The sequence below is a fragment of the Catenulispora sp. MAP12-49 genome (assembly GCF_041262705.1).
Classification (GTDB): Bacteria; Actinomycetota; Actinomycetes; order Streptomycetales; family Catenulisporaceae; genus Catenulispora.
Window position 1 is genome coordinate 1 of the sequence record NZ_JBGCCP010000028.1, and the last position, 114,677, is coordinate 114,677.

At 71.0% G+C, this 114,677-nt stretch carries 101 protein-coding genes and 2 pseudogenes (1 of these 103 running past the window's edge); 66 read left to right on the plus strand and 37 right to left on the minus strand.

What is annotated here, in order from left to right; translation table 11 throughout:
* The first annotated feature begins 102 nt into the window (after window positions 1-102).
* The 3 genes from ABIA35_RS36195 (at window position 103) to ABIA35_RS36205 (ending at window position 4,015) form a co-directional block, all read left to right on the plus strand.
* Window positions 103-2,376 (plus strand): HD domain-containing phosphohydrolase, encoded by a 2,274-nt coding sequence (locus tag ABIA35_RS36195; protein ID WP_370360947.1) that lies wholly within the window; start codon window positions 103-105, stop codon window positions 2,374-2,376.
* Entirely contained in the window at window positions 2,373-3,710 is a 1,338-nt protein-coding gene (locus ABIA35_RS36200; protein WP_370360948.1) for an HD-GYP domain-containing protein, read from the plus strand. Before ABIA35_RS36195 ends, ABIA35_RS36200 begins: the two co-directional genes overlap by 4 nt.
* Before the next feature lie 89 nt (window positions 3,711-3,799).
* A complete protein-coding gene (locus tag ABIA35_RS36205) occupies window positions 3,800-4,015 on the plus strand; it encodes a biotin/lipoyl-binding carrier protein (protein WP_370338249.1) in 216 nt (71 codons plus the stop codon).
* 94 nt (window positions 4,016-4,109) lie between these two features.
* Here ABIA35_RS36205 and ABIA35_RS36210 read toward each other — a convergent pair whose 3' ends face one another.
* A complete protein-coding gene (locus tag ABIA35_RS36210; RefSeq protein WP_370338251.1) occupies window positions 4,110-4,289 on the minus strand; it encodes a hypothetical protein in 180 nt (59 codons plus the stop codon).
* Between the two features lie 167 nt (window positions 4,290-4,456).
* On the opposite strand from ABIA35_RS36210, the gene ABIA35_RS36215 reads away from it, so the two are divergent.
* The 4 genes from ABIA35_RS36215 to ABIA35_RS36230 are packed head-to-tail and all read left to right on the plus strand — an operon-like array spanning window position 4,457 to window position 10,885.
* On the plus strand, window positions 4,457-5,884 hold the full coding sequence (locus ABIA35_RS36215; RefSeq protein WP_370360999.1) for a cytochrome ubiquinol oxidase subunit I: 1,428 nt from the start codon (window positions 4,457-4,459) through the stop codon (window positions 5,882-5,884).
* A 39-nt stretch (window positions 5,885-5,923) separates the two neighbouring features.
* Window positions 5,924-6,928: a cytochrome d ubiquinol oxidase subunit II gene (gene cydB, locus ABIA35_RS36220; protein ID WP_370338253.1), complete on the plus strand. Its 1,005-nt coding sequence runs from the start codon at window positions 5,924-5,926 to the stop codon at window positions 6,926-6,928.
* A 28-nt stretch (window positions 6,929-6,956) separates the two neighbouring features.
* Window positions 6,957-10,481, plus strand: a complete 3,525-nt coding sequence (gene cydD / locus ABIA35_RS36225) for a thiol reductant ABC exporter subunit CydD (RefSeq protein ID WP_370360949.1) — start codon at window positions 6,957-6,959, stop codon at window positions 10,479-10,481.
* Window positions 10,478-10,885: a thioesterase family protein gene (locus ABIA35_RS36230; protein WP_370338257.1), complete on the plus strand. Its 408-nt coding sequence runs from the start codon at window positions 10,478-10,480 to the stop codon at window positions 10,883-10,885. The genes cydD and ABIA35_RS36230 overlap by 4 nt, the downstream gene beginning before the upstream one ends.
* A 27-nt stretch (window positions 10,886-10,912) precedes the next feature.
* On the opposite strand, the gene ABIA35_RS36235 is transcribed toward ABIA35_RS36230, so the two are convergent.
* From ABIA35_RS36235 to ABIA35_RS36265, 7 genes and pseudogenes are all read right to left on the minus strand, one after another.
* Window positions 10,913-11,743, minus strand: coding sequence for a class I SAM-dependent methyltransferase (locus ABIA35_RS36235; RefSeq protein WP_370360950.1), 831 nt, complete (start codon window positions 11,741-11,743; stop codon window positions 10,913-10,915).
* Window positions 11,744-11,793: 50 nt separating this feature from the next.
* A complete protein-coding gene (locus ABIA35_RS36240; RefSeq protein ID WP_370338261.1) occupies window positions 11,794-12,453 on the minus strand; it encodes a hypothetical protein in 660 nt (219 codons plus the stop codon).
* A gap of 19 nt (window positions 12,454-12,472) precedes the next feature.
* Window positions 12,473-14,152, minus strand: coding sequence for an acetolactate synthase (locus ABIA35_RS36245; protein ID WP_370338263.1), 1,680 nt, complete (start codon window positions 14,150-14,152; stop codon window positions 12,473-12,475).
* 73 nt (window positions 14,153-14,225) lie between these two features.
* Complete coding sequence (locus tag ABIA35_RS36250) at window positions 14,226-14,690, minus strand: GNAT family N-acetyltransferase (RefSeq protein ID WP_370360951.1); 465 nt, start codon at window positions 14,688-14,690, stop codon at window positions 14,226-14,228.
* 6 nt (window positions 14,691-14,696) lie between these two features.
* The gene (locus ABIA35_RS36255; RefSeq protein ID WP_370360952.1) at window positions 14,697-14,831 is read right to left on the minus strand and encodes a hypothetical protein; all 135 of its coding nucleotides are present in this window, start codon (window positions 14,829-14,831) and stop codon (window positions 14,697-14,699) included.
* 46 nt (window positions 14,832-14,877) lie between these two features.
* Window positions 14,878-15,045, minus strand: a complete 168-nt coding sequence (locus ABIA35_RS36260; RefSeq protein ID WP_370360953.1) for an aldo/keto reductase — start codon at window positions 15,043-15,045, stop codon at window positions 14,878-14,880.
* A 2-nt stretch (window positions 15,046-15,047) separates the two neighbouring features.
* Window positions 15,048-15,242 (minus strand): annotated as a pseudogene (locus ABIA35_RS36265) (aldo/keto reductase); the annotation flags it as partial.
* A gap of 96 nt (window positions 15,243-15,338) precedes the next feature.
* Here ABIA35_RS36265 and ABIA35_RS36270 point away from each other — a divergent pair.
* Both ABIA35_RS36270 and ABIA35_RS36275 read left to right on the plus strand, forming a co-directional pair.
* Window positions 15,339-16,214 (plus strand): helix-turn-helix transcriptional regulator, encoded by an 876-nt coding sequence (locus tag ABIA35_RS36270; protein ID WP_370360954.1) that lies wholly within the window; start codon window positions 15,339-15,341, stop codon window positions 16,212-16,214.
* Window positions 16,196-16,525 (plus strand): hypothetical protein, encoded by a 330-nt coding sequence (locus ABIA35_RS36275; protein WP_370338270.1) that lies wholly within the window; start codon window positions 16,196-16,198, stop codon window positions 16,523-16,525. Before ABIA35_RS36270 ends, ABIA35_RS36275 begins: the two co-directional genes overlap by 19 nt.
* A gap of 135 nt (window positions 16,526-16,660) precedes the next feature.
* Here the strand turns inward: ABIA35_RS36275 and bioB are convergent, their stop codons facing one another.
* From bioB to ABIA35_RS36290, 3 genes are all read right to left on the minus strand, one after another.
* Window positions 16,661-17,674: a biotin synthase BioB gene (gene bioB / locus ABIA35_RS36280; RefSeq protein WP_370338272.1), complete on the minus strand. Its 1,014-nt coding sequence runs from the start codon at window positions 17,672-17,674 to the stop codon at window positions 16,661-16,663.
* A gap of 3 nt (window positions 17,675-17,677) precedes the next feature.
* A complete protein-coding gene (bioD, locus tag ABIA35_RS36285; protein WP_370338275.1) occupies window positions 17,678-18,406 on the minus strand; it encodes a dethiobiotin synthase in 729 nt (242 codons plus the stop codon).
* 93 nt (window positions 18,407-18,499) lie between these two features.
* Window positions 18,500-19,309, minus strand: coding sequence for a GntR family transcriptional regulator (locus tag ABIA35_RS36290; RefSeq protein ID WP_370360955.1), 810 nt, complete (start codon window positions 19,307-19,309; stop codon window positions 18,500-18,502).
* A 417-nt stretch (window positions 19,310-19,726) separates the two neighbouring features.
* On the opposite strand from ABIA35_RS36290, the gene ABIA35_RS36295 reads away from it, so the two are divergent.
* From ABIA35_RS36295 to ABIA35_RS36325, 7 genes are all read left to right on the plus strand, one after another.
* On the plus strand, window positions 19,727-21,112 hold the full coding sequence (locus ABIA35_RS36295; protein ID WP_370360956.1) for an extracellular solute-binding protein: 1,386 nt from the start codon (window positions 19,727-19,729) through the stop codon (window positions 21,110-21,112).
* Window positions 21,113-21,384: 272 nt separating this feature from the next.
* Complete coding sequence (locus tag ABIA35_RS36300; protein WP_370338281.1) at window positions 21,385-22,281, plus strand: carbohydrate ABC transporter permease; 897 nt, start codon at window positions 21,385-21,387, stop codon at window positions 22,279-22,281.
* Window positions 22,278-23,126, plus strand: coding sequence for a carbohydrate ABC transporter permease (locus tag ABIA35_RS36305; RefSeq protein WP_370338283.1), 849 nt, complete (start codon window positions 22,278-22,280; stop codon window positions 23,124-23,126). The genes ABIA35_RS36300 and ABIA35_RS36305 overlap by 4 nt, the downstream gene beginning before the upstream one ends.
* 16 nt (window positions 23,127-23,142) lie before the next feature.
* Window positions 23,143-24,963: a glycoside hydrolase family 3 protein gene (locus tag ABIA35_RS36310; RefSeq protein WP_370360957.1), complete on the plus strand. Its 1,821-nt coding sequence runs from the start codon at window positions 23,143-23,145 to the stop codon at window positions 24,961-24,963.
* Window positions 24,964-25,032: 69 nt separating this feature from the next.
* Complete coding sequence (locus ABIA35_RS36315) at window positions 25,033-26,052, plus strand: SIS domain-containing protein (protein ID WP_370338484.1); 1,020 nt, start codon at window positions 25,033-25,035, stop codon at window positions 26,050-26,052.
* Window positions 26,053-26,159: 107 nt separating this feature from the next.
* A complete protein-coding gene (locus ABIA35_RS36320) occupies window positions 26,160-26,984 on the plus strand; it encodes a hypothetical protein (protein WP_370360958.1) in 825 nt (274 codons plus the stop codon).
* A 162-nt stretch (window positions 26,985-27,146) separates the two neighbouring features.
* Window positions 27,147-27,683, plus strand: a complete 537-nt coding sequence (locus ABIA35_RS36325) for a dihydrofolate reductase family protein (protein WP_370360959.1) — start codon at window positions 27,147-27,149, stop codon at window positions 27,681-27,683.
* Between the two features lie 190 nt (window positions 27,684-27,873).
* On the opposite strand, the gene nagA is transcribed toward ABIA35_RS36325, so the two are convergent.
* Both nagA and ABIA35_RS36335 read right to left on the minus strand, forming a co-directional pair.
* Window positions 27,874-29,085: an N-acetylglucosamine-6-phosphate deacetylase gene (gene nagA / locus ABIA35_RS36330; RefSeq protein WP_370338291.1), complete on the minus strand. Its 1,212-nt coding sequence runs from the start codon at window positions 29,083-29,085 to the stop codon at window positions 27,874-27,876.
* A gap of 72 nt (window positions 29,086-29,157) precedes the next feature.
* Window positions 29,158-30,348, minus strand: coding sequence for an 8-amino-7-oxononanoate synthase (locus ABIA35_RS36335; protein ID WP_370360960.1), 1,191 nt, complete (start codon window positions 30,346-30,348; stop codon window positions 29,158-29,160).
* Between the two features lie 131 nt (window positions 30,349-30,479).
* Between ABIA35_RS36335 and ABIA35_RS36340 the strand changes: the two genes are divergently transcribed.
* Window positions 30,480-32,036, plus strand: a complete 1,557-nt coding sequence (locus tag ABIA35_RS36340) for a histidine kinase N-terminal domain-containing protein (protein WP_370338295.1) — start codon at window positions 30,480-30,482, stop codon at window positions 32,034-32,036.
* Window positions 32,037-32,278: 242 nt separating this feature from the next.
* Here the strand turns inward: ABIA35_RS36340 and ABIA35_RS36345 are convergent, their stop codons facing one another.
* Together ABIA35_RS36345 and ABIA35_RS36350 are read right to left on the minus strand one after the other, a co-directional pair.
* Window positions 32,279-32,530, minus strand: a complete 252-nt coding sequence (locus ABIA35_RS36345; protein ID WP_015796260.1) for a WhiB family transcriptional regulator — start codon at window positions 32,528-32,530, stop codon at window positions 32,279-32,281.
* A gap of 688 nt (window positions 32,531-33,218) precedes the next feature.
* On the minus strand, window positions 33,219-34,151 hold the full coding sequence (locus ABIA35_RS36350) for a diacylglycerol kinase family protein (RefSeq protein ID WP_370338298.1): 933 nt from the start codon (window positions 34,149-34,151) through the stop codon (window positions 33,219-33,221).
* A gap of 153 nt (window positions 34,152-34,304) precedes the next feature.
* On the opposite strand from ABIA35_RS36350, the gene ABIA35_RS36355 reads away from it, so the two are divergent.
* Window positions 34,305-34,760 carry a hypothetical protein gene (locus ABIA35_RS36355; RefSeq protein WP_370338300.1) on the plus strand — a complete coding sequence of 152 codons (456 nt, stop codon included), beginning with the start codon at window positions 34,305-34,307 and terminating at the stop codon, window positions 34,758-34,760.
* An 85-nt stretch (window positions 34,761-34,845) separates the two neighbouring features.
* On the opposite strand, the gene ABIA35_RS36360 is transcribed toward ABIA35_RS36355, so the two are convergent.
* From ABIA35_RS36360 to sodN, 3 genes are all read right to left on the minus strand, one after another.
* Window positions 34,846-35,964: an RNA polymerase sigma factor SigF gene (locus ABIA35_RS36360; protein WP_370360961.1), complete on the minus strand. Its 1,119-nt coding sequence runs from the start codon at window positions 35,962-35,964 to the stop codon at window positions 34,846-34,848.
* Complete coding sequence (locus tag ABIA35_RS36365) at window positions 35,961-36,398, minus strand: anti-sigma factor (RefSeq protein ID WP_370338303.1); 438 nt, start codon at window positions 36,396-36,398, stop codon at window positions 35,961-35,963. The genes ABIA35_RS36360 and ABIA35_RS36365 overlap by 4 nt, the downstream gene beginning before the upstream one ends.
* Before the next feature lie 275 nt (window positions 36,399-36,673).
* Window positions 36,674-37,075, minus strand: a complete 402-nt coding sequence (sodN, locus tag ABIA35_RS36370; protein ID WP_370338305.1) for a superoxide dismutase, Ni — start codon at window positions 37,073-37,075, stop codon at window positions 36,674-36,676.
* Between the two features lie 95 nt (window positions 37,076-37,170).
* Here sodN and sodX point away from each other — a divergent pair, with 95 nt between their 5' ends.
* The gene (gene sodX / locus ABIA35_RS36375; protein WP_370360962.1) at window positions 37,171-37,527 is read left to right on the plus strand and encodes a nickel-type superoxide dismutase maturation protease; all 357 of its coding nucleotides are present in this window, start codon (window positions 37,171-37,173) and stop codon (window positions 37,525-37,527) included.
* Between the two features lie 132 nt (window positions 37,528-37,659).
* Here the strand turns inward: sodX and ABIA35_RS36380 are convergent, their stop codons facing one another.
* The 4 genes from ABIA35_RS36380 to ABIA35_RS36395 form a co-directional block, all read right to left on the minus strand.
* Entirely contained in the window at window positions 37,660-38,298 is a 639-nt protein-coding gene (locus ABIA35_RS36380; protein WP_370338309.1) for a CGNR zinc finger domain-containing protein, read from the minus strand.
* 290 nt (window positions 38,299-38,588) lie between these two features.
* Entirely contained in the window at window positions 38,589-39,398 is an 810-nt protein-coding gene (locus ABIA35_RS36385; RefSeq protein ID WP_370360963.1) for an amino acid ABC transporter ATP-binding protein, read from the minus strand.
* The gene (locus tag ABIA35_RS36390) at window positions 39,395-40,381 is read right to left on the minus strand and encodes an amino acid ABC transporter permease (protein ID WP_370338313.1); all 987 of its coding nucleotides are present in this window, start codon (window positions 40,379-40,381) and stop codon (window positions 39,395-39,397) included. The genes ABIA35_RS36385 and ABIA35_RS36390 overlap by 4 nt, the downstream gene beginning before the upstream one ends.
* 7 nt (window positions 40,382-40,388) lie before the next feature.
* The gene (locus ABIA35_RS36395; RefSeq protein ID WP_370360964.1) at window positions 40,389-41,330 is read right to left on the minus strand and encodes an ABC transporter substrate-binding protein; all 942 of its coding nucleotides are present in this window, start codon (window positions 41,328-41,330) and stop codon (window positions 40,389-40,391) included.
* 310 nt (window positions 41,331-41,640) lie between these two features.
* Here ABIA35_RS36395 and ABIA35_RS36400 point away from each other — a divergent pair, with 310 nt between their 5' ends.
* Window positions 41,641-42,861 carry an NADP-dependent malic enzyme gene (locus ABIA35_RS36400; RefSeq protein ID WP_370338317.1) on the plus strand — a complete coding sequence of 407 codons (1,221 nt, stop codon included), beginning with the start codon at window positions 41,641-41,643 and terminating at the stop codon, window positions 42,859-42,861.
* Between the two features lie 138 nt (window positions 42,862-42,999).
* Window positions 43,000-43,761, plus strand: coding sequence for an HAD-IIB family hydrolase (locus ABIA35_RS36405; protein ID WP_370338319.1), 762 nt, complete (start codon window positions 43,000-43,002; stop codon window positions 43,759-43,761).
* A gap of 4 nt (window positions 43,762-43,765) precedes the next feature.
* On the opposite strand, the gene ABIA35_RS36410 is transcribed toward ABIA35_RS36405, so the two are convergent.
* The 3 genes from ABIA35_RS36410 to ABIA35_RS36420 all read right to left on the minus strand — a co-directional run bounded on the left by ABIA35_RS36410 (window position 43,766) and on the right by ABIA35_RS36420 (window position 46,936).
* The gene (locus ABIA35_RS36410; protein ID WP_370360965.1) at window positions 43,766-45,007 is read right to left on the minus strand and encodes a DUF4132 domain-containing protein; all 1,242 of its coding nucleotides are present in this window, start codon (window positions 45,005-45,007) and stop codon (window positions 43,766-43,768) included.
* A gap of 124 nt (window positions 45,008-45,131) precedes the next feature.
* Window positions 45,132-46,001: an arylamine N-acetyltransferase gene (locus ABIA35_RS36415; protein WP_370360966.1), complete on the minus strand. Its 870-nt coding sequence runs from the start codon at window positions 45,999-46,001 to the stop codon at window positions 45,132-45,134.
* A 23-nt stretch (window positions 46,002-46,024) separates the two neighbouring features.
* Complete coding sequence (locus ABIA35_RS36420) at window positions 46,025-46,936, minus strand: LLM class flavin-dependent oxidoreductase (RefSeq protein WP_370360967.1); 912 nt, start codon at window positions 46,934-46,936, stop codon at window positions 46,025-46,027.
* Between the two features lie 88 nt (window positions 46,937-47,024).
* Here ABIA35_RS36420 and ABIA35_RS36425 point away from each other — a divergent pair, with 88 nt between their 5' ends.
* Together ABIA35_RS36425 and ABIA35_RS36430 are read left to right on the plus strand one after the other, a co-directional pair.
* On the plus strand, window positions 47,025-48,140 hold the full coding sequence (locus tag ABIA35_RS36425; protein WP_370338327.1) for a hypothetical protein: 1,116 nt from the start codon (window positions 47,025-47,027) through the stop codon (window positions 48,138-48,140).
* Window positions 48,141-48,226: 86 nt separating this feature from the next.
* Window positions 48,227-48,829 (plus strand): DUF4389 domain-containing protein, encoded by a 603-nt coding sequence (locus ABIA35_RS36430; protein WP_370360968.1) that lies wholly within the window; start codon window positions 48,227-48,229, stop codon window positions 48,827-48,829.
* Here the strand turns inward: ABIA35_RS36430 and ABIA35_RS36435 are convergent.
* The gene (locus tag ABIA35_RS36435) at window positions 48,799-49,965 is read right to left on the minus strand and encodes a phosphotransferase family protein (RefSeq protein WP_370360969.1); all 1,167 of its coding nucleotides are present in this window, start codon (window positions 49,963-49,965) and stop codon (window positions 48,799-48,801) included. The genes ABIA35_RS36430 and ABIA35_RS36435 overlap by 31 nt on opposite strands.
* 115 nt (window positions 49,966-50,080) lie before the next feature.
* Between ABIA35_RS36435 and ABIA35_RS36440 the strand changes: the two genes are divergently transcribed.
* Window positions 50,081-53,872 (plus strand): hypothetical protein, encoded by a 3,792-nt coding sequence (locus ABIA35_RS36440; protein WP_370360970.1) that lies wholly within the window; start codon window positions 50,081-50,083, stop codon window positions 53,870-53,872.
* Window positions 53,873-54,032: 160 nt separating this feature from the next.
* Here ABIA35_RS36440 and ABIA35_RS36445 read toward each other — a convergent pair whose 3' ends face one another.
* Window positions 54,033-54,209, minus strand: coding sequence for a hypothetical protein (locus ABIA35_RS36445; protein ID WP_370360971.1), 177 nt, complete (start codon window positions 54,207-54,209; stop codon window positions 54,033-54,035).
* Between the two features lie 124 nt (window positions 54,210-54,333).
* Here ABIA35_RS36445 and ABIA35_RS36450 point away from each other — a divergent pair, with 124 nt between their 5' ends.
* The 16 genes from ABIA35_RS36450 (at window position 54,334) to ABIA35_RS36525 (ending at window position 72,347) form a co-directional block, all read left to right on the plus strand.
* Window positions 54,334-54,567 (plus strand): hypothetical protein, encoded by a 234-nt coding sequence (locus ABIA35_RS36450; protein ID WP_370360972.1) that lies wholly within the window; start codon window positions 54,334-54,336, stop codon window positions 54,565-54,567.
* Between the two features lie 607 nt (window positions 54,568-55,174).
* Complete coding sequence (locus ABIA35_RS36455) at window positions 55,175-55,534, plus strand: NADH-quinone oxidoreductase subunit A (protein WP_015796240.1); 360 nt, start codon at window positions 55,175-55,177, stop codon at window positions 55,532-55,534.
* A gap of 3 nt (window positions 55,535-55,537) precedes the next feature.
* A complete protein-coding gene (locus ABIA35_RS36460; protein ID WP_015796239.1) occupies window positions 55,538-56,092 on the plus strand; it encodes an NADH-quinone oxidoreductase subunit B family protein in 555 nt (184 codons plus the stop codon).
* Complete coding sequence (locus ABIA35_RS36465; RefSeq protein ID WP_370360973.1) at window positions 56,089-56,802, plus strand: NADH-quinone oxidoreductase subunit C; 714 nt, start codon at window positions 56,089-56,091, stop codon at window positions 56,800-56,802. Before ABIA35_RS36460 ends, ABIA35_RS36465 begins: the two co-directional genes overlap by 4 nt.
* A complete protein-coding gene (locus ABIA35_RS36470) occupies window positions 56,799-58,142 on the plus strand; it encodes an NADH-quinone oxidoreductase subunit D (RefSeq protein WP_370338340.1) in 1,344 nt (447 codons plus the stop codon). Before ABIA35_RS36465 ends, ABIA35_RS36470 begins: the two co-directional genes overlap by 4 nt.
* Window positions 58,139-58,816 carry an NADH-quinone oxidoreductase subunit NuoE gene (gene nuoE, locus ABIA35_RS36475; protein ID WP_370360974.1) on the plus strand — a complete coding sequence of 226 codons (678 nt, stop codon included), beginning with the start codon at window positions 58,139-58,141 and terminating at the stop codon, window positions 58,814-58,816. Before ABIA35_RS36470 ends, nuoE begins: the two co-directional genes overlap by 4 nt.
* Entirely contained in the window at window positions 58,816-60,141 is a 1,326-nt protein-coding gene (nuoF, locus tag ABIA35_RS36480) for an NADH-quinone oxidoreductase subunit NuoF (protein ID WP_370338345.1), read from the plus strand. Before nuoE ends, nuoF begins: the two co-directional genes overlap by 1 nt.
* A complete protein-coding gene (locus ABIA35_RS36485; protein ID WP_370338348.1) occupies window positions 60,138-62,666 on the plus strand; it encodes an NADH-quinone oxidoreductase subunit G in 2,529 nt (842 codons plus the stop codon). The genes nuoF and ABIA35_RS36485 overlap by 4 nt, the downstream gene beginning before the upstream one ends.
* Window positions 62,667-62,689: 23 nt before the next feature.
* The gene (gene nuoH, locus ABIA35_RS36490; protein ID WP_370361000.1) at window positions 62,690-64,072 is read left to right on the plus strand and encodes an NADH-quinone oxidoreductase subunit NuoH; all 1,383 of its coding nucleotides are present in this window, start codon (window positions 62,690-62,692) and stop codon (window positions 64,070-64,072) included.
* On the plus strand, window positions 64,065-64,676 hold the full coding sequence (gene nuoI, locus ABIA35_RS36495; RefSeq protein ID WP_370338350.1) for an NADH-quinone oxidoreductase subunit NuoI: 612 nt from the start codon (window positions 64,065-64,067) through the stop codon (window positions 64,674-64,676). Before nuoH ends, nuoI begins: the two co-directional genes overlap by 8 nt.
* The gene (locus ABIA35_RS36500; RefSeq protein ID WP_370338352.1) at window positions 64,676-65,554 is read left to right on the plus strand and encodes an NADH-quinone oxidoreductase subunit J; all 879 of its coding nucleotides are present in this window, start codon (window positions 64,676-64,678) and stop codon (window positions 65,552-65,554) included. Before nuoI ends, ABIA35_RS36500 begins: the two co-directional genes overlap by 1 nt.
* Complete coding sequence (gene nuoK, locus ABIA35_RS36505; protein WP_194917194.1) at window positions 65,551-65,850, plus strand: NADH-quinone oxidoreductase subunit NuoK; 300 nt, start codon at window positions 65,551-65,553, stop codon at window positions 65,848-65,850. The genes ABIA35_RS36500 and nuoK overlap by 4 nt, the downstream gene beginning before the upstream one ends.
* A 19-nt stretch (window positions 65,851-65,869) precedes the next feature.
* Window positions 65,870-67,825 carry an NADH-quinone oxidoreductase subunit L gene (gene nuoL / locus ABIA35_RS36510; RefSeq protein WP_370338354.1) on the plus strand — a complete coding sequence of 652 codons (1,956 nt, stop codon included), beginning with the start codon at window positions 65,870-65,872 and terminating at the stop codon, window positions 67,823-67,825.
* A gap of 14 nt (window positions 67,826-67,839) precedes the next feature.
* Complete coding sequence (locus tag ABIA35_RS36515) at window positions 67,840-69,417, plus strand: NADH-quinone oxidoreductase subunit M (RefSeq protein WP_370338356.1); 1,578 nt, start codon at window positions 67,840-67,842, stop codon at window positions 69,415-69,417.
* Window positions 69,414-71,090: an NADH-quinone oxidoreductase subunit NuoN gene (gene nuoN, locus ABIA35_RS36520; RefSeq protein ID WP_370338358.1), complete on the plus strand. Its 1,677-nt coding sequence runs from the start codon at window positions 69,414-69,416 to the stop codon at window positions 71,088-71,090. Before ABIA35_RS36515 ends, nuoN begins: the two co-directional genes overlap by 4 nt.
* A gap of 273 nt (window positions 71,091-71,363) precedes the next feature.
* Window positions 71,364-72,347: a polyprenyl synthetase family protein gene (locus ABIA35_RS36525; RefSeq protein WP_370338488.1), complete on the plus strand. Its 984-nt coding sequence runs from the start codon at window positions 71,364-71,366 to the stop codon at window positions 72,345-72,347.
* A gap of 94 nt (window positions 72,348-72,441) precedes the next feature.
* Here the strand turns inward: ABIA35_RS36525 and ABIA35_RS36530 are convergent, their stop codons facing one another.
* On the minus strand, window positions 72,442-73,254 hold the full coding sequence (locus ABIA35_RS36530) for an alpha/beta fold hydrolase (RefSeq protein ID WP_370360975.1): 813 nt from the start codon (window positions 73,252-73,254) through the stop codon (window positions 72,442-72,444).
* 57 nt (window positions 73,255-73,311) lie between these two features.
* Between ABIA35_RS36530 and ABIA35_RS36535 the strand changes: the two genes are divergently transcribed.
* Complete coding sequence (locus tag ABIA35_RS36535; protein ID WP_370338363.1) at window positions 73,312-73,779, plus strand: MarR family winged helix-turn-helix transcriptional regulator; 468 nt, start codon at window positions 73,312-73,314, stop codon at window positions 73,777-73,779.
* Here the strand turns inward: ABIA35_RS36535 and rarD are convergent.
* From rarD to ABIA35_RS36560, 5 genes are all read right to left on the minus strand, one after another.
* Window positions 73,704-74,789 carry an EamA family transporter RarD gene (rarD, locus tag ABIA35_RS36540; RefSeq protein ID WP_370360976.1) on the minus strand — a complete coding sequence of 362 codons (1,086 nt, stop codon included), beginning with the start codon at window positions 74,787-74,789 and terminating at the stop codon, window positions 73,704-73,706. The genes ABIA35_RS36535 and rarD overlap by 76 nt on opposite strands.
* A gap of 213 nt (window positions 74,790-75,002) precedes the next feature.
* The gene (locus ABIA35_RS36545) at window positions 75,003-77,438 is read right to left on the minus strand and encodes an amino acid permease (protein ID WP_370338365.1); all 2,436 of its coding nucleotides are present in this window, start codon (window positions 77,436-77,438) and stop codon (window positions 75,003-75,005) included.
* Window positions 77,439-77,720: 282 nt separating this feature from the next.
* A complete protein-coding gene (locus ABIA35_RS36550; protein ID WP_370360977.1) occupies window positions 77,721-78,740 on the minus strand; it encodes a 2-oxoacid:ferredoxin oxidoreductase subunit beta in 1,020 nt (339 codons plus the stop codon).
* The gene (locus ABIA35_RS36555) at window positions 78,740-80,644 is read right to left on the minus strand and encodes a 2-oxoacid:acceptor oxidoreductase subunit alpha (RefSeq protein ID WP_370338369.1); all 1,905 of its coding nucleotides are present in this window, start codon (window positions 80,642-80,644) and stop codon (window positions 78,740-78,742) included. Before ABIA35_RS36555 ends, ABIA35_RS36550 begins: the two co-directional genes overlap by 1 nt.
* A 243-nt stretch (window positions 80,645-80,887) precedes the next feature.
* Complete coding sequence (locus tag ABIA35_RS36560) at window positions 80,888-82,207, minus strand: UDP-glucose/GDP-mannose dehydrogenase family protein (protein WP_370360978.1); 1,320 nt, start codon at window positions 82,205-82,207, stop codon at window positions 80,888-80,890.
* Between the two features lie 433 nt (window positions 82,208-82,640).
* Here ABIA35_RS36560 and ABIA35_RS36565 point away from each other — a divergent pair, with 433 nt between their 5' ends.
* The 10 genes from ABIA35_RS36565 to ABIA35_RS36610 all read left to right on the plus strand — a co-directional run bounded on the left by ABIA35_RS36565 (window position 82,641) and on the right by ABIA35_RS36610 (window position 94,746).
* A complete protein-coding gene (locus ABIA35_RS36565) occupies window positions 82,641-82,982 on the plus strand; it encodes a DUF1508 domain-containing protein (protein WP_370338373.1) in 342 nt (113 codons plus the stop codon).
* 1 nt (window position 82,983) lies between these two features.
* Window positions 82,984-83,346, plus strand: coding sequence for a hypothetical protein (locus ABIA35_RS36570; protein WP_370338375.1), 363 nt, complete (start codon window positions 82,984-82,986; stop codon window positions 83,344-83,346).
* A 275-nt stretch (window positions 83,347-83,621) separates the two neighbouring features.
* On the plus strand, window positions 83,622-84,665 hold the full coding sequence (locus ABIA35_RS36575) for a PstS family phosphate ABC transporter substrate-binding protein (RefSeq protein ID WP_370338377.1): 1,044 nt from the start codon (window positions 83,622-83,624) through the stop codon (window positions 84,663-84,665).
* 138 nt (window positions 84,666-84,803) lie between these two features.
* Window positions 84,804-85,388 (plus strand): hypothetical protein, encoded by a 585-nt coding sequence (locus tag ABIA35_RS36580; RefSeq protein WP_370360979.1) that lies wholly within the window; start codon window positions 84,804-84,806, stop codon window positions 85,386-85,388.
* Between the two features lie 423 nt (window positions 85,389-85,811).
* A complete protein-coding gene (locus ABIA35_RS36585) occupies window positions 85,812-88,337 on the plus strand; it encodes a hypothetical protein (RefSeq protein WP_370360980.1) in 2,526 nt (841 codons plus the stop codon).
* Between the two features lie 4 nt (window positions 88,338-88,341).
* Window positions 88,342-89,430 (plus strand): phosphate ABC transporter permease subunit PstC, encoded by a 1,089-nt coding sequence (gene pstC / locus ABIA35_RS36590; RefSeq protein ID WP_370360981.1) that lies wholly within the window; start codon window positions 88,342-88,344, stop codon window positions 89,428-89,430.
* Between the two features lie 16 nt (window positions 89,431-89,446).
* Window positions 89,447-90,799, plus strand: a complete 1,353-nt coding sequence (pstA, locus tag ABIA35_RS36595; protein ID WP_370338386.1) for a phosphate ABC transporter permease PstA — start codon at window positions 89,447-89,449, stop codon at window positions 90,797-90,799.
* 11 nt (window positions 90,800-90,810) lie between these two features.
* Window positions 90,811-92,625, plus strand: a complete 1,815-nt coding sequence (locus ABIA35_RS36600; RefSeq protein ID WP_370360982.1) for a substrate-binding domain-containing protein — start codon at window positions 90,811-90,813, stop codon at window positions 92,623-92,625.
* Window positions 92,622-93,800 (plus strand): class E sortase, encoded by a 1,179-nt coding sequence (locus ABIA35_RS36605; protein ID WP_370360983.1) that lies wholly within the window; start codon window positions 92,622-92,624, stop codon window positions 93,798-93,800. The genes ABIA35_RS36600 and ABIA35_RS36605 overlap by 4 nt, the downstream gene beginning before the upstream one ends.
* A 13-nt stretch (window positions 93,801-93,813) precedes the next feature.
* Window positions 93,814-94,746 (plus strand): phosphate ABC transporter ATP-binding protein, encoded by a 933-nt coding sequence (locus ABIA35_RS36610; protein WP_370360984.1) that lies wholly within the window; start codon window positions 93,814-93,816, stop codon window positions 94,744-94,746.
* An 18-nt stretch (window positions 94,747-94,764) separates the two neighbouring features.
* Here the strand turns inward: ABIA35_RS36610 and ABIA35_RS36615 are convergent, their stop codons facing one another.
* Entirely contained in the window at window positions 94,765-95,715 is a 951-nt protein-coding gene (locus ABIA35_RS36615) for a glutaminase (protein WP_370338394.1), read from the minus strand.
* Between the two features lie 148 nt (window positions 95,716-95,863).
* On the opposite strand from ABIA35_RS36615, the gene ABIA35_RS36620 reads away from it, so the two are divergent.
* The 3 genes from ABIA35_RS36620 (at window position 95,864) to ABIA35_RS36630 (ending at window position 98,915) form a co-directional block, all read left to right on the plus strand.
* Entirely contained in the window at window positions 95,864-97,180 is a 1,317-nt protein-coding gene (locus ABIA35_RS36620; RefSeq protein ID WP_370360985.1) for a sensor histidine kinase, read from the plus strand.
* Entirely contained in the window at window positions 97,177-97,836 is a 660-nt protein-coding gene (locus tag ABIA35_RS36625; RefSeq protein ID WP_370338398.1) for a response regulator, read from the plus strand. The genes ABIA35_RS36620 and ABIA35_RS36625 overlap by 4 nt, the downstream gene beginning before the upstream one ends.
* Before the next feature lie 80 nt (window positions 97,837-97,916).
* On the plus strand, window positions 97,917-98,915 hold the full coding sequence (locus tag ABIA35_RS36630) for a sigma-70 family RNA polymerase sigma factor (protein ID WP_370338400.1): 999 nt from the start codon (window positions 97,917-97,919) through the stop codon (window positions 98,913-98,915).
* A gap of 121 nt (window positions 98,916-99,036) precedes the next feature.
* On the opposite strand, the gene ABIA35_RS36635 is transcribed toward ABIA35_RS36630, so the two are convergent.
* Window positions 99,037-99,261, minus strand: a complete 225-nt coding sequence (locus tag ABIA35_RS36635) for a hypothetical protein (protein WP_370338402.1) — start codon at window positions 99,259-99,261, stop codon at window positions 99,037-99,039.
* 170 nt (window positions 99,262-99,431) lie between these two features.
* On the opposite strand from ABIA35_RS36635, the gene ABIA35_RS36640 reads away from it, so the two are divergent.
* A complete protein-coding gene (locus ABIA35_RS36640) occupies window positions 99,432-99,992 on the plus strand; it encodes a dihydrofolate reductase family protein (RefSeq protein ID WP_370360986.1) in 561 nt (186 codons plus the stop codon).
* Window positions 99,993-99,996: 4 nt separating this feature from the next.
* On the opposite strand, the gene ABIA35_RS36645 is transcribed toward ABIA35_RS36640, so the two are convergent.
* Complete coding sequence (locus tag ABIA35_RS36645; protein ID WP_370360987.1) at window positions 99,997-100,722, minus strand: hypothetical protein; 726 nt, start codon at window positions 100,720-100,722, stop codon at window positions 99,997-99,999.
* Between the two features lie 157 nt (window positions 100,723-100,879).
* Between ABIA35_RS36645 and ABIA35_RS36650 the strand changes: the two are divergent.
* From ABIA35_RS36650 to ABIA35_RS36690, 9 genes and pseudogenes are all read left to right on the plus strand, one after another.
* A pseudogene (locus tag ABIA35_RS36650) lies at window positions 100,880-101,413 on the plus strand (acyl-CoA thioesterase); the annotation flags it as partial.
* Between the two features lie 128 nt (window positions 101,414-101,541).
* Entirely contained in the window at window positions 101,542-101,925 is a 384-nt protein-coding gene (locus ABIA35_RS36655; RefSeq protein ID WP_370338409.1) for an ACT domain-containing protein, read from the plus strand.
* Window positions 101,926-102,019: 94 nt separating this feature from the next.
* Window positions 102,020-103,138: a glycosyltransferase family 2 protein gene (locus ABIA35_RS36660; protein ID WP_370360988.1), complete on the plus strand. Its 1,119-nt coding sequence runs from the start codon at window positions 102,020-102,022 to the stop codon at window positions 103,136-103,138.
* A gap of 6 nt (window positions 103,139-103,144) precedes the next feature.
* On the plus strand, window positions 103,145-104,311 hold the full coding sequence (locus ABIA35_RS36665) for a glycosyltransferase family 4 protein (protein WP_370360989.1): 1,167 nt from the start codon (window positions 103,145-103,147) through the stop codon (window positions 104,309-104,311).
* Complete coding sequence (locus ABIA35_RS36670) at window positions 104,283-105,122, plus strand: hypothetical protein (RefSeq protein WP_370360990.1); 840 nt, start codon at window positions 104,283-104,285, stop codon at window positions 105,120-105,122. Before ABIA35_RS36665 ends, ABIA35_RS36670 begins: the two co-directional genes overlap by 29 nt.
* A gap of 9 nt (window positions 105,123-105,131) precedes the next feature.
* Complete coding sequence (locus ABIA35_RS36675; protein WP_370360991.1) at window positions 105,132-106,394, plus strand: hypothetical protein; 1,263 nt, start codon at window positions 105,132-105,134, stop codon at window positions 106,392-106,394.
* 42 nt (window positions 106,395-106,436) lie between these two features.
* Window positions 106,437-107,111 carry a hypothetical protein gene (locus ABIA35_RS36680; RefSeq protein ID WP_370360992.1) on the plus strand — a complete coding sequence of 225 codons (675 nt, stop codon included), beginning with the start codon at window positions 106,437-106,439 and terminating at the stop codon, window positions 107,109-107,111.
* 102 nt (window positions 107,112-107,213) lie between these two features.
* The gene (locus tag ABIA35_RS36685) at window positions 107,214-108,725 is read left to right on the plus strand and encodes a glycosyltransferase (protein WP_370360993.1); all 1,512 of its coding nucleotides are present in this window, start codon (window positions 107,214-107,216) and stop codon (window positions 108,723-108,725) included.
* Between the two features lie 94 nt (window positions 108,726-108,819).
* Entirely contained in the window at window positions 108,820-110,424 is a 1,605-nt protein-coding gene (locus ABIA35_RS36690) for a glycosyltransferase family 4 protein (RefSeq protein WP_370360994.1), read from the plus strand.
* Window positions 110,425-111,313: 889 nt separating this feature from the next.
* Here the strand turns inward: ABIA35_RS36690 and ABIA35_RS36695 are convergent.
* Window positions 111,314-112,258 (minus strand): LuxR C-terminal-related transcriptional regulator, encoded by a 945-nt coding sequence (locus ABIA35_RS36695; protein WP_370338426.1) that lies wholly within the window; start codon window positions 112,256-112,258, stop codon window positions 111,314-111,316.
* Window positions 112,259-112,702: 444 nt separating this feature from the next.
* On the opposite strand from ABIA35_RS36695, the gene ABIA35_RS36700 reads away from it, so the two are divergent.
* Both ABIA35_RS36700 and ABIA35_RS36705 read left to right on the plus strand, forming a co-directional pair.
* Entirely contained in the window at window positions 112,703-113,071 is a 369-nt protein-coding gene (locus tag ABIA35_RS36700) for a hypothetical protein (protein WP_370338428.1), read from the plus strand.
* Between the two features lie 167 nt (window positions 113,072-113,238).
* A protein-coding gene (locus tag ABIA35_RS36705) for a glycosyltransferase family 39 protein (protein WP_370360995.1) crosses the window boundary here: on the plus strand, window positions 113,239-114,677 show its 5' portion. It continues 79 nt past the right edge of the window; only the first 1,439 of its 1,518 coding nucleotides appear in the window; the start codon lies at window positions 113,239-113,241; its stop codon lies beyond the right edge, outside the window.

The following is a 114,677-nucleotide window of genomic DNA, read 5'->3' on the forward strand; positions in this document are numbered from 1 at the left end:
CACGACCGGGGACAGGGAAGAAACCGGCCGCACCATCAAGCCTGACAGCACCCTCACACCCACACCACCCCAACAACACAATGGGCAACAGGATCGGCGGCCGTGACGGTCGTCGCCACGTTGCCGCTGTCGCGAACCGGGCTGCCCCTGCTGCTGGCGCTGTGCGCGCTGGTGGTCGCGGCGGAGCGGCTCTCGCGGGTCCAGATCGGCACCTCGGGCTGGACCATGTCGGTGTCGCTGGTCGTCACGCTCATCACTGTGCTGGTCCTGCCGCCGCCGGGGGCCGCGCTGGTCGGCCTGGCCAGCTCGGTGCCGATGCCCCGGCAGCCGAGCTGGACCTGGACCAAGCAGACCATCAACTCCGCGATGTCGAGCCTGATCCCGGCCAGCGGCTCGGCCGTCTGCTACCTCGCGGGCGGCCACGATTCCAGCCACTTCCTGTACTTCCCGGAGTTCCTGTGGCCCGCCGCCGCCGCGTTCACCACCTGCCTGGTGGTCAACGCGCTGGTCATCGCCAGCTATGTGGGGCTGGCCACGCACCACCGTTTCGTGGACGCCCTGCGCGGCGACATCCGCCGCGCGACCATGCCGTACTACTCCTCGGGCGTGCTGGCGCTCATCTTCCTGTCGCTGTGGGACGACATCGGCTGGTACACCGCGCCGCTGGTGGTCGTGCCGATGTACATCGCGCACTGGAGCCTGTCGCAGTACGCGAAGGAGAACGCGGCGCACGAGGGGACGATCGCGGCGCTGGTGCAGGCCGTGGAGATCAAGGACTCCTATACCCGCGGCCACAGTGAGCGGGTCGCGCGCGGCGCGGAGATGCTCGCCGAGCAGCTGAAGATGCCGCAGGACCGCTTGGCGATGCTCCGCTTCGCCGGGTTGCTGCACGACATCGGCAAGCTCGGCGTCCCCACCCGTCTGCTCACCAGCACCGGGGGTCTGACCGAGGAGGAGTTCAAGCTCCTGTGCATGCACCCCAACCACGGGGTGGCGGTGCTGCGCGACATCCGCTTCCTGACCGAGGTCTACGAGGGCGTCCTCTACCACCACGAGCGTCTCGACGGCCGCGGCTACCCGACCGGCAAGTCCGGCGAGCAGATCCCGGAGTTCGCCCGCATCATCGGCGTCGCCGACGCCTTCGACGCGATGACCTCCACCCGCTCCTACCGCGCGGCCCGCTCGGTCGAGGAGGCGGTGGCCGAGCTGCGCCGCGGCGCCGGCACCCAGTTCGACCCGGTGCTGGTCCGCGCCTTCGAGGACGCGCTGGAGTTCGCCGAGCGCGCCGGCAAGCCGTGGGTGCCCACGGAGCTGGTGCCCGCCGAGCCCGCGCAGGACGACGGGACGAGCACGGCCGCGTCGAGCCCGTGGCCGCTGCCCAAGCGGGTGCCGGGCTTCTCCTTCGCCGACCACGACGACCCCTTCGTCCCGGTGGAGTGGTTCTCGACCTGGTACCCGAGCTGGCTGACGCCCGAGGGCGAGCCGGGCCCGGACGGCGAGGGGCAGGCCGGCGGGATCCCGGGCCAGCGCGCGGGCGAACCGGAGCCGGCGGTCGCCGAGATCGAGGCCGTGGTGGAGGCCGAGGTGGGGGCCGTGGTGGAGGCCGTGGCCGAAGCGGACCTCGACGACGGCTGGTCGGAGCGGATGCACTCGGCCGTGGTGCGCGAGCCGGAGCCGGAGCTCGACGAGGGCTGGGCTTGGGACGCGGAGCGGGGTGCGGTCGAGGCGGAGGGTGGCGAGGCTGAGCCTGAACCCGGGTCCGAACCCGAGTCGGATCTAGAGGCTTCAGTCGAGGATCATTCGGTGACGCTGGAGCAGCCGACAAAGTCCGAGCCCGCGCCCGAGCACCCCGCCGGGAACGCCACCGCGGCACCGTCCACCCGCTGGCCGGTCGACCCCGGCCTGAACGGCGAACCCCGCGGCTCCATGCGCGTGCGCACCCCGACTCCGGCCGCCGAAGCCGATCCGCGCGGTACCGGCACCGTGTCGGCCGCCGACGGCTCTGCGGCTCCGGACGCTGATTTCGACCTGCGCAAGCCGGCCGCCCTCTGCCAGGGGGTCGCGGGCCCCGCCGTCGAGCCGGGAGACGCGGCCGAGGACACTGTGGCCATGCCCAAGGCCGGCGACCCCGAAGCGTGGACCCCCTCACCGGAGCCGTGGGTCGCCTCCGAGTCGTCCGCCGAGGTCCCCGGGGCTCCGAAGGCCGGCGACCCGGCCGACGCCGACGGCCGCTCCGGGCCGTCCCTGGGCTCGGCGTGGTTCGCGCGCGGCGCGGGCGGCTCTTCCCCGACGCTCCACTTCTTCGGCCCCGGCGACAGCAGTCCGTGGCCGCCGCGCGACCCCGACGCGAAGGACTCCGAGGAGTCCCCTGCATGAACCACGCCAAGCCCCCGAGCCACCGGGCCTTCGAGGCCGACAACGACGCGCAGACGGCCTGGGCGCAGAGCAACCCGCTGCTGATCGTCCTGGCCTGCTTCGTGGCGTTCGCCGCGGTCGCCGCCTGCGCGGTCCACGGCTTCGACCAGCCCGGCTACGCCCTCGCCTTCGGCGCGATCATCGCCGCCGGCGAGGCCTTCCGGGTGCGGCTGCCCGGTGGGCGCGAGGCGGCGCCGCTGGGGGCGGCCACCGGCCTGGCCTACGCCGTGCTCACCGAGGTCGGCCACCAGCCGGCGCTGCACAACGCGTCGCAGGCGGTCGCGGTGGCGGCGTTCGGCTTCCTGGTCGGTTCCGTGCCGCACCTGGCGGTCCGGCGGCCGGCCACCCTGGACTACACCGCCCGCCGCTTCCTCATGGTCGCGCTCACCGCGTGGCTGTTCCGGATGTTCTACCTGCGCTGGGTGCTCGGCACCCGGGTCGACAACCCTCGGCTGCTGCAGCCGGACCCGCTGGACCCGACCTTCCTGAGCCGGCACCTGCACAGCCTGGCGGTGGGCTCGGCGACCGCCGGGTTCCTGCTGCTGGCCATCGTCGGCGACGGCGTGGTCGGCTCGATCCTGCAGGCCGGCCAGCACCGGCGCCCGATCCTGGCCGCGGCCCGGGACGAGGCGACCTTCACCACCCGCGTCGGGCTGGCCGTGGTGGCCACCACGCTGCTGGTCTGCCTGGCCTCGCGCACCATGTCCATCTGGGTCCTGCCGGCCCTGTGCCTGCCGCTGGCCTTCACCCAGCTCGCGCTGCGCCGCTACGCCCGCATCAAGGAAGTCCACCTGGAGACGATCAGGGCCCTGTCCCGCATCACCGAGGTGGCCGGCCTGACCCAGCCCGGGCACGCCCGCCGGGTGGCCCGCACCTGCCAGCGCATCGGCCGCGAGCTGGGCCTCAGCGAGGCACAGCTGCTGGACCTGGAGTACGCCTCCCTGATGCACGACATCGGGCAGCTCTCCGTCGCCGAGCCCGTGCACGGCGGCCGCACCGCGCCGCTGTCCCTGGTGCGCCAGCGCGAGCTGGCCCGGGCCGGCGCCGAGGTGATCCGCCGCGCCGGCGCCCTGGGCAACGCCGCGGAGATCGTCGAGCACCACCCCGACCCGTTCGGCGCCGCGGGCCCGCTGCCCAGCCGCATACTGCGGGTCGCCAACGACTACGACGACCTGGCCGGCGCGCAGCCGGAGTCGGCCGAGCGCACCGAGGCGCTGCGCCACATCCGGCTCGGGCTGGCGGTGCACTACGACCCGGCGGTGGTGGAGTCGCTGAGCCGGATGGTCGGGGAGTAACCACCACCCCTGCGCGGGCATGTACGTGGTGCGGCGTGATTGGATGCGCTCGTACATCGTTAGCTTGTGACTGCGAGGGAGCATCGAACGTGGCCGAGGAAGTCCGCGCCGAGATGGTGGCCAACGTGTGGAAGATCGTGGTCGCCGAGGGCGACGACGTCGAGGACGGCGACACGATCGTGATCCTCGAGTCGATGAAGATGGAGATCCCGGTCCTGGCCGAGGTCTCGGGCAAGGTGTCGCGCCTGGGCGTGGCCGAGGGCGACGTGGTGCAGGAGGGGGACCTCATCGCCGTGATCGGCTGAGGTCTCAGCCCGCTCATGACGAAGCGCGCCGCCGGATGCTTCCGGTGGGCGCGCTTCTGTGTTGCTCAGGCGGGTATTCCTCAGCCTGTGTTCCTCAGCCCGTGACGGTCCCGTGCTCGACGCAGCGCGCCGACCACCCGGTGGGCACGACCTGCACCACCATCCGCCGCCGGCAGTGCCCGCAGTACCGCGGCGGTTCCAGCTCCGCCCGCGCGGCGCACCGCTCATGTCCGGTCACCGCCGTCGGCTCGCCGCACTGCCCGCAGTAGTCCATGCAGGCAAGGTAACACCCGCTCACCCTTCTCCCGCCACCGCCCGGATGCCGCCGAACAGGTGACGCGGCTTTGGTATCACAGAACACGCCTCCACTACGCTGCGTGATCAGCTGTCCACCGTGATCAGCTGTCCACGCCCGCAGGAGGCCGAGCCGTGTACCCGTCCGTGACCACCGCGATGGACCCGGTATTGGTGGCGCGCTGGCAGTTCGCGAGCACCACGGTCTACCACTTCCTGTTCGTCCCGCTGACCATCGGCACGGCGTTCCTGGTCGCCGGCTTCCAGACGGCCTGGTACCGCACCGGCAAGGAGCAGTACTACCGGGCCACGAAGTTCTGGGGCCGGCTGTTCCTGATCAACTTCGCCCTCGGCCTGGTCACCGGGCTCGTGCAGGAGTTCCAGTTCGGCATGAACTGGTCGGAGTACTCCCGTTTCGTCGGCGACATCTTCGGCTCGCCGCTGGCCATCGAGGCGCTGCTGGCGTTCTTCCTGGAGTCCACGTTCCTGGGCCTGTGGATCTTCGGCTGGGAGCGGCTGCCCCGGGGCGTGCACCTGGCCTGCATCTGGATCGCCGCGTTCGGCACCATGGCCAGCGCCTACTTCATCCTGGCGGCCAACTCCTTCATGCAGCACCCGGTCGGCTACGTCTACAACGAGCTCAAGGGCCGCGTGGAGCTGACCGACTTCTGGGCCGTGATCACCCAGCGGACCACCGTGATCACCTTCCTGCATGTGCTGACCGCCTGTTTCCTGTGCGCCGGCGCCGCGCTGGTCGGCATCTCCTGCTACCACCTGCGCAAGAAGCAGGAGCCCGCGGTCTTCCGGCCCTCGCTGCTGGTCGGGCTCTGGGCCCTGCTGATCGCCGGCGTCGGGGTCGCGCTGACCGGGGACCAGCAGGGCAAGGTGATGTTCGAGCAGCAGCCGATGAAGATGGCCTCGGCCGAGGCGCTGTGGGACACCCAGGGCCCGGCGCCGTTCTCCCTGTTCGCCATCGGCGACGTGGAGAAGGGCCGCAACTCGGTCGAGATCCAGATCCCGCGCCTGCTGTCCTTCCTGGCCCACGGCAACTTCCACGACCCGGTCCCCGGCATCAACCAGACCAATGCCGCCGAGCAGGCCGAGTTCGGGCCCGGCGACTACCGGCCGTGGATCCCGATGGCGTACTGGTCCTTCCGCTGGATGATCGGCTTCGGGATGTTCTCGGTCCTGGTGGCGGTCTTCGGGCTCTGGTTCACCCGCCGGGGCCGCACGCCGTCCGGCCGCGGGGGCGCCTGGTTCTGGCGCTTCGGCCTGTGGACCCTGGTCTTCCCGGTGATCGGCTCGGCCTGGGGCTGGATCTTCACCGAGACCGGACGCCAGCCCTGGATCGTCTACGGCCTGATGCGCACCCGCGACGGCGTCTCGACGTCGGTGCCGGCCGGCCGCGTGCTCACCTCGCTGATCCTGTTCGCGGCGCTCTACGCGGTGCTCGCGGTGGTCGAGGTGGGCTTGTGCGTCAAGTACGTCCGCGCCGGGGCCCACGACGTCGTCCCGGCGGCCGCGCCGGCCGGTTCCGACGGCGACGACGACCAGCCGCTGGCGTTCGCGTACTGAGCGTCGGCTTCGCGCCCTGAGCACGAGAGGTGGACGGCCGTGAGCCTGGTGGACTTCTGGTACCTGCTGATCGCGGTGCTGTGGATCGGCTACTTCTTCCTGGAGGGCTTCGACTTCGGGGTCGGGATCCTGACCCGGGTGCTGGCGCGCGACGAGACCGAGCGCCGGGTCCTGATCAACACCATCGGCCCGGTCTGGGACGGCAACGAGGTGTGGGTGATCACGGCGATCGGCGCCACCTTCGCCGCGTTCCCCAACTGGTACGCCACCCTGCTGTCCGGGTTCTACGTGCCGTTGCTCCTGGTGCTGCTGGCCCTGATCGTCCGCAACGTCGCCTTCGAGTACCGCGGCAAGAGCGACGCCCGGCACCGTCCCTGGTGGGACTGGTGCATCTTCCTCGGCTCGCTGCTTCCGCCGCTGCTGTGGGGCCTGGTGTTCGGCTGCATGTTCTCCGGCACCGCCATCGGCCCCGACATGAACTTCCACGGCACGATGTCCGACTTCCTCACCACCTTCGACGGCATCGTCGGCGCCCTGGCCTTCCTGGTCCTGTTCCTCACCCACGGCGCCGTCTACACCGCGCTGAAGACCCGCGGCCCGATCCGCGACGGTGCGCGGCGGCTCGCGGTTCCGGGCGCGCTGGTGAGCGTGGTGCTGGTCGGCGTGCTGCTGGGCCGGGTGAACAACCGCTGGGGCGGGCCGCTGTCCTGGACGGTGGCGGTGGTGCCGCTGGTGGCGCTGCTGGTGTGCGCGGCCGTGCTGCGGACCGGGCGGCGGGACGGCTGGGCCTTCGTGTTGTCGGGGGTGGCGGTGGCGGCGATGGTGGCGTCGATGTTCATCGCGCTGTTCCCGATCGTGATGCCCTCCTCGCTGAACCCGCAGTGGTCGCTGACGGTGCACTCGGCGGCGTCCTCGCACTACACGCTGACGGTGATGAGCGTGGTGGCGTGCGTGTTCACGCCGCTGGTGCTGCTGTATCAGAGCTGGACGTACTGGGTGTTCCGCAAGCGGATCGGGGTTCGGAACATCCCGGCGGCGCACTGATGGCCTCGCGCGTCTCGGTGGGGTGCTGATGCTCGACCGTCGGCTGGCGCTTCACGCCGGCGCGGTGCGTCCGTGGGTGGTGCTGTGCGCGGCGCTCGGGACGCTGTCGGCGCTGTCGGTGATCGGCCAGGCGTGGGCGCTGGCCTCGCTGATCGCGGTCGGCTTCCGAGATCAGCCGGCCGCCACGGCGCCGGCGGTCTGGCCGTGGCTGGCGCTGCTGGCCGTCAGCGTCGGGGCGCGGGCGGCGATCGCGTGGGCCACGGAGGCGGCGGCGTTCCGGGCGGCGGCGTCGGTGAAGTCGGAGCTGCGCGGCCGCCTGGCCGCCGCCTTCCTGGCGCTGGGCCCGCGATGGCTGGCCGGCCGCAAGACCGCCCCGCTGGTGACGCTGGCCACCCGCGGCGTGGACGGCCTGGACGGCTACTTCGCGCGCTACCTGCCGCAGCTGGTGCTCTCGGCGACGGTCCCGGCGGCGGTCCTGGCGGTGCTGTTCACCGCGGACTGGGAATCAGGCCTCATCGTCGCGGTGACGCTCCCGCTGATCCCGCTGCTCCTGTGGCTGGTCGGCGCGGCGACGCGCACGCACGTGGAGCGCCGCCGCCGGGCCCTGGACGTGCTGGCCGGACACTTCCTGGACGTGGTCGCGGGCCTGCCGGACCTGCTGGTCTTCGGCCGCGCCCGGGCCCAGGCCGCCGCGATCCGGCGCGCGACGGACGAGGACCGCGCGGCGACGCTGCGGACGCTGCGGCTGGCGTTCCTGTCGTCGCTGGTGCTGGAGCTGGCCTCGACGATCGCGGTGGCGATGGCCGCGGTCGGCGTGGGCCTCCGGCTGGTGGCCGGGACGCTGGACCTGCGCACGGGGCTGCTGGTGCTGATCCTGGCGCCGGAGGCGTACTGGCCGCTGCGACAGGTGGGGGCGTTCTACCACGCGAGCGCGGAGGGGACGGCGGCTGCGGCGGAGGTTTTGGAGGTGCTGGAGGCGGTGCCGGCGGGGTCGGTGGGGTCGAGTCGGGCCCCGGTCCCGATCCCGATGCCGCGTGTCTCGCTGCCTGCCGCCGGTATCGAGATCAAGGGGCTGACGGTCAGATACCCGGGCCGTGCGGAACCGGCTTTGTCGGACTTCTCTCTGATGGTGGCGCCGGGGGAGTGCGTGGCACTGGTCGGGGCTTCGGGCGCGGGCAAGTCGACGGTGCTGAAGGCCCTGCTGGGCTTCGTGGACCCGGAGTCGGGAACGGCGGCCACTGGCGCACCGGTGGCGTGGCTGCCGCAGCATCCGTACTTGTTTGCCGGGACGGTGGCGGAGAACGTGCGCCTGGCCCGCCCGGACGCCCCGGACGCGGCGGTCTGGGCGGCCCTGCACGCGGCGGCGGCAGCGGACTTCGTCGCGGCCCTCCCAGGCGGTCTGGCAGCCCAGATTGGCGAGGGCGGCCACGGGCTGTCGGCGGGCCAGCGGCAACGGCTCGGCATTGCCCGGGCTTTCCTGGCGGACCGCCCGGTGGTCCTGCTCGACGAGCCGACCGCGTCCCTGGACCCGGCTGCGGAGGCCGAGGTGGTGGCCGGCATCCGCCGCCTTATGGCGGGCCGCACCGCGCTCGTGGTGGCGCACCGTGCGGCGCTTCTGGAGGTGGCCGATCGGGTGGTGGTGGTCGGGCGCACCGCTGAGGTGGATGGATGCGAGCCGGAAGAGGCTTCGCCTGCCGACTACCGCGATGCTGCCGCCGAGCGCTATGCAGCAGTCGAGTGCGATGTCCCAGCCGACCGCCACCCGACCGCCCGCCTCGCCCTCGCCTCCGCCCTCGGCGCCGCAGCGTTCGCCGCCGCGGCCGGCCTGGCGGCCACGTCGGCGTGGCTCATCTCGCGGGCGGCGCAGCGTCCGCCGATCTTCGATCTCATGATCGCCATCACCGCGGTCCGGGCCTTCGGCATCGGCCGGGCCGTGTTCCGCTATGCCGAGCGTCTCGTCGCGCACGATGCGGCCTATCGGATCCTCGCCTCCCTCCGTGCACGCACCTACGACCGCCTCTGCCGCCAGGCGCCGGGGCGGCGGCGTGGCGAGTTGCTGGCCCGCTTCGTCGCCGACGTCGACGCGGTCCAGGACCGCTACGTCCGCTTCCTGATCCCGGCGGCCGCGGCGGGGGTGGTCGGCGCGGTCGGCGTCGCGGCGCTGGCGACGGCGCTGCCGAGTGTCGCGGCGGTCACGGCCCTGGGCCTGCTCGCCACCGGCATCGTGATCCCGCTCGTGGCATCCCGCACCTCCGCCAAGGCCGACCGGCACCTGGCCCCGGCCAAAGGCCGCCTCACCGCCGAACTCCACGACCTCCTGCGCGGCGCCCCCGACCTGATCGCCGCCAGCGCCACCGCGCCCCGCCTGAAGCGCGTCCAGGCCGCCGACCACGACGTCACCGCCGCCGAACGCCGCTCAGCCGCCGCCCGGGGCCTCGGCGCGGCGCTCACGATCCTCGCGACCGGCGCCACGGTCTGGGGCGCCGCCTACGCCGGACTGGAGGTGCTGCACGAGGGTGCGGCCCAGGCCACACAAGCGGCCACACAGGGGCCCACAGCTGCTGTCGGCCACGCCTTCGCTACTCCCGCTGGCCGCGCCGCCACAGCAGCCACAGCCGCTGCGCACCAAGCAGCAACCCACCCCCACATCCCCGCCACCCTCCTGGCCGTCCTCGTCCTCACCCCCCTCGCCCTCCTCGAAGCCACCGCCGCCCTCCCCCAAGCCCTCCAGCACCTCCGCCGCGCCCGAGCCGCCGAGCTCCGCGTCCGCGAAGTCCTCGCCGCCCCCGACGCCGTCCGCGAGCCCACCGCCCCGCCCGAGCTCCCGTCGGACCACACCATCCGCGTCGCCGACCTCCACGTCACCTGGCCCGGCCGTCCCGAGCCCACCCTCAGCGGTCTCGACCTCGACCTCGCGCCCGGCCGCAAGATCGCCGTCGTCGGCCCCAGCGGCTCGGGCAAGACCACCCTCATCAGCGCCCTGCTCCGGTTCGTCGACCCCGCGTCCCCGGGCGCCGTCACCCTCGGCGGCGTCCCGCTCACCGACCTGCGCTCCGAGGACGTGCGCCGCGTTGTCGGCCTGTGTGCGCAGGACGCCCACGTCTTCGACAGCACCCTGCGTGAGAACCTCCGCCTGGCGCGGCCCGACGCCACCGAGGCAGACCTCGCCGACGTCCTCGCCCGAGCCCGCCTCGCCGACTGGGTCCGCACCCTGCCGGCCGGTCTGGACACCTTCGTCGGCGAGCACGGCGCGCGCCTGTCCGGCGGCCAGCACCGCCGGCTCGCGCTCGCGCGGGCGCTGCTCGCCGACTTCCCCGTCCTGCTCCTGGACGAGCCCACCGAGCACCTCGATCCCGCCACCGCCGATGCCCTGCTGCGCGACCTCCTCGCGCTGCCGAAGACCCTGCTCCTGGTCACCCATCGACTCGGCGGGCTGGAGGCGGTCGACGAGATCGTCGTGCTCGACGGCGGCCGCGTGATCGAGCGCGGTACCTGGGCCGAGCTGATGCGCAAGCGGGGCGCCTTCCACAGCCTGTGTAGGGTCTACGCGTGACCGAAGCCCACGCCACCGCCGGCGGCGACGCCGAAGGCGCGCCGATCCAGGCGCAGATCACCCTGCACGTCACCGAAGCCGACACCGCGCAGGCCGTCGGCTCCGGCGACCTCCCGGTCCTCGGCACGCCGCGCCTCGTCGCCCTGGCCGAGCAGGCGACCGTGGCAGCGGCCGAGCCGCTGCTGGGCGGGGGCCAGACGACGGTCGGCACGCGCATCCGCTTCGACCACCTCTACCCGACCCCGGTCGGCGGCAGCGTCACCGCCGCCGCCGAGCTCGCGCACCGCGACGACCGGCTCCTGCGCTTCACCGTGGCCGCCCACGACGCTGACGGCCGCCTGATCGGCGAGGGCGAGATCACCCGCGTCATCGTCAACGCCGAACGGTTCATGGCGAAGCTCTGATCCGGCAGGACTCGGTAAACCAGGGTTCTAGCTTTCCTTGGCGGCCCGCAGCGAGAACATCAGCGGCACTCGGGGCATCCCGGCCGGCAGCCGGTAGGTGCCGTCCCGCTCCTCCAGCGCCCGGAACCGCGGGAACAGCGTCATCTCGTACTCGTGCAGGAACTCCAGCCGCAGCCCGGCGCCGATCAGGGCGCTGACGATCTCGCCGATCCCGTGGTTGAACTGCACGGTCACGTTCTCCAGCGTCGAGGCCTCGAGATCCGCGTACGTCCCGGGCTCGTCCCACACCTGCGGCGAGGCGTCGAAGTAGTCGTAGGCGACCGTGCGGCCGTCCTCGTCGCTCAGCGTGTTCCCGAACGGGTGGAACTCCGAGACGTACAAGAACCCGCCCGGTTTCACCATCGACGCCGCCACCCGCGCCCACCGCTCGATGTCCGGCAGCCAGCACAGGGCGCCCTTGCCGGTGTAGACGACGTCGAACTGCTCGCCGTCCAGCGCTTCGGCGGCCTGGTAGACGTCCGAGGTGACCCAGCGCGAGCCGGCGACGCCGATCCGCTCGGCCAGGGCCGCCGCGGCCGCCGTCGCCGGCGCCGAGAAGTCCAGTCCGGTGACCACGGCGCCGTGCCGGGCCCAGCCCAGCGTCTCGGTGCCGATGTGGCTCTGCAAATGCAGCAACTGCTTGCCGTGCACGTCGCCGACCTCGGCGAGCTCGAAGTCCTCCAGCGTCTCCCGTCCGGCGACGAAGGAGTCGAGGTCGTAGAACCGGCCGCCGACGTGGATCGGCACCCGCTCGTCCCAGTTGGCGCGGTTGTACTCCAGCCAGTTCGCGGGATCAGGGGCGGTCGCTTCGGGGCTCATGGAGCCCGACGCTAATGCGCGCTCAGCGGGCGATCAAAGGGAATACCGCCTCAGGCGTAATCCCGGTCCCTCGGGTCGGGCCGGTCCAGGTTCCAGTGCCGGCCGACGCCGACGATCCAGTCCGCGAGGTTCCCGTCCTTCTCGCGGGGCCGCAGGACGAAGCGGCAGATGCTGCTCTGTCCGCCCTCGTGGTCGCTGTACAGGACCTCGACGGTGAACACCCGCCGCTCCTTGATCGCCGCCGCCATCACGTCGTACTGCGGGTCGTCGGTCTGGCGGATCGCGGCGTGCCAGTAGCCGACGTCGTGGGCCGGGATGAACAGGTCGCGGACCATGCGGCGGTAGTCCTGGGGCGCCGTGTGCCGGTCCTCCGGCCCTCTGCGCTCGTCGGAGACCGACCAGCCCTGCAGGACCGCCAGTCCCGCGCCGGAGTTGCGGATCGAGATCGCGAAGTAGATGTTGCCGTCGACGGTCTCGGCGTAGCCTCGGCCGCCGCTGACCACCGCCCAGTGGTCGTCGGCCCAGAAGATCTTCTCGTCGCGGTCGGTCAGCCGCGAGGTCAGCAGCACCGGACGCAGCCCCACCAGCACGGCCCGCTCGGCGGCGGCCGCGGCGCGCGAGGCCGAGCGCACCGATTTCAGCGTGGCCGCCGCCAGGATCACCGTGGTCCCGGCGGTGGCCAGCGAGGATATGGTCACCCAGTCAGTCACGCGGTGGAGACTACAAAACTCACAGCCCTGTGGTCGATCGCGGATAGGCGATCGTCTGGTCGGTGGCGATGTTGACCAGGTACGGCACGCCCGAGGCGAAGGCCCGGTCCAGCGCCGGCCCGATCTGCGCCGGGTCGGTCACGAACTCCCCGCCGCCGCCGAGCGCCTGCACCACCTTGTCGTAGCGCGCGTCGGGGTTCAGATCCGCGGCGACGTCGTACCCGTACAAAGCCTGCATCGGGTGCTTCTCCAGGCCCCAGCACGCGTTGTTGCCCATCACCATCACGACCGGAAGCCCGTGCCGCACCAGGGTGTCCACGTCCATCAGCGAGAAGCCGGCCGCGCCGTCGCCGAACAGCAGCACCACCTGCGAGGTGGGCCGCGCCAGCCGGGCGGCGATCGCGTAGCCCAGGCCCGTGCCCAGACAGCCGTAGGGGCCCGGGTCCAGCCAGCAGCCGGCGCGGCCGGGCTCGACGAAGCGGCCGGCGAAGGACACGAAGTCGCCGCCGTCGCCGATCACCACCGCGTCGTCGGCCAGGCGGGGCAGCAACTCGCCGTAGATCCGGGCCGGGTGGATCGGATCGGAGGCGGCGGTCAGCATGTCCCGGTCGGAGGCGATGGCCGCGGCGGCCTTGTCCTGCAAGGCGGACAGCCAGTCCGCGTACGCGCCCGGCTTCGCCGCCTCGCGCCAGGACTCCGCGATGCCCTCGAAGGCCGTCGCCAGGTCGCCGGCGGCGCTCGCGGCCAGCCCGATATGCCCGCTGAGCTGCCCGGGGGAGTCCACGAGGTGCACGACCGGCGCGAGCGGACCGCCGTCCCGGCCGCCGAACATCCCGTAGCCCAGGCGGAAGTCCAGCGGGGTGCCGGCGACGATCACCAGGTCCGCGCCGCCGAACGCGGCCGAGCGGGCCCGGGTGACCAGCTGGCGGTGGCCGCGCGGCAGGATGCCGCGGCCCATGCCGTTGGTGATGACCGGGACCCCGGTCTCCTCGGCGAAGGCCAGCGCGGCGGTGTCGGCGTTGTCCATCCAGACGTCCGAACCCAGCACCAGCACCGGCTTGGCGGCGCGGGCGAGCAGATCGCCGATGGCCGCCAGCGCGTCGGCGTCCGGGGCGAGGGCCCGGCGCGCCCCGACCGCCGGCAGCGGCGCGGCGTCGACGTCGAACGCCGCCTCCAGGGACAGGTCGAGGAAGACCGGCCCGCGGTGCGGGGCGTCGGCGAGCGTGAAGGCGCCGTCGAGGTCCGCCGCCAGCGTCGCCGTGGTGTGCACGGTCGCCGAGTGCTTGGTCACCGGGGCCAGCAGCGGCGGGTGGTCCAGCTCCTGCAGCGCGCCCTTGCCCCAGTTGGAGTCCGCCGCCCGCCCGCCGAGCACGACCACCGGCGAGCCGTTGAAGTGCGCCGTGGTGACCGCCGAGACGCCGTTGGTGATGCCGGGGCCGGCGGTCAGGACCGCCAGGCCCGGCTTGCGGGTCAGCTTGGCGGTGGCCTCGGCGGCGAAGACGGCGGTCTGCTCGTGCCGGACGTCCAGGATCGGCATCGGCGGGTCGGCCTTCACCGCGCCGTCATAGAGCGAGAAGACGTGTCCGCCCGAGAGCGTGAACATCGTCTGGACGCCGTGCGCGCGGGCCACCTCGACGGAGATCTGGCCGCCGTGCAGCGGTTGCGGGGTTTCGGGCTGTGCTTCGGTCACGACGGTCACCTGTGGGGTTCGGGCGGACTGGGGCGAAGTTACGTGCCAGTAGCTTTCCGCCCCGCCCCGGCTTCCGCAAGGGTCACAGGTCGATCCTCATCACCCGGCGCCGGGGTGTCGGGCTGCTCACCTCCTGGAATCCGCAGGCCTCGTAGGTGCTCTTCGCCCCGACGAACAGCTCGCCCCACACGACCTCCTTGCCGGGCTCGGTGATCAACGCGTAGCCCTCGACGGCGGTCGCTCCGCGCTCGCGGGCGAAACCGACCGCGGCCTCGGTCAGCGCCCGGCTGACGCCGCGGCGGCGATAGCCCGTGCGGACCACGAAGCAGGTGATCGCCCAGACCCCGGGGTCGTCGCGGTCCTCGTCGCGGCCGGTCCACGGCACTCGCATGCCCCGCAGCCGCGGATACGCCGTTCGGGGCTCCACCGCGCACCAGCCGACCGGCTCGCCGCCGAGATAGGCGACCAGCCCGCTGGTGCTCCCGGACTCCGGTTCGCCGCAGCGGGTCTGATCCCGCAGGCGGGACTCCTTCTCCTGCTGCGCCATGGTGCGTCACTCCTTGGCAGGGGACTTGAACCACTGGCACTGGCAGTCATACGGCACACCGCGCTCGCCGAAGACCGTGCGCAGGTCCTCTGCCGAGGCTTGGCTCGCCGGGACGACGGTGATGATCCTGGAGTCCGTCATAGGCGCACGATAGACCCGGCCACGGACGGCGCCAGGGCGGCACGGCTCACAGACCGATCGCCTCGGCGACCTCGGCCAGGTCCTGTGCGGTCAGCCGCACCGCGCCGGCCTTCGCCCAGCCGTCCACCTGCGCGGCGTTCCGCGCTCCGACGATCGCGCCGGTGACCCCCGGCCAGGCCAGCGTCCAGGCGATGACCGCCTCGGTGACGCTCACCTGTCGATCCAGTTCACGCCGGAGTCGACCGCGTGGCGGATGGCGGCGATCGATTCGGCGTCGTCGGTGGCGCCCCAGCTGTAGGCCCAGCCGCTGCCGGAGACGGCCCAGGAGCCGAAGCCGACGCGGGTGACGGCCAGGTCGGTGGTGCCGAGCCGGGCGGTCTCCAGGCTCTGATTCGCGGTCTCGTTCGTCATGACGGCAACGATCCGCCTTTCGCGCGGGCCTACCCAGGACCGCCCGATGCCTAGGCACGGGATGACCAGGATGCGCCGCGCGTGTTAGGCAGGATCGTGAGCATCGACAGGCGTGCGGAGTTGGGCGAGTTCCTGCGGTCCCGGCGAGCCAGGCTCAACCCGGCCGACGTGGGGCTGCCCGACCACGGCGGCCGGCGCCGGGTACCGGGGCTGCGGCGCGAGGAGCTGGCGCTGCTGGCCGGGGTCAGTGTGGACCACTATGTGCGGCTGGAACAGGGCCGCAGCCTGCAGTTCTCTGAAGAAGTCCTCGACGCCGTGGCCCGGGCGCTCCAGCTGGATCCGACTGAGCGGGAGCACCTGTACCGGCTCGCGCGAACGCCTTCCGCTCAGGTGTATCAGGGCACGGGCAAGCGCGAACCGCAAGAAGTACGGCCGGGGCTGCGCAGGCTGCTGGACTCCACGATCGATGTCCCGGCCTACGTCGTGGGTCTCGGCACTGATGTGCTCGCGTGGAACCAGCTCGCGGCGGCACTGCTCACCGACTTCGGCACCCTGGCGCCGCACGAGCGGAACCTGGCCTGGCTGGTCTGCCACGACGAGGGATTCCGCGCGCTGTTCGCCGATCCGCTCGCGAAGATGCAGGACATCGCGGCGTACGTGCGATTGGACGTCGGCCGGCACCCCGGCGACCAGGCACTCGGCGCCCTCATCGCGGAGCTGTGCCGCAACGCGGAGTTCGCGCGGGTGTGGGCCGAGAACGACGTGCGCGACAAGACCCACGGGAGCTGCACCTACCGGAACCCGGTCGTCGGCGAGATCAGGCTCGACTACGAGACCTTCAGGGCCCCCGACGACCCGGACCAGGCGCTGATCATGCAGACCGTGCCGGAGGGCTCGCCGGCCGAGGCGGCGCTCCGGCTGCTCGCCGCCGCCAACGCGCGCACACTGGGATCATGGATGACGATGAGCTGACCCAGAAGGTCGTCGGCTTGATGCGGCTCGCCCACACCATGGTCAAGGACTCGTCCCCGGTCAGCGACGCGGCTTTCGCGCAGGAGATGCGGGACGTCGCCGGCGGCCTGGGCAAGCCCGTGCTCGACCCGGACGCCAGCGAGGAGGTCCGCGCCGCCGTGAACGCCGCCTCCGCGCAGGTCAGCGGTGACCTCACGCGGGCCCTGGGGCTGTCGCTCGGACTGTTCGGCGTCTTCTCGGCCACCATCGAACGTGAGTACGCAGGTATTGACGTCGCGGCCTTCCTGGACCACCTCGCCGGCCACCAGTGACGCGGCCGGGCGACCAGGCGACCTGGCTCGACCTAGCGACCTGGCGATCTGGCGATCTGGCGGACACAGCGTGCCGACACGAAAACGGTCCGGGCCGGCTGACCACCAGCCGACCCGGACCGCGAAAGCTGTGTGCTACAGCGTCTTGGACAGCTCCTTGATCGGCATCTCCAGCTTGGTCAGCAGCGCCAGGTCGTCCTCGGGCGAGCGCCCCAGCGTCGTCAGGTAGTTCCCGACGATGACCGCGTTGATGCCGCCCATCAGCCCCTGCTCCGTGCCCAGGTCGCCGAGGGTGATCTCGCGGCCGCCGGCGTAGCGCAGGATGGTGCGCGGCAGCGCCAGCCGGAAGGCGGCGATGGTCTTCAGCGCCTCCTTGGAGCCCAGCGGCTCCATGTCGCCGAAGGGGGTGCCCGGGCGCGGGTTGAGGAAGTTGAGCGGGACCTCGTCCGGGGTCAGGGCGGCCAGCTGCGCGGCGAACTCGGCGCGCTGCTCCAGGGTCTCGCCCATGCCGACGATGCCGCCGCAGCAGACCTCCATGCCGGCGTCGCGGACCATGGTCAGGGTGTCCCAGCGCTCTTCCCAGGTGTGGGTGGTGACCACGTTCGGGAAGTGGGAGCGCGCGGTCTCCAGGTTGTGGTTGTAGCGGTGCACGCCCATGTCGGCCAGGTCGTCGACCTGCTCCTGGGTGAGCATGCCCAGGGACGCCGCGACCTGGATGTCGACCGCGTCCTGGATCGCCTTCACGCCCTGGCGCATCTGCTTCATCAGGCGCTCGTCCGGGCCCCGGACGGCCGCCACGATGCAGAACTCCGTCGCGCCGGTGGCCGCGGTCTGCTTGGCGGCCTCGACCAGTTCCGGGATGTTGAGCCAGGCGGCGCGCACCGGGGAGGGGAACAGGCCGGACTGCGAGCAGAAGTGGCAGTCCTCGGGGCAGCCGCCGGTCTTCAGCGAGACGATGCCCTCGACCTCGACCTCCGGGCCGCACCATTTCTCGCGCACCTCGTGCGCCAGCTGAAGCAGCTCCGGCAGGGCCTCGTCGGGCAGGCGCAGGACCGCCAGCACCTGCTCCTCGGTCAGCCCCACGCCCTCGTCGAGCACCTGGTGCCGGGCCGCCGCGAGGATATCGAGGTCTTGGTCAGTGGTTGTCATGGTTCAGGCCGCCTTCCGAGGGTCCCAGGTCTGCCGAAATTCTGCCGGATCGAAGGTGCCGCCGAAGGCCGGGGAAAGCCCGGCCCGGGCGGCGAGGAGGAACTCGGCCGGGTCCAGCCGCCCCGCGCCCTCCGGGAGCGCGCCGGCCAGCGGCCGGGCGCCGATGGTCTCCAGGTCGCGGATGTTGCAGCGCATCGCCAGGTCCGGCTCGGCGGGCCAGCTGCCCAGCACGATCCCGGCCAGGTCCAGGCCGCGCGCGGCCATCGCCTCCAGGGTGAGCGCGGCGATGTTCAGGGTGCCCAGGTTCGGGTGCGCGACCAGCAGCACCGGCGCCTTCAGCGCGTGCGCCAGGTCGGCCAGGGTGCTGCCGTCCTCGTCGTTGCGGACCAGCAGGCCGCCGGCGCCCTCGACGAGCACCAGGCGGCGGCTGTCGGCGAGCTCGGCGATACGCCGGACGGTGTCGTCGAAGTCCAGCGGCGGGATGCCCGAGCGGCGCGCGGCGGCGGCGGGGGAGAGCGGGTCCGGGTAGCGGACGTACTCGTGCAGATCGGTCACGCCGGCCAGCTGCTTCACGATCGCCAGATCGCCCGGCCCGTCGGGGGTGACCCCGGTCTGCGCCGGCTTCACCACGGCCACGGAGGTGCCGCGGGTGGCGGCCAGGGTGGCGACGGCGGCGGTGACGACGGTCTTGCCGACGTCCGTGTTGGTTCCGGTGACTACGACGATGGACACGACGCGACTTTACGGCAGGCCAATGCCCGCACCGTGCGATCACGGGGTGAGTTGGGACACGCCCTCCCGGAGTCGGGACCCGTCCCTCCTCGTCTACTCCCCGTCGGGCCGCTTCAACCGCGCCACGAACTTGTACCGGTCCCCGCGGTACACCGAGCGGACCCACTCCACGGGCTCGCCCTCGGTGTCGATGGAGTGCCGGGACAGCAGCAGCATCGGCAGGCCGGTGTCGGTGCCCAGCAGGCCCGCCTCGGTCGGCGTGGCCAGCGCGGTCTCGATGGTCTCCTCGGCCTCGCCCAAGTGCACGCCGTACTCGTCGGCCAGCGCCGTGTATAGGGAGGAGTACCGCCCCAGCAGCTTGCGCAGGTTCGGGAAGCGCTGCTGCGACAGGTGCGTGGTCTCGATGGCCATCGGCTCGCCGTTGGCCAGTCGCAGACGGCTGATGCGCAGCACCTTGGCCGAGGCCCGGATGCCCAGGCGCTCGCCGAGCTCCACGCCGGCGGCCACGTACTCCATCTCCAGCAGCCGCGAGGTGGGCTCCAGGCCCTGGGCCCGCATGTCCTCGGTGTAGGAGGTCAGCTGCAGCGACTGCGCCACCTTCGGCTTGGCCACGAAGGTGCCCTTGCCCTGGATCCGCTCCAGCCGGCCCTCCACCACCAGCTCGGCCAGCGCCTGCCGGACGGTGGTGCGCGAGGTGTCGAACTCGGTCGCCAGCAGCCGCTCCGGGGGGACCGGGGTGCCCGGGGGCATCGTCTGCGTGAGGTCGAGCAGATGTTGCTTCAACCGGTAGTACTTCGGAACGCGCACGGTTTCCAGTGCCGATTCCAGCCCTGATTCCAGCGCCGGGCTCGGCCCCGGCGACCCCTGGGTCTCCAGAGCGATGTTCGCGGGTTCTGCGGTCATGAACGGCCCCTCCTCGTGGCCCAAAGTGCCATGGACCCGCGCGTGTGTCCAGCCGGGCGATCTCGGTGCGGACTTTCTTCGGATACCGGTGTTTACCTGGGGCGGGATTGTGTATGTCAGTGCTGGTTGCGTCTTGGTAACGGGTTGGACAACCGGGGTCGCGCAGTCTTGACGGCCCCAGTGGTCTATGCCAGTCTCCGGACTGGTCTAAACCAATCGGGAAAAGCGGGGAGACGCTTCAGGAGGCGCCTTCTCGAAAGAGACAAGCCCGGCCTTTTCTGATCGCTCGACACCACACAACGGATCCACGACCGGATTACCGATCTAACGCAGCACGGGACGGCATCGCTCAGGGTTGCCGTGTCGCGCGGTCGGTCTGTGGGTCGCTCAGATCCCTCACCTACCAAGGAGTACGGCATGAGGCGCAAGCTCATAGCCCTGTCGTCGGCGGCCGTGGCCGTGGCGCTCATGGCTTCCGCGTGCAGCTCGTCGAAGTCCAGCACGTCCGCGTCCGGCAGCGGCGGCACCACCGCGGCCCCGTCGTCCAACCAGCTCGGTACCGGCGGCACCGGCTCGACCGGTTCGGCGATCACCACCGACGGCAAGGGCAAGACGGTCAACATCTGGCTGATGCAGGACGCGCAGAAGGGCTGGGAGAACGTCGTCGACCAGGCCAACCAGCGCTTCACCGCGGAGACCGGCGCGCAGGTCAAGATCAACTGGCAGACCTGGACCAACTACGGCCAGACCGTGGACGCCGCCATCGGCTCCTCCTCGGCCCCGGACGCGATCGAGCTGGGCAACACCCAGACCGCCAAGTACATCGGCGCGAACCAGCTGGTCGACCTCACCGGCGACAAGTCGAAGTTCGACAACTCCGGCGCGTGGCTGGACAGCCTCGCGGCCTCCGGCGCCTCGCCCGACGGCAGCAAGCAGTTCGCCGTCCCCTACTACGCCGGTTCGCGCGTCCTGATCTACCGCAAGGAGCTGTGGGCCGCGGCGGGCGTGACCACCGCGCCCACCACGCTCGACGAGCTCAAGGCGGACCTGGACAAGGTCAAGGCGGCCAACACCTCCACCGCCAACTTCTCGGCGCTCTACCTGCCGGGCCAGAACTGGTACACCGCGATCTCCTTCGGCGCCGGCTCCTACGGCGTCAACGGCGTCATCGCCAAGTCCGACGGCAGCACCTGGACCGGCACGATGACCGACCCGAAGTTCCTGTCGGGCATCCAGACCTGGGACGACCTGCAGAAGAACTACTCGGTCGGCGGCGCCACCAAGGACGAGACCGACCAGGACGCCCTGATGGCCAAGGGCAACATCTCGGCCATCATCGGCAACGGCTGGGAGGCCGCGCAGGTCTACGACCCCAAGGTCGGCGACCCGACGCTGAAGGACAAGCTCGCTGAGATCGCCGTCCCCGGCGTCACCGCCGACGCGCCGACCCCGGCCTTCCTGGGCGGCTCGAACCTGGCGGTCCCGAGCAAGGCGGCCAACTCCAAGCTCGGCGAGGAGTGGATCCGCATCTTCACCGACACCACCAGCATGAAGCTGCTGGCGGCCAAGGCGATCCCGAACAACAAGACCCAGATCGCCGACTACATCGCCGCCGACCCGGCCAACCAGGCCACCGGCGACGCGGCCAAGGGCGTCACCTGGTTCATCCCGAACTCGCCGAACTGGGCGCCGGCCGACGAGACGCAGCTGAAGACCGCGTTCGGCCAGATCGCCTCGGGCAAGGACCCGGCGAGCGTGCTCAAGGGACTGCAGGACAGCATCCTGAAGGATCTGAACAGCTGATCCGCCCAGGCCTTCAAAAGGCCGGCTGATCGACAACGGGGGGATGGGGACGCGGGACGGCCACGGGGCCGGCCCCGCGTCCGCCAGAAGTTCACTTCAGGTGGCCGGCGTCGTGAGGGGGTCCTCACCCGCCGGCCGTTTGTTTGCCGCCGCCTGCGAGCCGCCATCAGCGCCGGGCGCCCGAGAGGATCGCGGATCCCATGAGTGTCATAGAGAACAGGGCTTCCCAACGGGAGGTCCAAAGCCCACCGCCGAAGAGGCGGAGCGTAACCGTGCGGGGCAAGTCCCTGCCCTACCTCTTCCTGGTCCCGTCGGTCGTCGTGCTCGCCACGATGATGGGCTATCCGCTGGTGCGGATGGTCCTGCTGGCGTTCCAGAACATGAACAACTACCGCAAGTTCGTCAATCCGAGCCTGGTCAGCTACGTCGGCTTCAACACCTTCAGCTCGATCCTGCAGGACCCGCTGTTCTGGCAGGTGATCCGGCGGACCCTGGTCTGGACGGCGCTGAACGTCGCCCTGAGCATGGTCATCGCGATGGCCGTCGCCGCGCTGCTGGGCCGGATCTCGCCCTGGGCCCGGGTCACCCTGATCACGGTGCTGCTGTTCGTCTGGTCCATGCCGACGATCGTCACCGGGACCGTGTTCCGCTGGCTGTTCGACAACGCCTACGGCGTCATCGACTACATCCTGTACCTGTTCGGGTTCAAGGGGATGCTGCACCACGACTGGTTCGCCGACCCGAATCAGGGTCTGTATGTGGTCGTCACCTCCGTGGTGGTCTGGGGCGCGCTGCCGTTCCTGGTCCTGGCCCTGCACGCCGGCATGACCCAGGTGCCCACCGAGCTCAAGGAGGCCGCCCGGGTGGACGGCGCGTCCCCGCTCCAGGTCTACCGGAACGTGACGCTGCCGATCCTGCGCCCGCTGCTGCTGATCACCACGGCGCTGTCCTTCATCTGGGACTTCCAGGTCTTCAACCAGATCTGGACCATGCGCAACGGCGCGCCCGAGCAGGGGTACTGGACCATCGGCGTCTACCTCTTCGAGGAGGCCTTCGACCGGAACCGGTACAGCGACGGCGCGGTGATCTCGATCGCGATGATCGTCATCATGCTGCTGGTGCTCGTCTTCTACATCCGTCAGATGCTCAGGATCGGGGAGCAGAAGTGAGCACCTTCCGCAGGGCCCCGCGCCGGGGCATGACAGCCTTCTGGAACACCGTGGCGATGGTGATCGCCATCGTGCTGGGCTTCCCGATCTACTGGATGCTGCTCACGACGGTGAAGTCCAACAAGGACCTCATCTCCCAGCACCCGACCTTCTGGCCGTCGCACTTCGACTTCTCCTCCTTCTCCTCGGCGATGGACGACAATTTCGGCGGCAACCTGCTGAACACCGTCTACATCACGCTGGGCTCGGTCGGCATCAGCTTGGTCGTCGGCCTGCTGGCGGCGCTGGCCGTGGCCCGCTTCGACTTCCGCGGCCGCAAGCCGTTCATCGTGGCGATCCTGGTGGTCCAGATGGTCCCGCTGATCACCATCCTGGTCGGCCTGCTGCCGGTGCTGAACGCCACGAACCTCTACGGCTCGGTGCTCGGCGTGATCCTGGCCTACCTGGTCTTCACGATCCCGTTCATCATCTGGACGCTGCGCACCTACATCGTCGGCATCCCGGTCGAGCTGGACGAGGCGGCCATGGTGGACGGCTGCACCAAGGCCCAGGCCTTCCGCCGGGTCGTGCTGCCGCTGCTGGCCCCCGGTCTGGTCTCCACCGGCGTGTTCGCCTGGATCCAGGCCTGGAACGAGTTCGTGATGGCGCGGCAGATCCTCGCGCCGGCCCAGAACAAGACGGCCATGGTGTGGCTGACGTTCTTCAGCGACACCCCGACCCACGGCTCGGACTACTCCGGGCAGATGGCCGGAGCGCTGATCATCGCAGCCCCCGTCATCATCTTGTTCACCGTCTTCCAAAGCCGCCTCTCGACCGGTCTCACCGCCGGCGCGGTGAAGGGGTAAGGGGTACGGCGCGCGCATGGGAGAGCAACTGCTGCGCGACGCCGCCGCCGTCCTCCAGCCGGGGTTCGTCAACGACGAATCCGGCAGGGTCCCGGACTGGGTGCGTCGCGCCCTGACCGAGGACGGACTCGGCGGTGTCGCCTACTACGGACGGAACATCGCGGCGACGCCGGAACGCACCGGCGAGCTGTCGGCGGCGCTGCGTGCGGAGAATCCGCACGTGCTGGTCGCCGTGGACGAGGAAGGGGGCGACGTCACCCGGCTCGACGTCGCGACCGGGTCGGTGTTCCCGGGCAACTACGCCCTGGGCCACGTGGACGACCCGGAGCTGACCGAACGGGTCGCCCGGCAGATCGGCCGCTCGCTGTGGCGGGCGGGGATCAACCTGAACTACGCGCCGGACGCGGACCTGAACACCAACCCGGACAACCCGGTGATCGGGACCCGGTCCTTCGGGTCCGACGCGGACGTCGCGGCGCGGCACTCCGCTGCGTACGTCAGGGGCCTGCAGGCGGCCGGCGTGGCCGGCTGCGCCAAGCACTTCCCCGGGCACGGCGACACCGCCGTGGACTCGCACCACGGCCTGCCGCTGGTGCAGCACTCGGACGAGGAGTGGGCCAAACACCTGGCGCCGTTCCGGGCCGCGATCCAGGCCGGGGTGAAGTCGGTCATGACCGCGCACATCCTGGCGCCCCGCTACGACCCGGAGTTCCCGTCGACCATGAGCCGCAAGGTCCTGGTGGACCTGCTGCGCGGCGAGCTCGGCTTCACCGGGCTGGTGGTCACCGACGGCATCGAGATGGCCGCCATCGCCGACACGTTCGGGATCGCCGAGGGGACGGTCCTGGCCCTGGCCGCGGGCGTCGACGCGGTGTGCGTCGGCGGCGGCCTGCGCGACGAGGCCGACTACCTGATGCTGCGCGACGCGCTGGTGGCCGCGGTGCGCGAGGGCCGGCTGCCGGCCGAGCGGCTGCACGACGCCGCCACGCGGGTGCGCGAGCTGGGCGCATGGGCCGCCGCACAGCGGGCGGGCGTGGAGGGGACGCACGCCGCAAACGGCGGGGTTGGTGGTGCCGGTGGTGCCGATGACACCGGCGGCGCTTATGGCGCTGACGGGACTGGAGCTGCCGGCGCTGACGGCGTGGCGTTGCTGACCGGAACCGTGGTGCCGAGCGGCGCTTCGGACGCGGCGGTGAACGGCGCTGCCGGCGGGCGTCCCGACCGGGGTCTCGACGGGACTGCCGACCGGGGTCTCGACGGCGAAGGCGCCCTCGCGGCCGCCGACGGTGCGCGCACGATCGGCCTGACCGCCGCCTCGCGCGCGCTGTCCGTCTCCGGGGCCCCGCTCGTGCCGCTGGCCGGTCCGGTCACGGTCCTGGAGTTCGTGCCTTTGGCGAACAACGCGGCCGGGACCGCGGTCCCGTGGGGCCTGAGCCCGGTGCTGTCCGAGCTACCGGCCGGCAGCACGGCGGCGCGGTTCGTGGAACCGGGCGTGGCGACCAGCTTCGCCGGCGACGACGACACCGCCGCGGCGCTGGCCGCGGTGCGCCCGCGGCTCGTCGCGGTCCCGTACACCCCGGCCGGGGTGTCCGAGGCCGTCGCCGCGGCGGCGGGCCGGCCGCTGGTGCTGGTGGTGCGCGACGCGCACCGGCACGCCTGGATGGCCTCGGCCCTGGCCGCCGTCACCGCCGTCCGGCCCGACGCGATCGTGGTCGAGATGGGGATCGCGTACGGTCTGGGGGAGAAGCCCGCCGGGGCGACTCTGATAGCCACCCATGGCGCGGCGTTGGTGTCCGGGCTCGCGGTCGCCCGGCTTCTGACGAAGGGATCGGCCTAGGTGAGCGATACCAGGTCCGGAGAGCCCGGCGAGACCGGCCCGGGGCAGCTCGTCCAGCCAGGACAGATCATGGCCCGGGAGATCGCCGAACAGCCGGCGGTGCTGGAGCGGATCCTCACCGAGGGTCTGCCCCGTATCCGCGAGGCGGCCGAGCAGGTGAAGGCGGCCCGCCCGCGCTTCGCTCTGCTCACCGCCCGCGGGACCAGCGACAACGCGGCGTACTACGCCAAGTACCTGATGGAGATCGCGCTCGGCCTGCCGGTCGGGCTGACCTCCATGTCGACCACCACGGCCTACCACGCGCAGCCCGACCTGCGCGACGTGCTGTGCGTGACGGTCTCGCAGTCCGGCGGCTCCCCGGACCTGGTCGCCCACACCGAGATGGCCAAGGCGCGCGGTGGTCTGACGCTGGCCGTGACCAATGTCGCCGGCTCACCGGTGAACCGGGCCTCGGAGCTGTCTCTGGACGTCCTGGCGGGCCCGGAGCTGGCACTTCCGGCGACGAAGACGTACACCGCGGAGCTCCTCACCCTGTGGCTCCTGGTGGACGCACTCCGCGGCGGCGACGGTTCGGCGGCCAAGGCCCTCCCGGACCTGGCCGCCACGGTCCTGGCCCGGGAATCCGAGGTGGCCGACCTGGCGCAGCGCTACCGCTTCGCCTCCCGCCTGGTCCTGACCGGACGCGGCTACTCCTACCCGACAGCCCGCGAGGCGGCACTGAAGGTCATGGAGACCAGCTACCTGCCGGCCCACGCCTTCTCCGGCGCGGACCTCCTCCACGGCCCCCTGGCCATGGTGGACAACGTCAGCCCGGTGGTCGCCGTCGCTGCCGAGGGCGCCGGCGGCACCGCCCTGGAGCCGGTCCTGGAGCGGCTGCGCGAGCGCGGTGCGGATCTGGTCGTGATCGGCTCCGCCGAGCACGTCGCCGGAGCCACGGCCGGGTTCGTGCTGCCGTCCGGCCTGCCGGAGGAGCTGTCGCCGATCCTGGAGATCCTGCCGCTGCAACAGCTGGCGTACCACGTCACGATGGGGCGGGGCTTGAATCCGGATGCGCCGCGGGCTTTGGCGAAGGTGACGCGGACGCACTAGCGGGTTTTCGCGAGCGGGCTCAGGGCCCGTCGGCCTTCATCGGTCGGCGGGCCCTGAGTCTTTTCATGATTTCCTTCCCCGGAGGGAACCCGCGACGGGGCCGGGGCGTGTCCGATCGGTGGCGCCGCGAGGGCGGGATGGCCGGCGCCGCGGACGCGATGCGCCGGGGGCGGAGGCGTTCGCTGCGGGCGCGCGGCGGCGTGGCGGTGCTGGGGGTGGCCGCGATCGGCGGCGCCCTCGGGGTGACCGCGACGCTGGGCGGCCTCGCGGGCGGGGCCAAGGCGGTGGCCGCGGCCGACGCGCCGACGACGACGGGGAGCCCGGCCAGTGTTCCCACGTCGTCGTCGGAGCCGGCGCGGGCCACGACCTCGACGCAGTCGGCGCCGCCGGCCCGCGGCGACGGCCTGCTGGCGGCGAACCTGTGGCCCGGCTACAGCCTGGCGCACTGGGATCCCGAGCCGACCAACCTGCCGGCCACGCAGTCGATCGGATCGATGATCAACCACTGCGACACCGACCCCGCCGACCTGGGGAAGTACAGCTTCCCGGTCACCGGGGCGAAGCAGTGGGGCACCACGTACATCACGGCCATCCGCGCGGACGCCGAGGAGGACCTCTTCGTCTTCGCGGACGCGTCGCACGCCGCGGCCTTCCTCGCCGACGCCAGGGGCGCCGGCACCGCCAAGTCCTGCAGTACCGGCCCGGCGGCGCAGGTGCCCTCGCCCGGTGTCAGCACGGACTACGGGGTGTCGTGGGTGGTGAGGCAACAGGACGGCGGCGTGGACCATCTGCCGTCGATCGACCACCGGTACCTGGTGCAGTCCGGCAACCGGGTGGCGCTGCTGCGGGCGATGCAGTTCGGCACCGACTTCGAGAGCACTTCCGGTGACGCGAAGGTCCTCGCGGATCTCCAGGCGGCGCTGGAGAAGTAGCAGCACGCACGCCGCGGGCCCGCCGAGATGATCGGCGGGTCCGCGGCGTTTTCCGGGGTACCGATGAGGGCGCCGACAAGGATGCCGATGAGTTTCGCCGCGCCAGGCCGTCTGAAGGGATGACGGCCCACCCGGACGTCCCACCCAACCGGAGGAAATCCCATGCGCAAGCTGGTCGCGACCCTGTTCCTGTCCCTCGACGGCGTCGCCGAGAGCGCGGACAAGTTCTGCCTCGACTGGGACGAGGTGGTGGACGCCAACGGCGAAGCCATCATCGCCACCCAGGACGCGGTGATCCTCGGCCGGCGCAGCTACGACGAGTGGGTCGAGTTCTGGCCGGGCAGCGACATCGAGCCGTTCGCCACGTTCATCAACGAGGTCCCGAAGTACGTCGCGACCTCCACGCCGCTGGAGCGGCCGTGGCACAACGCGACGGCGATCGAGGGCGGCCTGGTGGAGTTCGTCCAGGACCTCAAGAACTCCGAGGGCGGCGACATCGGGGTGCATGCCAGCATCTCGGTCGTCCAGGCGCTGCTTGCCGCCGGAGTCCTGGACGAGCTGCGGCTCGCGGTCGCGCCGGCGGTCGTCGGGCAGGGGAAGCGGCTGCTGGACGGAGTGCCGCCGATGCGATTCGAGACGATGCGCAGTGTGACCACGCCGAGCGGATATCTGCTCGCCGACTACCGGGTGTCGCACTGAGGCGGCTCGGCCGCGATCCCGGCCCCGGGCCCGCGGCGGTGTCGGCCCCTCAACCTCCACCGCCGCGCTAGCCCGTGGCCTTCTTGGTTCGCCGCCGTCCCGGCCGTCCGGCGAGGCGTGCGGAGCCTCGTCGTGCGTTGCCGCCGGGTGGCGGCCTGGTCGGAAACACCAGTCCCCGCGCCTGTCAGGGCTAGGCGGGTTGGTGCTCCCTCGCCAGTCTGTGGGGCCCGTTCGGCGCCTGGGCGCTCGAACCGGCCTCGAATACGCTACGCCCTGCGACCCAGGTGTGCAGCGGGTGGTACCCGTCGTCGAACCACACCAGGTCGGCGCGGGCGCCGGGCTCGATGCGGCCCAGGTCCGGCCGGCCGAGGGCGTCCGCGGGGACCCGGGTGGCCGCGACCAGGACCGATGCCTCGTCCAGGCCGATGCCGACCAGGTTGCGGATGGCGCGGTCCAGGGTCAGGGCCGAGCCGCCGATGACGCCGGCCGCGTCGCGCGGCACGCCGTCCTCGCCGAGGTAGACCTTGATTCCCGACAACTCGTATTCGCCCGGCGGCATTCCGGCCGCCGCTATGGCGTCCGTCACCAGCGCCACCCGGCCGCCGGCCGCGCGCCAGATCAACGTGCAGATCTCAGGAGCCACATGGTGCAGGTCGGCGATCAGGCCGCAGGTGAACCGGGTGTCGTACAGCGCCGCGCCCGGGACCCCGGGCTCGCGGTGGTTCAGCGGGCGCTGGGCGTTGAAGATGTGGGTGACCAGGGTCGCGCCCTCGTCGGCCGCGTCGACCACCTGTGCGGCCAGCGCGTCGGTGTGCCCCAGCGAGACCCGTACGCCGGCCTCGGCCAGGCGTCGCACCGCCTCCGGGCCGCCCTCGAGCTCAGGCGCCAGGGTCACCATCGTGACCACGCCCCGGGTCTCATCGGCGGTCAGTGTGGCCAAAATCGCGCCGACGCGCTCGGGCGTCGGCGGGACCAGGTAGCGCGGGTCGTGGACCCCCGGGCGCTGCGGCGACAGGAACGGCCCCTCCAGGTGGACCCCCATCGCCTGCGCGCCGCGCAGGGAGCCGAAGACCGCGCCGGCCTGCTTCACCCCGGCCAGCAGGGTCTCCAGCGGCGCGGTGATGTAGGTGGGCTGGAACGCCGTCACACCGGTGCTCGGCAGCCGGTCGGAGACCAGCCGCCAGTCCTCGTCGGAGGCGGTGATGAAGTCGACGCCGAAGCAGCCGTTGGTCTGGATGTCCACCAGCCCCGGCGCGAGCACGCCGGAGTCCAGGACTATGTCCGCCTCGGGCGAAGCGCCTTCCAGCACCTCGGCCACTACCCCGTCGTCCACGACGACGGTGGCGGGTCCCGCCAGGCGCCCGCCAAGCAGGACGCGCGGTGCTGAGATGCTGCTGGTCACGAGAAGAGATTGTGGACTAGACCAATCGGCGATGTCTAGACCTATGTTCAGATTTGGGCGCGGAGCGTCTCCTTAACGGGTGGTGGTGGGAGACGGGTGGGGCTGATTATCCGCGAGATCACTCAGAACCGAACGAATGTGATCTGTTTCAAGGTCGGACAAATCGGCACGTGCCGTCACTCGCAGCCGCGATTTGCCGTCCGGAACCGACGGCGGCCGGAAACAGCCGACGTGCAGCCCGCGCTCCAGACAGAAGTCCCGCGCGGCCACCGCGGCCTCCGGGGCGCCCAGGATGATCGACGTCACCGCGCCGCTCGGGGGAGTGGCCTCCAGCCCCAGCGCGAGCGCCAGCTCGTAGATCTCCCACGACCGCTTGCGCACCAGCTCCGGCAGCCCGGGATCCCTGCGGATCACCTTCAGCGCCGCCAGCGCCGCCCCGGCCGAGGCCGGCGCCAGCCCGGTGTCGAAGATCATCGACCGCGCCGCGTCCACCAGGTGCGCGATCAGCTCCGCCGAGCCGAGGATCGCGCCGCCCTGCGAGGCGAAGGCCTTCGACAGCGTCGCGGCCACGATCACGTCCGGCTGCCCGGCGAGCCCCGCGTCGAAAACGGCTCCACGGCCCTCAGGACCGGCCACGCCGAACCCGTGCGCCTCATCCACCACAAGGACCGCGCCGTGCGCTCTACAGGCCTCGTGGAGCTCTCTGAGGGGTGCTGTGTCCCCGTCGACGGAGAACAGGGATTCGACGACCACCAGAGCGCGCTCCTCCGAGCGGCCCGCCAAAGCCGCGGCGACCGCGTCCACGTCGCTGTGCGGCGTGATGGCCACCCGGGCGCGGGACAGGCGCGCGGCGTCGATCAGGGAGGCGTGGTTGAGGCTGTCGGAGACGATCAGGTCGCCGCGTCCGGCCAGCGCCGTGATCACGCCGAGGTTCGCCAGGTACCCGGAGGAGAACACCAGGCCGGCCTCCATGCCGGCGTGCTCGGCCAGGCCCGCCTCCAGCTCCGCGTGCAGCTCGGTGGTCCCGGTCACAAGGCGCGAGCCGGTGGACCCGGTGCCCCAGCGGCGCACCGCCTCGACGGCGCCCTCGACGACCTCCGGATGGCGGGTCAGGCCGAGGTAGTCGTTGCCGGCCAGGTCGATCAGCGGGGAGTCCGCGGTCCGCGGGACCAGGGTCCGGCGCAGGCCCGCTGCCCGGCGCTCGTCGGCGTGCCGGGCGAGCCAGGACAGCGGATGGGGAGAAGGCTGGTCGAGGGTGCTCACGAAGCCAAGAGGCTACCCGCCCGCGGACCGGCCGGGACCTGCCGGAACTTCCAAAACGATCGAGGGCGCTTTGGCCGGGCCGGCAATCAGATCGCGGGCGCCGGCTTGTGATACGAAGAAGCATGCCGTCCATGAACGACCTGGTCCACACGCGCACCGACCTCGACGAGGCCGATCTGGACTGGCTGCACCTGCTGACCGCGGACTGGCAGCTGCTGGCCGACCTGTCCTTCGCGGACCTGGTGCTGTGGGCCCCGATCAAGACCGAGGACGCCGACGAGTCCGGGCAGGCGCCGCTCACCGAGCCGGGTTACGTGGCGGTCGCGCAGATGCGCCCGAACACCGGCCCCACCTGCTACACCGCCGACCTCGTCGGCTCGACGATAAAGCGCGGCCAGCGGCCGATGCTGGACCTGGCCCTCGACTCCGGGCGGATCCGGCGCGAGGGCGACCCGGAGTGGCGCGAGGACGTGCCGGTCCGCGTCGAGGCGATCCCGGTGCGCCGCGGGGACCGGGTCATCGCGGTGATCTCGCGCAACACCAACCTGCTCGCCGCCCGCACCCCGAGCCGGCTGGAGCTGACCTATCTGCAGACCGCGGCGGACCTGGCGCGGATGATCGCCGAGGGGATATTCCCCTACCCGGAGTCGCGCGATCAGCAGGACAACTCCCCGCGCGTCGGCGACGGCGTGATCCGGCTGGACGCCGACGGGGCCGTCGTCTACGCCAGCCCGAACGCGCTGTCCGCCTACCACCGGCTCGGCTACGCCGCCGACATGGTGGGGGAGCACCTCGGCGACCTGACCGCGGCCCTGGCCCCGGTCCAGGGCGCGATGGAGGAGGCGCTGCAGGTGGTGGCCTCCGGCCGCAAACCGCGCGAGGCCGAGGTCGAGGGCAACGGCACCGTGGTCCAGCTGCGCGCCATCCCGCTGCGGCCGCAGGGGGAGCGCACCGGCGCCCTGGTCCTGGTGCACGACGTCACCGAGCTGCGCCGCCGCGAGCGCGAGCTGATCAGCAAGGACGCGACGATCCGCGAGATCCACCACCGGGTCAAGAACAACCTGCAGACCGTGGCCGCGCTGCTGCGCCTCCAGGCCCGCCGGATAGACGACGGCACCGGCCGCGCCGCGCTGGAGGAGGCGGTCCGCCGGGTGGGCTCGATCGCGCTGGTCCACGAGACCCTGTCCCAGACCCTCGACGAGCGGGTCGACTTCGACGAGATCGCCGACCGGGTGCTGGCCATGGTGGTGGACGTCGGCGCCGGCGGCCCGGGCGGTCCCGGCGGGGTCAGCGTGCGCTCGCGCCGCACCGGGCGCTTCGGCGTGCTGCCGGCGCAGATCGCCACCCCGCTGTCGATGGTGCTGACCGAGGTCCTGCAGAACTCGCTGGAGCACGGCCTGGCCGACCGGGGCGGATCTCTGGAGGTCCAGGCGCATCGCGCCGGGCCGCGTCTGAAGGTGGTCGTCACCGACGACGGAAACGGCCTCCCGGCGGGTTTCGACGCCGCCACGGCCGGGAACCTCGGTCTTCAGATCGTCAGAACACTTGTGCACGGCGATCTCAAGGGCACCTTCGATCTCCGGCCGGCCCCCAGCGGCCGAGGCGCGGTGGCCGTGCTGGACCTGGAGGTCGGCGAGGCGCCCGCGGCGCAGGAGCCGGACGGCCGGGGCGCGCAGAGCACCGACTGAGTACTGACCGAGAGGGGCTACCCGGGGGCGCAACAGAGTGGTAACAGGACTCCGCTACGCTAGGGGCGGAACCACCGGAGAAGACCCCGGAAAACCAACAGAGCGGCCCTCAGGGACCGCTCGGTTCAGGTATCCGTACTGCGGTCCAAGAACGCCGCAGCACGGAGATACGTACATATGCTGATGAAGCTGTCGTGCGGTCGTGCGAGAGCTTTGCCGGTACGGGACGGCGGAGGGCCTGGTCAGGCCATCCGGCTGCGGGCCCGAGCCGCGCGGCGCTTCAGCGCACGGCGCTCGTCCTCGCTCATCCCGCCCCACACGCCGGCGTCCTGGCCGCTCTCCAGCGCCCACTGCAGGCACTGGTCGACGACGTCGCAACGACGGCATACAGCCTTGGCATCTTCGATCTGCAGCAACGCCGGCCCGGTGTTCCCGATCGGGAAGAAGAGCTCTGGGTCCTCGTCACGGCAGGCAGCGCGGTGGCGCCAGTCCATGGGGTCCACTCCTTCGGTTTCGTGGTGTACGTGTGTGCGTGCGGTTCCGGCGCTCCGAAGCGATGACTCGACCAGGTCCCCCACGGCCCTGGCGGGTCCGGTCGCTCCGGTGTGCCGGGTACTACAGCCACAACGCCGGACGCGGGTGTCCGGTCACTGTGGGTCCTGCTGTTGTACGTCTTCTGTACGGCTTTACCTGTCTGGCGGCGGGCCCGCCACTGGACAACCGCCGCGTGGGTTCCCGTGTTCCGGCGTCCACCTTGTGAATGTGAACGCTTTCACTAGTAACCCCGGCGGTCGGGACCACTCGAACTACTGGGCAGTTGGCCTGGCGCGGAGATCGCTGGCGCGCTCCGCGGACTAAGGCATGACGCAAAGGGAGAACCGCGACCCGGGTGTGATCCGTGCCGCTTCTCTCTCGCGTCCAACCGCACCGGGCCGGGTGATCCTCCGACAGGTGCCTTCACAAAGGGTGTCAGGGGTTCCGGCCGGTGCACAAGCCCTTGGTCCGATGTTTTTGGATTTCCAGGCTGTCTCCTCGCTCACACCTTGCCTTCCAAGGGGGTGAGGAGGAGACGCTGACTAGTCCAAAGGCACTAGAGCGAACTAGTACCTGGGAATCCTCGGCGGCGCCCGGGTTCAGCCTGTGTTCGGCAGAGCCCCGGCGGCCGACCGTGACTCCATGTCATCACATCGCGACCCGCAGCGCGTCGCGAATCGCGCGGAACGTCACACTTTCGCGCAGTCCCAAGTGGTCGCCGTCGACCTGGAAGTCGGTCGGGACGTCCGCGGTCAGCGTGAATTCCGTCAGATCATGGTGCAGGCTGACATTCCTTCCGCGGACCAGTTTCTCACTGGACGTGAACATCTGCCTGACTATCCGCAGCGCGGCCCGGCCGGACATCCTGGTGACGCCGAACAAGTCCAGGCCGTCCTCGAACGAGGAATCCGGTGTGATCACGATCGGCTTGTTGCCGAGATACGTCCAGGGCGAAGTGTTGGTGACGATGGCCATGAACAGTCGGGGTATCTCCGTGCCGTCGGCCATCTTCATGCCGATCGGGGGATTGCGCCGGTCCAGGCCGTGCCAGTAGTGCCGCAGGGCCGAACGGATGTACAGGGAGCCGGTCGACTTGTGGCCGGCGCTGCGGCGCTCCTCCACTATCCCGACCACCGCGGCGTCGAAGCCGTAGCCGGCGGTGAAGGTGAAGTAGCGGTCGTCGGCCAGGCCCATGGACACCGGCCGCCGGCGGTTCTCGTGGATCGCGTCCAACAGGACGCCGGTGGCCTCCACCGGGTCGTTGGGCAGCCCGAGCGCGCGGGCGAAGACGTTCGTCGAGCCGCCGGGGACCACGCCGAGGTCGGGGCGCGGGGCGCCGTCCGGGAGAGCGGCGCCCATTATCCCGTTCACGACCTCGTTGACCGTGCCGTCCCCGCCGAGCGCGACGATCAGGTCCACCCCGTCCTCCGCGGCCGCGCGGGCCAGCTCGACGGCGTGCCCGCGGTAGGCGGTCTCGCCGATCGCCGTGTCGAGCTCCCCGGCCAGCGCGTGGGCCAGCACTTCGCGCGTGCGTTCGGACGTGCTGGTGGCCTTGGGGTTCATGACCAGGAGCGCGCGCATGGGCACACGTTACTGGTTCGTATTACGACTGCGGTATGCGACCCGCCCGCACCCGGTCCGAGGTGGCCGTGAGCCCCCGCCGCGCCGCTGGCGTATTTTGGTCTACGCCTGCTGGACGCCGGGACGGGCACCGCCGTTGCTACCCTCCTGAGTATGTCGAGCGATCCGACTTCGCAAGCCGCCCCGGTTGTCCCCGGCGCCGCGGAACACCTCCCACGCCCCCTGGCGGTCGCCGCCGCCATCACCGCGGTGGAGAGCCTGGTGGCACTGGTCTACTCGGTGTGGCTGGTGGTCGAGGCGTTCGTCGGGACCCCGCGCGAGCGCGGACAGGCCATCGCCGTCGGGATCACGTTCCTGATACTGGCGATCCCGCTGCCGCTGGTGCCGCGCGGGCTCTCGCGGGCCAGCATGCGGGCCCGGACGCCGGCTGTGATGCTGCAGTTGCTGGCGCTGTGGGTCGCCTACTTCATGGTCCAGGCGCAGTTCTGGATCGGGGCGGTGCCGGCCGTGGCGGCCGCGGTCGTCGGGCTGGTGTGCATCTTCACCCCGGTCTCCACGGCCGCGCTGACCAAGCACTGGCGCGAGGACGAGAGTCCGGCTGCGAACTGACCCGAGATCAAGAACAAGAACAAGTAGGAGAAGAAGAAGTGGCGGCCCGATCGGGCCGCCACTTCTTTTGATTCGTCCTAAAGGCTCACTCGTCCACGAGAAGCTGCGCGCGCAGCTGCTCCAGGGTCCGGGCCAGCAGGCGGGACACGTGCATCTGCGAGATGCCGATCTCCTCGGCGATCTGCGACTGCGTCATGTTGCCGAAGAAGCGCAGCAGCAGGATCTTCTTCTCGCGCGGGGGCAGCTGCTCCAGCAGCGGCTTGAGGGACTCGCGGTACTCCACGCCCTCCAGCGCCTCGTCCTCGCTGCCCAGGGAGTCCGCGACGGCCGGCGAGTCCTCGTCGCCGCCCTCGGAGACGTCCAGGGACAGCGTGGAGTACGCGTTGGCGGACTCCAGGCCCTCCAGGACCTCCTCCTCGGAGATCTTGAGGTACTCGGCCAGCTCGGCCACGGTGGGGGAGCGGCGGTTGCGCTGCGAGAGCTCGGAGGTGGCGCTGGTCAGCGAGAGCCGGAGCTCCTGCAGGCGGCGCGGGACGCGGACCGCCCAGCCCTTGTCGCGGAAGTGGCGCTTGATCTCGCCGATCACCGTCGGCGTGGCGTAGGTCGAGAACTCCACGCCGCGCTCGGTGTCGAAGCGGTCCACCGACTTGATCAGGCCGATGGTCGCCACCTGGGTCAGGTCGTCCAGGGGCTCGCCGCGGTTGCGGAAGCGCCGGGCCAGGTGCTCCACCAGCGGCAGGTGCATCTGGACCAGCTCGTCGCGGATCTGCTTGCGCTCGGTGGAGCCCTCGGGGAGCTCGTTCAGCCGGGCGAACAGCTCGCGGGCCCGGGCGTGCGCCTCGGCGTGCGGGCCGCCCTGGCGCGGCGTGCGGCGCAGCGGGAAGGAGGCGACCGGGGCCGGGGTGCTCTCGCCGTCGGTGTCGGGCTCGGCGTCGGCGTCGGCGTCCTCGTGCTCCTCCTCGACGGCGAGCACGTCGATCTCCAGGCCGGGCTCGTCGAAGTCGCCGTCCTCGGTGTCCTCGGTGTCCTCGGCGTCGGTTTCGGCGTCCGGCTCCTGGCCGGGGTGGTCCGCGGTGTCGTCCGGGGCCGCGGCGCCGGACGGGGACGTGCCGCCGCGCTGCCCCTCGCCGTACCCGGCCCGGCGGGCGGCGGGGATCTCGTCGGGCTCGAAGGCGCGCACTGGGATCTCCTCGGCGGCGCTCACGAAGCTCCCACGCCGCGCTGCTTGAGCATGCTGATGGTGACGATCTGCCCGATGCCGGCGCCGGCCGGGCCGTCCGGACCCTCCGCGTCGGAGACGCGCGCGTCGACCTGGCCGGCCAGCGCGGCCAGCACCGTCCAGGCGAAGGTGTCGCGGGCCGGCGTCTTGCCGTCCAGCGTGGGCACCGAGACGTCCACGCCCAGCGCGCCGCCGCGCAGCTCGAACCGGCAGGTCAGTCCCGAGCCCGGCACCGCCTTGGTGAGCAGGATGGCGCAGGCCTCGTCCACCGCGATGCGCAGGTCCTCGATCTCGTCCAGGGTGAAGTCCAGCCGGGCCGCCAGGCCCGCCGTCGCCGTTCGCAGCACCGACAGGTACGCACCCTCGGCCGGGATGCGGACCTCGACGAAGTCCTGCGGGGCACCGTTTTGTTGTCCCATTCCGCTTCCTGCGCTCGTTGAGGCGATTGTGGGGACGGCTGTCCGCTGGGCAGAGTGCTGATGCACGACACCTCCGCTGCTGGAGTGAATCATTCTGCTGCGGATCGTACGCCGAACGCGTGCCCGGGCGTGCCCCGGACGCACCCTCAGTGCTCGTCCCTCACACTCAACGTACCCCGAACGGGGGACAGACGAGCCGTCCTGCGCCGGGGAAAATCCGGCGCCGGACGGCTCGCGGGTCCGCAGTGATCGCCCCGGGGCCGATCAAGGGCGGTTCAGGACTGCTTGGTCTCCCAGAAGATCTTGGAGATCTCCTCGATCTTGGCCAGCAGCTGCTCGGCGGTCGCCGGGTCCATGCTGCCCTTGGTGCCGCCCGCGCCGGCCAGCTTCGTGGCCTCGTTGAACAGCGTGTTCAGCTGCGGGTACTTCTCGAAGTGCGGGGCCTTGAAGTAGTCGGTCCACAGCACCCACAGGTGGTGCTTCACCAGCTCGGAGCGCTGCTCCTTGATCAGGATGGCGCGGGTCCGGAAGGCCTCGTCGGAGCTGTCGGCGTACTTCTTGGTGATCGCCAGGACCGATTCGGCCTCGATCCGGGCCTGCGCCGGGTCGTAGACGCCGCACGGCAGGTCGCAGTGGGCGTGGACGGCAGTGGTGCGGGAGAAGATCCGCGAGAACATTTGAGGTTCCCCTATCTTGTGTGCCGGATTGCCGGACAACGTGATGCCACGACCCTACTGCCCGCCATAGTCCGGCGCGTGACATGGTGTGGTCCGTGAGATCGGCCACGGACCCCGGCACGGCGCGCTGGTCCGTGCTGCGGGTGAGCGGTCCGTCGATGGTCCCGGCCCTGCGCGACGGGGACTTCGTCCTGGTCCGCAGGACGCGCCCGGGAAGGATCCGCCCGGGTGACGTGGTGGTCGCCCGGCATCCGGGCCGCACCGACGGGATGCTCGTCATCAAGCGCGCGGCCCGTCCCGAGAACGGGGGCTGGTGGCTCCTGAGCGACAACGAGTTCGTGACCTCGGACTCGCGCGAGTTCGGCGCGGTGCCGGACGCCGCAGTCCTGGCCCGCGCCGTACTGCGGCTTCGGGACCCGTGCCGGGTCGCCCGGATCCCGAAGAAACGCTGAAGTACTGATGCGCTGAAAGCGCCGAAAGTGCTGAAAGCATGCGGCCGCCCGACGGGAAAGACCCGTGGACGGCCGCTGAGGCGCTGTGAGTGACTCCGGCGCGGCGAAGCTCCCAGTGGGGCTGGGAACTCCTCAGCGGCCGGGTGCGGCGCTTCCGGCGCCGGCCATGACCTTGGCGCCGGCGGCGGTCGCGGCGGTCGCGGCGGCCTCGGCCTCGACGGCCGCCGCGGCACGTGCCTGCTCCTTGCGCCGGGCCCGGTAGGCGGCCACGTTCGCGCGGGTGGCGCAGCGGTCCGAGCAGTAGCGGCGCGAGCGGTTCGTCGAGGTGTCGATGAACACCTCGCGGCACGGCGCGGCCTGGCAGACGCCGAGCCGGTCGAAGCCCAGCTCGGTGGCCTGCACCGCCAGGCCCATGGCCGCCTTCGCGCCGTAGACGGCGGCGATGGTCGGCGCGCCCTCGGCCAGGTGCAGGTGCCACGAGGCGCCGTCGTGGTCGGTGACCACCGGGCGGATCGGGTACTGCTTCATCAGGGAGTTGAGGACCTGGACGGCGCGCGGGACGCGCCCGGACTCGGCGGCGTCGAAGACCTCGCGGAGCCGGTCCCGGATGGCACGCAGCTCTGCCACGTCGGCGTTCGTGACGCGGCACCTGCCCTCCGGCGCCAACAGCTCCTTGGCCTGCTCACACGTGGTGAGCGTGTCCCGGTGCCGGTAGGGGTCGGCGGTGTTCACCAGCGACACCGCCCGATCTGCGTAGGATGCGAGTTCCACGGTCTTCTGTCCTTGTTCGCCTTGCAGTGCGGCAGGCGCCCGTTGCCCGACGTTCTGCTCGTTTAGTAGCCATGACGGTACGCCGTTCGGGGTCGCTGCGCGAGGGTCAAATCATCGCTGATTCGCCCACCCGTCTCCCACCACCACCCGTTGAGGAGACGCTTCGCGCCACAGCATTTCTTAGATTCGACACATCCGACCTTTGTGGGGAACGGCCAACGAAGCGGCCGCGGAACGCTCTTGGAAACGTTCCGCGGCCGAATGAGGCCGGATCCAGGGATCCGGGCCGCTCAGCGCACCTTCGCCAGGAAGGCCTGGGTGCGTTCGTGCTGCGGATCGCTGATCACCTGGCGGGCGTCGCCGTGCTCCACGATGACGCCGCCGTCCATGAACGCCACGGTGTCGCCGACGTCCCGGGCGAAGCCCATCTCGTGGGTCACCACGATCATCGTCATCCCGGAGTCGGCCAGCGCCCGCATCACCGCGAGCACGTCCCCGACCAGTTCGGGGTCCAGCGCCGAGGTCGGCTCGTCGAACAGCATGAGCGAGGGCTGCATGGCCAGGGCCCGGGCGATCGCCACCCGCTGCTGCTGCCCGCCGGAGAGCTGACTGGGGTAGTTGCCGGCCTTGTCCGACAGCCCCACCTTCTCCAGGTGCTCGCGGGCCTCGGCCAGCGCCGCGTCCCGACTCTTGCCGAGCACCTGCATCGGCGCCTCGATGATGTTCTCGAGCGCGGTCTTGTGCGGGAACAGGTTGAACCGCTGGAACACCATGCCGATCGTGCGCCGCTGCTTGGCGACGTCGCGGTCGTGCATCTCGTGCAGCCGCCCGTTGCGCTCGTGGTAGCCGACCAAATGGCCGTGTACGCAGATCCGCCCGGCGTCGATCTTCTCCAGGTGGTTGACGCAGCGCAGCAGGGTGGACTTGCCGGAGCCGGACGGGCCGATCAGGCAGGCCACCTCGCCCTCGCGGACCGCCATGGAGACGCCCTGCAGGACGTCCACGCGGCCGAAGGACTTGTAGACGTCCTCGATCTCGACCGCGGGGCGGTCTGCGGACCGGCCCGAGCCGAGGCCCTGGGGGACAGTGTCCTGGGTCATGTCCGTCCCTCCCCGGTGGGTGCGACGGTGTACGAGGTCCGGCGCCACGACAGGTTCCGCTTGAGCAGCTTCTGCAGCGGCGTGGGCGGCAGGTTCCGGCTGGAGCCGCGGGCGTAGTGCCGCTCGACGTAGAACTGGCCGATGGACAGCACCGTGGTGAAGAACAGGTACCACAGCGAGGCCACGACATAGAACGGGATCGCCTTGAAGTACAGGTGGATCGCCGACTCGCTGGCGTCCGTCAGCTCGACCACGCCGATCACCGAGGCCAGTGACGAGGTCTTCAGCATGCTGATGGTCTCGTTGCCGGTCGGCGGGATGATGACCCGCATCGCCTGCGGCAGCACGATCCGGCGCATGATCCTCGCGCGCCGCATGCCCAGGGACGCCGCGGCCTCGGTCTGCCCCTCGTCCACCGACAGGATGCCGGCGCGGACGATCTCGGACATGTAGGCGGCCTCGTTCAGTCCCAGCGCGAGCACCGCGGCGGTGAACCGGGTGATGGTGGAGTTGGTGTCCAGGTGGAAGAACTGCGGCCCGAAGGGCACGCCGAAGCCGACCTGCTGGCCGACCAGCGCCGCGATGTTGTTCCAGAACAGCAGTTGCACCAGCACCGGGGTGCCGCGGAAGAACCACGTGTAGGCCCAGGCCGCGCTGGCGGACACCGGGTTGCTCGACAGCCGCATCACGGCCAGCAGCACACCGCCGATGATGCCGATGAGCATCGCGTAGACGGTCAGCTGCAGGGTGACGAACACCGCCTGGACGATGGTGTGCCAGAAGAGCCACTGCCGGACCAGGTCCCAGCCGAAGTTCTTGTTGAACGCCAGCATGTTGAAGAACATGAGGGCCAGCACGGCCAGGACGGCCGCGCTGATCCACCGGCCGGGACGCCGGACCGGTACCGCACGGATCGCGGCGGGCCGGGCGGCGTCCAGGACGGACGCGTTGTCCGCGTCCGCCGTCGGATTGCTCTTACTCACTCGCGGCTCAGCTCGTCGCCTGGTTCAGACCGGGGGTGGTGTAGTCGCCCGCCTGGATCCCGTACTTGGTGGTGAGCTGGTGGTAGGTGCCGTCGGCCACCAGGTCCTTCAGGGCGGCCAGGAAGGCCTGCGACAGCCCGCTGTTGCTCTTGGCGATGGCGATGCCGTAGGGGGCGCCGGAGTAGAGGTCGCCGACCGCCTGGAAGTTGCCGCTCTTGGCGTAGTAGTCCACGACCGGGGAGTCGGCCAGGACCGCGTCGCAGCGGCCCGAGGACAGGGACTCGTTGATCTGGTCCTGGGTGTCCTGGGAGAGGGTCTTGATGTCCGGCTTGCCGGCCGCCTCGCAGGCCTTGTTGCGGGTCGGGATGTCCGGGTTCTCCTGGATCGTGCCCTTCTCCACGCCGATGGTCAGGCCGCACAGCGACAGGTCGGTCGGGGAGTTGTCGGTGAGGTTCTTCGGGTTGCCCTTGGGGACCATCAGCTTCGTACCGGCGTTGAAGTACGTCACGAAGTCGTCGACGCCCTCACGCGTCTTGTTGTCCGTGATGGAGGACATGCCGGCGTCGTACTTGTTCGTCGAGATGCCGGTGACGATGTCGTCGAAGGTGACCTCGGTGAAGTTCGCCTTCAGGCCCAGCTTCGCGGCGATCGCGTTGCCCATGTCCACGTCCCAGCCGACGATGTTGCCGTTCTGGTCCTTGGACTCGTTCGGCGGGTAGCTGGGGTCGGTGGCGATGGTGATGGTGCCCTTGCTCTTGATCGCGGCCGGGACCAGGGCGGCGGCCGCGCTGTCGACGGCGCCCGAACCCGAGGAGGAGGCGGCGGAGGTCGTCGACCCGGACGAGCTGCTTCCCGGCTTGCTGCCGCTTCCGCAGCCTGCCGCGGTGAGGACCAGCGCGATCCCCGCGGCCCCGACTATGACGGCCCTGGATGTTCTCCCGGCTCGCATGTGTTCTCCTCCTGGTGGGTTATCCATTACCCGCTCAAGCAACGTTCATGGGGTACGGTGCTGGAATCCTTGCACCGGCAAATGGCTGTTGAACATAGGCAGCCATGTAAAAATCGCATCACGGGCGAACCCCGCGTCGTCGGTGCGACAGCGTCGAACGGACCCATCGGACCTTGTGAAGCGCGGTACGGAAGAGCATCCGACTGCAGCCGAACGAGCCCGGCGAACCTCCCCTCAACCCCTCAACAGGTTCACGGTCCGGCCTTTACCGTTCCCTCAACAAGCCGCTCGCGGCAGCTAGGGGTAAGCCATGTCAGGGCAGCTCATCCCGACCCAGTCCCTCGAAACCGACACCGCCGATGACGAAGTGGGCGATACGGGCGAAACGCCCGTCTTCGACCTGCACCGCGGCGGGAAGATGGAGGTGCGCGCCACGGTCCCGCTCCGGGACCGGGCCGACCTCTCGCTGGCCTACACGCCGGGTGTCGCAGAGGTCTGCAGCGCCATCGCCGCTCGTCCGGAGCTCGCGATGGACTACACGTGGAAGGCGAACACGGTCGCGGTGGTCACCGACGGCACCGCGGTCCTGGGCCTGGGCGACATCGGACCGCTGGCCGCGCTCCCGGTGATGGAGGGCAAGGCGGTCCTGTTCAAGCAGTTCGGCGGGGTCGACGCCGTCCCGGTCTGCCTGGACTGCACGGACGTGGACGACCTGGTCGAGACCATCGCCCGGCTGGCCCCGGCCTTCGGCGGCATCAACCTGGAGGACATCTCGGCCCCGCGCTGCTTCGAGGTGGAGCGCCGCCTGCAGGAGCGCCTGGACATCCCGGTCTTCCATGACGACCAGCACGGCACGGCCATCGTGCTGCTGGCCGCCCTGCGCAACGCCGCCAAGGTCGTGAACCGGCCGCTGGCGGACCTGCGCGCGGTGATCTCCGGCGCCGGCGCGGCAGGCGTGGCGATCGCCAAGATCCTGCTCGACGCGGGCATCGGGGATCTCACCGTGGTGGATTCCCGAGGGATCGTCTCCGCGGAGCGCACCGATCTGACCCCGGTGAAGGCCGAGCTCGCGGCGATCACCAACCGGGCGCGGCTCACCGGCGGCCTGGCCGAGGCGATGCGCGGCGCGGACGTCTTCATCGGCGTCTCCAGCGGCCAGGTCCCCGAGGAGTACGTCGCCACCATGGCCCCCGGCGCGATCATCGCGGCGATGGCCAACCCCACCCCCGAGATCCACCCCGACGTCGCGCACAAGTACGCCGCCGTCGTGGCCACCGGCCGCTCGGACTTCCCCAACCAGATCAACAACGTCCTGGCCTTCCCCGGCGTCTTCGCCGGCGCCCTGTCTGTCCGCGCCTCGCGCATCACCGAGGGCATGAAGCTGGCCGCCGCCGAGGCCCTGGCAGCGGTGGTCGCCGACGAACTGTCCGCCGACAAGGTGATCCCCAGCCCCTTCGACGAGCGGGTCGCCCCGGCCGTCACCGCGGCCGTCGCCGACGCCGCGCGCCGCGACGGGGTCGCCCGGCTGTAGCCGCGGCCGTGGCCGAGGCTGTATTACTTTGCTCACGGGACACCGGTTCCCGGCAGCTGCTCAGGAGCTGCCGGGAACCGGTGTCCTTTTCTCAGGTGTCCCTTGGCGTGTCCGGGGGTTGTGCGGTGAAGTGAGGGCATGACCTCTCACGATCCTGATGCGCGTGTCATGGCCTTCGATCTGGACGGCACCCTCGCCGAATCCAAGTCCGCGATCACCCCCCGCATGGCGGGCCTGCTGGTCCGCCTCCTGGACGAGGTCCAGGTCTGCATCATCTCCGGCGGTGCCTTTCCCCAGTTCCGGACCCAGGTTCTGGACTATCTGGACGCCACCCCGGGGCAGCTCGCCAAACTGAACCTGATGCCGACGAACGGGACGCGCTACTACCTCTACCGCGACGAGAACTGGCGGGAGATCTACTCCGAGGATCTGCCCGAGGCCACCAAGCGCACGGTGATCGACGTCCTGACCGAAGGCGCGAAGACCCTGGGCCTGTGGGAGGAGAAGACCTGGGGCGACATCGTCGAGGACCGGGGGAGCCAGATCACCTTCTCCGCCCTGGGCCAGCAAGCCCCCGTGCCGGCCAAGAACACCTGGGACCCGGACGGCTCGAAGAAGGAGCGCCTGCGCGCCTGGGCCGCCGAGCGGCTGCCCGGTCTGGAGGTCCGCAGCGGCGGCACCACCTCGATCGACGTCACCGCGGAGGGCATCGACAAGGCCTACGGCATGCGCAAGCTGATGGCCGAGCTGGAGGTCGGCATGGCCGGCATCCTCTTCGTCGGCGACCGCCTCGACCCGCAGGGCAACGACCACCCGGTCGAGGCGATGGGCATCCGCTCGGTGGCCGTGAAGAACTGGCAGGACACCGCGGACTTCGTGGAGAACTGGCTGGAGAGCTGACCGCTCACCGCGGCTTGATCTGCTTCAGCGCCGGCTCGGCCCCGGCCTTGGCGAGCACCCGGGTCCAGGCCCGCTGCTGGGCCGGCGTCAGCCGCACCGGGACGGCGATCCGCAGGACGTCGCCGTCCCGGGGCACGATCTGTTCGGTGGTCTCGGTGACCAGACCCCAGTGCCGCCCGGCTTTCTTCGGCAGCCCCATCCGCCAGGCTTCCCCGTGGCCGCCTCGCACTTCCCACAGCAGAGTCCGGGCCAGACTGCCGGTCACCGGATGCGTGATGTAGTGCTCCAGCCAGTCCTCCAGCGGGATCTCGCGCCGCTCGCCCTGCGCCGACGCCAGGCGCGTGCGCGCCGCGCGGACCGCGGTCCGCAGCTCGGCGGCGAGCTCCGAGACCTCCCGCAGCGCGTCCTGATCCACCGTCGCCGCGGTCGGCCTGCCGGCCAGCGGCCGGCCCTCCACCGCCTCGGGCCCGCTGCGCTCGTGGTAGCGGACCTTCACCCGGCCGCCGAGCTGTATCCGGATGATCGCCACGTGGTCCGGTCCCACCGAGATCCGGACCTGGCGGGCGCCGTCCAGCCCGAAGGTGCTGACCGTCCACTCCGGCGCGTCCGAGAGCGTGCGCAGCCGCCGCTTCAGCTCCGAGTACGCCGCCTTCCGCAGCGCCGCCAGCCGGGCCTCGGCGGCCAGCTGGTGCAGCGCCGGCGGCACCAGTTCCCCGTGCACCGCGGCCAGCGCCCGGATCGCGGCGCGCGCCATCGGCATCGATCCGGCGGTGAGCCGGGACTGCTGTGCGGCCAGCCGGACCAGCAGCGGCACCGCCTCCTCGGCGGGCAGCAGGGACAGGGCTTTGATCAGGCCGCTGACGAACTCCGCCGACTGGGGCGGCGTCAGCCCTTCCTTGTCCACCAGCCGGCTCAGGGCCAACCCGGCGTGCGGCGCCCGATCGACCAGGCGGCACGCGGCGGCCTCGTCCCACGGGGAGCTCCGCTCGCAGTAGTCCAGCAGGGCACTGACGTCGGCGTCGTCCGCGAGCGAACCGAGCAGCCGCTCGTACGCGCCGTCTTCGAGGTAGCGCCACGGGATGCGGTCCTGCGCCGGCGCCGCAGGCTCGGACGACGCGTCCGGCTTCCGCCCGAAGGCGGCGCCGGCCGCGTCGGGGCTGCCGGCAGCCGACGCCTGTCGAACGTCTGCCGCCGTCGCCGTCGCTGCTGCCTTCGCCGCTGCCTCGCCGGGTGCGTTTGTCGGCACCGCTGTGGACGCCTCCCCGGCCGCCCCGGCGTCGCGCCGCTTCCGCCGCCCCCGCAACCACCCCATCGCACGCCCCTCTTATGGTCGGTCAACTGGTCGGTCAGCCGGTCGGTCAGCCGGCCGGTCAGCCCTGCTGCGCGGCCCACGCCACGTGCTGCTCCCACACCCGCTTCCACAACCGCTCCTGCGCCACGTCGCCGACGCCCGGCAGGCGCAGCGAGAACAGGTCGGCCAGCGCGTCGAACCACTCCTCGGAGTCGGTGATCTCGCGCGTGGTGAGCGTGGTCCCGTCCGAGCGGGTCAGCACACAGCCGCGCAGATGGTCGACGCCGGCGGCGTCGCGCCGGTACACGTCGAGGTTCTTCACGAACACGGATTCCGGATTCGTTTCCATCCACTCGTGCCGCGCCAGGAAGTCCGGCAGCGCCGCGATCCGCTCCTCGAACACCATGCCGGTGAACGAATCGGCCTTCGGGTCGTGGGTGAAGCTCCACCCCGACGCGCCGTTCTCGAACCGGGTGCGCTCCAGCTTGTACGTGTACGGGCCCTGCACCGTCTCGCCGGGAACGCACAGCACCGGCTCGTGCGGCCCGTCGCCGAGTCCGGTGTCGCAGTAGTAGAGGGTGTCCTCGGCCTCCACGAGCAGCACCAGGTGGTTCGGCTCGTCGATGATCGGCCCGAGCCCGTGGCCGCCGCGGTCCTGGCTGCGCCAGACCCGGCCGCGGTGGGTCGTCACGTCGTAGCCCAGGGTCTCCAGCAGAGCCCCGAACCCGCCGTTCAGGTGGTAGCAGTACCCGGACTCGCCGGCCACGATGCGGGCCGCCGAGTCGTACGGGTCCGGTGTCGTGCGCTGGCCGAGGTGGACCTGCAAGGAGGTGTACGCCACACGTTCCACGTGCGCGCGGTGCAGCGCGAAAAGGCCCTCGATGGTGGGCTTTCCGGGATGCTCCATGCCCAGGCGGCGGAGATACCCCTGGACGTCTATGTTCGCCATGGTGACATAGGGTAAAGCAGTCTTCAGGCGTTGGCGGGCGCGATCTCGTCAAGGACGTGCGCGGGGGTGGCGTAAGCCCCTGATTCGCGGGGATGGTGGACCACGAAATCGGTGAAGCCGAGTTCCTCGACCCGCCCCGCGACCTCGTCGAACCGCGCCTTGGACTCCATCGTCCGCAGCGGCGACAGGCCGGTCAGCAGCAGCCGCGGCAGCGAGGCCGGATCCCGGCCCTCCTTCTCGCAGGCCTCGTCCAGCTTCTTCGTGACCTTCTCCAACGCGGCCCAGGTGTCGGCGGCGGTCGGGCCCTCGCCGTCCCGGCCGGCCAGGGTGTCGTCGGCGATCCACAGCTGCGCGTGCTTCACCACGGTCCGCAGACCCAGCGGCCCGGTCGCGGCCAGCCCGAAGGGCACCCGCGGCTGCTGGACGCAGCCCGGCTCCATCCGGGCGTCCACCGCCTCGTAGTAGGTGCCGCGGTAGGTGGTGCGGGTCCGGCCCTCCGCCGCCCCGCGCAGCAGCTGGTCCAGGATCTCCACCGACTCCCGGTAGCGCTCGCCGCGCTCCTTGGCCGGCCAGCCCTCGCCGTCCGGGCCGTAGCCGAGCACCCGGGCGTCCGGGCCGAAGGAGCCGGCGCCGTAGCCGAGGATGAAGCGGCCCTGCGAGACGTCGTCCAGGGACATGATCTCCTGGGCGAACGGCACCGGATGGCGGAAGTTGGCCGAGGCCACCAGAGTTCCCAGTTTGATCCGTTCGGTCACCGTGGCGGCCGAGGCCAGGGTGGTGACCGCGTCGTACCAGGGGCCGTCCGGGATGCCGCTGAAGGTGATGTGGTCGTACGTCCACGCGTGCTCGAACCCGAGTTCCTCCACCCGGCGCCAGCGCGCGGCGGCCTCGCGGAACGGACGGTCGGGCAGGACGCAGACGCCGAGACGCAACATGCCCCCGAGCCTATTACGATCACCCCAGGAATGGAGCGGGCGGCAGGCCGCGGGTGAACACAGGATCGATGATCAACGGAGCCGGACTGTGCGGACGTTCTGGGGCGTGTTCGGGAGCCTGATCGTGCTGGGCACCCTGATGTCGGAGGTGCGGACCCTCGTGGTGCCGCGGGTCTTCCGTCCTGGGCTGTCGAACCTCCTGGGGCGCACCGTCTACCGCACATTCCAGCTGATGGCCAACCGCTTCGACCGGTACGAGACCAAGGACCGCATCCTGGCCTACGCCGGACCGCTGTCCGTGGTCACCAAGCTGGTCGGCTGGCTCGGCGCCTTCCTCATCGGCTACTCCATGCTCAACTTCTCGCTCGGCGCCCTGGGCTGGCGGGCCTCGGTCCGCGAGGCCGGGTCCTCGCTGCTCACCCTGGGTTTCGCCTCCGCCGACAAGACCCGGCTGAACGCGATCGACTTCTGCGCCGCAGTCACGGGACCGGTCTCCATCGGCCTGCTGGTCGGCTACCTGCCGGCGCTCTACTCCGCCTACGCCAGGCGCGAGACCGAGGTGACGATGCTGGAGGCGCGCGCCGGCGGTCCGGCCTGGGGCCCGGAGATCCTGGCGCGCTATGCGATGGTCAACCTGAACGACCAACTCCCGGACCTCTATAGAGGATGGGAGCGCTGGACGGCCGACGTGTCCGAGAGCCACACCAGCTATCCGGTTCTCATCTATTTCCGGTCCCCCCGCGCGCAGCGCAACTGGCTGATCGCCCTGTTGGCCGTCATGGACGCCGCCGCCCTGCACGTGTCGTTCAACCCGTCACAGAACGTCGGCGAGATCCGCATGGCCTTGCGCAGCGGCTATGTGACCCTTCGCGAGATCGCTCGCACCGAGCGCGTGGCCTATAACCCGGACCCCTCTCCGGACGACCCGATCCTGCTCACCAAGGAGGAGTTCCTCTATGGCGTGCAGCGAATGCGCGCCCAGGGCTATGAGTTCGAACGGACGCCTGATGAGGCGTGGCCGCATTTCCAGGGGTGGCGTGTGAACTACGAGGCGGTGGCGTACGCCCTGGCCTACCGCATCGACGCGGTCCCGGCCCGCTGGTCGGGCCCGCGGCGCACCTCGGAGGCGCAGATCGACGTCATCACCCCGGTGAACCGGCAGCCCGCGAAGTCCAAGCCGGTGGCGGACGACGTGCGGGGCTGATTTTCCGCCCCGTGGATCACCATTCCCCAGTTCATGATCACGCAGTAGGTTCCGTACGCGGCTCACGTCGACTACGGAGGGGAACCATGTCTTCAGACCAGTACGGACCCGGCTATGGCCAGGGCGGGCAGGGGTACGGGCAGGGCGGGCAAGGCGGCCAGGGGTACGGCGGGCAGGGGTACGGACAAGGCGGACCCGGCTATGGGCAGCAGCCTCCCGGCTACGGCCCGCCGGCGGGCGGTCAGGGCAGTCAGGGCGGTCAGGGCGGACCCGGCTATGGGCCTCCGGCCGGCGGTCCGGGCGGACCCGGTTACGGCCCCGGCCCCGGCGGCCCCGGCGGTCCCGGCGGACCCGGCTACGGCCCCGGGCCGAGCCCGTACGGCGGCCGGCCGCCGCAGGGCGCCGGCTACCCGGTGAAGGTGCAGTTCCAGTACCCGGAGAAACTGAGCCGGGGCCTCATCTTCGTCAAGATCTTCATGCTCATCCCGCACTTCATCGTGCTGTACGCCCTGGGCCTGTGCGCCGGCATCGCGAGCTTCATCGCCTGGTGGGCGATCCTGTTCACCGGCCGCTACCCGCGGGGGCTGTGGAACTTCGTCACCGGCGTCCTCCGCTGGCAGACCCGGGTGTCGAGCTACATGTACCTGACGCACGACGCCTACCCGCCGTTCTCGCTCGAGGACCAGTAGGTCCCGTCGAGCATGTGCTCGAGCGTCGCGGCGTGGTTCACCAGTCCGTCCGGTTCGGCCGGGGCCTCCTGCTCTCCGAACCGGACGCGGCGCTGGTTCACCCGGGCCATCACGATCCCGTGCCGCAGCGCGGCGTACACCTCGTAGAACTCCCGATCGCGGACGCGGTAGCCGGTGAGCGCGGTGTACTCCTCGGCCACGTCGCCGAAGGACAGGAAGTCCGGCAGCCCGGGCAGGCCGAAGAACTCCGCGAGGTCCTGGAAGAACCGGTGGAGGAAGACGAGCCAGCCGAGGTCCACCTCGCGGGGCGCGATCCCGGCCATCTCCCAGTCCAGGACCGCCGCCGGGGCGAAGTCCCGGTACATGATGTTGCCGATGCGGGCGTCGCCCCAACTCAGGACCGGGGTGTCGACGGCGGCCGGCCAGTGCGCGTCGAGCCAGGCGAACGCCTTCTCCAGGATCGGGATCGGCTGCGCGCCGTGGGCCCAGGCGTTGTACGCGCGCCAGCCCTCGACGTGGGCGCGGAGCGCGGTGTCGCCGTCCGCTCCGAGATCACCCAGAAAGGTGACCTCCGCGGCTGTCACGGGGATGGCGTGGATGCGCGCCAGGGCGGCGACGGTCGTGTTCCGCAGGACCCGCCGCTGGTCGTCGGTGGCCTCGAAGAGCCAGTTGTCGCCGAAGGTGTAGGGCAGGATGTCCGGCGGCACCAGGCCCTCGACGCGCTCCATCACGAAGAACTCCGCGCCGAGGATTTCCGGGTCGGATTCGTACCAAAGAGTCCGGGGCACCGGAACCGCCGTGCGTTCGCCGACCAACGCCATGACAGTGAACTGATCCCGCATCCGGTATTCGGGGAAGATGGGCATGGCGTCGGAGGCGGGCGCCAGGCGCGCGACGCATTGGGAGAACTGCGCCCGGCCGTCGGGGGAGGTCCAGTGGGCGTCGAACAACAACGTCTCGGAGGACATCCCGTTGGTCTGAGGTGTTCGGACATCCGATATCCCGACAGCCGAACCGCCGGTCCGGCGGGACAGCCAGGGTTCGAGGGCGGCCCGCAGTGCCTCGGGGTCGCGGGTGCTGGTCTGGGGCCGGGTGGCATCCGGTCCGGCTTCGGCGTTCCTGCTCGGTTCGCTCACGGCGCGGACTATAAGCAAGGTAGCGTCAATGCGACATACACCTGTCGGGGATGGCAGTCTGTGACGGCCGAGAGCATTGCGATTGCCACTTCAGAACGACGCAGGGGGACGGACTGTGAATCCGGACATCGACCACATCAGAAGACTCATCAGTGACCGTCTCACCACCGAGGACAACGGTGAGGTCGGCCTGGACCTGTCCAATCTGGGTCTGGCCGGGCTCCCCGCCGACTTCGGCCGTCTGCCGGAGCTGCGGCCCGTCACCTTCCTGAACCTTTCGGGCAACCGGCTGCTGGACCTGCCCGAGACGCTCGGCGAGCTGACGGGCCTGCGCCGGCTGTGGCTGGACGCCAACGGCTGCGAGGAACTGCCGCCTCAGGTGACGCTGCTGACCGGACTGATCGAGCTGAGCCTGACCGGCAACGGCCTGGCCACGCTGCCCGAGGAGTTCGCCCGGCTGGAGCGGCTGAGCAGCCTGTGGCTCGATGAGAACGCGTTCACCGAACTGCCCGACGCAGTCGGGCGCCTGGGCGAGCTCACCCAGCTGTATCTGCAGAAGAACCAGCTGCCCGAGCTGCCGAACTCGCTGGGCTCGCCGAACCTGCGCACCCTGGTCGTGGACGGCAACCGGCTCGCCGAGCTCCCGGACTGGATCGGCGACACGCAGACCCTGGTGTCGCTGTCGGCCGACGACAACGTCCTGACCGAGCTGCCGCCGAGCATCGGGGCCCTGATCCGGCTGCAGGAGCTGAGCCTGACCGGCAACCGGCTGCGCAAGCTGCCGACCTCGATCGGCGACATGGCCTCGCTGACCAAGCTGTACCTGCAGAAGAACCAGTTGCAGACCCTCCCGGCGTCCATCGGCAATCTCAGCGAACTGCAGACCCTCGCGCTCAGCGGCAACCACCTGGAGGAGCTCCCGGCCTCGGTCGCCGACCTGAGCCGGCTGACCGAGCTGAACCTGGCCGACAACTGGCTGACCCACGTCCCGGAGGCGATCGGCCGCCTGGCCTCGCTGGACAAGCTGAGCCTGACGTACAACCGGCTCACCGAGCTGCCCCCGTCCCTGGGCGCGCTCCGGGTCCTGACGTCCCTGGACGTCTCCCGCAACAGCCTGCGCGACCTGCCGGACAGCTTCGACGGCCTGGCCAACCTGGACACCCTGAACCTGGCCCAGAACCCGCTGACCTCCCTGCCGGCCTCCGTCGGCGCGCTCAAGCGGCTGACCTGGCTGTCGCTGGCGTACTGCGACCTGGAAGCCCTCCCGGCGGGCCTGGGCGGCCTGCACCGCCTGGAGACCCTGGACCTGGTCGGCAACAACCTGCGCGAGCTCCCGTTCCAACTGTCCGGCCTCGGCGCGCTCACCACCTTGAACCTGGCCTCGAACCAGCTGTCCTGGGTCCCGCGCACCCTGGGCCTGCTCCGCAACCTGGTGACCCTGGACCTGGCGGACAACGAGCTGTCCTCCCTCCCGCGGGCCCTGGGCGGCCTGGAGTCACTGCGCAAACTGGACGTCGCCGAGAACCAGCTGTCCTGGGTCCCGCGCTCGGTCTGCGACCTGCCGAAGCTGGAGGCCCTGGTCCTGCGCGGCAACCGCCTGGCGGACCTGCCGACGAGCAACTGGCAGAAGCTGACCCTGAAGGAACTCGACCTCAGCGACAACCCGCTGCTGTCCGCCGTCCCGGAGAACTGGGACGTGGGCACCATGGCCCTGACCGCCGACAAGGCCCTGTACGGCGCCCTCGGCGACCGCGTCCCGGCCGACAAGCGCGACGCCGTAGCGCAGGCCGGCGTGGAGGAGGCCGAGCGAGCCCGCCGCCACGAGGCGGACGCCATCGCCGGCATCGTCGGCGGCGTGGTGCACGCCGAGGCGGCACTGATGGCGCACGCGGCGGAGGCCGCCGTGGAGGCCGCGGTCGAGGAGGCGTTCGCCGAGGCGGCCGCCTCGGCGCAGGGCGATGGGGAGAACGGCGAGAACGGGGACAACGGCGAGGCGGCGCACGGGGGGAACGAGGACGGCGCGGCGATCGAGGCCGCTGGCGCAGCGGAGCTGGAGCCGGAGCAGGAGATTGCGTCCGAGCAGGAGCCGGGGCTTGAGGCCGAACTGGAACCGGGGCTCGAGGCTGAGCCGGAACCCGGGCCGGGGCTCGGGGTTGAGCCGGAATCCGGGCCGGGGCTTGAGGCCGAGCTGGAATCCGGGCCGGAGCTCGAGTCGGAGCTGGAACCGGGGCTCGAGTCCGAGCTGGAATCCGGGCCAGGGCTTGAGTCCGAGCTGGCCGAGCTGGAATCCGGGCCGCACCCGCACCCGCATCCGCAGCCGGAGTCCGAGCTGGAGCTCGAGGCCGAGCCGGATTTGGAGGTGGTGGCCGAGGTTGAACCGAGCCCCGAGCCCCAGCCTCAGCTAGCACCCGAACCTGAACCGATCGAAGCCGAAGAGGTCTCCGCAGACCTCGCGGCACTCGCTTCGGCCACCGCCCTCGGCGACCCGGCGACGGCCCAAGCGCTCGCGCAGACGATCGTCTCGGAGGAGATCGACTCCGAGCTGGCCGAAGTTCTGAACGCCGGCGGGGTCCTGGACGCGGCGGTGGCTTCGGCCGAGGCGCAGGTTCTCGCCGCGCTGCATGCCGCGGACGAGAACGCGCTCCGGGCGCTGGCGCGGGCCGTCCTGGAAGAGGCGGCCGACGCGGTGCGCCGGGAGCTGGCGGCGGAAGTGATCGTCGGCGACGGCGGGCTGGTGACGCAGACCGGCTCCCCGCATCTGGCCGCGGAGATCGCGGAAGCGGCCGCGGAATTCGAGGACGACAAAGCGGTGCGGCTCGCCGCGCAGGCCGTGGCCGCCGCCGAAGCGGGTGACGACGATGCGGCACTGAGCGCGGCCCATGAAGCGGCCGCCGCCGAGGAGGCCGCGCTGCTTGCCGAGATGGTGGCCCAGGCCAACCGGGCCGATGAGGCGGAGGCGGCTGCGGCGGCCGAGCAGATCGCGGCTGAGCAGGCGGCGGCTGCGGCGGCCGAGCAGGCTGCGTTTGAGCAGATTGCGGCTGAGCAGGCTGCGGCTGAGCGGATCGCGGCCGAGCAGGCGGCTGCTGCGGCTGAACAGGCCGCGGCGGAACAGATCGCGGCTGAGCAGGCGGCGGCCGGTATCCATCTGCCGACTCATGGCACCAACGGTGCCGTGATCGAGCAGGGCCCGCACATCGCGCCGGCCGGAACCGGCTCGCACGCGGCGGTCCACGGTGCCAACGGCAATGGCGCGGTGTTCGGCGATCACTTCGACTCTCGCGCCCCGCAAGCCGATGCGCGCGCCGAAGCGCCGACCGGCTACATCGCTCCCGCCGAGCAGCAGGACCTTCGCGCCCTGTACGCCGAAGCGGTAGCGGCCGATGAGCCAACCGTCGTTCACGAGCCTGTGCCCGATGCCGACGCCGCCGAACTCGCCGACCTCGACGACGGCGCCCAATTCGTCGAGACCCTCTCCGCCGACGAGCGCCAGGCCCGTATCGACCAGCGTGCGGCCGCGGTGTTCGGCGAGCCGCAGCAGCCGTCGATCGCCGCGTTCCCGGCGCAGCGCGGGGCCGGCACCGTCGCGGAATTCGCGGCCGCCGCGGCCGACGAGGTCATGGTGGTCGAGGAGCCGGTCGCCGTCGTGGAGGAGCCGGTGGTGGTGTTCCAGCCGGTGCCGGACCAGCCGACCGTGGTCTACGACGGGCCCGCGTTGGTGGTGGACGAGGAAGTGGTCGAGGTCGTGGAGGGCCCCGATTCCTTCGCCGCGCGCCCGATCCGGCCCGGGGCCTTCGAGGAGCGCGGGTGGCAGTCCGGCGAGTCCGATGCCGACCGCACCCACATCGGCGCGCCCCCCGGCTACGGCCCGCCGCCGGCGCCCTCGCAGCCCTGGCGCAGCAGCAGCTGACAGAAACAGGCTGACCGAAACAGTCAGTAAGCCGACAGCAGGCTGACAAAGCCGTACGCGCCCCGGTCCGGGCTTCTCGGGCCGGGGCGCGGTCGTTGGTCCCGGAAACCGCCCGGAGAGGCGCTCGGAGCCCGGCAGCCGGGTTCCAGCGGCCGCGCGCCTACTCCACGACGACCGTCACCTCGAACTCCATCAACGCCATCGGCGTCACGCATTTCTGCGCGGTCCCGCACGTCTCCCGCGATGCCGTGATCTCCGCCGTCCCGCGTGCCCGCGCCATGAACGTCCGCGGCGGCGCCGTGCACGTGCTCCCCGGCGGCCGGCACACGATGATCATCGGCGAGACGCCGGGGGCCAGGACCGCGGGATTGGTCGACGCCGGTGCGGAGGGCCACGGGAACTGCTCGGCGACGATTTCCGTGCCGATCGCTACGTGGAGAGTTGTTCCACTCTGTGCAGGTGTGATCGTTATTGTCCCGTGTGCGGTACTGGGTGCCGAAGCAGGCGGGCTCGGATGGGGCGACGACGGCGCCGACGGCGAAGCCGGCCGCGACGGCGCCGACGAGCTCGACGGCGCCGATGAAGACGGGCTCCCGGAAGCCGAACCGCCCTGCGCGCCCGAATCCGAAGGGGTGCTCGGCGGCGACTGCGTCGTGGACCCGGAGGCGCTCCCCGGACCCGTACCAGACCCCTGAGACGAACTCGCCGAGACCGTCCCCGTGCCCGACCCCGCCGAGGTCCTGGCGTTCACCTGATTGGCTGTCCCGGAGCAGGAAACCGTTGTGAAACCAAGGAGAACGGCGCATGCCGCGACGGAGCTAACAGAAAGCCGGCGCCGGTGCATCACAGTCCTCCTCGTCGACGAGCGTCCTGGAACCCCACGCCTGCAACCTACTCCCGTGCGCAACGGTGCCGAGGGCTTTGCTGCTTGCAGAGCTCAGGCGGGTGCGCAAGTCGGTCTTAGCCCACGGGAGGTGGTACCGCCTATATCACAACACCTCCGCTTTTATCCGGTTGGATGATCTTCGTGGGCTGATGATCGTTGATCTTCCGGTGATCTCGATCACACTTGCCCGCACCCCTGTGGCGCAGCCCACACGGCGCAGGCGTAGGATCAGCCCGAAAGAAGGCACCGACCGTTTCGTGGCGCTCACGGTCGTGCTTGTGAAACCGCCTCTCCACACACTGGGTTCACGGCACGGCACTGAACGTCGCGGGAGCTTGTGAAATCAGCCACAAGTAGCGTGAGCAGGGCCCACTCGTCCAGAAATTGACACAAACCTGCCTGACAGGACGTCACCCATGAACAGTTACGCGCCGATTCTGGTGCTCGGCGGCCTGGCCGCCGGGTTCGCCGTGTTCTCGGTGGTGTCGGGGATGCTCACCGGACCGAAGCGGTACAACCGCGCCAAGCTGGAGGCCTACGAGTGCGGCATCGAGCCCACTCCGCAGCCGGTCGGCGGCGGCCGCTTCCCGGTGAAGTACTACCTGACCGCCATGCTCTTCATCATCTTCGACATCGAAATCGTGTTCCTGTACCCGTGGGCGGTGCGGTTCGACTCTCTGGGCTGGTTCGGCCTGGTCGAGATGGTGTTCTTCATCCTCACCGTCTTCGTCGCCTACGCCTACGTGTGGCGTCGCGGCGGATTGGAATGGGACTGACAGATGGGCCTGGAAGAGAAACTGCCCGCAGGATTCCTCCTCACGACGGTGGAGGGCCTGGCGGGCTATATGCGCAAGTCGTCGGTCTGGCCGGCGACGTTCGGCTTGGCCTGCTGTGCCATCGAGATGATGGCCACCGGCGCCGGACGCTATGACCTGGCGCGCTTCGGCATGGAGCGGTTCTCCGCCACGCCGCGGCAGGCGGACCTGATGATCGTGGCGGGCCGGGTGAGCCAGAAGATGGCCCCGGTCCTGCGCCAGGTCTACGACCAGATGGCGAACCCCAAGTGGGTCATCGCGATGGGCGTGTGCGCCTCCAGCGGCGGCATGTTCAACAACTACGCGATCGTGCAGGGCGTGGACCACATCGTGCCGGTCGACATCTACCTGCCGGGCTGCCCGCCCCGCCCGGAGATGCTGCTGGACGCGATCTTGAAGCTCCACGAGCAGATCCAGAGCATGCCGCTGGGCGTGAACCGTAAGAAGGCCGCGGAAGAGGCCGAGAAGGCCGCGATGAACGCCAAGCCGACGATCCTGATGGAAGGGCTCCTTCGGTGACCGAAAACGTACCCGCGGTCCCGGAACAGGGTGCTGACTCCGACTCCCCGGGTGGCGAGCTGATCGCCACCCGCAAAGGCATGTTCGGGGCCCGCAACGGCGGAGACACCTCCGGCTACGGCGGCCTGGTCCGCCGGATCGAGCTGCCCGGGGCCAGCGAGCGCCCCCTCGGCGGCTACTTCGACGTCATCGCCGACGAGCTCGAGGGCGCGCTGGAGGAGCAGGGCCTGCCCCTGGAGGCCGTCAGCGGCTACGTGGTCTACCGCGGCCAGCTGACCATCCACGTGCCGCGCGAGCACCTCGTCCCGGTCGCCAGGACCCTGCGCGACGACCCCGCGCTGCGCTTCGAGATGTGCCTGGGCGTCACCGGCGTGCACTTCCCCGAGGAGGCCGGCCGCGAGCTGCACAGCGTCACCGGACTGCTGAGCATCACGCACAACCGCCGGATCCGCCTGGAGACCACCGCTCCGGACGTCGACCCGCACATGCCCTCGCTCTACGAGGTCTACCCGACAGTCGACTGGCACGAGCGCGAGACGTACGACATGTTCGGCATCATCTACGACGGCCACCCCGGCCTGACCAGGATCCTGATGCCGGACGACTGGCTGGGGCACCCCCAGCGCAAGGACTACCCGCTCGGCGGCATCCCCGTCGAGTTCAAGGGCGCGCAGATCCCGGCTCCGGACCAGCGGAGGGCCTACTCATGACCGTCATCGACGAGACCGGCGAGTCCGTCTACGACAGCGACAGCGAGGGCCGTGCCTTCACCGTCTCCGGCGGCGACTGGGACGAGATCCTCTCCGGGCTTCAGGAAAGCCCGGAGGAGCGCATCGTCGTCAACATGGGGCCGCAGCACCCTTCCACGCACGGGGTGCTCCGCCTGATCCTGGAGATCGACGGCGAGACGGTGACCGAGGCCCGCTGCGGCATCGGCTACCTGCACACCGGCATCGAGAAGAACACCGAGTTCCGCACCTGGGTGCAGGGCACGACCTTCGTGACCCGCATGGACTACCTGACGCCGCTGTTCAACGAGACGGCGTACTGCCTGGCGGTCGAGAACGCGCTGGACATCGAGGACCAGATCCCCGAGCGGGCCAGTGTCATCCGGGTCCTGATGATGGAGCTCAACCGGATCTCCAGCCACCTGGTGTGCCTTGCCACCGGCGGCATGGAGATGGGCGCGCTGACGATGATGACCGCGGGCTTCCGCGAGCGCGAGGAGACGCTGGACCTCTTCGAGTTCATCACCGGCCTGCGCATGAACCACGCGTACATCCGCCCCGGCGGCGTCGTGCAGGATCTGCCGCCCGGCGCGGTGGACAAGATCGGCAGCTACATCAAGCTGATGCGCAAGCGGTTCCCGGACTACGCCAAGCTGTGCAACGAGAACCCGATCTTCAAGGGCCGCACCGAGGGCGTGGGTCACCTGGACCTGGCCGGCTGCATGGCGCTGGGCATCACCGGCCCGACGCTGCGCGCCACCGGCCTGCCGCACGACCTGCGCAAGTCCGAGCCGTACTGCGGGTACGAGACCTACGACTTCGAGGTCGCGACCTGGGACACCTCCGACTCCTACGGCCGCTACCGGGTCCGCCTGGCCGAGATGTACGAGTCGCTGAACATCGTCGAGCAGTGCCTGGAGCGCATCCAGCGCACGCAGGGCCAGCCGGTCATGGTCGCCGACCGGAAGATCGCCTGGCCGGCGCAGCTGGCGCTGGGCAGCGACGGCATGGGCAACAGCCTGGACCACATCCGGCACATCATGGGCGACTCCATGGAGGCCCTGATCCACCACTTCAAGCTGGTGACCGAGGGCTTCCACGTCCCGGCCGGCCAGACCTACGCGGCGGTGGAGTCGGCGAAGGGCGAGCTGGGCGTGCACGTCGTCTCCGACGGCGGCACCCGGCCCTACCGGGTCCACTTCCGCGACCCGTCCTTCACGAACCTGCAGGCGACCGCGGCGATGTGCGAGGGCGGCCAGCTGGCCGACGTCATCGTCGCCATCGCCTCTCTGGACCCGGTTATGGGTGGAGTGGACCGTTGAGCAACTACGAACACCTCTTGAAGCTGGACGGGGAGGCGGACCAGGTCGTGGCCCGCTACCCGCAGTCCGGCTCGGCGCTGCTCCCGCTGCTGCACCTGGTGCAGAGCGAGGAGGGCTTCGTCTCCCCGGCGGGCATCGAGTACTGCGCCGACAAGCTCGGACTGTCCACCGCCGAGGTCTCGGCGGTGGCGACGTTCTACACGATGTACAAGCGGCGCCCGGTCGGCGACTACCACGTCGGGGTGTGCACCAACACGCTGTGCGCGGTGATGGGCGGCGACGCCATCTTCGCCACGCTCAAGGAGCACCTGGGCGTCGGCAACGACGAGACCACCGAGGACGGCAAGGTCACGCTGGAGCACATCGAGTGCAACGCGGCCTGCGACTTCGCGCCGGTGATGACCGTCAACTGGGAGTTCATGGACGACATGAACCCCGACAAGGCGGTCCGGGTCGTCGACGAACTGCGCGCGGGCAAGGAAGTGCACTCCACCCGGGGACCGGCGCTGTGCACCTTCAAGCAGGCCGAGCGGATACTGGCCGGGTTCGAGGACACCCGGCCCGGAGCCGTGGCCGGGGGCGGGGCCGCCGGCCACGCCACGCTGGCCGGCCTGCTGGTCTCGCAGGGCCGGACCCCCACGGGTCCGGCTGTCACCACGGAGGCGTCCGAGTAATGGCACCCGAACTCACTCCCGTCCTGTCCCGCGGCTGGCTGGACTCCGAGCCCTGGACGCTCGCCGGCTACCAGCGGCGCGACGGCTACACCGCGGTCAAGCAGGCGCTGCGGATGCACCCCGACGAGGTCATCCAGCTGGTCAAGGACTCCGGTCTGCGCGGCCGCGGCGGCGCGGGCTTCCCCACCGGCATGAAGTGGGGCTTCATCCCGCAGAACGACGGCAAGCCGCACTACCTCGTGGTGAACGCGGACGAGTCCGAGCCGGGCACGTGCAAGGACATCCCGTTCATGATGGCCAACCCGCACGAGCTCGTGGAGGGTGTGATCATCGCGTGCTACGCGATCCGCGCCAGCCACGCGTTCATCTACGTGCGCGGTGAAGTGCTGCACGTCCTGCGGCGTCTGCAGGCCGCGGTGCGCGAGGCGTACGAGGCCGGGTTCCTCGGCAAGGGCGTCTTCGGTACCGACTTCGACCTCGAACTCACGGTGCACGCCGGAGCCGGCGCCTACATCTGCGGCGAGGAGACGGCGCTGCTGGACTCCTTGGAAGGCAAGCGGGGACAGCCTCGTCTGCGTCCTCCCTTCCCGGCCGTCGCAGGGCTCTACGCCAGCCCCACCTGTGTGAACAACGTCGAGTCCATCGGTTCGGTTCCCGCGATCGTGCGCAACGGCGTGGACTGGTTCAAGGGCATGGGCAGTGAGAAGTCCCCGGGCTTCACGCTGTACTCGCTGTCCGGCCACGTCAAGCACCCCGGCCAGTACGAGGCGCCGCTGGGCATCACCCTGCGCGAGCTGCTGGACTACGCCGGCGGCATCCGGCCCGGGCACCGCCTGAAGTTCTGGACGCCGGGCGGCTCCTCCACGCCGATGTTCACCGAGGAGCACCTCGACGTCCCGCTGGACTACGAGGGCGTCGGCGCGGCCGGCTCGATGCTGGGCACCAAGGCGCTGCAGATCTTCGACGAGACCACCTGCGTGGTCCGTGCGGCCCTGCGCTGGACGGAGTTCTACGCGCACGAGTCCTGCGGCAAGTGCACGCCGTGCCGCGAGGGCACCTACTGGCTCGTGCAGATCCTCAAGCGCATGGAGAAGGGCGAGGGCACCGAGGACGACCTCGGCAAGCTGCTCGACCTGTGCGACAACATCGTGGGCAAGGCCTTCTGCGCCCTCGGCGACGGTGCCGCCGCGCCGATCCAGTCCTCGCTCAAGTACTTCCGGGACGAGTACCTGGAGCACTTCGAGCGCGGCGGGTGCCCCCTCGACCCGTCTTTGTCCACCGCGTGGGCCGACGGCCCGCTGTCGTTCGCGAGGACCAGCGCATGACCGTGACTTCTGAGAACGCGGCGAACGCCGCCGGCAGCAAGAAGGAGGTGGCCGTGCCCACACCACCTCCCGTCGAACTCGTCACCATCACCATCGACGGCATCGAGCTGCGGGTTCCGAAAAACGAGCTGATCATCCGCTCCGCGGAGCGGATCGGCATCCAGGTGCCGCGGTTCTGCGACCACCCGCTGCTGGCCCCGGCCGGCGCCTGCCGGCAGTGCATCGTGGAGGTGGAGGGCCAGCGCAAGCCGGTGGCCTCCTGCACCGTCACGGTCGCCGACGGCATGGTGATCAAGACCCAGCTGACCTCGCCGGTCGCCGAGAAGGCCCAGCGCGGGGTGATGGAGCTGCTGCTCATCAACCACCCGCTGGACTGCCCGGTCTGCGACAAGGGCGGCGAGTGCCCGCTGCAGAACCAGGCGATGAGCACCGGCGCCGGGGAGTCCCGGTACGAGGGCGTCAAGCGCACCTTCCCCAAGCCGATCAACATCTCCAGCCAGGTGCTGCTGGACCGCGAGCGCTGCGTGTCCTGCGCGCGCTGCACGCGGTTCGCCGACCAGATCGCCGGGGACCCGTTCATCACCCTGATCGAGCGCGGGTCCAACCAGCAGGTCGGCATCTCGGTGGCCGAGGACCAGGACTTCGCGTCCTACTTCTCCGGCAACACGGTGCAGATCTGCCCGGTCGGCGCGCTGACCGGCGCCGCCTACCGGTTCCGCTCGCGCCCCTTCGACCTGGTCTCCTCGCCGTCGGCGTGCGAGCACTGTGCTTCTGGCTGCGGCCTTCGCACGGACCACCGCCGCGGCAAGGTCACCCGGCGCATGGCGGCCGAGGACCCGCAGGTGAACGAGGAGTGGAACTGCGACAAGGGACGCTGGGCGTTCCAGTACTCGCAGGCCCCCGCCGCCAAGCGGATCACCTCGCCGCTGATCCGCGACCGCGAGACCGGCGAGCTGCGCCCGGCCTCCTGGCCGGAGGCGCTGGCCTTCGCCGCCGAGGGCCTGGGCGCCGCGCGCGGCCGGGCCGCCGCCCTGGTGGGCGGCCGGCTGACCCTCGAGGACGCCTACGCGTACGCGAAGTTCACCCGGATCGCGCTGGAGACCAACGACATCGACTTCCGGTCCCGGCCGCACTCCGAGGAGGAGGCCGAGTTCCTGGCCTCGTACGTCGCCGGCTCCGGCCTGGCGACCACGTACGCCGACCTCGACCTGGCCCCGGCCGCGCTGCTCGTCGGCTTCGAGCCGGAGGAGGAGTCGCCGATCGTCTTCCTGCGGCTGCGCAAGAACGTGCTCGCCCGCAAGCTGGCGGTGGCGGCCATAGCGCCGTTCGCGACGCGCGGCCTGAACAAGCTCAGGGGCGCGCTGCTGAAGGCGGCGCCGCTCACGGAGCCGGCGTTCCTGGCGGCGCTGGCCGACGGCGGCCCGGACTCCGGTCTGGACGCCGCGGGCCTGAAGGCTGCCGAGGACCTGCGCAAGCCCGGGGCGGTGATCCTGGTCGGCGAGCGGCTCGCCGCCGTGCCGGGTGCGCTCACCGCCGCGGTGCGGCTGGCCGGGGTCACCGGCGCGAAGCTCGCGTGGGTGCCGCGCCGGGCCGGCGAGCGCGGCGCGCTGGAGGCCGGCGCGCTGCCGAACCTGCTGCCCGGCGGCCGCCCGGCCACCGACCCCGAGGCCCGGACCGAGGTCGCCGCCCGCTGGGGCGTGGCCAACCTGCCGGGCGCCTTCGGGCGCGGGGCCGACCAGATCGTGGACACCGCGGTACTGGGCGGCGTCGCAGGGCTCGTGGTCGCCGGCGTCGACCCGTACGACACGGCCGACCCGCAGTCGTTCCTGGACGCGCTGGACCGGGTGCCGTGCGTGGTCTCGCTGGAGTTCCGGCACACCGCGGTCACCGAGAAGGCCCACGTGGTCTTCCCGGTCGCCCCGGTCGCTGAGAAGTCCGGGACCTTCGTGGACTGGGAGGGCCGCTCGCGGTCCTTCGACACCGCGCTGGACGCCGACGCGGTCCAGGCCGCCGGGCTCGGCGAGATGCCGGACCTGCGGGTGCTGGACCGGATCGCCGACGCCATGGACGTGCACCTGGGCCTGCCCACGGTCGGCGCGGCGCGCGCGGAGATCGCGCGGCTGGGCCTGTGGCACCGGGAGAAGACCCCGGCGCTGGCCAGCACCCCGGCCGAGCTGCCCAAGCCGGCGGTCGGCGAGGCCGTGCTGGCCACCTGGCACTTCCTGCTGGACTCCGGGTCGCTGCAGGCGCACGAGCCGTTCCTGGCCGGCACCCGCAAGCCCACGGTGGTCCACCTGAGCAAGGAGACCGCCTCGGAGATCGGGGCTGCCGAGGGCGACCCGGTCACCGTCTCCAACGAGCACGGCTCGATCACCCTGCCGCTGCAGATCGCCGACCTGGCCGGCCGCGTGGTGTGGCTGCCCACGAACTCCAAGGGTTCGCAGGTGCGCCGCGCGCTGCGCGCGGACACCGGCTCGCTGGTCAAGATCGCACGCGCCGCGACCGAAGTGGAGGCCACCGCGTGAGCGCCCTCACGGTATTCGGGCACCTGGCCAGTGGCCCCCTCGCCGCCGACGTCACCCCGCCGACCAACTACGAGGACCTCTCGTTCTTCGGCCGGGACCCGTGGTGGCTGATCCTGATCAAGGTCGTCGCGGTCTTCGCGTTCCTGGTCGTCGTGGTCCTGATGGCGATCCTGTTCGAGCGCAAGATCGTCGGCTACATGCAGCAGCGCATCGGGCCCAACCGCACCGGCCCCTGGGGCATGCTCCAGTCGCTGGCCGACGGTGTGAAGCTGATGCTCAAGGAAGACATCATCCCCACCGCGGCGGACAAGATCGTCTTCATCCTGGCCCCGCTGATCTCGACCATCCCGGCGTTCCTGGCGATCGCCGTGGTGCCCTTCGGGCCGGCGGACAACCAGGTGTCGATCTTCGGGCACCGGACCCCGCTGCAGCTGACCGACCTGCCGGTGGCCCTGCTGTACGTGCTGGCCGCCACCTCGATCGGGATCTACGGCATCGTGCTGGCCGGCTGGGCCTCCGGCTCGACCTACCCGCTGCTGGGCGGCCTGCGCTCGACGGCGCAGATGATCTCCTACGAGATCGCGATGTCGCTGTCCTTCGTGGCGGTGTTCATCTACGCCGGCACGATGAGCACCTCGGGCATCGTGGCCAGCCAGCACAGCTGGTGGAACTGCCTGCCGCTGCTGCCCTCCTTCGTCATCTACGTGGTGTCGATGGTCGGCGAGACCAACCGCGCGCCCTTCGACCTCCCCGAGGCCGAGGGCGAGCTGGTCGGCGGCTTCCACACCGAGTACTCCTCGATCAAGTTCGCGCTGTTCTTCCTGGCCGAGTACATCAACATGGTCACCGTCTCCTCGCTGGCCGTGCTGATGTTCCTCGGCGGCTGGCACGCCCCCTGGGGCGTGGTCTCGGTCTGGCACGGCGCGAACAGCGGCTGGTGGCCGATCATGTGGTACGTCGGCAAGCTGGTCCTGTTCATGCTGTTCTTCTTCTGGCTGCGGGCCACGCTGCCCCGCCTGCGCTACGACCAGTTCATGAAGCTGGGCTGGAAGGTGCTGATCCCGTCCTCGCTGGTGTGGCTGCTGGCGGTGGCCATCGTGCGGACGCTGAAGAACCAGGGCGACCTGAACCGCTCGCACCTGGTCTACATCCTCGGTCCGGTGATCGCGGTACTGGTGATCGCCTGGATCGTGAGCGAGCTGCGCTACCGGCAGACCAGCGCCCAGGAGAAGGCCGAGGAGGCCGCCGCGGCGGCCAAGCCGTTCGACCCCATGGACGGCGGGTTCCCGGTGCCGCCGCTGCCCGGCCAGGCGGTGCCGGCGTTCACGCCGCGCCGTCCTCGGGCCGCCCTGGTGGGCGCCGTGGTGGAGGCCACCGAACTCGAAGCAGGAGACTCCGATGTCTGACGAGCAGAACCCTTACTCCGGTAAGGAGAAGCCGAAGAACCCGCTCGCCGGGGTCGCGGGGTTCGGCGTCACCTTCTCGACGATGTTCAAGAAGCGGACGACCGAGCAGTACCCCGAGGAGCCCAAGCAGACCGCGCTGCGGTTCCACGGCCGGCACCAGCTCAACCGGCACCCCGACGGGCTGGAGAAGTGCGTCGGCTGCGAGCTGTGCGCCTGGGCCTGCCCGGCGGACGCCATCTACGTGGAGGGCGCGGACAACACCGACGACGAGCGCTACTCCCCCGGGGAGCGCTACGGCCGCGTCTACCAGATCAACTACCTGCGCTGCATCCTGTGCGGGCTGTGCATCGAGGCGTGCCCGACCCGGGCGCTGACCATGACCAACGAGTTCGAGCTCGCGGACAGCTCTCGGGCCAGCCTCATCTACACCAAGGACGAGCTGCTCGCCGGGCTGACCGAGGGCATGGTCGAATCGCCGCACTCGATCTTCCCGGGCATGACCGCCCAGGACTACTACGAGGGCAAGGTCACCGCGGCCGCACCGGGCACCGTCCCGCAGCAGCGCAGCTCGGCCAAGCCCGACCCGGACGGGGAGGACGCGTGATGAGCCTTCCGCTCGCTGTCGCCGATCAGGGTGTCACCCTGGCCGCCGGGCTGAGCAAGACCTCCGACGGCGAGGCCTTCCAGTTCTACGTCCTCGGCGCGGTCGCCCTGCTCGGGGCCCTGGGGACGGTCTTCTCCAAGAAGGCCGTGCACTCGGCGCTCTCGCTGGCCACGACCATGATCTGCCTGGCGATGTTCTACCTGGCGCAGGGGGCCTACTTCCTCGGCGTGGTGCAGATCGTCGTCTACACCGGCGCGATCATGATGCTGTTCCTGTTCGTGCTGATGCTGGTCGGCGTCTCCAGCGCCGACTCCCTGGTGGAGACCATCAAGGGCCAGCGCAAGCTGGCGGTGCTGGCCGGGGTCGCCTTCGCGGTCCTGGTCATGGTGGCCCTGGGCCACGCGCGGCTGGGGACCTTCGTGGGCGCGGGGCAGGCCAACGCCGGCGGCGGCAACGTCAAGAACCTGGCGGACCTGATCTTCAGCAAGTACTTCTGGGCCTTCGAGGTCACCTCGGCGCTGCTGATCACCGCCGCGGTCGGCGCGATGGTGATGACCCACCGGGAGCGCCTGGTGGCCAAGAAGTCGCAGAAGGAACTGGTCGAGGAGCGGGTGCGCACCGGCAAGCGGATGACGCCGCTGCCGACGCCGGGTGTCTACGCGCGGCACAACGCGGTGGACGTCCCCGCGCTGCTGCCCGACGGCTCGGTCGCCGAGGACTCGGTGAACGCCACGCTGGTGGCCCGCACTCCCGTGCGCGACGCGGTCGGACTGACCGCGGTGACCCGGGAGAACATGGCGCTGCCGCACCAGGGCGAGGCTCCCGAACTTGAGAACGCCTCGTCGAACGGTGCTTCTTCGAACGGAGCCGCCGAATGAACCCGGCCAACTACCTGTTCCTGTCGGCGCTCCTGTTCACGATCGGCGCCTTCGGGGTGCTGATCCGCCGGAACGCCATCGTGGTCTTCATGTGCGTGGAGCTCATGCTCAACGCCGTGAACCTGTCGCTGGTGACCTTCTCCCGCATGCACGGCGACCTCACCGGCCAGGTCATCGCCTTCTTCACGATGGTGGTGGCGGCTGCGGAGGTCGTGGTCGGACTGGCCATCATCGTGTCTGTGTTCCGCACCCGCCGCTCGGCCTCGGTCGACGACGCAAACCTGCTGAAGTACTGAGAGGCGGGCCGAGTAAGCAATGGAAAGTCTCATCTGGCTTGTCCCCGGACTGCCGCTCTTCGGCGCGGCGATCCTGCTCCTGGGGGGCAAGCGAACCAACGCCTGGGGGCACCTGCTCGGGTGCCTGACGGCGCTGGGCAGCTTCGCCCTCGCGGCCGGGCTGTTCTTCACCATGCTCGGCAAGCACGGCGCCGCGCGCACCATGCACCAGCACCTGTACACCTGGATCCCGGTGCCCGGCACGGGCCAGAACCCGTTCCAGGCCGACGTGGCCTTTCAGCTCGACCAGCTCTCGGTGGTCTTCATCCTGCTGATCACGGGTGTCGGATCGCTGATCCACATCTACTCGGTCGGCTACATGAGCCACGACCCCGAGCGCCGGAAGTTCTTCAGCTACCTGAACCTCTTCCTCGCGGCGATGCTGATCCTGGTGCTGGCCGACAACTACCTGCTGCTGTACGTCGGCTGGGAGGGCGTCGGTCTGGCCTCCTACCTGCTGATCGGGTTCTGGCAGTACAAGCCCAGCGCGGCGGCCGCGGCGAAGAAGGCGTTCGTCGTCAACCGCGTCGGCGACGTCGGGCTCTCGATCGCGATCATGCTGATGTTCGTCACCTTCGGGACGTTCAACTTCTCCAACCCCGGCGGGAGCGGCCAGTCGCCGGCGAACCAGATCGGCGTGTTCGGTCTGGCGCCGGAGGCCTCCAAGGGCACGCTGACCGCGATCGGCATCATGCTGCTGCTGGCCGCCTGCGGCAAGTCGGCGCAGTTCCCGCTGCAGTCCTGGCTCGGCGACGCGATGGAGGGCCCGACCCCGGTCAGCGCCCTGATCCACGCCGCGACCATGGTGACCGCCGGCGTCTACCTGATCGTCCGCTCGCACGCGATCTTCGACCTGTCGCCGACCGCGCGCCTGCTGGTGACCATCGTCGGCGCGATCACGCTGCTGTTCGGCGCGATCGTCGGTTGCGCCAAGGACGACATCAAGAAGAGCCTGGCCGGCTCGACGATGTCGCAGATCGGCTACATGATCCTGGCCGCGGGCCTGGGCCCGCTCGGCTACGCGTTCGCGATCATGCACCTGGTCACCCACGGCTTCTTCAAGGCCGGGCTGTTCCTGGGCGCCGGGTCGGTCATGCACGGCATGGACGACGAGGTGAACATGCGCCGCTACGGCGCCCTGCGCAAGTACATGCCGATCACCTTCGGCACGTTCTTCCTGGGCTACCTCGCGATCATCGGCTGCCCGCCGTTCTCCGGGTACTACTCCAAGGACCACATCATCGAGGCCGCGTTCAGCAAGGGCGGCACCTCGGGCTTGATCCTGGGCGGCTGTGCCCTGCTCGGCGCGCTGATCACCGCGTTCTACATGACCCGCATGGTGATCATGACGTTCTTCGGCGAGAAGCGCTGGGAGGCCAACGCCGAAGGGCACGAGCCGCACCCGCACGAGTCGCCGTTCAGCATGGCGCTGCCGATGCTGCTGCTGGCGGTCGGTTCGGTCGCCGCGGGCTTCCTGTTCAACCTGAACAACGCCTTCGTCGACTGGCTGGAGCCGGTGACCGGGCCGCGGCCGGAGGGCAAGCTGCCCGGCGGTCTGAGCTCGGCGGAGCTGTCGATCATCATCCTGGTGGCGGTGGCCATCGGCGTCACGATCGCGATCGTCCAGTACGGGACCCGCAAGGTGCCCTCCGTCGCCCCGCGCGGCAGCTTCATCACCGTGGCGGCCCGCAAGGACCTGTACGGCGACGCCTTCAACGAGGCGGCGCTGATGCGTCCCGGCCAGTACCTGACCCGCACCCTGGTCTACACCGACAACCGCGGCGTGGACGGGGCGATCAACGGTCTGGCCGCGCTGGTCGGCGGGACGTCCGGGCGGCTGCGACGGCTCCAGACCGGATACGTCCGCTCCTACGCCCTGTCCATGTTCGGAGGAGCGGCCGCCCTGGTCGCCGCGATCCTCTTCGCGAAGCTCTAAAGGGAGAGATGGAGATGAGCAGCTTTCCCTGGTTGACCACGCTGGGCGTCGTCCCGCTGGTCGGATCGGCCGCGGTCGCCGTGGTCGCGAAGGAGAAGAGCGAGGCCGCCAAGAAGATCGCGCTGTCCTTCAGCGTGGCCACGCTCGGCATCGGCATCGCGATGGCGACCCAGTTCAAGAAGGGCGGCGCCCGGTTCCAGTTCACCGAGAGCCACCAGTGGATCAAGGCTTTCAACATCAACTACGGGCTCGGGGTCGACGGCATCGCGCTGGTGCTGATCCTGATGACCCTGGTGCTGATGCCGGTGGTGATCCTGGCCGGCTGGCACGACGCCGACGAGGCGCAGGCCGACGGCCGCCGCTCGGTGCGCGCCTACTTCTCGCTGTACCTGCTGCTGGAGACCATGATGATCGGGGTCTTCGCGGCCACCGATCTGTTCCTGTTCTACGTGTTCTTCGAAGCCATGCTGATCCCGATGTACTTCCTCATTGGCGGCTTCGGCGGACCGCAGCGGTCCTACGCGGCGGTGAAGTTCCTGCTGTACTCGCTGTTCGGCGGCCTGTTCATGCTGGCCGCGCTGATCGGCCTGTACGTGGCCTCGGGCAAGCACCTGGGCACCGGTACCTTCGACTTCCAGACGCTGGCCAACGCGGTGAGCTCCGGCCAGCTGGGCATCAGCCCGGGACTGGGCAAGGCGCTGTTCCTCGGGTTCTTCGTGGCCTTCGCCGTGAAGGCGCCGCTGTTCCCGTTCCACACCTGGCTGCCGGACGCCGCCGCCGAGGCCACGCCCGGCTCGGCGGTGCTGCTGGTCGGCGTGCTGGACAAGGTCGGCACCTTCGGGATGCTCCGGTACTGCCTGGAGCTGTTCCCGGGGGCGTCGAAGTTCTTCACGCCGCTGGTGATCGGGATGGCGATCGTCGGCACCATGTACGGTGCGCTGCTGGCCATCGGCCAGACCGACATCAAGCGCCTGATCGCCTACACCTCGATCTCGCACTTCGGGCTGATCACCCTCGGGGTGTTCGCGATGACCTCGACCGGTCAGAGCGGCGCCTCGCTGTACATGGTGAACCACGGTCTGTCGACCGGCGCGCTGTTCATCGTCGCCGGCTTCCTGATCTCCCGTCGCGGATCGCAGCTGATCGACGACTACGGAGGCGTGAACAAGGTCGCGCCGAAGCTGGCCGGCGTGTTCCTGATCGCCGGGCTGTCCTCGCTGGCGCTGCCGGGCCTGTCCTCCTTCGTCTCGGAGTTCCTGGTCCTGGTCGGCACCTTCGAGCGCTACAAGGCGGTGGCGATCGTGGCCACCGCGGCGATCATCCTGGCCGCGCTGTACGTGCTCTGGCTCTACCAGCGGACCATGACCGGCCCGCTGAAGGCGGGGCTGGAGGGCATGAAGGACCTGCGGGCGCGTGAGGTGGTCGCCGTGGCGCCGCTGATCGCGCTGATCATCGGCCTGGGCTTCTACCCCAAGCCGGTGCTCGACATCGTGAACCCCTCCGTCAACACCACTCTGCAGCACGTTCACCAGCAGGACCCGGCTCCGGCCGTGAACGCGGTGCAGACTTCGGAGAAGGTGGACTCCAAGTGAGCGCTCTGACGACTCTCCTCGCCGCCGCGCCGGGCGCTCCGTCCACACCCGGCGGCCTGACCTCCACGGCGGCGAACACCTTCACGGCGCCGCAGGTGGAGTACCGGGCGCTGATGCCGATGCTGGTGGTGTTCGGCGCGGCCACGGTCGGCATCCTCATCGAGGCCTTCCTGCCGCGCACGCGGCGCTACTGGGCCCAGGTCGCGGTGTCGCTGGCCGGGGTCCTGGTGGCCCTGGGCTTCGTGATCGCCAACCACGGCATGGCCCAGACCACCGCCTCGGACGCGGTGTCGGTGGACGGCGTGACGCTGTTCCTGCAGGGCACCATCCTGGCGCTGGCCCTGCTGGCGCTGCTGCTGGTGGCCGAGCGCGGCACCGCGGTGGTCGACCTGGACGCGTTCACCGCGCAGGGCGCCACCACCCCGGGTTCGGGCGGCGAGCGCGCGGCGGACACCGCGGGCCTGCGGACCACCGAGGTCTTCCCGCTGATGCTGTTCTCGGTCGGCGGCATGCTGCTGTTCCCGGCCGCGAACGACCTGCTGACCTCCTTCGTGGCGCTGGAGGTGCTGTCGCTGCCGCTGTACCTGCTGTGCGGGCTGGCGCGCCGGCGCCGCCTGCTGTCGCAGGAAGCGGCGATGAAGTACTTCCTGCTCGGGGCGTTCTCCTCGGCGTTCTTCCTGTACGGCATCGCGATGCTGTACGGCTACGCCGGCTCGGTGCGGCTGTCGGACATCGCGACCGCGATCTCCTCGGCCCCGCACTCGGACGTGCTGGTGCTGGTGGGGATCGCGCTGCTGGCGGTCGGACTGCTGTTCAAGATCGGCGCGGTGCCGTTCCACTCCTGGACCCCGGACGTGTACCAGGGCGCGCCGACCCCGATCACCGGGTTCATGGCCGCCGCCACCAAGGTGGCCGCGTTCGGAGCCCTGCTGCGCATCGTCTACGTGGCGCTGCCCGGCCTGCGCTGGGACTGGCGCCCGGTGCTGTGGGGCGTGGCGGTCCTGACCATGCTGGCCGGCGCGGTGCTGGCGATCACGCAGCGCGACATCAAGCGGATGCTGGCGTACTCGGCGATCCTCAACGCCGGGTACATCCTGCTCGGCGTGATCTCCACGACGACCAGGGGCGTCAGCGCGACGCTGTTCTACCTGGCGGCGTACGGGTTCGCCACGATCGGCGCGTTCGCCGTGGTGACGCTGGTGCGCGAGTCGGTGCGCGGCGGCTCGGAGTCCGGGGACGGCGGCGAGGACGGCTCGGTGACAATCGGCGGCGAGGCCACCGACCTGTCGTCCTGGGCGGGCCTGGGGCGCCGCTCGCCGTTGCTGGCGGCCTGTTTCACGGTGTTCCTGCTGGCCTTCGCGGGCATCCCGCTGACCTCCGGCTTCACCGGGAAGTTCGCGCTGTTCACGGCGGCGATCGACGGCGGCGCCTGGCCGCTGGTGATCGTCGGTGTGATCGCCTCGGCCGCGGCGGCGTTCTTCTACGTCCGGGTCATCGTGCTGATGTACTTCAGCGAGCCGCTCCGGGACGAGGTCTCCGGGCCGGTCGTGGTGGTGCCCTCGCCGATGACGACGATCGCGCTCACCGTCACGGTGGTGCTCACGATCGCCCTCGGTGTCATCCCGCAGATGGCGCTGGACCTCGCGGACAAGGCGGCGTACTTCGTCCAATAGCTCCGCCACGCAGCGCGACGCCCCGGACCGCCTCGGTGGTCCGGGGCTCTTTTCTGCCCGCTGGTACGTTGACCGGCCGGGGCGCCTCTTCCTTGAAAGTGCTGCCGGATAACCTAGGAGCGAACATGTGAAGCACCTGTGACGAATGAGCGCGACCCCGACCGACCGCCCGCCACCGCCCCGACCTGGAAGGCCGCCGCAGTGAGTACTCCCGGCACGCTGACCCCGCCGCTTCTACAGACGTCGCAGGGCTGGGGTCCGTTCGCGATCGCCATGCAGCAGGACGAGACCCTGTCCGTGGCCCTGAAGGACGGCCTGCTGCGGGTGGAGGAGGTGCTGCTGAACTACACCCGCAGCGACCACGCCTACATCAGCGAGATCACCTCGCACCTGGCCCAGGCCGGCGGCAAGCGCACCCGGCCGCTGCTGGTGCTGCTGGCCGCGCAGTTCGGCGACCCGGCCCTGGCCGGCGTCGTGGAGTCCGCGGTGGTGGTGGAGCTGACCCACCTGGCCACGCTCTACCACGACGACGTCATGGACGAGGCGGCGCTGCGCCGCGGCGTGGCCTCGGCGAACCAGCGCTGGGACAACTCGCTGGCCATCCTGTCCGGCGACTTCCTGTTCGCCCGCGCCTCCAGTCTGTTGTCCGAGCTGGGCCCGGACGCCGTGCGCATCCAGGCCGAGACCTTCGAGCGTCTGGTCAGCGGCCAGATCTCGGAGTCGGTGGGCCCGAAGAACGGCCAGAACCCGGTGGACCACCACCTGGAGGTCCTGGCCGGCAAGACCGGCTCGCTGATCGCCACCGCCGCCCGCTTCGGCGCGATGTTCTCCGGCTGCACCGCCGAGCAGGAGCAGATACTGGCGGAGTTCGGCGAGCAGTTCGGGGTGGCGTTCCAGCTCTCCGACGACCTGCTGGACATCGCCTCGGAGTCCGAGCAGTCCGGCAAGACGCCGGGCACGGACCTGCGCGAGGGTGTCCACACCCTGCCGATGCTGATCGCGCTGGCGATGGACGGCTCGGCCGACCGCGAGACCGCGCGGCTGCAGGAACTGCTGCGGACCGACCTGTCGGTCGACGACGCGGCCTTCGACGAGGCGCTGGCGCTGCTGCGCGCGCACCCGAGCATGGAGCAGGCGCGGGACGTGGTGCGCGGGTACGCGGAGAAGGCTAAGGCGGTGCTGGAGCCGCTGCCGGAGATGCCGGCGAAGGAAGCGATGAAGGCGCTGTGCGACGTGGTGATCTCGCGGACGACCTGACGCCTGGTTGGTGACCGAAGCGCGCCGACGACCCCCCTCGGTCGTCGGCGCGCTTCGTCGTCTGGCCTGGGAGATCTCCGGGCGTGCGGGATCCTCAGGCCAGGGCTTCGACGAACCCGATGACCGCCGCGTCGAACTCGTCGGGGTCCTCCAGGTTCGGGTAGTGCGCGGTGCCGGCGATCGTGATCTTCCGGGCGTCCGCCACGCTGTCGGCGAGCCGCTCGGCGTTGTGCCGGTGGTCGTCGGAGTCGGCGCCGCCGATGACGGCCATGACCGGGATGGTCAGCCCGGCCGCGCGGGCCCAGGTGTCCGCGGCGTGCTCGGACCAGTCCTTCTCGTCGGCGGTGTGCTTGAGCCAGGTCTTCGTGGTCATCTCCTCGATCAGTGCCGGGATCGCGGGGTCCAGGTCGGACAGCTCGCGGTGCGGACCGCTGGTGAACTTGTTCCAGACCTTCAGGGCGCCCGGGATGTCGCCGGCGAACAGCGGCGGCCAGACCTGCGCCAGGGTCTCGCCGGTCCAGCCGTCGACGAACCGCGGCTCGCTGGTCCCGGCGCCGCTGACCACCAGCGCGCGCACCAGATCGGGGTGCTCCAGGGCGGTGTCGGTGGCGGTCGCGGCACCCATCGAGACGCCGACCAGGACGGCCGGGCCCGCGTCCAGGCGGCGCAGCAGGGCCGCGACGTCGTCGGTGTGCCGGAAGGGGGCGGCCGCGTTAGTGCTGTCGCCGTGGCCGCGGGCGTCCGGGGCGACGACGCGGCAGAGCGTCGGCAGGGTCCGCAGCTGCGGGGTCCACATGCGGTGGTCGAGGAAGCCGCCGTGGAGCAGGACGACGAGGGGCCCGGTGCCCCGGTCCCGGTAGGCCAGCCGGCCGCCGTCGGGGAGGGTCGCGTACTGAAGCTCGCTCATGACACCTAAGGTGCCATTCTCGCGGCGACTTGGCAACCGAGGTGTCATACTGCGGAGGTGACGGATGAACCGCTTCCCTCCGAGGAACTCGCCGTGCGGCTGGCCGAGATCTACCTGCTGGTCGGGCCGCTGTACCGGCGGGTGCTGCGCAAGGTGGAGCTCGGCGAGGAGATCGAGGGCGTCGGCGTCGGCGTGCGCGCGGTGCTGGACATGCTGCGCCTGAGCGGGCCGATGACGGTGCCGCAGATGGGCCGGGCGCAGGCGCTGAGCCGCCAGTTCGTGCAGCGCACGGTGAACGACGCCGCGGAGCGCGGGCTGGTCGAGGCGGTACCGAACCCTGCGCACCGGCGGTCTTCGCTGATCCGGCTCACCGAGGCCGGCCGCGCGGCGATCGAGCTGGTGATCGCGCGCGAGCACGGGCTGCTCGGCCAGGTCGGGGGCGGGCTGACTCAGGCCGACGTGGACGCCTGCGCCAAGGTGCTGTCGAGCATGCTGGCCGCGGTCTCGGACGTGGAGGTGGACTGAGCGGGGGCGGGTTCGAGTCCGGGCCCGGATGCGGGCTCGGACGCGGGCTCGGGCTCGGCTTCGTTCTGGGCGGATTCGTTCTGGGCGGACTGAGCGGGCCGCCTGCGGGCGGCGCGCAGCGCGTCGACCGTCAGCAGCACCAGCGCGAGCCAGACGATCAGGAACCCGGCCAGCCGTGCCAGCGGCACCGACTCGTGCTGCACCAGCACCCCGCACAGGAACTGCAGGATCGGCGCCAGGAACTGCAGCAGACCGACCACCGACAGCGGAAGCCGGTTGGCCGCGGCCCCGAAGCAGATCAGCGGCACGACCGTCACCGGCCCGGCGAGCACTAGCAGCGAGGTGTTCCCGGCCCCGTGGTGCGCGAAGTCGAGCGTCCCGTGCGTCCCGAGCCACACCAGGTATCCGATGGCGGGCAGGAACTGGAGCGTCGACTCCACCGCCATCGCCTCGGCGGCCGGCACCGCCGCGAGCTTCTTGAGCAGCCCGTACGTCCCGAAACTCACGGCCAGCACCAGCGCGATCCACGGCACCTTGCCGTACCCGACGGCCAGCACCAGCACGGCCACCGCCCCGACCCCCACCGCGGCCCACTGCAACCGCCGCAGCCGCTCCCGCAGCAGGAAGACCCCGAACAGCACGGTCACCAGCGGGTTGATGAAGTACCCGAACGCGGTGTCGACGGTGTGCCCGTGGTTGACGGACCAGATGTACACGAACCAGTTGACGGAGATGGCAGCCGCGGCCCCGGCGAGCAGCGCGACCTTGCGGGGGGTCCGCAGCAACTCGCGCACCCAACCCCACCGCGCCCCGCCGCCCGGCACCCGCCGCACGGCCAGCAGCACCAGCACGGCCAGCAGCGACCACGCCATCCGGTGCGCGAGGATCTCCCCGGCCCCGGCGGGCTCCAACAGCGGCCAGTAGAGCGGGAAGAGCCCCCACGCTCCGTACGCCGCGACCCCGAATCCCACCCCGAGCCGCCGCTCAGCGGCGCTCCCGCTCTCTCCCATGAGGGACAGGATAGGGCGGTGAGCTGGTTCTGTCACAGGTGGATCGCGGGTTGGACTGTTACAGGACACGCCGCCGGGCCGGCCGCTGCCGAACCCGTCGCCGAGCCCTGCCGCCGAGCCCTGTGCCAGCCCTGCCGCCGAGCCCCGCCATCCACAGCAAAGCGCCCCCGGACCATCGGTCCGAAGGCGCCTGCCTCACTCACCAACCCGCCGCTACTCGTCGTCCCCGTGCTCGCGCGGCAGCAGCTTGTACGTCGGGTTCGCCATCGCCAGGTGCCCCTCCATCTCGCCGACCATGCCCTCCACCCGCATGATCGCGCCCGGCTCGATACCCGGGATCGAGCGCCGGCCGTAGAACACCAGCGTGATCCCGCCGGAGGCGTCGTAGAGCTCGGCCTCCAGCGCGGGGGAGCCCTTGACCGGGGACACCGCGACCGAGCGGATGCGGCCCTCGACCGCGGCGCGCTGGCGCCACTGGACCGTGGAGATCGGGCTGACCGGGACCGGGACGCCGTGGCCGGGGTCGGGGATGTTCGTGCACTCGGCGTCCAGGAGCATCTTCTTCGTGGAGCGCGGCTTGCCGGCCACGGCGTCGCCCTCCTTCGCCTTGGGCTTGTGGCCCTTCTCGGCCTGCTCCAGTTCCTCGATGGCCTCGACCACGTCGAAGGGCACGATGGTGGCCACCACGTGCGGCAGCGTCGACAGGACCTCGGCCAGGCGGTCGGCTGTGCGGTCGTGCAGGAGGCGGCCGACGATCGGGGAGTACGTGCGGCGCGGGAGCAGGACCGTCACCTCGTAGCCCTCGGCGGTCTCGCGGGCGGCCAACTCCATCGCCGCGCGGCGGATGCGGCGGTCGGGGACCTCGATGACCTCCAGCGGGATGTCCGCGGCCTGGGAGGCGTCCCACTGGTTGCGCAGATGCTCGGCGTACAGGTTGTCGACCATCAGGTGGACGGCGCGGACCTCGGTCGGGCGCAGGGAGCGCGCGTAGCGCAGCGTCTTGATGACCGCCAGGTCCACCGAGTCGACCAGGACCATGACCGAGGTCTGGGTGCGGGTCGGCAGCTCCGCCGAGGCCGGCGCCTTGGCCAGGGCCTCGGCCTCGCGGCGGTAGCGCTTGTTCAGCTGGATCAGGCCGAACACGGCCGGCGGGAAGACGATCACGACCATCCACGCGCCCTCGGTGAACTTCACCGTCGCGAAGATCACCACGACCGCGAAGGACATCACCGAGGCCGAGCCGGCCACGAACAGCTTCCACCAGCGGTGCGGCTCGTTGCGGCTCCAGTGGTACTTGAACAGACCGGCGGAGGCCATCACGAAGCCGGTGAACACCCCGATCGCGTACAGCGCCACCAGCGAGGTCAGGTTGCCGCCGGTGCCGATGAGCAGGGCCAGCGACAGGATCGTGAGCACCACGATGCCGTTGGAGAACGCCAGGCGGTGCCCGCGCACGAGGAACTGCCGGGGCAGGAAGTTGTCCTCGGCGACGAACGAGGTCAGGAACGGGAAGCCGTTGAACGAGGTGTTGCCGCCGGTGTAGAGGATCAGCGCGGTGGCCAGCTGCACCAGGGTCAGCATCACGAACCCGAAGCCCTGGCCGCCCCAGGTGATCTTGGTGATCTGGGCCAGCACCGTCGGGTTGCCGCTGCTGTAGGGGTTGGTCTTCAGCTGCCAGGCCAGGATCGAGATGCCCAGCACCAGCGAGCCCAGCGCGGTGGACATCCAGATCATCGTCTTGGCGGCGTTCCTGCCGGCCGGCTTCTTGAACACCGACACGCCGTTGGAGATGGCCTCCAGGCCGGTCAGCGAGGAGCCGCCGTTGGCGAAGCCCTTCAGGATCCACAGGACCGCGGTGACCTGGAACAGCGTCCCGGTGTAGGTGCCCAGCGGCAGCGCGCCGCCGGCCTGGTCGTGCAGGCTGGGCGCCTGCGGCAGCCCGGTGGTGGCCAGCTTGACCAGGCCCACCAGGACGGTCACGCCGGCCATCGCGATGTAGAAGTACGCCGGCACCGCGAACGAGCGGCCGGCCTCGCGGATGCCGCGCAGGTTGCCGAAGCACAGCAGGATGATCACGAAGACCGAGACGTAGATCTTCCAGCTGTCGATGTTGACGTGGAAGGTGAACGTCATCCAGGACGCGATGGCGTCCGTCCCGGCCGCGATCTGCACCGCCACCGTCACGATGTAGTCGATGAGCAGGGCGACCGCGGCGATCTGGGCGACCTTCTGCCCGAAGTTCTCCCGGGCCACCACGTAGGCCCCGCCGGCCTTGGTGTAGTGCCGGACCACGTCGCGGTAGCACAGTGTCAGCAGGAGCAGCAGGCCCAGGATCACCCCGGTGACCGGCATGACCAGGATGAAGCCCACGGTGCCGAAGTAGGGCACGAGCTGGGTCAGCATCTGCTCGGTGCCGTACGCCGAGGAGGAGACGCAGTCCGGTGCCAGCACCCCCAGGGCCACCGGGTTCGACAGCTTCTCCCCGTGCAGCTGGTCGTTGACCAGCGGCGTGCCCAACAGCCGCTTCTTGACCCGGTAGCCCAGGCTCTCCGGGAGGTTCACGTCCGGGGCCAGCGCCCCGGGCGTGGCGACCGGTACCTTCGCCCCCGCGCCGGCCCTCTTCGGAGCGGCCGTGCCGGTACTGCTCATCGCGTGGTGCCTCATTTCGGCGCAGGTCCAAAGGTCCAACATGGTCCCTATGCCCATGCCGAAGGTCTGTCCTATCACCTCCGAGATCAGATCATCCAACTTGGGGGCGTTTGCATTTCGTTTGCACCAAGCGCGAACGCCCTTGCCCGCACGCGGGAGGGGCGTTCACGATCATGGGCGAAACGTGTGCGACCAGGGCTGTCGCACCGCTGTCGAACTCATCGGCCGGGCGGGGCCGAACGGGGGAGTGTCATCGACCTCTCACGTCCCGCTCACGATCTCTCACGAGATCGTCCACGTGTCGGACCCGGTCAGCAGTTCGGCGAGTTTGCCCGAGCCCAGGGTGCGCGCCGACTCGTCCAACTGGGCGCTCATCAGGGCGTCGTAGGTCGGCCGGGTGACGTCCCGGAACACGCCGATCGGGGTGGGCGAGAGCGTCGTGGGGTCGGGCAGCCGGGACAGCGCGAAGGCCAGGTCCGGCTCGGGGGCGTGGGCGTCGTGCACCAGCACCGCGTCCCCGGCCTGCTCCAGCGGCACCACCTTCAGCGTGGCGTCGGGCATCCGGACGATCCCGTACCGCTCGGTCTCGGGGCCGAAGGCGATCGGCTTGCCGTGCTCCAGCCGGATCAGGTGCCGGTCCTTGACCGTGTTGTCCTTCAGGTTCTCGAAGGCGCCGTCGTTGAAGATGTTGCAGTTCTGGTAGATCTCGACCAGCGCCGTGCCCTGGTGCTCGGCCGCGGCCTGCAGCACCGAGGTCAGGTGCTTGCGGTCGGAGTCGATGGTGCGGGCCACGAAGGTCGCCTCGGCGCCCAGGGCCAGGGAGACCGGGTTGAACGGGGCGTCCAGCGAGCCGTACGGCGTGCTCTTGGTGATCTTGCCCAGCTCGGAGGTCGGCGAGTACTGGCCCTTGGTCAGCCCGTAGATCCGGTTGTTGAACAGCAGGATCTTCAGATTGACGTTCCGGCGCAGCGCGTGGATCAGGTGGTTGCCGCCGATGGACAGCGCGTCGCCGTCGCCGGTGACCACCCAGACCGACAGGTCCGGCCGGGAGGAGGCAAGTCCGGTCGCGATCGCCGGGGCGCGGCCGTGGATGGAGTGCATCCCGTAGGTGTTCATGTAATACGGGAAGCGCGAGGAGCAGCCGATCCCGGAGACGAAGACGATGTCCTCCCGGGCGATGCCCAGGGACGGCATGAATCCCTGGACCGCGGCCAGGATGGCGTAGTCCCCGCAGCCGGGGCACCAGCGGACTTCCTGGTCTGTCTTGAAGTCCTTGGTCGTGAGCTTCAGCAATTCCGGCATTAGACCCCCGCCTTTTCTTCCTGGTCGACCGCGTCCGTCCCGATCAGGTCCTTGATCACTCCGGCCAGCTCGGCCGCCTTGAACGGCAGGCCGCGCACCTGGTTGTAGCCGACCGCGTCCACGAGGTAGCGGGCGCGGACGAGCATGGAGAGCTGCCCGAGGTTCATCTCGGGGATGAGCACTCTGTCGTACTCCTTCAGTATGCGCCCGAGATTCGCCGGGAAGGGGTTCAAATGACGCAAGTGGGCGTGCGCGACGGCCTGCCCGCCCCGGCGGACCTGGCGGCAGGCCGCCTGGATCGGGCCGAAGGTCGAGCCCCAGCCCAGGACCAGGACCTTCGCCCGGCCGGAGCCTGCTTCTGAATCGGACCCGGTGTCGACCGCCAGGTCCGGGACGTCGATGCCGGCCACCTTGGCGGCCCGGGTGCGCACCATCAGGTCGTGGTTCGCCGGGTCGTAGGAGATGTTGCCGGTGCCGTCGGCCTTCTCGATGCCGCCGATCCGGTGCTCCAGGCCCGGGGTGCCGGGGATGGCCCACGGCCGGGCCAGGGTCTGCGGGTCGCGCAGGAACGGCCAGAACGCCTCGGTGCCGTCCTCCAGCGTCTTGTTCGGGCCGGTGGCGAAGTCCGGGGCGATCACCGGCAGGTCGGCGACGTCCGGGATGCGCCAGGGCTCCGAGCCGTTGGCCAGGTAGCCGTCGGAGAGCAGGAACACCGGGGTCCGGTAGGTGACGGCGATCCGCGCGGCCTCCAGGGCGGCGTCGAAGCAGTCGGCCGGGGACTGCGGCGCCACGATCGGCACCGGCGCCTCGCCGTTGCGCCCGAACATGGCCAGGAACAGGTCGGACTGCTCGGTCTTGGTCGGCAGGCCCGTGCTCGGGCCGCCGCGCTGGATGTCGCAGATCACCAGCGGCAGCTCCAGGCTCACCGCCAGGCCGATGGTCTCGCCCTTGAGCGCGATGCCGGGGCCGGAGGTGGTGGTGACGCCGAGCGCGCCGCCGAAGCTGGCGCCCAGGGCCGCGCCGATGCCGGCGATCTCGTCCTCGGCCTGGAAGGTCCGCACGCCGTGGTTCTTGTGCTTGCTCAGCTCGTGCAGGATGTCCGAGGCCGGGGTGATCGGGTAGGCGCCCAGGAACATCGGCAGGCCGCTCTGGTGGCTGGCCGCGATCAGGCCGTACGCCAGTGCCAGGTTGCCGTGGATGTTCCGGTAGGTGCCCTTGGGCATCGGCGCCGGGGCGATCTCGTAGGAGACGACGAAGTCCTCGGTCGTCTCCCCGTAGTTCCACCCGGCCCGGAAGGCCGCCACGTTCGCGGCCGCTATGGCCGGCTTCTTGGCGAACTTCTTCTCCAGGAACGCCAGCGTGGCCTCGGTCGGCCGGTGGTACAGCCAGGACAGCAGGCCGAGCGAGTACATGTTCTTCGCGCGCTCGGCGTCCTTGCGGGAGATGTCGTGGCCCTCCAGGACCTTGACCGTCTGCGTGGTCAGCGCGACCCTGTGCACCTTGTAGGCGTCCAGGGAGCCGTCCTCCAGCGGGTCGGCGGCGTAGCCGACCTTGGTCAGCGCGCGGGGTGTGAACTCGTCGGTGTTGACGATGATCGTGCCGCCGCGCGGGACGTCCTTCAGGTTCGCCTTCAGCGCCGCCGGGTTCATCGCCACCAGCACGTCCGGCGCGTCGCCGGGGGTGAGGATGTCGTGGTCGGCGAAGTGCAGCTGGAACGCGGACACGCCGGGCAGGGTCCCGGCAGGGGCCCGGATCTCGGCGGGGAAGTCGGGCAGCGTCGACAGGTCGTTGCCGAACGCCGCGGTCTCGGAGGTGAACCGGTCGCCGGTGAGCTGCATGCCGTCGCCTGAGTCTCCGGCGAAACGGATGATGACCCGGTCGACCTTCTCAACCTGCTTGGTCATGGGAACCCGCCCTGTTGTGAAAAATAATCGTGACCCGCAGTACCAATGCTACGGCGAGTAAGTTTCCCGGAGCTGTAGTGGGATTGCTCGGATGTCTTACAACGCGGAACCGCGGTGAAAATGATGTAAAGAAAGGCGGGTCGCCTTGCGGCGCCCGCCCATGATCGGCTAATGCGGCTTCAAACCCGGGCTCTTCCCGGTTTTGGTCCCGGAATGCCTGGTCAGAGCCCGATCGGCGACTCGTTACGGCCGGCCCAGCGCCCGGTAGGTCCAGCCCGCGGCCCGCCAGGCCGCCGCGTCCAGCGCGTTGCGGCCGTCGATGATCCGGGCGTCCCGGACCTGCTCGCGCACCGCGACCGGGTCCACGTCCCGGAACTCCTGCCACTCGGTGAGGTGCAGGATCACGTCGGCCTGCTGCGCCGCCTCCATCGCCGAGGCGGCGTAGGACAGCGTCGGGAACATCTTGCGGGCGTTGTCCATGGCCTTCGGGTCGTAGACGGTGACCTGCGCGCCCTGCAGGTTTATCGACGCCGCGACGTTCAGCGCGGGGGAGTCGCGGATGTCGTCGGACTCCGGCTTGAACGCCGCGCCCCAGACCGCGACGCGCTTGCCGAGCAGCGAGCCGTCGCACTGTTCGCGGGCCAGGTCCACGGTGCGGGCGCGGCGCCGCATGTTGATGGCGTCGACCTCCTTCAGGAAGGCCAGCGCCTGGTCCACGCCGAGCTCGCCGGCCCGGGCCATGAACGCCCGTATGTCCTTGGGCAGGCAGCCGCCGCCGAAGCCCAGGCCCGGGACCAGGAAGCGGCCGCCGATGCGCGGGTCGTAGGACAGCGCCTCGGACAGCTGCATGACGTCGGCGCCGGCCGCCTCGCACACCTCGGCCATCGCGTTGATGAAGGAGATCTTGACCGCGAGGAAGGAGTTCGCGGAGACCTTGACCAGCTCGGCGGTCGGGAAGTCGGTGACCACCAGCGGCACCTCCTCCTCCAGCAGCCGCGCGTAGACCTGCCGCAGGTCCGCCTCGGCCGCGGCCGAGCGCACGCCGACGACCAGGCGGTCCGGGTGCAGCGTGTCCTTCACGGCCCAGCCCTCGCGCAGGAACTCCGGGTTCCACGCCAGTTCGGCGTTCGGCGCGAGCTCGGCGATCCGGTCGGCCAGCCGGGCGGCGGTCCCGACCGGGACGGTGGACTTGCCGACCAGCAGCGAGCGGCCCTGGTGCGCGATCGCCCGCGCCACCGACTCGAACGCGGCGTCGACATAGGACATGTCGGCCGCGTACTCGCCCTTCTTCTGCGGAGTGCCCACGCTGACGAAGTGCACCGCGCCCTCGCCGGCCCACTCGGCCAGCTCGGCGTAGTCGGAGGTGAAGGACAGGCGCCCGGCGGCGATCTGCGCGCGCATCAGGTCCTGCAGGCCGGGCTCGTAGAACGGGACGTCGCCGGCGGCCAGTGCGGCGACCTTCTCCACGTCGACGTCCAGGCCCATGACCTCGAAGCCGAGTTCGGCCATGCACGCGGCGTGGGTGACACCGAGGTATCCGGTGCCGATCACCGTGATCCGCACTTGTGTCTCCGATCTGCTGGGATGTCCGTCGAACGACCAAAGAGTAGACGGACAGTCTATGGAGATCCCTCACGCGAAAGGACCAGATCTTCTCGGCGTTGCCGTACCTCCGGCGACGCCCCCGGTGCCCGGTCGCGCAGCGCACCGGTGTGACGCCGCATCGTGTCTTCCGTGCCGCCGGTTGAGGGCGAGAGTACAAGCGGTTGCGTGAAGGTTCGCTGAAGCGGTTCATCGGAGTCCCGCGCCCCGGCGGTCCTCACCGGCGATTCAGGACCCTGACAGGTGATCACGCCTCGTAAGCGACTAAGGCGCAACGGGTAGGCGAACAGATGTCCTTGGTCGGACGTTTCCCGACTCGTGGTCCGCTCCACGCGCCTAGATTGATCGCTCGAGGAAACTTCGAAGATTTAGCTCGAGTGTTGGGCGGAATGCCATGGACACTGTTCGGGACGAGAGCGGACGGGTGCTGGTGGACCGTGCTGAGAACGGGCGCTACCGCTGGCGGGCGAAGGCGAGCAACGGACGGATCGTGGCCATCTCCGCCCCCGCGTACTCCGCGGCGGACGAGGCGCGCCGGGCTTACTCCCGCTTACGCCGCGACGCGCCCAATCTGTCGGCGCGCATCAGCCACGTGAAGGACGGGGCGGGCTGGACCTGGGTCCTCCAGTCGTCCAGCGGGACTCCTCTGGCCCGCTCGATCCGCTCCTATGAGCGCTACGCAACCTGTCAGATAGCGGTCGCCAAGTTCCTGGCGCTGCTGGCCGCCGACGGCTGAGATGCCCGCCGCCCTGATGGTGCGCGCGGGCGGCGACGGCGACCTGACCTGGGTCCTGCTGGCCGCGAACGGCCGGCCGCTGGCCCGCTCCGCCGGCGCCTACCGGAGCGACGAGGCGCTGGACGCGGCCTGGCGCGAACTGGTCGCCGACCGCCAGGTCCTGAGCATCCGCCTGGGCCGCGACGGCGACGGCCCGGACTGGTGGTGGTCGGCGGCGCTGCCGGTGCGCGTCACCGGCACCGGCATGAGCGCCGGCGTGGTGGTGGCGCGCAGTGCCCGCGGGTATCTGCGGCCCGACCAGTGTCGTGGGGGCGCTTCGGGGTTCCTCAACGCCCTGTCGGGGTTCGCGCGGCGCGGGCGCTGAGGCGCGCCCGGCAATCCTCCTCTCCGAAGGCCCGCCGCCGTCCCCGGCAGATGAACGCGGGACTCCGAAGACGGCACCACCGCGCCACTGCCGGAAGCACACCAGGAACCGTCCGCTGATGTATCAGGATCCTCACACGTGCCGCCAGCAGCGCATCTGTGCGCCGCGCGGTCCGCGGGGCCGGCGCGGGCGCAGATCAGCGCTCTGGTCCCGATCGTGGCGTTCGGCGAATCTCAATCCCGCAAGGACCAGTCCCCCTTGCAGGAGGAAAAGCAATGCGTTCTGTCACCCGCAAGCTCGCCATCACCTCGGCGATCGCCGCGGCCGCCCTGGGCGCCGTGGTGGCGTCGAACGGCGCCGCGCTGGCCGACCCGCCGTCGGGCACCACCCCGGCCGCCACCGACATCGTGGCCGCCGGCTCGGACACCATCCAGGCGCTGGACAACGGCGTGTCGGCTGCCTACAACGCCACCAGCCCGGCCTCGAAGTTCTACAGCTGGGACGCCACCCCGGCCGGCAACATCACGCCGAAGTCCGGCGCGAGCACGATCGCCCGGCCGAACGGTTCCGGCTCCGGCATCACCGCGCTGAACAGCACCACCCACACGACGCTGGACATCGCCCGCTCCTCGCGCGGCCCGAACTCCGGCACCACCGACTGGTTCATCCCCTTCGCGACGGACGCGGTCGGCTGGTCCGCCTACACCGGCGGCAACGCCCCGCACGACCTGAGCAGCTCCGACCTGCAGGGCATCTACAACTGCACCATCACCAACTGGAACCAGATCACCGACGAGGGCACCCTGCCGAACGCCCCCATCGACGTGTTCATCCCGCAGTCCGGCTCCGGCACGCGGTCCTTCTGGCTGGGCGCGCTGGGCATCACGACCACCCCGTCGTGCTGGAAGGCCACCACGCCGGAGGAGAACGAGGGCACCGACGCGGCCTTCGCCGGCGACGTCAACGCGATCTTCCCCTACTCCCTGAGCCACTACGTCGGCCAGGTCTACGACGGCAAGGGCACCACCACGGACGCCCCCGGGGTCCTGGACGCCAACCGCTCGATCGACGGCACCGAGCAGCTCGACACCGTCAACAAGGTGTGGAACTCGAACCTGTCGCTGACCTACACCCGCAACGTCTACCACGTCGTGCGCCAGGCCGACTGGGCCGACGCCACCGAGGGCCCGCGTCTGAAGGCCCTGCTGGGCCGCTCCGTGAACAACGGCTGGCTGTGCAAGAACGGCGCCAGCCTGATCACCAGCTACGGCTTCCAGACCCTGGGCAACGCCTGCGGCACGCTCCAGGCCGGCATCTGACGATCCCCGGGATCGCAGTCCCCTGATTTATCGGAAGTGCACAACGGCCGGGCCCGACGCCAGGCGTCCACGGACGTTCCGGCGGGCCCGGTCCTTCCCCGTTGTCCGTCCCGCAGTACCGCCTCTCAAGGAGTCCCCATGAACCGCACCGTCGTGCGCTCGCTGGCCGCCGCCGCGGCGATCGCCGCGACCGCCGTCGCGCTCCCGTCCGCCAGCGCGACCGGCACCCCGGCTTCCGGGAGCGTCGCCGTGACCGCTTCGAACACCTTCCTGACCGCCGCGCTGCAGTCCGGCATCGCCGCCGTGCCGCTGCCGACGGCGACCGGGTCCTACGACCGCACCACCGGTGCCACCGCGACCTTCCCCGTCACCGGCGGCAACGCCGTCCTGGCCCGCTTCTACGGCACCGTCACGCTCGGCGGCGGGATCGCGTTCGCGGACACGCTGACCGGCAAGATCGTCTGCTTCCACCAGGTGACCCTGTCCGGCAGCACCCAGGAGATCTCCGCGGTGCCCGACGGCGGCACCACGCCGGTGAACCTGTTCGCCTTCGGCGACGACACCGTGGGCAGCGCCACCGGTGCCACGCCGCAGACGCTGACCGGCGAGGCCGACATCCCCGCCGACGGTGCCGCGTACCTGAACCAGGCTCTGCACACCACGTTCTTCACCGCCGGTCAGGCCGTCGGCTCGCTGAGCGCCAGCTACACCCCGGCCAGCTGAGGCTGCACCGCACCGCACCGCACCGCACCGCGACCGGCCGGCCGGCGTCGGCTGAGCAACGCCGGCTGAGCAATACCGGCTGACCGGCTGACCGGCACCGGCTGACCAACACCGGCTGACCGGCTGACCGGCTCAGCAACACCGGCTGAGCAACACCGGCCAACCGGTCGGCCGACCAGCACCCACCGACCGCGAACCGGGCGCCGGGCGATCCCCGCGCCTGGGCTCGCGGTCGGACACCGTTTCCGCCTTGGCCGCGTCGTGGACGGGCTCCCGTCGTCCGCGGGCGGGCGAATTGTATGCGTCCCCTGATTTTCGACCTCGGAGGTCCTCCCCATGTCGCCCCATGAAGCGGGAGCCGCCCGCCGGCGCAGAGGTCTGCGCGTCTACTGCGCGGCCGTACTCGCCTGGACGGTGAGTTTCATGACGGCCTTGGTCCTGCTGCCTCCGGGTGCGCACACCATCGCCACCGCGCACGCCGATGCCTCATCGGTCACCGTCGCGGGTCCGCCGGTCTGGATTCCGGCGACGCAGACCACCGGCGCCAAGGGCTCGGTGACCGTCTCCCAGACCGAGAACCTCGTCGACCAGATGGTCCACGTGTCCTGGACCGGGTTCACGCCGAGCACCCACGGCTCGTTCGTGGTGTTCGGGAACTCCAACGGCGGCAACTGGAACGCGGTCGGATACCCGGTCGTCGTCTACGAGTGCCGAGGCACCGACCCGAAGATCACCGACTGCTACGGCGGGTTCCACTACGGACAGGACCCCACGGCCGGATTCCAGCTCCCGTCCGAGTCCGCGGGCCTGCAGGCGCCGGACTTCCCGTCGAACGTGGTCGCGGCGGTGACCCGCGGCGACGGCACGGGCAGCGCGGACATCGAGATGTACACCGCGAGCCAGTCGCCGACCATGGGCTGCGACGCCACCCACCAGTGCTCGATCGTCGTCGAGCCCAACTACGGCGGCGACGCGCTGGGCTTCAGCACGGAGGACGGGTCGGCGGACTGCACCTACCACGACGGCGACACGGGCCTGAGCGGCGCGGCCACCGGAGCGGAGTACGAGACCGTCGGCGCGTCCGGGTTCGAGGACGGCGAGCAGTGCGCGTGGAACCAGCGCACGGTCGTCCCGGTCTCCTTCGCGCCGGTCCCCGCGGCGTGCCCGGCGAGCGCGACCGACGTCGCCGCCGAGGGCATGCCGATGCTCGACCGCGCCCTGACCCAGTGGGTCGTCGGCTCGTGCCTGGCCGGCGTCGACCCGGTCACCGTCCAGTACAGCAGCGACCTCACCGAGCCCGAGGCGCGTGCCGACTTCCTGCAGGGCAGGGCCGGAGCCGACGTGGCGTTCACGTCGCTGCCGGCGAGTCCCACGGCGGCCAGCGCGCGTCCCTACACCTACGTACCCCTGGGCAACACCGGCATCGCGATCGCCTTCTTCGTCGACGATCCCAAGACCCACCTGCCGATCACGAGCATGAAGCTCAACGCCCGGCTGGTGGCCAAGCTGCTGACCCAGTCCTACGACTACGAGAACTTCGTCGGTGCCAAGAGCGACACCGCTTCGGTCGCGGGGAACCCGGGCTGCCTGTTCAAAGACCCCGAGTTCATCGCGCTGAACCCGACGAACAACGCCTTCACCTGGCCGACCTGCGCCGCCCAGGACGGCTCCGAGCCGATCGTCGCCGGCGGCCAGAGCGACCTGGTCCGCGAGCTGACGACGTGGATCATGTCCGACCCCGACGCCAGCGCGTTCCTGAGCGGGAAGCCCGACCAGTGGGGCATGCACGTCGACAGCTTCTACAAGACGTCCGTGTACCCGTACCCGATCGACAGCTTCGTGGCCCAGGACGCCAGCGGCCCGCCGGTGGACCCGGGCACCGGGCTCCCGTATGACCCGCAGGGCACGCACCGGGACTACAACCGCCTCAAGGGATTCGAGTGGAACCCGATCCAGGCCGGGCTCGACGCCGTAGCGCGGAGCCTGGTCCTGCAGACGCCGACGTGCATCCTGCAGAACTACGAGGCGCCGGCCGGGCACGCCAAGTGCGGACCGCAGAACCTCGGCAGCCGCAGCCTGATCGCGATCATGGACAGCGGCCGCGCGGCCGCGTTCAGCTTCCCGACCGCGGCGCTGGCCAATGGCACGGGCGCCTACGTGACCCCGACCGCCCCCGGCATGGCCTCCGCGGCGCTGGACTACGTGACCGATCCCAAGACCGGCACCCAGTCGCTGCCCTGGGGCGTCGGCCACACCGGGTACGCCGGTGACACCGCCGCCTATCCGTTGACCGTCCCTAACTACGCGATGGCCCCGACGTCGGGGGTCTCGGCCGCCAAGGCCACCGACATCGCGGAGTTCCTGACCGCGGTCACCGACAGCCGTAGCGGTCAACTCCCCGGCAACCAGCCCGGGCAGCTCGCCCCCGGCTACGTCGGCGTCACTCCCGCGCAGGCTCAGCAGGCCGGCGCCGCGATCGCCAAGATCCGTGCCGGGGCCGCCCCGGGCGGCGCGCCCACCACCGTCACCGCCACCGGTCCGGTCACCGGCCAGCCGGCCACCTCCGGCAACGTCGTGGTCACCCCGGTCACCACCACGAAGAACGGCACCGCGTCGGTCTCCTACATCACCAGCACCATCGGGTCCGGGGACGCCGGGGCGAACGGCGGCACCGGCTCCGGCGGTTCCGGCTCGTCGTCGAAGGGCGCTGCCGGTCCCGCCGGCAGCAGCGGCCCCGCCCACAGCCTCAGCGGCTCCACCGCCGCGGCCGCCCTGGGCAGCGTCAGCGCCGACACGGCGGGCTTCGGCCGGCTGATCCTGCCGATCCTGCTCATCGTCGGCCTGGTGCTGGTCGCCGCCGGTCCCGCCGCCCTGCTGCTGACCACCGGCGCCGCCGGGGCGAAGCTGCGGTCCCTGTGGCCGAACTCCGCGCGCCGGTTCGGGCGGTGAGCGCATGAGCACCGCGGACGCCGGCGCCGCGCTGGCCGACGACCTGTTCGGGCCGCCGCCGGGGGGTTCCGGATCCAGTTCCGGTTACGGCTCCGGCTCCGGCTCCGGCCCCACGGCGGGGCCCGCCGACGAGGACCGCCCGATCCGCATCATCCCCGGGGTGTCGCGCGGCGACCGCGTCTTCCGGATCGTGTTCCGCGCCGCCGGGCTGTCGGTGTTCGCGATCATGGGGCTGATCGCGCTGTTCCTCCTCACGCGCGGGACGCAGGCGCTGCACGCCACCGGGTGGTCGTTCCTGACCGAGCAGCGGTGGCAGACTGCCACCCACCGGTTCGGCGTCGGCGCGGTGCTGCCGGACGGGATCATCATCGCGGTCATCGCGCTGCTGATCGCGGTGCCGGTGGCGCTGTCCGCGGCCGTGTTCATCGCCGAGTACGCGCCCGCAGGGCTCCGCCGGACGCTGGTCTCGCTGGTCGACCTGATGGCGGCCGTGCCCAGCATCGTCTACGGACTGTGGGGGCTGATCTTCCTCACGCCCCGGGTCATCGGCTTCGAGCGGTGGCTGTCCACGCATCTCGGCGGGGTGCTCCCGTTCCTGAGGGTGCGCAACGGCGAGATCGCCGCCTCGTACGCGCAGTCCGCGTTCATCGCCGGCGTCGTGGTGTCGCTGATGGTGATCCCGATCATCTGCTCGCTGTCCCGCGAGGTGTTCTCGCAGGCCCCGACCGGGGAGCGGGAAGGCGCGTACGCGCTGGGCGCCACGCGCTGGGGGATGGTGCGGACCGTCGTGCTGCCGTTCGGCAAGGGCGGGGTGATCGGCGCGGTGATGCTCGGCTTCGGCCGGGCGATGGGCGAGACCATCGCGGTGGCGCTGATCATCTCGCCGGTGTTCGCGGTCACCTCGCATCCGCTGCAGGCCGGCGGCAACTCCATCTCCTCGCTGATCGCGCTGCGCTATGGCGAGTCCGACAAGCTCGCGCTGTCGGCCCTGATGGCCGCCGGGCTCGTGCTGTTCACGATCACGCTGCTGGTCAACATGGCCGCGGCGGCGATCATCTCCCGTTCGCGCTCCGGCGCCGCGACCAATGAGTGAGGGGTCTCAGGGCGCCATGACGACTGTCGAATCCGCCGTGCCCGCCGCCGCTGCGGCTGCCGCCGCTCCTGGCACTGCTGCTGCTCCCGCTGCTGCTGCCATCGCCGCTCCCGGCGCCGCCGCCGCCGACCGGCCCGCCCCGGTCGGCGACGGCCCCGGCGCGGCCTACGTCGACGCCGGCAGCGGGCAGGTGCGGGTGCGCCCCGGCGCGCTCACCGCCGCCGACTACGCGACCCTGGCGGGCGCGGCCGTCGGCGCGGTCGGACTGGTCTGGCTGGTGTACGAGCGCCTCATGCCGTGGTCCGGCGCGCTGGGCTTCTGGCTGTGCTGGTACGCGGTCTACCTGGTCATGTACTGGGGCATCGCGCGCTGTCAGTGGGAGGCCCGGCACGTCCGCGAGAAGCTCGCCACGGCCCTGTTCACCGGGGCCGGGATCTTCATCCTGGTGGTGCTCGTCGACCAGGTCGCCTACGTGGCCTGGCGGGGCGAGAAGGTCATCGTCCACGGCAACTTCCTGACCTCCGACATGCAGAGCACCGGCCCGCTGGACCCGTTGACCTCCGGCGGCTGCCTGCACGCGATCGTCGGCTCGCTGGAACAGCTGGGTCTGGCGACGCTGTTCGCGGTGCCGCTGGGCATCTCCGCCGCGGTGTTCATGTCCGAGGTCGGCGGCCGGCTGGCGCGGCCGGTGCGGACCGTGGTCGAGGCGATGACGGCGCTGCCGTCGATCGTCGCGGGCCTGTTCATCCTCGGCTCGGTGATCCTGACCCTGGGCTACGACCGCAGCGGGTTCGCCGCGTCGCTGGCGCTGACCGTGATGATGATGCCGATCGTCACCCGGGCCTCGGAGGTGGTGATCCGCGTCGTGCCGAACACCTTGCGCGAGGCCTCCTACGCGCTCGGCGCGAGCCAGTGGCGCACGGTGTGGAACGTGGTCCTGCCGACCGCGCGCTCCGGCCTGACCACCGCGATCCTGCTCGGCATGGCCCGGGCGGTCGGGGAGACCTCGCCGGTCCTGCTCACCGCCGGGTTCACCTCCGGGATGAACGCCAACGCCTTCAGCGGCCAGCAGGTCAGTCTGCCGCTCTACGTCTGGAACTACGTCCGCTATCCCCAAGAGGACATGAAGATCCGCGCGTTCGGCGCCGCGCTGACGCTGATGGCGATCGTCATGATCCTGTTCGTCGCCGCGCGCGTGGCCGGCGGCCGCCGGCCGGGCGAGCTGTCGCGCCGCCGCCAGCGGCAGATGGCCCGTGACCGGGTCCGGGCCGCCGCGAACCCCGCCGCCTCCCACGCCCCGCGCGTGCATCCCGCACCGATATCCACCGCCGCGGCTGTGGTCCATCCGAATCCGGAGCCTGTCTCGTGACCGTCAGAACCTTGAGAAGCCGAACAGCGGCCCGGCTCGCCGCGGCGCTGGCCGCGACCGTGGCCCTGGCCGCCGCGCTCACGCCGGCCCCGCCGGCGCGCGCGGCCACCGCGCTCAGCGGCTCCGGATCGTCCTGGAGCGGCCCGGCGCTGGACCAGTGGCGCCGGGACATCCTGCCGCAGGGCATCAACATCAACTTCGCGGCCAACGGCTCGGCGGCCGGCCGGACCGACTGGGAGAACGGGCTGGACGACTTCACCGCGTCCGACGTGCCGTTCCGGACCACGCCGGACCAGGGCGTGGGCTCCGGCGGGCACTCCAACGGCCAGGGCAACGTCGAGAACCCGACCTTCCGCTACTCCTACGTCCCGGTGACCGCCGGCGGCACGACCTTCATGTACAACCTGAAGATCGGCGGCAAGCAGGTCACCGACCTGCGCCTGTCCCCGGACGTGCTGGTCGGCATCTTCACCAACCAGATCACCATGTGGGACGACCCCCGGATCAAGGCGAACTACCCGGGGAACCTGCCGCACGAGCCGATCACCCCGGTGGTGCGCTCCGACGGCTCCGGCGCGACCGCGCAGTGGACCCGGTACATGGAGCACACGCACAAGGCGCAGTGGGACGCCTACTGCACCTCGATCAACGGCGTCTCCTGCGGCGACTACACCGAGTTCTTCCCGACACCGCAGACCAGCAACATGCACGCCGAGAACGGCTCGGACGTGGTGGCCGGCTTCATCATGTCCCCGCAGGGCGAGGGCGCGATCGGCTACGACGAGTACGCCTACGCCAAGCTGAACAACTGGCCGGTCGCCAAGGTCCTGAACCCGGCCGGCTACTACTCCGTCCCGACCGCGTCGAACGTCGCGATCGCGCTGACCGCGGCGAAGATCCGCGGCGTGGACGACAACACCTCGCCGGACGACCCTAACTACCTCCAGCAGAACCTCGACGCGGTCTACACGATGACCGATCCGCGGTCCTACCCGATCTCCAGCTACAGCTACATCATCGTGCCCCGGGACACCGGCTCACTGCCGCCCCTGCCCCGGGCGTCCGACGACCACGGCGCCGCGCTGTCCAAGTACGCGGCCTACATCCTGTGCGCGGGCCAGGCGGAGGCCGACCAACTCGGCTACTCGCCGGTCCCGCGCAACCTGGTGCGCGGCGGCATGCTCCAGGTCTCGCACATCCCCGGCCAGGCCTCCGGCGTGGATCCCAACACCCTGTCGAACTGCCCGAACCCGACCTTCAACGCCGCCGGCCAGCTGACGGTGCTGACCAACGCCCCGCAGCCGAGCCCGTGCGACAAGGCCGGCACGCCGCTGAACTGCACGGTCGGCGGCGGCACCGGCGGTGGTTCCGGTGGATCCGGCGGCGGCACCTCCGGCGGCTCGTCGGGCGGCAAGGGCGGCTCGACCGGCGGCCACAGCTCCACCGGCGGAACGTCGGGCGGCTCCGGCGGCTCCGGCGGCTCCGGCACGAACGGCGGGACCTCCGGCGGCACCGGCGGGACCACCGGCGGTGCCGTGGGCGGCACCACCGGCGGCGCGGCCGGCGGCACCGGCGGCGGAACCGGCGGGATCGACCCGCTCACCGGGCTGCCGACCGACGGCTCCGGCAGCGGCGGTGACAGCGGCGGATCCGTCGGCGGGGCCACGGCGGTGGTCGCGGACGTGCCACAGCACCGCGACCCCAAGCTGATGGCCGGACTCACCTCGCTGGAGCTGCTGGCGGTGGTGATCGTGCCGCCGATGCTCGGGAGCTTCCTGGTGCGGCGCCGCAAGCTCACGGCCGCGGGGAAGGACCGCACGCCGTGAGCGCGCCGACGGCGGACACTGCGGCTACTGCGGCTACTGCGGCTACTGCGGCAACCGGGGCGACCGGGGCGACCGGGGCGACCGAGGCGACCGGGGCGACCGAGGTGGCTGGGGGAGCCGGGGCTACCGGGGCGACCGCGCCAGTTGCGGCGCCGGATCCGGAGACCGGGGCACTGGCCGGGGCACTGGTCGGGGCGACGGCTGGGGCACCAGGCAATGCGCCGACCGCGCCGGAGCCGGGCACCGCGGTTCCGCAGCCTGCTGCGAAGGCGTCCTCGGCCGGAGCATCTCAGGCAGCGCAAGCGTTCGAGGCATCACAAGCAGCGCGGGCGGCCGCATTCCGCGCCGCACAGCGTGAGGGCCGGGGCCTGCGGACCGTGCGGATGGTCGGCATGGCCGCGAGCCTGACCGCCGCGCTCCTGCTGGGCTGGGCCGTTTACGCGTTCGGCTTTTCCAGGCTTCAGGAGCAGCACAGCCAGGCCGACCTCTACCGCACGCTGGCCGGCGAGCTCGGGCAGGCCACGGCGCCGGTCGGACCGGCCGCCGACGGTGCGCCGGTGGCCATCATGGACATCCCGGCGATCGGGCTGCACCAGACGGTCGTGGTGGAGGGGACCACCGGGTCCGATCTGGCGCGCGGCCCCGGGCATCTCCGCTACACGGTGCTGCCCGGACAGCCCGGTGTCAGTACTCTGCTGGGCCGCCGGGGGACCTTCGGCGCGCCGTTCGCGGAGCTGCCCCGGCTGCGCCTCGGCGACAAGATCAGCTTCACCACCGGACAGGGCACCTTCACCTACACGGTGAACGCGTTCGGCCAGGGCTCGAAGCCGGTCATGGACTCCTTCCCGAACCGGCTGGTGCTGGCCACCGGCGACTCGACCTGGATCCCGACCCGCGTGATCTATGTCGGTGCCCGCCTGGACGGCGCGCCCACCGATGCCTCCGGACAACGCGGAACCAAGACCGATCTGGACAAGCCGCTGTCCTCCGACACCGACGCCTGGCCCGCGCTCCAGCTGTGGGCGCTCGCGCTGGCCCTGGCGGTGGCCGCGACGGTCGTGCTGGCCGTGGCGGGGAACCGGCGCGCCGTCTACCTCTCGACGGCGCCGGTGCTGGCCGCGCTGCTGTGGTGCGTGTACGAGAACGCCACCGTCCTGCTGCCTAACCTCTACTGAACCTGGGACCACGATGACCGAGATAGACGAGTACGGCGGGGTGGCGACGGCCTCGGCCGCGGACGCCCCGACCCAGCAGCTGCCGACCGTTCCCGCCGACCCCGGCGCAAGCGCGGGCGCGGGCGCGGGCGGTATCGGCGGTCCCGGCACGGCCGCCGGCCGCTCGGGCCGCCTGGTCGGCCTGCAGACCCTGGACCTGTCCGCCTGGTTCGGCGACCACAAGGTGCTGGAACGCGTGTCGCTGACCATGGCGCCCGGCGAGGTGACGGCGCTGATCGGCCCGTCCGGCTGCGGCAAGTCGACGTATCTGCGGATCCTGAACCGCATGCACGAGATGGTGAAGTCGGCGCAGCTGGCCGGCCAGGTCCTGCTGGACGGCGACGACATCTACGCGCCCGGCCGCCGCCCGGCCGACGTCCGGGCCCGCGTCGGCATGGTGTTCCAGCGTCCGAACCCGTTCCCGGCCATGTCCATCTACGACAACGTCGTCAGCGGCCTGAAGCTGGCCGGCATCAAGGCCGCCAAGGGCCGCCGCGACGAACTGGTGGAGACCAGCCTGACCCAGGCCGGCCTGTGGGCCGAGGTCCGCAACCGGCTGCGCGCCCCCGGCGGCGCCCTGTCCGGCGGCCAGCAGCAGCGGCTGTGCATCGCTCGCTCGCTGGCCGTGGAACCGGACGTGCTGCTGATGGACGAGCCCTGCTCCGCCCTGGACCCGACATCCACCCGCCGCGTCGAGGAGACCATCGCCGACCTGCGCGGCCGCCTGACGATCGTGATCGTCACGCACAACATGCAGCAGGCCGCCCGGGTGTCGCAGAACTGCGCGTTCTTCCTGGCCACCCACGACACTCCCGGCCGGATCGTGGAGGCCGGCCCGACCCGGCAGCTGTTCGAAGACCCGCAGGACGAGCGGACCTCGGACTACGTGAACGGGCGCTTCGGGTAGGCCGGGCCCTAAACGGCTCTAGAACACCGACCACCCCGTCGCCGCGCTGAACCGGTCCAAGGCCTCCACCCCCGCCACCGAGTTCCCATGCTGGTCCAGCGCCGGCGACCACACGCACAGCGCCGCGCGCCCCGGCACGACCGCCACGATCCCGCCGCCGACCCCGCTCTTGCCGGGCAGCCCGACGCGGAACGCGAAGTCGCCCGCGGCGTCGTACGCTCCGCACGTCATCATCAGGGCATTGACGCGCTTGGCGCCGAGCACCGGCAGCAGCCGGGTGCCGTTGGTGCGGACTCCGTGGCGGGCCAGGAACAGCGCGGCCATCGCGGTCTCGGCACAGCTCATCGCGATCGAGCAATGGCGGAAGTAGTGCTCGGCGGTGACGTCGACGGGGTTCTCGATGTTGCCGTAGGCGGCCATGAAGTGCGCCAGCGCCAGGTTCAGGTCGCCGTGCTCGGCCTCGGAGGCGGCCACGGCGCCGTCGATGGTGACGGTGTGGTCGTCGGACTCGGTGCGCAGGAAGTCCAGGACCGTGCCTGCCGCGTCGCCGGTCTGGCTCTGCAGGATGTCGGTGACGACCAGGGCGCCGGCGTTGATGAAGGGGTTGCGCGGGATGCCGCGCTCGTACTCCAGCTGGATCAGGGAGTTGAAGGCGTTGCCGGAGGGCTCGACGCCGACCCGGCCGCGCAGCGCCCCGGCGTCGCCGGCCATCACCAGCGCCAGGGTGAACACCTTGGAGATGCTCTGCAGCGAGAAGCGCTCGCGGAAGTCGCCCACTCCGTAGAGGTGGCCGTCGACCGTGGCCAGGGCCATGCCGAAGCGGTCCGGGGGTACTTGGGCCAGCGCCGGGATGTAGTCCGCGACGCGTCCCTGGCCGACGTAGGGCGCCACCTCGTCGGCGATCCACTCCAGCAGCGCGTCGTAGGCGATGTCGTCCACCGAGACCGCCGCGCCTTCCTCATTCGCCATACGCATCCTTCATGAATCGGGTCGTGCCCCGGCCGGGCACGGGACACCATCCCATCCCGAGTGAGAAGGATCACGCCACCGGTGCTCTCCCTCGTTCCCCTACGAAAGTCGGACGTGCGCCGATCCGCAGCCGACCTACGCTGAAGGGGTGAAATCCCCGGCCTGGCTCCCGCGTGCCCGTGACATCGCGGTGATGTCGCTGGCCCTGCTGGAGGGGCTCGCGGACCTGTTCACGGACGCCTTCGAGCACCACGACCTGCCGATGGCGGTCCTGCAGACCTCGCTGGCGCTGGCCGGGACGGTGGCCCTGTGGTGGCGCCGGACGCACACCGAGCGCGTGACCGTGCTGTGCATGCCGCTGGCCGCGCTGGGCCAGGTGCAGGTCCCGCTGGCGATGATGCTGTTCGCGCTGGCGGTGAAGCGCCGCGACCGGGTGATGTGGACGCTGACCGCGTTCGCGGGCGGCGCGTTCCTGGCCCAGACCGCCATCGAGAAGCACGGCGACCTGACCTTCGGCGACGTGTTGGTGACCGTGCTGTGGGTGCTGGTCCTGGTCCTGTTCGGTGCCTACTTCGGTGCCCGGCACGACCGCCTGGTCGCTCTGCAGGAACGCGCCGAGCGGGCCGAGGCCGAGCAGGAGGCCCGGGCCGAGGCCGCGCGGATGGCCGAGCGCACCCGCATCGCGCGCGAGATGCACGACGTGCTGGCGCACCGGATATCGCTGATCGCGCTGCACGCCGGCGGCCTGGAGATCACCGAGCGCCCCGACCCGGACGCCGCGCGCCAGACCGCGGGCCTGATCCGGGAGACCGCGCGCTCGGCCCTGGAGGACCTGCGCGACGTGCTCGGCGTGCTGGCCAGCAGCGACACCTCGGCCCCGCTGGCGCCGCAGCCGCGCTTCGCGGACATCGCAGAGCTGGTCGAGCGCTCGGCCGCGGCCGGCGTCTCGGTGCGCCTGGTGCCGAACAGCAGCCTGGGCCTGGACGCCCCGGTGCCCGAGGCCGTGGGCCGCGCCGCCTACCGGGTGGTGCAGGAGGCGCTGACCAACATCCACAAGCACGCCGCCTCGGCCGCGACCACGGTCCGGCTGTCCGGGGCCCCGGACATCGGCCTGGAGGTGCGCGTGGAGAACCAGGCGCCGCGGGCGGTGGGCACCTCGCTGCCCGGCGCGGGCTCGGGCCTGGCGGGCCTGCGCGAGCGCGTCGAGGTGGCCGGCGGCTCCTTCGAGGCCGGCCCGACGCTGCGCGGCGGGTTCCTGGTCCTGGCCTGGCTGCCGTGGCCGCAGACCGACGCTAAGGACGCCGCCGAGTACGGCGTGATCATGTCCCGCACCGGCTCCGGACGGGAGGCGGACGCCGGCGACTCGGCCCAGACCGCGTGCGTGGCCGATGATGGGAAGGACCGCACCGGATCCGCCGGTCCGGCCGACCGCCGCCTGATCCCCTTCCCGGAGCCCGCTGCATGATCCGCATCCTGCTCGTCGACGACGAGAGCCTGGTCCGCGCGGGCCTGCGCACCATCCTGGAGTCCGCCGAGGACCTGCGGGTGGTGGCCGAGGCCGAGGACGGCTCGCAGGTGGTCGACGCACTTGCCGCGCACCGTCCCGACGTGGTCCTGATGGACGTCCGCATGCCCCGCGTGGACGGCCTGGAGGCGCTGCGCCGGGTGCAGGCCACCCCCGACCCGCCGCCGGTGGTCATGCTCACCACCTTCGACCTGGACGCGTACATCTTCGAGGCGCTGCGCCTGGGCGCCACCGGCTTCCTGCTCAAGGACACCCCGCCGCGCGACCTGATCTCGGCGATGCGCGTGGTGGCCCGGGGCGACGCGATGCTCTCCCCGCCGGTGACCAAGCGCCTGCTGGACCACTACACCGGCCTGCGGGTGGCCGACCGCGCCGAGCAGGCCGCGAAGCTGCTGGCCGAGCTGACGCCGCGGGAGCGCGACGTGCTGGCCGAGGTGGCGCGGGGCCTGTCGAACGCGCAGATCGGGCGCAGCCTGTACCTGAGCGAGGCGACGGTGAAGGCGCACGTCTCGCGGGTGATGGCCAAGCTCGGGGTGGCCAACCGGGTACAGGCGGCCTTGGTGGGACGCGACGCCGGGCTGCTCGACGAGTCCTGAGTTTTTCGCCGGCCTGGCAGAATTCGCCGACCTCGCTGATCCTGCCAGCCTTGTTCAGGGTGTCGGACCACCGGGTTAGGGTGAAAAACATGTCCACGACCACAGAGCGCGACGCCGTCGCCGATCAGCTCGAACCCTTCCGCCGGGAGCTGACCGCCTACTGCTACCGCATGCTGGGCTCCGCCTTCGAGGCCGAGGACGCGGTGCAGGAGACGCTGCTGCGCGCCTGGTCCAAGTTCGACGGGTTCCAGGGACGCTCGCAGCTGAGGACGTGGCTGTACCGCATCGCGACGAACGTGTGCCTGGACATGGCGCCGGCGGCGCAGCGGCGGGCCCGGCCGATGGACCTGTTCTCGCCGGGCTCGGCGACGGCGCCGAACCTGGCGCAGCTGGAGGAGAACATCTGGGTCGGCCCGGTCCCGGACGACCGCGTGCTGGCCGGGGACCCCGCCGAGGTGGCGGTCGGGCGCGAGAGCATCCGGCTGGCGTTCATAGCGGCGCTGCAGAAGCTCGCGCCGCGCCAGCGGGCGGTGCTGATCCTGCGCGAGGTGCTGGCATGGTCGGCGGCGGAGACCGCCGAGCTGCTGGACTCCACGGTGGCCTCGGTCAACAGCGCCCTGCAGCGCGCCCGGGCCACGCTCGCCGAGGAGAGCGCCGCGAGCGGGGACACCGCCAAGCCCCTGGACGAGGAGCAGCGCGAGTTCCTGGCCAAGTACGTGAAGGCCTTCGAGGCCTTCGACATCGACGGCCTGACCGCGCTGCTGCGCGCCGACGTCTCGCTCAACATGCCGCCCTACCAGCTGTGGCTTCAGGGCATCGAGGAGTTGCAGGCTTGGTGGAACGGCGCCGGGGGCGGCTGCCGGGGCTCGCGGCTGCTGCCGGTCGAGGCCAACGGCATGCCGGCGTTCGCGCAGTACCGGGCCGCCGAGGACGGGGACGGCTGGACGCCGTGGGCGATCATGGTCCTGGAGATCCGGGACGGGCGGCTGGCCGGCATCGGCAACTACCTGGACACCGAGCGGCTGTTCCCGCTGTTCGGTGTGCCGGCGCGGCTGCGGGCCGACGGTTCGGGGGAGTAGGGGCCGGACCGGCCTTCGCCGCCGCGAGCTCTGCCGCGCCGGGAGCTTTGCCACGCCACACCGCACCCCGCCCAGCCCCCGCCCGGCCCTGCCCGCAGCCCTGCCCGCCCCAGAGCCGGCATCAGCCCCCGGGCTCGGGCAAGGCCTCCGGCGGCGCCTCGCCGAGCACGAACACCTCGTCCAGCCCGGTCACCGCCAACAGCAGCCGCAGCCGCTCACCGACCCCGGTGAGCACCAGCTCGCACCCCCGCCGCCGGGCTTCGAGCCGCCGTCGCGCGAGCTGTTCCAGATCCGCCCTGGTCGGCCGTTCGATCGACGACACGTCGTAGCGCTCTATGGGTCCCACGCCACTACAGACCCGGTTCGCCGCCCCGATTCATCGATCCGGCGCAGAATTCCCGGCCGGCGGCGATGAGTCCGGCCCCGCCCCGCCGTCTGACCCTGTGAAGCGGCCTACGACCGCGACCCACGACCTCGACCTATGACCTCGACCTACGACCTCCAGGAGTCACCATCATGCGCACCATCACCGCGGGCCTGTTCTCCGCCGCCGACGGCGTCGTGGCCGAGCCGCAGGACTGGCACTTCCCCTACTTCTGCGACGAGCTCGGCGCGGCCGTCGGGGAGCTGGTCGGCGGCGCCGACACCCTGCTGTTCGGACGCACGACCTACGAGGGCTTCGCCGAGGCCTGGCCGGCCCGCGAGGCGGCCGGGCAGGACCTGGAGTTCGCCAAGGCCCTGGGCGACGCGCGCAAGATCGTCGTCTCGCACGAGCAGCTGGACTTCACCTGGCGCAACTCCGAGCAGGTGCCGGGCGACCTGCTGGACTTCGTCCGCGAGCTCAAGGCCGGCGACGGCGGTCCGGTCGCGGTGTCCGGCTCGGTCTCGGTGGTGCGCCAGCTGCTGCGTGCCGGACTCTTGGACGAGCTGCACCTGTTCGTCCACCCGATCGCCCTGGGCCGCGGCCTGCGGCTGTGGCAGGACGACCTCGACGAGCCGATCAAGCTGCGGCTGATCAAGTGCGACGTCTTCAAGTCCGGCACCCTGCACGTGGTGTACGGGCCGCAGGAGCAGTAGCGGCTCAGTAAGGACGCTCGCCGCCGTACGGGTCGTTCTCCTGCGGCGGCGTGATCTCCGTCGTCGCGCTCGCCGACTCGTAGCCGCCCGCGCCCGACGACCGCGACGAGTACGGCGACGACGGGCTGAACGAGTAGTCCGAATAGTCCTCGAGCGAGCTTGTCGGGTACTCCTGCGTCGTCCGGTCCCCCTCGTCGGCCTCGGTCGAGCCGTACACCAGCACGGCCGTGAACCCGACCAGCCAGCCCGCGAACAGCCCGAACGCCAGCCCCGTCCCGATCAGCGTGTAGTAGACGTCCCCGCGCTCGGCCTGTGCGTGCGCCATGCCGGCGATCGACGAACCCGCGATCAGCGCCACGGCCGCCGCCAGCCCGGTGACGAACCAGGAGCCCAGGAACAGCGACCAGCGGCCGCGCACGGCGCCGACGCCGCGGCAGACCAGCATCAGCAGCAGGAAGGTGAGGAAGACCGCGATCACCGGTGCGGCGAGCGTCCCGTAGAACAGCCGGCTCGGCTCGCCCGCCTCCTTGGTGGCCCGCCAGGCCAGCGCGCTCAGACCCCTGACCGGGGCGGCGATCCAGCTGTGGGTGATGTCGCCGCCTTGGGCGGAGCGGCCGTCGCGCCAATGGCCGGTCCACTGGTTGTCGAAGGCGGCGAGGAGCACCAAGAGCACCAGCGCTGCGAACCCCGCTATGGCCGCCCCGCGTCGCGCGGAGATGTTCTGAGTCATGCCAGGCGCCCCCTGTCAGTATCCGCTCCCTGACATTTTGTCTCCGGGAGCGCGGCGTTGGTAGCCCTTACCCGCCCCTCATCGGCGCTATCGTCTCCGGCGCTTCGGGACCGATGCCCGGATCGAGGCACGTCCCGGGACGATCTACGCTGAAGGGGTGACCGATGACGCCCCGCGCACCGCCGCCCTCGAAACCCATGCAGCTCCCGCGCCCCGCACCACCGCCGCCTCGCGCACCATGCTGTCCCACATCATGGGCCCCACCGAGGTGAACCTCCTGGGCACCGTCCACGGCGGCGTGGTCATGAAGTTCGTCGACGACGTCGCCGGCGCCGTGGCCGGCCGCCACTCCGGCGGCCCCGCGGTCACCGCCGCGATGGACGAGATGCAGTTCCTGAACCCGGTCCGGGTCGGCGACCTGGTCCACGCCTACGCGCAGGTGAACTGGGTGGGCGCGACCTCGATGGAGGTCGGCGTCCGGGTGATGGCCGAGCCCTGGAACGAGGCCGGCACCGCCCCGCGCCACGTGGCCAGCGCCTACCTGGTGTTCGTCGCCGTCGACGACAAGGGCCAGCCGCGCTCGGTGCCGCCGCTGGTCCTGGAGACCGACCTGGACCGCCGCCGGCACGGCGAGGCCGAGATCCGCCGCAGCCACCGCCTGGCCCGCCGCCGCGCCATCCAGGCCGCGCGGGCCGGGGCCGGGCAGAACGCCGCGGCTGACACGGCCGGAGCTGCTGGAACAGCGGGAGCTGCCGGAGCCGCCGGAGCTGCCGGAACAGCCGGAGCCGCGGAGGCCGCCACCCCGACGGAGGCCGGCCGGTGACCGGCGCCGCCGACCGCGCCCAGCGCCTGCGCCTGGTCCCCGGCCGCTTCGCGGTCGAGCACCTGCCCGCCGCCGTCGCGCCGCCGAACGGCTGGATCGCGCAGGTCCGCGCGCCCGAAGGGCTGACCGTGGTCCGCGAGGTCGTCGAGCACGAGAACGGCGACGGGGCCCCCGGCCTGTGGCGCGCGCTCTACGGCGGCGACACCGCCCACGGCCTGGACCTGCCCGGCATGCTCGCCGCCCTGCTGGAGCCGCTGGCCGGCGCCGCCGTGCCGGTGTTCGTCGCCTCCACCTACCACGCCGACCTGGTGCTGGTCCCCGAAGCCGACGCCGAGCGCGCGGTCGAGGCGCTGCGTGCGGCCGGGCACACCGTCGACTGAGGGAAAGCCCGTCCGAGAACCTTCAGGTCACCGATCGGTCGCAGTCTGTTCTTCTGCTCCAAGCGTTCAGGGTCGGCCGGTAATCTGACCGACGATGAACGTCTCAGAACCCTCCGCACCCTCCGCGGCGCCCGTCGAGAAGCCCGAGAAGCCCGAGAAGCCCGAGAAGCCCGAGAAGCCCGTAGAGGAGCCCGGGACCGCCTGGCCCGCGGTCTCGGTGATCATGCCCGTCCTCAACGAGGAGCGGCACCTCGCCTTCGCGGTCAACGGCGTGCTGGCCCAGGGCTACCCCGGCGAGCTGGAGCTGATCCTGGCGATCGGCCCGAGCACCGACCGCACCCAGCAGATCGCCGACGAGCTGTCGGCGGCCGATCCGCGGGTGCGCAGCGTGCCGAACCCCACCGGCCGCACCCCCGCCGCCCTGAACGCGGCGCTGGCCCAGGTCGAACACGGCATCGTGGTCCGCGTCGACGGCCACGGCGAACTGGTCCCCGGCTACATCGCCACCGCCGTCCGGCTGCTCGAGGACACCGGCGCGGCCAACGTCGGCGGCGTCATGCGCGCCGAGGGCGTCACGGTCTTCGAGCAGGCCGTCGCCCGCGCCATGACCAGCAAGCTGGGCGTCGGCAACGCCCCCAACCACACCGGCGGCGAGGGCGGCCCGGCGGACACCGTCTACCTCGGCGTGTTCCGCCGCGACGTGCTCGACGAGCTCGGCGGCTACGACGAGCACTTCACCCGGGCCCAGGACTGGGAGCTGAACTACCGCATCCGCGAGTCCGGCCGGCTGATCTGGTTCGACCCGGGCCTGTCGGTGACCTACCGGCCGCGCCCCACCTTCAGGGCGCTGGCCAAGCAGTACAAGGAGTACGGCCGCTGGCGGCGCGTCGTGATGCGCACCCACGCCGGCACCGCGAACCTCCGCTACCTGGCACCGCCCGGAGCGCTGCTGGCCGTCGCCACCGGCACCGTCGTCGGCCTGGCCGGCGTCACCGGCGGCCCGGGTATAGCGGCGCTCGGCTTCGTGATCCCCGTCGGCTACTTCGGTGCGCTGACCGCCGGCGCCCTGCGCGAGTCGCGCGGCCTGCCCCCCGGTGTCCGGGCCCGGCTGCCGCTGGTGCTCGCCACCATGCACGGCTCCTGGGCCTACGGCTTCCTCACCTCCCCGTCCCGGCTGGCCAAGGCCACCGGCAAGACCCCGAAGAAGAAGTAGCCGCGCATGCGCATCCTGATGCTCGTCATCTCCAATGTCGCGACCGACACCCGGGTGATGCGCGAGGCCGCGGCACTGGCCGGCGCCGGCCACGCGGTCCACGTCATCGGCAAGGACGTCTCGACCGGCTACGAGCCGCCGGAGGGCGTCACGGTGGCCAGCGTCGGCGCCGGCTCGGCCTTCCGCAAGCAGGGCGCCGAGTCGCTCGGCGCGCGCCGCAAGCTGCCGCCGCACCTGCGCGCCGCGCGCTGGCTGCTGCTGCCGCAGCACCGCAACTCGGCCTTCGCCTTCTGGCGCGCCAAGGCCAAGCAGCTGGCGGCCGACCAGGAGTTCGACGTCGTGCACGCGCACGACTTCAACACCCTGTCCCTCGGCGTGGAGCTGGCGCAGGACAAGCGCGTCCCGCTCGTCTACGACACCCACGAGCTCTGGCAGGGCCGGCCGCGCGTCGGCCGCCCGACGCCGCTTCAGAAGCGCCGCGAGGCCAAGCAGGAGCAAGCCTGGGGGGCCCGCGCCGCCACGGTGATCACCGTCGGCCAGGGCGTGGCCGACGCGCTGCGCGAGGCGTACGGCTGGCGGCACGTCGAGGTCGTCCGCAACACCTTCCCGCTGCCCGAGGGCGGCCCGGTCGACCCGCCGACGAAGGTGACCGGGGCGGTGTACGCCGGCCGCATCGCGCCGTTCCGCGAGCTCGAGGCCATCGCCGGGGCCTCGGAACTGGTGAAGCCGCTGCGGATCGTCATCGCCGGACCCGCCGACGACACGTATCTGGGGTCGTACAACGCCAAGGCCGCCGAGGTCGTCGGCGCGCGCCCGGTGGACGAGGTGGACGCGCTCCTGCGGGAGCTGGGCATCTCCCTGGTCACGCACTCCGACAAGTGGCTGAACCACCGCCTGGCGATGCCGAACAAGCTGTTCCACGCCGTGCGCGCCGGGGTCCCGGTGGTCGGTACCGACGTGCAGGAACTGCGCCGGGTGGTCGAGGAGCACAAGCTGGGCGCCCTGTACACGCCGGGCGACGCCGCCTCGCTGGCCGCCGCGTTGCAGGAGGTCGCGGACAACTACGCGACGTACGCGGTCAACGTGCGGGCGGCGGCCCCGGCCCTGAGCTGGGAAGCCGATTCCGAAGTCCTGAGGGGGATCTATGAGCGCCTCACCCCGCGAGGCGATTGACTACGGCCGGTTCGCCGAGCGCCTGGCGGCGCAGCGGGCGAATCAGGACCCGGCCAAGCGCTGGGACCTGTACCGGGACTTCCACCGGGAGTGGGGCTTCGATCCGGAGGGCGTCCAGCGCCGGCACGACGGGGAGCCGGTCTACCGCGACGGGGACGACCGCCTGGTGCCGCCGGAGAAGGTCCCGGCGGCCCTGCGCGAGTGGTGGAAGCTGCGGGACAACTCGTTCGCCGACCGCAGGGTCTGCTCCGGATGGCAGTTCGACTGGCCTCCGGAGTGGATCACCGCGCCGCCCGGGAACGGCGACGCCGAGGCGCTGGCTCCGGACAGTCCGCTGGTGGTCGATCCGGACGACCTGCGCATGTGCAGCGTGGTGATCGAGAACCAGGGCTGCGCGTACTGGGGGTACGAGGCCGCGGAGGCCCAGCTGGACGACCCGCGGGCGTACGTCCTGGCCACCGAGGAGGGGTGGGAGGTCCAGGCGGACTCGCTGTCGGAGTTCGCGCTGCTCGTCGCGGTCCGGACGCTCTTGTTCTCCTTCGGCTGGATGGCTGAGAACTGGGACGACGAGTTCGACGCGGTGGCGGACAGGATCCGCGCGACCATGCCCGAGCTCGGTTTCCGCGTCTGGCGCGAGCTGACCTCGGAGATCGTCTTCCACGGCGGCCCGGACACCGTGGCCTGGGTGGACCCGACCGGTGACGGCGATCAGCTGTACCTGTTCGGCCGAACCCGCGAAGCGCTGGAGCGCCTGACCGCGGACCTGGGCGGGGAGTGGAAGATCTCGCCGCCGCCGGTGCCGAGCGAGTAGGGTCGGTCCGTGTCGAAGCTCCGCGTCCTGTACGCCCCCAGGGACATCGCCGGCCAGCCGTCCGAGTGGGCCAAAGCCCTGCGCGCGCAAGGTGTGGACGCGCAGGTGTGGTCGTTCGGCGAGCCGGCGTTCGGCCTGCGCCCGGACCGCGAATGGGAGCAGGACCGGCTGCTCGCCGATCCGATGTACCGCTGGCAGGCGCTCGACGAGGCCGTCCGCGGCTTCGACGTGTTCCACCTGCAGTACGGCCGCGGCCTGCTGGACGCCAAGGAGCCGGTGCTGCCCGAGCTGTGGGACCTGCCGCTGCTGCGCTCGCTCGGCAAGCGGGTCTACATGCACTGGCACGGCTCCGACGTGCGGCTGCCCTCGGTCCACGCCGAGCGCGAGCCGGACTCCTACCTGGCCGGCGCGACGGTCGACGAGGACGCCATCCTGGCCCGCGTCTCCGTGGCCCGCCGCTTCTGCGACGCGATGTTCGTCTCCACCGCAGGCCTGCCGGACTACGTCCCCGACGCCGAACTGGTCCCGCTGGCCCTGGACGTCGCGGCCTGGCGCACCCCGCGCGGCGCCGAACCGGCCGTCCCGGTGGTGGTCCACATGCCCTCCCGCCGCGCCACCAAGGGCTCCGACCTGGTCGACGCCGCGTTGCGCCCCCTGCACGACGAGGGTGTGATCGTCTACCGCCCCCTGTCCGGCCTGACCCGCGACCAGGTGAAGGCCGAGTTCGCCAAGGCGGACCTGGTGGTCGACTCCCTGACCATCGGCGACCACGGAGTGGTCTCCTGCGAGGCGATGGCCGGCGGCGCCATCGCCATCGCGCACATCCACGAGCGCGTCCGGGAGCGCGAAGCGATGCCCGGCGCGCAGGTGCAGCAGGTCCCGATCGTCGAGGCCACCGGCGCCACCCTCGCCGAGGTGGTCCGCAAGCTGGCCGCCGACCCGGCCGAGCGCGCCCGCCTGCGCGCCGAGGGCCTGACGTGGGTGACGCAGCGCCACGACAGCAAGGTGGTGGCGGCGCAGCTGCTGGAGGCGTACCAGCGGCCGCGCGGCAAGGTGGTCAGCGCCTACCCGGAGTGGCCCGAGTCGACGGGCAAGAAGCGTGTCCGCGAGCTGGAGGCCGAGATCGAGCGGCTGCGCGCCCAGCTCGGCCCGAACGGCGAGCCGCTGCCGGGTCTGACCCGGCGCGACCGGCTGGAGGAGCGGCCCGGGCTGCACTTGGCGGTGCGGAAGGCGGACCGGGCTTATCGCGGGCTGCGGAAGAAGCTGAAGTAGTTATTCGCCGAATGCGTAGCGGGCGATCGCGTCGAGGTCGCCGTGCGGGCGGCGGTGCCGGCGCGGGCGGCGGGGCGGCGGGTCGCGGTGGTCTACGACTCGCACGAGTACACCGCCGGCGACATCCGGCCCGAAGACGTGACCTGGGCTCCGGTGATGACGGCGCAGGAGGCGAAGTACATCCCGATGGCCGACGGGGTGGTGACCGCCGTCGACGACTTCGCTGACAAGCTGGTCGAGCACCACGGCCTCGCGGTGCGCCCGACGGTGGTGCGCAACATGCCCGAGGCCTCGGCCTTCACCGTGCCCGGCGGCCGGGGCCCCGGCGTGCGCGGGCGGCTGGGCCTGGGCCCGGAGGCGACGCTGCTGGTGTATCCGGGTTCGGTGACGCCGATCCGCGGCCTGGACACCGCGGTCCGCGCGCTGCCGCAGCTGCCGCAGCTGCCGGAGACGCATCTGGCACTGCTGGTCGGCTCGCGGTCGGGACACGTCGCCGAACTGGCCGGACTGGCGGCCGGTCTGGGCGTCGCAGAGCGCTTCCACCTGCTGGACGAGGGGCAGGTGCCGGCGCTGCTGGGGCTGTACGAGCGGGTGAGCGGGCTCCGGCCGGTTTTGGGTGGTGCCAGTGGTGCCAGTGGTACGGGTGGTGAGGGCGAGCCGGCTTTGGAGGTGCAGCCGATCCGCCCAGAGGCCGCTGAGAACGGTGCGCGCAGCTGAGCGCATCGCGACCACCCGCCTCAGCTGAATCGGCTAACGTGGCGGCGCCGCACCGTTGACCGGAGCGTCATCGCAGCCCGCCCGACCAGAAAGCCGCCGCGCATGCCTGAGCAGGACCTGCCCGCCGCCGCCCGCAGCCGCGCCGCCGTCGTCTCCGCGGCCCCGGCCGCCGCCTCCGCGGCCGCGCGTGCCGAGGCCGATCGGCTCCTCGCCGCCGGGTACAGCGTCCTGTTCCTCACTCCCGCGTTCGGCAAGCGGAAGCCGGATGCGTCGCGCGGCGGCGTGCACGTCGTGGAGGCGCGGGTCGGGACCTCCTTCGACAGCGCGTCCGGCGCGCTCGGCAAGCTCGGCCGCAAGGCTGTGCTGACCACGCGCAACGCCCGCGGCAAGGCCCTGAACAATCCGGCGGCCACCTGGTCCGCCGCCGATGTCGCGGCCGAGATCGGGCCCTACCTCGACGCGTTCGCCCCGGACGTCGTCGTGGCCTGCGACAAGACCGCCGAGAAGGCGGTCGCCAAGCTCGGCCGCGGCGTCACGGCGCCGGGCAAGGCGCAGCCGGCCGCCAAGAGCCCGCAGACCTCGCTGCTCATCGGCTCCAACAACAACGCCGGCATGGGCTATGCCTGGGCGTGCGCGGTGCGGGAGCACGCCGGGATCCCGGCCCGCAACATCCAGAAGAAGAGCTACGCCTTCGCCTACGGCTCCGACATCAAGGCCGAGGACAAGGACTGGGTCGACCCGCTGTGGGGTCTGGGTCGCGTCGCCGACACCCTGGACACCGTCACGCACGTCCTGTCCGAGAGCGGCCTGGCGGTGCTCGGCCGGCTCAACGGCGGCCAGCTCGCCGACGACCTGCCGGAGCTGCGCCGCGCCGGGATCCACACCGCGCTGCTCTTCCACGGCTCCGACATCCGCTCGCCGGACCGGCACATCGAGCTCTACAAGTTCTCGCCCTTCCGCGCGCCGGCGACCGAGGAGGACCAGAAGCTCACCGAGGTGCTGCGCGGCAAGACCGCCGAGATGGCCAAGTGGGTCGAGGAGTTCGACGGCCCGGTCTTCGTCTCCACCCCGGACCTGATCGACGACGTCCCGCGCGCCACCTGGCTGCCGGTGGTCGTGGACCTGGAGCAGTGGACCGAGGGCACGCGGCCGCCGCTGGAGCGCGAGGTGCCGGTGGTCGTGCACGCGCCGTCGCGGCCGTTCATGAAGGGCTCGGACCTCATCGAGCCGACGCTGCGCGACCTGGAGTCCCGCGGCCTGATCGAGTACAAGCGGCTGGAACACATCCCGCAGGCCGAGCTGGTCGGCGTGGTGCAGAACGCCGACATCGTGCTGGACCACTTCGTGATCGGCAACTACGGCGTCATGACCTGCCAGGCGATGGCCGCCGGGCGCGTGAGCATCGCCAACATCGACGAGCGGGTGCGCAACAGGGTGCCGGCCGAGATCCCGACCATCCAGGCCGACCCGGACTCCCTGGCCGAGGTGATCGAGGGCGTGCTGGCCGACCGGGACAAGGCGCGCGCGGTCGCCGCGACCGGGCGGGCGTTCGTCAGCGAGTTCCACGACGGGCGCAAGTCCGCCGAGGCCCTGGAGCCGTGGCTGCGCGGCTGACCTCTGCGGCGCGTAAAGGGCGCCGTACCGGGCTCATGGTCATATTCGCCGTTGCTAGAATCCGAGCCAGCCAGCCCCTGCCTTCGGAGGAACAGTGACCACGTCCGACCAGCCCCGCAGTGTTCGGCGCCCGCGCGTTGTCATGCTGGTCGGGAACTTCATCGACGGAGACTCCCGCGTCCAGAAAGAGGCGCGCTCGGCGGCCGAGGCCGGCTGGGACACCTACCTCGTGGGCCGCTCCCGCAGCGGCAAGCGCGAGGAGTCGAAGCTGGGCGAGGTCACCGTGGTCCGCGTGGCCGAGTCGATGGCCGCCACCCGCTACCGCTCCGCGCACCCGCACCGGCGCGGCGTCAAAGGCCTGATCGCCTACTCGTCCCAAGACGTGAGCCGGGTCGAGCACCAGCGGCAGCGGCTGCGGCAGATGGACCAGGCCGCCGAGCGCGAGCTCCTGGCCCGCCGGCTCAGCGCCGGCGCCGACCCGCTCGCGGCGCTGTTCGGCAAGGCCGGCCTGACGGCCGGCGGCATCCTGGTCCGGGCCCGCGGCTACTGGGTCGCGGCCCGCAAGCGCGCCTTCGACGCCAACTACCAGCTCGCTCAGCAGGCCCCGAGCTCAGCCTTCGAGCGATTGCGGGCCAAGCGCGGCGGCGACCGCTCGTCCTGGGACGTCCAGCCCCGGCTGGTCGACTTCGAGGACTCCTTCGGCCGCGCCGCCGACCAGCTGGAGCCGGACGTGATCCACGCCAACGACGCCGAGATGCTGGGTGTCGCGGTGCGCGCCGCGGCCCGGGCCCGCGCTAAGGGCCGCAAGGTCGCGGTGGTCTATGACTCCCACGAGTACACCGCGGGCGACGTCCGCCCCGAGGACGTCACCTGGGCCCCGGTGATGTTCGCCCAGGAGCGTAAGTACATCGCCGCCGCCGACGGCGTGGTGGCCGCCGTGGACAACTTCGCCGACAAGCTGGTCGAGCACCACGGGCTCACCGTGCGCCCCACGGTGGTCCGCAACATGCCGGAGGCCTCGACGTTCACCGTCGCCGGCGGCAAGGAGCCGGGTGTCCGGGGCCGCCTGGGCCTGGGACCGGACGCGACGATCCTGGTGTACCCGGGCGCCGTGACGCCGATCCGCGGCCTGGACACGGCCGTCCGAGCCCTCTCCAAGTTGCCCGACACGCACCTGGTCCTCATGGTCGCCTCGCGCGGCGGCCACGTCGCCGAACTGGTGGCCCTGGCCGCCGAGCTGAACGTCGCCGACCGCCTCCACGTCCTGGACTACGTCTCGGTCGAAGAGCTCACCGACTTCATCGCCTCGGCCACGATCGGCATCGACACCCTGCGCCGCATCCCCACCCAGGAACTGACCATCACGACGAAGTACTGGTCGTACATCGGCGCCCGGCTTCCGGTCGTGGTCAGCGACGTCAAGGCGGCCGGCGAGCTGACCCGTCGCCTCGGCAACGGCGAGGTGTTCGAGGTCGACGACGTGGACGACTTGGCGCGCGCGGTGCGCGTGGTGGCCGCGGACCGGGAGCGCTACGCGGCGGTGTACACCGACGAGATGCTGGCCGAGCACAGCTGGGAGGGGCAGGTGCCGGCGCTGCTCGCGATCTATTCCGCGGTCAGCGGGCTGACGCCGGGGGCGGTGGAGACACCGGACACGGTGGACTCGGTGGAGCCGGAGCAGCCGGAGCAGTCGGCCTGAGCTGTCCCGGCGACATGGTGGCTGTGCCGGGCACGGTACCCGGCACAGCGCGTGCGACCGCTCCCGGCTGTCTCAGACCTGGAGTATGAGCGCACGGACAGTGACCAACGGGGCGGCCAGGTAGAGGTGGAAGTCAAGCAATCTGCGTACGTCCGCTGCAGCGACGCGTGGACCATGAGATCGGCGGACGGTAGGCGTCCCGATGTGCTTCCACCTGGGACGGACGTGCCGAGGCTCGGCCCCCCACCCCACTGGGGAAGCCGGGCCTCGGCCTGTGTCGCGGCGTCCGCCGGCGCCCCACAACGCCGAACGTCCGCCCTTCCTACAACACTTTGACGTTTGGGCCAGGCCGCTGGTTCCGTCTGTCGGCAACATGTTTTGGGCGATCGCCGCGCCGGGTGTGATCGAGCCCTGCAGGGCGAAGACTGGGGGCGGGGGCTGTCCGCGATCGCGTTCGCTCAAGCATTCTCCAAGCCGGATCGGACCCGAATCGGTGTTCTCTGCCCTCAAGGGCAGAGAACACCGTCGGGTGAATCAGAGCAAGGAGCATTCATTGCGAGCGTTCAGCGAGAAGCGCCTGTTCACTCTCACCGCCAGTGGCGCGATCACAATGCGTCGGTTTCGGCAACAACTCGACGGAGCAGCCGCTCGCTGCGCAAACGGCGTATTACTGCCCCGGGCTGACACGCACCGCAGCCCACGGGACAGTCCTTGGCGGGATTGGAATCGGCTATGACCCGAACAGTGGTTGGTCCGGTAGCGCCCTCGTGCACAACGTTATTCGCTAAGTAGCGCCAGAGCCGCCATCCGTCGGCAATCTGCCATCCGCAATGGCCTCCTCGCCGCCCGAGAGCGGCGAGGAGGCCATTGCGTTCCGCTCGAAGAGAACTCAGAGCCAGCCGCGGCGGGCGGCCTCGACCCCGGCCTCGAAACGGCTCTCGGCGCCGAGCCGGTCCATCAGGTCGGCCATGATGCGGCGGACGGTCCGGGCCGAGATGCCCAGGCGCTTGGCGGCGGCCTCGTCGGTGAGGCCGTTGGCCAGCAGGCGGAGCAGATGCCGATCGGTCGGGGACAGATCGGCGCCGGACTCGGTCATGGACGGCATGCCCAGCGGGACGGCGTCGGTCCAGACCAGCTCGAACAGCGCGGTGAGCTGGTCCACCAGCCCCGGCTCGCGCACGCACAGCGCCCCGACGCCGGGCTCGTCGGGTTCGATCGGGACGACCGCGGTGCGGCCGTCCACGATGAGCAGCCGGCGGGTGACGGCCGGGGAGACGCGGATCTCGGTGCCGCGCTCGGCCAGCCAGCGGCCGTAGGCGATGGTCGTCGGGTCCTTGCGGACCGAGGCGTGATAGAGCACGCGTGAGGGGACGCGGCGGGCCACGTCGTCGTCCATGGACTCCGACGCCTTCAGCGCGGCCGGCTGGACCGCGCTGCCCGGGACCATCGACAGGACCTCGACCGTGGCGCCGGCCAGCAGCTGTTCCAACTCGGCCTGCACGGCGTCCAGACCGATCAGCCGCTCGGCCGGAGCGCGGTCGGCCACCGCGGCCCGGCCCGCGGCCACGGCGTCGCGGCCGGCGGCGAGTTCGGCCTCCTGGCGCTGCACCAGCAACTGCATCCCGGCGACGAGCGAGACCGGATACAGCCCTCCGGACTGCTCGCGCGAGGGCCGCAGCAGGGCCAGCTCGACGAGCCGGTCCAGGGTGTCCCGGATCTGCTCCTCCTCCTGCCCCAAGCGCTCCTTCAGTTCGCGAACACCCACCGAAGGGTCGGCGAGCATCGCGCTGTAGACCGCTTGCGCAAGTGGATCGAGACCCAGCGCACCAAGCACGGCACACCCCCTTTGGAATATCCGGTCTCCGTTGCCGGACCCATGCTGGCAGCCGGACCCTTGGCGATCAAGGGGGATACCGCACCATTGTCGGACACAAGGCTGTGGCCGGGAGCGGCCTGGCCTAAGGCGGACGGGCCTGCTCCGTTCCCCGCGTGGCCCGTCACGGGCGAGACTCAAACCGGCGCCGGATCCCGGCGCACGGGCCCGCCCCCCGCCTCTGTTCACGGGTCCCACAAAATTCGCCCCCCGAAGAATTGGATCAGCCGTGTCCCGGTTCAAGCATGTCCTCACACGTGCGCTATTCGCCGCGGCCCTCATAGCGGTGCCGGTCGTTCCGCTCGCGGCCACCGCAACGCCCACTCACCATCCCGTCGCCTCCGCCGAACAGATCGCGGGCGGGGTCGCCTGCATCGGTTGCTGGTAGTGAAAGGAAGAAGGAACATGGACCTGATCATGGTGGCAGTGCAGCGCGCCGGCTTCGCGGGGGACCGCGGCCTGGCCGCGGCGACTCTCCGGTACGCCCTGCAGGCGGTCTCGGGCGACTCCCCACGGGCCCTGGAGCACGCCCACGTAGTCGTCGACGAAGCCGGCGTCTTCCCGGCCCGCCTGGTGGCCGGCCTGTACCTCTCCTCCGACCCGGACGCGCCGTACTCGGTCCGGGACACAGCGACCGCATTGGTGCGGCGCGCGCTCACCACCTCACCAATGCTGGAGGACTGGAGTGTGGATTGGGTCGAGGGCCCGTACGGATACGAGCTTTTGGGCGGTCTCGACGCTCTCGAGGACAGCTCAAGCCCGTTGCATAACTGACTGGCCGGCCCGGTCGGCAGTCGGTTGCCGAGGTGTGCCCCACCGGAAACTTTCGGGGGGCACGCCTTTTATATGTTTTCCGCCGTATCTGTCCCACAAGTGCGTTTCCGACCATGCCGGTCGATCGTTGACCCGACATGCGAATGGCGTTGCGGAGGATCGATCCCTTGGCGGCGGCGGTGGCCGTCCTCGCTCTGGCGCTGCGTGTCCCGCTCGTGGTGGCGGCGCTGCCGGGCGTCGGCAACTCCGACGAGCCGCTGAACGTGTCCGTCGGGCTGCGGATGGCGTCCGACGGGACGTTGGACGCGCACAGCTATCGCTACCCGGGCCTTCTCTGTGAGGTGATCGTCGGGGTGACGGACACGTTCCGCGCGGTGGGCATCCACGTGCCCACGCACGGAGCGATGCGGATCGAGAACCTCGGCGTTGCACACACGGATTCCCGTGCCTTCATCGTGGCGATCCGGCTTGTGGGGGTGCTGGTGTCGGTCGCCACATGCCTTCTGGTGTGGGCCGCGGTGCGGGAAGTGCTTAAGACGTCAGAGGTGCTGGAACGCTGGGCCCGCATCGCGGCTGCGGTCGCCGCGGCCGCCGTGGCGGTATCCCCGTTGGCGGCAGCGAACAGTGCTTACGCGACCCCCGACGTATATGCGGGATTCGCTGTAGCGCTTACCTTGTATGGCGCCACCCGGGTTCTTCGTGGCACACGCTATGCGGACCTCCTCTGCGGACTCGGTGTCGGGATCGCATTGGGCGCCAAGTACCTTGCCGCCGCGGTGCTTCCAGTAGTCGTCGCCTATCTATTGGCTCCCGGACTCCGTGCCGAGCGCGGCAAGCGAATGATCAGAATCGCCGGAGTCGCCGCCATCGCGGCGGCCGTCTTCGCGCTGACCACGCCGGGGATCCTCACCCATCCCATCGGGGTGTTCGACGGATTGCGGGCCGAAGCCGTTCACTATCAAGACGGCCATGTCGGTGCGCAGGGCGGTGCGCCCGGCTACTACCTGAGCGCCCTCTTCCGTGATCAACCTTTGCTATTGGCCGCCGCTGCGGTGGCGGTCGTCGCGCTGTTCCGCACGGCCGGTCTCATTCGCAGAACCTTGATCACCGTCTTCGCATATGCGATTCCGCAGTTCTTTCTCCTGGCGGTGATGACCGTCCGCTTCGACCGCAATCTCGTCCCGCTGACCCCGGCGCTCGCGGTCCTCGCCGGCGTGGCGGTCCCCGCGGTCTTCCTTACGGTGGTCCCTCGGACGTACCGGCGTGCGGTCACGGCTGTCGCGGTCGTCGCCGCGTTCATCCCCCTGGCCGCCGCGGCGCGCCTGTATCCGCGGCTCGACGAGCACTCGCGGATCGAGGCCGCCGCCTGGGTGGTCCGGAACGTCCCCGGCCATCAGCCGGTGGCTGTGGAGAGTTACGGTCCGTGGCTGGACCCTTCCCGCTACCGCCTGGAGCCGCTGACCTTCGCGGCGGACAAGCCGACCGTGGACGCCCGCGCGCTGATCCTGACCGAGCACGCCGCCGGCCGCTTCCTCTCCGATCCGGCGGACCACCCCCGCGAGGCCGCGGCGTACCGGGAGATCATGAGCCGTTACCGACTTGCAGC

What these genes read in the sequence shown, in the direction of transcription:
- ABIA35_RS36200 (WP_370360948.1), top strand. Translation starts at nt 2,373, where the DNA reads ATGAACCACGCCAAGCCCCCGAGCCACCGGGCCTTCGAGGCCGACAAC.
- ABIA35_RS36210 (WP_370338251.1), bottom strand. Translation starts at nt 4,289, where the DNA reads ATGGACTACTGCGGGCAGTGCGGCGAGCCGACGGCGGTGACCGGACAT.
- cydD (WP_370360949.1), top strand. Translation starts at nt 6,957, where the DNA reads ATGCTCGACCGTCGGCTGGCGCTTCACGCCGGCGCGGTGCGTCCGTGG.
- ABIA35_RS36235 (WP_370360950.1), bottom strand. Translation starts at nt 11,743, where the DNA reads ATGAGCCCCGAAGCGACCGCCCCTGATCCCGCGAACTGGCTGGAGTAC.
- ABIA35_RS36250 (WP_370360951.1), bottom strand. Translation starts at nt 14,690, where the DNA reads ATGGCGCAGCAGGAGAAGGAGTCCCGCCTGCGGGATCAGACCCGCTGC.
- ABIA35_RS36255 (WP_370360952.1), bottom strand. Translation starts at nt 14,831, where the DNA reads ATGACGGACTCCAGGATCATCACCGTCGTCCCGGCGAGCCAAGCCTCG.
- ABIA35_RS36275 (WP_370338270.1), top strand. Translation starts at nt 16,196, where the DNA reads ATGGATGACGATGAGCTGACCCAGAAGGTCGTCGGCTTGATGCGGCTC.
- bioB (WP_370338272.1), bottom strand. Translation starts at nt 17,674, where the DNA reads ATGACAACCACTGACCAAGACCTCGATATCCTCGCGGCGGCCCGGCAC.
- ABIA35_RS36290 (WP_370360955.1), bottom strand. Translation starts at nt 19,309, where the DNA reads ATGACCGCAGAACCCGCGAACATCGCTCTGGAGACCCAGGGGTCGCCG.
- ABIA35_RS36295 (WP_370360956.1), top strand. Translation starts at nt 19,727, where the DNA reads ATGAGGCGCAAGCTCATAGCCCTGTCGTCGGCGGCCGTGGCCGTGGCG.
- ABIA35_RS36310 (WP_370360957.1), top strand. Translation starts at nt 23,143, where the DNA reads ATGGGAGAGCAACTGCTGCGCGACGCCGCCGCCGTCCTCCAGCCGGGG.
- ABIA35_RS36315 (WP_370338484.1), top strand. Translation starts at nt 25,033, where the DNA reads ATGGCCCGGGAGATCGCCGAACAGCCGGCGGTGCTGGAGCGGATCCTC.
- ABIA35_RS36325 (WP_370360959.1), top strand. Translation starts at nt 27,147, where the DNA reads ATGCGCAAGCTGGTCGCGACCCTGTTCCTGTCCCTCGACGGCGTCGCC.
- ABIA35_RS36340 (WP_370338295.1), top strand. Translation starts at nt 30,480, where the DNA reads ATGAACGACCTGGTCCACACGCGCACCGACCTCGACGAGGCCGATCTG.
- ABIA35_RS36345 (WP_015796260.1), bottom strand. Translation starts at nt 32,530, where the DNA reads ATGGACTGGCGCCACCGCGCTGCCTGCCGTGACGAGGACCCAGAGCTC.
- ABIA35_RS36350 (WP_370338298.1), bottom strand. Translation starts at nt 34,151, where the DNA reads ATGCGCGCGCTCCTGGTCATGAACCCCAAGGCCACCAGCACGTCCGAA.
- ABIA35_RS36355 (WP_370338300.1), top strand. Translation starts at nt 34,305, where the DNA reads ATGTCGAGCGATCCGACTTCGCAAGCCGCCCCGGTTGTCCCCGGCGCC.
- ABIA35_RS36365 (WP_370338303.1), bottom strand. Translation starts at nt 36,398, where the DNA reads ATGGGACAACAAAACGGTGCCCCGCAGGACTTCGTCGAGGTCCGCATC.
- sodN (WP_370338305.1), bottom strand. Translation starts at nt 37,075, where the DNA reads ATGTTCTCGCGGATCTTCTCCCGCACCACTGCCGTCCACGCCCACTGC.
- ABIA35_RS36385 (WP_370360963.1), bottom strand. Translation starts at nt 39,398, where the DNA reads ATGACCCAGGACACTGTCCCCCAGGGCCTCGGCTCGGGCCGGTCCGCA.
- ABIA35_RS36395 (WP_370360964.1), bottom strand. Translation starts at nt 41,330, where the DNA reads ATGCGAGCCGGGAGAACATCCAGGGCCGTCATAGTCGGGGCCGCGGGG.
- ABIA35_RS36400 (WP_370338317.1), top strand. Translation starts at nt 41,641, where the DNA reads ATGTCAGGGCAGCTCATCCCGACCCAGTCCCTCGAAACCGACACCGCC.
- ABIA35_RS36405 (WP_370338319.1), top strand. Translation starts at nt 43,000, where the DNA reads ATGACCTCTCACGATCCTGATGCGCGTGTCATGGCCTTCGATCTGGAC.
- ABIA35_RS36415 (WP_370360966.1), bottom strand. Translation starts at nt 46,001, where the DNA reads ATGGCGAACATAGACGTCCAGGGGTATCTCCGCCGCCTGGGCATGGAG.
- ABIA35_RS36420 (WP_370360967.1), bottom strand. Translation starts at nt 46,936, where the DNA reads ATGTTGCGTCTCGGCGTCTGCGTCCTGCCCGACCGTCCGTTCCGCGAG.
- ABIA35_RS36430 (WP_370360968.1), top strand. Translation starts at nt 48,227, where the DNA reads ATGTCTTCAGACCAGTACGGACCCGGCTATGGCCAGGGCGGGCAGGGG.
- ABIA35_RS36445 (WP_370360971.1), bottom strand. Translation starts at nt 54,209, where the DNA reads ATGATCATCGTGTGCCGGCCGCCGGGGAGCACGTGCACGGCGCCGCCG.
- ABIA35_RS36455 (WP_015796240.1), top strand. Translation starts at nt 55,175, where the DNA reads ATGAACAGTTACGCGCCGATTCTGGTGCTCGGCGGCCTGGCCGCCGGG.
- ABIA35_RS36460 (WP_015796239.1), top strand. Translation starts at nt 55,538, where the DNA reads ATGGGCCTGGAAGAGAAACTGCCCGCAGGATTCCTCCTCACGACGGTG.
- ABIA35_RS36470 (WP_370338340.1), top strand. Translation starts at nt 56,799, where the DNA reads ATGACCGTCATCGACGAGACCGGCGAGTCCGTCTACGACAGCGACAGC.
- nuoF (WP_370338345.1), top strand. Translation starts at nt 58,816, where the DNA reads ATGGCACCCGAACTCACTCCCGTCCTGTCCCGCGGCTGGCTGGACTCC.
- ABIA35_RS36485 (WP_370338348.1), top strand. Translation starts at nt 60,138, where the DNA reads ATGACCGTGACTTCTGAGAACGCGGCGAACGCCGCCGGCAGCAAGAAG.
- nuoI (WP_370338350.1), top strand. Translation starts at nt 64,065, where the DNA reads ATGTCTGACGAGCAGAACCCTTACTCCGGTAAGGAGAAGCCGAAGAAC.
- ABIA35_RS36500 (WP_370338352.1), top strand. Translation starts at nt 64,676, where the DNA reads ATGAGCCTTCCGCTCGCTGTCGCCGATCAGGGTGTCACCCTGGCCGCC.
- nuoK (WP_194917194.1), top strand. Translation starts at nt 65,551, where the DNA reads ATGAACCCGGCCAACTACCTGTTCCTGTCGGCGCTCCTGTTCACGATC.
- nuoL (WP_370338354.1), top strand. Translation starts at nt 65,870, where the DNA reads ATGGAAAGTCTCATCTGGCTTGTCCCCGGACTGCCGCTCTTCGGCGCG.
- ABIA35_RS36515 (WP_370338356.1), top strand. Translation starts at nt 67,840, where the DNA reads ATGAGCAGCTTTCCCTGGTTGACCACGCTGGGCGTCGTCCCGCTGGTC.
- ABIA35_RS36525 (WP_370338488.1), top strand. Translation starts at nt 71,364, where the DNA reads ATGCAGCAGGACGAGACCCTGTCCGTGGCCCTGAAGGACGGCCTGCTG.
- ABIA35_RS36530 (WP_370360975.1), bottom strand. Translation starts at nt 73,254, where the DNA reads ATGAGCGAGCTTCAGTACGCGACCCTCCCCGACGGCGGCCGGCTGGCC.
- rarD (WP_370360976.1), bottom strand. Translation starts at nt 74,789, where the DNA reads ATGGGAGAGAGCGGGAGCGCCGCTGAGCGGCGGCTCGGGGTGGGATTC.
- ABIA35_RS36545 (WP_370338365.1), bottom strand. Translation starts at nt 77,438, where the DNA reads ATGAGCAGTACCGGCACGGCCGCTCCGAAGAGGGCCGGCGCGGGGGCG.
- ABIA35_RS36550 (WP_370360977.1), bottom strand. Translation starts at nt 78,740, where the DNA reads ATGCCGGAATTGCTGAAGCTCACGACCAAGGACTTCAAGACAGACCAG.
- ABIA35_RS36555 (WP_370338369.1), bottom strand. Translation starts at nt 80,644, where the DNA reads ATGACCAAGCAGGTTGAGAAGGTCGACCGGGTCATCATCCGTTTCGCC.
- ABIA35_RS36565 (WP_370338373.1), top strand. Translation starts at nt 82,641, where the DNA reads ATGGACACTGTTCGGGACGAGAGCGGACGGGTGCTGGTGGACCGTGCT.
- ABIA35_RS36570 (WP_370338375.1), top strand. Translation starts at nt 82,984, where the DNA reads ATGCCCGCCGCCCTGATGGTGCGCGCGGGCGGCGACGGCGACCTGACC.
- ABIA35_RS36575 (WP_370338377.1), top strand. Translation starts at nt 83,622, where the DNA reads ATGCGTTCTGTCACCCGCAAGCTCGCCATCACCTCGGCGATCGCCGCG.
- ABIA35_RS36580 (WP_370360979.1), top strand. Translation starts at nt 84,804, where the DNA reads ATGAACCGCACCGTCGTGCGCTCGCTGGCCGCCGCCGCGGCGATCGCC.
- ABIA35_RS36585 (WP_370360980.1), top strand. Translation starts at nt 85,812, where the DNA reads ATGACGGCCTTGGTCCTGCTGCCTCCGGGTGCGCACACCATCGCCACC.
- pstC (WP_370360981.1), top strand. Translation starts at nt 88,342, where the DNA reads ATGAGCACCGCGGACGCCGGCGCCGCGCTGGCCGACGACCTGTTCGGG.
- pstA (WP_370338386.1), top strand. Translation starts at nt 89,447, where the DNA reads ATGACGACTGTCGAATCCGCCGTGCCCGCCGCCGCTGCGGCTGCCGCC.
- ABIA35_RS36610 (WP_370360984.1), top strand. Translation starts at nt 93,814, where the DNA reads ATGACCGAGATAGACGAGTACGGCGGGGTGGCGACGGCCTCGGCCGCG.
- ABIA35_RS36615 (WP_370338394.1), bottom strand. Translation starts at nt 95,715, where the DNA reads ATGGCGAATGAGGAAGGCGCGGCGGTCTCGGTGGACGACATCGCCTAC.
- ABIA35_RS36625 (WP_370338398.1), top strand. Translation starts at nt 97,177, where the DNA reads ATGATCCGCATCCTGCTCGTCGACGACGAGAGCCTGGTCCGCGCGGGC.
- ABIA35_RS36640 (WP_370360986.1), top strand. Translation starts at nt 99,432, where the DNA reads ATGCGCACCATCACCGCGGGCCTGTTCTCCGCCGCCGACGGCGTCGTG.
- ABIA35_RS36645 (WP_370360987.1), bottom strand. Translation starts at nt 100,722, where the DNA reads ATGACTCAGAACATCTCCGCGCGACGCGGGGCGGCCATAGCGGGGTTC.
- ABIA35_RS36660 (WP_370360988.1), top strand. Translation starts at nt 102,020, where the DNA reads ATGAACGTCTCAGAACCCTCCGCACCCTCCGCGGCGCCCGTCGAGAAG.
- ABIA35_RS36665 (WP_370360989.1), top strand. Translation starts at nt 103,145, where the DNA reads ATGCGCATCCTGATGCTCGTCATCTCCAATGTCGCGACCGACACCCGG.
- ABIA35_RS36670 (WP_370360990.1), top strand. Translation starts at nt 104,283, where the DNA reads ATGAGCGCCTCACCCCGCGAGGCGATTGACTACGGCCGGTTCGCCGAG.
- ABIA35_RS36685 (WP_370360993.1), top strand. Translation starts at nt 107,214, where the DNA reads ATGCCTGAGCAGGACCTGCCCGCCGCCGCCCGCAGCCGCGCCGCCGTC.
- ABIA35_RS36700 (WP_370338428.1), top strand. Translation starts at nt 112,703, where the DNA reads ATGGACCTGATCATGGTGGCAGTGCAGCGCGCCGGCTTCGCGGGGGAC.